The organism is Mitsuaria chitosanitabida ATCC BAA-476 = NBRC 102408 (assembly GCF_001598255.1).
In the GTDB taxonomy this organism is placed as follows: domain Bacteria; phylum Pseudomonadota; class Gammaproteobacteria; order Burkholderiales; family Burkholderiaceae_C; genus Roseateles; species Roseateles chitosanitabidus.
Genome location: NZ_BCYP01000011.1, coordinates 113148 through 214494, shown reverse-complemented (window position 1 = coordinate 214494; position 101347 = coordinate 113148). Strand labels below are relative to the sequence as shown.

Sequence of the window (101347 nt, the reverse complement as noted above, 5' to 3'; positions counted from 1 at the left end):
TTCATCTCGGAGAGCCGCAAGGACATTTGTTCTTGCGGCTCTTTTCGTTTGGGCATCGACCGACGACACGCCTCGGCCACCGCCCTCCCCGTCGGCCCATCCGCGTCACTTTCGCAGGGCCCTCTGACCCTTTTCCGCGAGCCGGGCGCGACCTCGATCTCTAGCATGCGGTTCACCTCTTGACCGAATGGAGTCTGATGTGAACGACAAGCAAGCACATGGCCACGAGCTGGCCGACATCAACCAGAAGATCCTCGCCGACGGCCAGTCACTCCCTCAGGTGACCCTGAAGGATGGCAGTCAGGTGCAGACCGGAACCGTGGCGACCCTGCTCCTCAACATCGCGCTCTACAACGAGGGCGCGCGTGGCCAGGTGGAGCAGGAGTTGGCCGTGGCGATCCCGACCGTCGCCAAGGTGGGACTCTTCGACCTGTTCCCGCCCGATCAATGGATCGCCGGCGCGAATCCGGGTCGGCGCCTCGTCGGCGAACTGGCCCGCAACTGGCTCGCGGCATCAGCCCCTAGCCCTGCAAGCGCGCGGGAGTGACGCCGAACGTCCGGCGAAACTGCTCGATGAAGGCGCTGACGGACGAGTACCCGACCGACAGCGCCACCGTGGTGACGCCGTCGCCCTTCGCGAGGAGATCGAGCGCGGCGAACAGACGTGCCTGGCGCTGCCAGTGGCCCACCTTCAGTCCCGTCTCCAGTTCGAAGCGACGCATCAGGGTACGGCGCGAGAACCCCAGTTCCGTCGCCCAGTCATCGAGCGTCCGGCGATCATCGGGAGCGGCCAGGACCGCGAGGGCCATCCGCTGCAGCCTCGGCTCGGCGGGCAGCGCGAGATGCGACGCCCCTTGCGGGTCTTCGACGAGCACGTCCATGAGCGCGGGGAGCAGGCGACGACGGCACTCGATGTCGTTGGCGGCATCGAGTGCCTCCAGCCGCTGGAGCATCAAGGCCGCCAGTGGGCTGCACCCGAACACCCGAGGTTCATCGGGCAACGGTTCGCACAAGGGCGCCTCCAGCAGGAGGGTCGTGGCCTCCAGTGGGCCGAACGACCGCGCTTCGTGAGCGCAGCGAGGCGGAATCCAACTCACCTTTCCCGGCAGCTGGGCCCATCTCCCGGAGGCGGCGCTGATCAGCAGGGCGCCTCGTCGTACCCAGACGAGCTGCCCCTCCCGGTGGGCGTGGGCCGCGGTCACGCGAAGGCCCTCCGCCGTCAGGTGAAGGAGCTCCGGCGCTTCAGTGGTGAGCGAGGACATCGATACCTGTTTGGCTGCGGGACCGCCATCGTGCCTCAGGTGTTGGCCTCATTTCGATCAGGAGAAGCTCAGGTCCAAACCGAGCGCGCGGCCCAGGCCGAAGGTCAGGAGCAGCAGGACGACGACCAGCAGCACGAAGACCACGGCCACGATGCCGGTGGTGCGCAACACCGCGCGTTGCGAGTCCGCGCCCTTCTCCCGCTTCGCCTTGTCGTAGTGCCACTTGACGGCGAAGAACATGCCGATGGCCAGCACGCTCACCTTGAACGCAATGAAGACGGTGGGGACCCATTCCATGATGTCGATGTTCCAGACTGCTACTTGACGCGATCCATCGTGAGGCGACGTCCGCCCACGCAGGTTGTCACTGTGCGCCCGGCGGCACGAAAAATACAGGTTCAGATTCCTGGAAAAACACCGGATCAGATGGGGATCCGAGTGGGAATTAACAGTGAGAGGGCTGCTGCCAATACAGTGCGGCATTCCCCTCCACGGACCATATCAGCCCCGCCCCATGAAGCGCTACGAAGTCCTTGCCGATGACCTGGCGGCCGCCATCGCCGCCGGCCAGTTGCGCCCCGGAGACCGCCTGCCCTCGGTCCGCGAAGCGAGCAAGGATCGCGGCGTCAGCCCCTCCACCGTCTTCGAAGCCTATTACCTGCTGGAGGCCCGCGGTCTGATCGAAGCCCGGCCACGGTCCGGCTACTTCGTCAGCCAGGCGGCGATCCCCCACCCCGAGCCCCATGCGTCGGACCCACGGGCCGAGGAGCGCAGCGTCGAGGTCTCGGAGCTGGTGTTCCAGGTGCTCGGGCTGTCCCGAAACCGCGCCGTGGTACCGCTGGGCTCGGCGTTCCCGAGCCCCACCCTCTTTCCGCTGGACAAGCTGGCCCTGTCGCTGGGCAAGGCCGCGCGCGGGCTGGACCCGTGGCGAACGGTGGAGGACCTGTCGCCGGGCAGCGCCGAGCTGCGGCGCCAGATCGGCCTGCGCTACCTGGGTGCCGGCTGCAAGGTCGACGCGGACGAGATCGTCGTGACCAACGGCGCGATGGAAGCCCTGAACCTGTGCCTGGAGGCGGTCACGAAACCCGGCGACCTCGTCGCCATCGAATCGCCGACCTTCTATGGCGCGCTGCAGGCACTGGAGCGCCGCGGGCTGAAGGCGGTCGAGGTGGCCACCCACGCGCGCACCGGTGTCGACGTCGCCGCGCTGGCGGCGATCCTCGATCGCCATCCGGTCAAGGCGTGCTGGCTGATGCCGAACTTCCAGAACCCGCTGGGCAGCCTGATGCCCGATGCCGCCAAGGCGGCGCTGGTGGCGCTGCTGGCCGAGCGCGGGATTCCGCTCATCGAGGACGACGTCTACGGCGAGCTGTACTTCGGCTCGCGCCCCAGGCCCGCCAAGGGCTGGGACAAGAGCGGTCTGGTGCTGCATTGCAGCTCGTTCTCGAAGTCGCTGGCCCCGGGATTCCGCGTCGGTTGGGCGGCCGCGGGCCGGTTTGCCCGGGACGTCAGCCGGCGCAAGCTCATGAGCTCGCTGGCCACCCCCGTGCCGATGCAGGAGGGACTGAGCGAGTACCTGCGGCGAGGCGGCTACGACCGCCACCTGCGGCAACTTCGGCACGCGCTCGTCACGAACCGCCAAGCCATGCTGAGGACCATCGCCAAATGCTTCCCGCAAGGGACCCGCGTCACGCAGCCGGAAGGCGGCTATTGCGTCTGGGTCGAGCTGCCCGCCCAGATCGACGCGCTGGAGCTGCACCGGGTCGCCCTGTCCCATGACATCAGCATCGCGCCGGGGCATCTGTTCTCGGCCGATCACCGGTTCACGCATCACCTGAGACTCAACTTCGGACACCCCGACAACGCGCAGGTCGAGGGCGCCTTGAGGACCTTGGGCCAGATCGCGAAGGCGCTGGTGCGCTAGGGAGGTCGCCCACGCCGTTCTCGGCGATCGACGACGGGCCGCTTCGCGCGAGCCAGGTGGGGTGCGGCTCAACGCCGCAGCAGGGTCAGGCCGATCAGGCGTGACACCACGGCGGCCAGATACATGACGCCGACGAACATCTCCATGCTCGCCAGGGCGCGCGCCATCGGACGCACGGGGATGATGTCGCCGATGCCCGTGCTCGACAGCAACGCGAAGCTCAGGAACATGAGTTCGGTCCAGGTGCGCGGCTGCTCCGGCTGGATGGCGGCCGAGAAGCTGCCCGGCTGCAGCGCCTGCAGCACGACGAAGCTGTAGGCGAAGCCCCAGGCCAGCAGCGTGAACGTGGCGCCGGCCGCGAACAGCTCGTCGGTCGTCGCATGCATGTCGCTCATCATGTACGCGACCAGGCTGCCGGCGGCGTAGAAGTAGAAGATCGCCTCCAGCGCGGCCGTCCACGGCCGCAGCCAGTGCATCTCCCATCCCACCTGAAGCAGCAGCATGACGATGGCTGGCAGGGCGAGGCCCACGCTGAGCCAGAACAAGCCGGGCGTGCGGCGCACCATGCGCGTCGTGAAGACCAGCACCGTGATGCCGAAGGCGCTCAGCGCCAGCGGCCCGGCGCGCGTCGACTCGAGCAACGGATAGAGCAGAAGGCCCACCAGCTGCACCAGCAGCAGGATGGCCGACGGATGCCGGCGCGTGAGGACGAGGAATCGGCGATGGCGGACATGCATGGCGGCATTCTCCGCTGCCACTCCAATGCCGCCGCGCCCTCGGGTCGAGCGCGGGCGTGCATGCTCGTCATCGAATGCCGGCGAGCGCGTCTATTTCTCTCGGACCTTGGCCCCTGGCAGGGCCAGGTAGTCGGTCGACTCGACGTTCCGGGTCCGGGCATTCAGGCGGGCGGCGTCCTCGCTCGACACGGCCACCTCGCATTTGCCGGAACGGAGCTCTCCCACCAGGGCGGTCGTCGTCAGATCGTCGCCAATGTCATTGACCGCGCAGAGCCTGTCGAGATCGGAGGAAAGCGTGATGTAGAGACTTGCCTCCAGCTCGTCGAATTCCCCCTGCGGCACCCAGATCTGCCGCGTGAACTCGTGTCGTTCCCCCGGCGCGAAGGTCCATCTGAAGAAGGCGGAACCGGAGAAGATCAGGGTGTTCCCATGATCGTTCCAATAGCGCGCCCTGGCCGCCTTGTCTTGGTTCATGGCTTTGGCGAGGCCGTCCTTGTTGAAGTGCGGCCCCTGCTTCTCGCCGAGTCGACGGCCAAAGACCGTGAGATCCCCCAACAGGATGCGAACACTTCTGGTCCCCGGATTCTCGAGGGTCACGTGCACCTTCACCGGGACGGCGTCGACGCGTGGCGGGGCGCCCTCGAGCGGCACCAGCGTCATCGTCACGAGAGGACGCATGTAGGGCGCAGCCAGGGCGGGCTTGATCGTCTGCTCATAGACAAAGGTCCACAACGCCCACGGACCGCCCAGCATGAGGGCGGCGATCGTTATCCAATCCTTCAGGGCGGTTCGGCTCTCGGTGTCCATGCGCAGCGGCCGGGAAAGGAAGGCGCGCTTCCGCAGCCATGCGGCCATGAAGGTTCTCTGCGGGGATTTGATCGGATGCGACATGAGAGAGGGTCCGCGGCACATCTGGCCCAAGCGAATCGAGCGAGCCGCCGCTGGCATGAATGCGGGCAGCATCGCTCTCGTTTGCCGATGCTATGAAGCGCGCCGAAGGATGTCGTCCTAAAGACTGGGGAGATGCGCGTTTCACATGAACGCCGCGTGCTCGATGAGCTTGGCTGAGCCATTAAGCTTGCGCCCCCGCGCAGCCCACCCCCCTCCCCCTTCATTCATGGACAAATTCTTGCTGCAGCAGCAGGTGCTGGAACGACTCGCCGAAGACCTGGAACGTGTCGAACAGGCGGCGCGAGCGGCGCATGAAACGGCGACGCACGAAGAGAACATCGCCGAGAACAAGTACGACACGCTGGGTCTCGAAGCCGCCTACCTGGCCACGGGCCAGGCGCGTCGCGCCGAGGCCATCCGGCAGGCGATGGCCCACTGGCGCCAGTTCCGCCCTCACCCCTACGACACCAGCAGAGGCATACAGCTCGGCGCGCTCGTCTGCCTGACCGATGCCGATGGCAAGCGGCAGCAGCTCTTCCTCGGCCCGGATGGCGGCAGCATGACGTTGGGAAGCGGCACGCAGCGCGTTCAGGTCATCAGCGGTGAAGCCCCCTTGGGCCGGGCCGTGCTGGGCAAATGCGAAGGCGATGAGGTGTCGATTCAGATCGGCGCCATCCGACAGCAGTTCGAGGTGTTGTGGGTTCAATGAGCCAGGTGCCGACGCTCTACACCTTCCGCCGCTGCCCCTACGCCATGCGGGCGCGGATGGCGCTGCTGCAGGCCGGGCAAGTCTTCGAGGCGGTGGAGGTCAGCCTGCGCGACAAGCCCGCCAGCCTGCTGGCCTTGTCGCCCAAGGCGACGGTGCCCGTCCTTCAGTTGCCCGATGGCCGCGTGATCGATGAGAGCTGGGAGATCATGCGCTGGGCGCTCGCCGCGCCCGACGCGCAGGGCTGGTGGGCACGGGCGCAATCGCCGGAGAACCTTGAGCGGGTGCGGCGCAACGACGGCGATTTCAAGCATCACCTGGACCGTTGGAAGTACCCCCAGCGCTACACGGGTGAGGCCCTCTCTCCGGACGCCCACCGCGACAGGGCGGTGGAGGTGCTGCTGCGGCCGCTGGAGGCACGGCTGCGGGAAGCGCCCCAGCTTGGTGGAGCTCACCCATGCGCCACCGACCTGGCCGTGATGCCCTTCGTCCGCCAGTTCGCCGCGGTGGACCCCGCGTGGTGGGAGGCGCTGCCAGACCTGGCGGCGGTGCGCTCATGGTTGAGCGGCTGGCTCGTCCACCCGCTGTTCGTTGCGTGCATGCACAAGTTGCCCGCGGAGGGGGCCCATCGCTTCCCGCCGAGACAAGACCTTGATGGGGAGTTGAGCGAGCGCAATCGGTGAGGTCCAGGCCTCCCCTACGCTGGGTTCATCTCGACGACCCGACCCGGAGGCTGCGATGGCGATGAACGTGGGAACAACGGAACGACTGCTGCGTGTCGGCGTCGGCACCGCGCTGACCTTGGCGGCAGGCTTCGGATGGATCGGCCTGTGGGGCTTCATCGGCCTGGTGCCTCTGTTGACCGGGCTCGCCGGCTACTGCCCGATCTACACGCTCTTCGGGCGCGGGACATGAGCGCCCCGCTGCCCACCACGCTGCGCTTCCTCGGCGCGGCGGGAACGGTGACCGGATCACGCTACCTCGTCGAGCACCAGGGGCGCCGGCTGCTGGTCGACTGCGGGCTCTTCCAGGGCCTCAAGCAGCTGCGTCTGCGCAACTGGGCGCCGTTCCCAGTGGCGCTCGCGTCGATCGATGCGGTGGTGCTCACGCATGCCCACCTGGATCACAGCGGCTGCCTCCCGCGCCTCATGGCGGACGGCTTCAAGGGCATGGTCCATGTCACGCCAGGCACCGCGGACCTGCTCCCGATCCTGCTGCGCGACTCCGGTCACCTGCAGGAGGAGGACGCCCGCTATGCCAACCGGCACCACTTCAGCAAGCACGATCCGGCGCTGCCGCTGTACACGGAGGCCCAGGCCGAAAAGGCGCTCACGCACCTGCGCACCCATGCCTTCGATCGCGCGTTCGAGCCGATCCCGGGCCTCGTCGCCAGCTTCAGTCACGCAGGCCACATCGTCGGCGCGGCCAGCCTGCACCTGACCTCCGAGGCCGGATCGCTGCTGTTCTCCGGAGACCTCGGACGTGTCGACGATCCGATCATGCGTCCTCCCGCCAGCGCCCCCGACGCCGACGTCGTGGTGGTGGAGTCGACCTACGGCAATCGACGCCACGTCCCGGCGTCGGGCGACGGCGAACTGGCCGCCGCCATCTCGCGCACGGCCGCCCGGGGCGGCAGCGTCCTGATCCCCGCGTTCGCCGTCGGACGCGCCCAGGCGGTGCTGAACGCGATCCTGCGGCTGAAGGCGGACGGACGCATTCCCGATCTGCCGCTGTATCTCAACAGCCCGATGGCGACGCGCGCAGGCCGCTTGCTCGGCCCGCATGCCGACGAGCAGCGCCTGAGCGACAAGGACCTGCGCGACCTGGCGGAGAAGGTCCGCTACGTGCGCGGCGAGGAGGAGTCGCGCGCGCTCAACCACCCGGTGTATCCATCGGTGATCGTCGCCGCCAGCGGGATGGCCACCGGCGGGCGCGTACTGCATCACCTCAAGGCGATGGCGCCCCATCCGGAGAACGCCATCGTCTTCGTCGGACATCAGGCGGCGGGCACGCGCGGCGCGGCGCTTGTCGCGGGGGCGGATCGGGTGCGCTTGCACGGCCAATGGGTGACGGTACGGGCGGAGGTCTGCTCGATCGACGGCATGTCGTCGCACGCCGACCAGGCGCAGTTGCTGGCTTGGCTGGGCACCTTGTCGCGCCCGCCCCGGCGGGTCTACGTCACGCACGGGGAACCCGAGGCCGCCCATACGCTGCGCCAGGCGATCCAGGAGCGCTTCGGCTGGTCGGTCTCCGTGGCCGAGCATCTGGAGACCGCCGAGCTGCGCCCGGCGCAATAGGATCGAGGCGGTCAGCCTGCCTCGTTCGCCTTGACGATCAGCACCGGAATCGGCGAAAGCCGGGCGACGAGTTCCGCGTCGCTGCCCAGCAGCGCGCGGCTCACGCCGTGCCGGCCGTGCGAGCCAACGATGACAAGCCCCGCGTGCAGGCGCCGTGCGTGCTCGACGAGCACCTCCGCCACGCGACGCCCCGCCGATTCCAGAACGACGGGCTGCGCGTCGACCTCGGCCAGCGTGGCTTGATCGCGCGCGTGGTGGAGCAGGCGCTCGGCCGCGGTGCGTTGCGCTTGCCGCGATGCGTCGAGCACCGAGCCCGCGGAGAGCTCCACGTCGAAGGGAAGATCCGACATCACATAGGCCAGCGACAGCATCGTCGGCTGCCCCTTGAGGAGCCGTAGCGCTTCGGTCAGCGCGGCGCGCGCGGGTGGACTCCCGTCATAGGCGAGCAGGACATGGCGGTACATGGTCTTTCTCCTCGAAGTCGACCGTGGACGCGCGGTCCGCCTCCATCGGTCGAGGACACCCTACAGATCCGGCGATGGACCGCATTTGAGCGAGCGCAATCCGCGCCGCTGCGCGGAGATCAAGATGGCCGTATCCCGTCGTGGCGCGGACACGCGTGCCGCACCGGATCGTTGCCTTCCAAGGAGTTTCCATGCGCACGATGAATGCCGCGGTGGCCCATGCCTTCCGCGAGCCGCTCGTCCTCGAGGACGTCCCGATCCCCGAGGTCCGGCCCGGGCAGATCCTGGTCAAGATGGCCGCCTGCGGCGTGTGCCACACCGACTTGCATGCCGCCGACGGGGATTGGCCCGTGAAGCCACGGCTGCCGTTCATCCCGGGCCATGAGGGCGTGGGTACCGTAGCCGCCGTCGGCGCGGGCGTGAAGCACATCCGGGAGGGCGACCGCGTCGGCGTGCCATGGCTGCATACCGCCTGCGGCCACTGCGAGCATTGCCTCACCGGCTGGGAGACCTTGTGCGACCACCAGCAGATGACCGGCTACACGGTCAACGGCGGGTTCGCGGAGTTCGTCCTGGCGGATCCGGGCTACGTCGGCCATCTCCCGGCCAAGGGGACGTTCGAAGCCATGGCCCCCATCCTCTGCGCGGGGCTGACCGTCTACAAGGGGCTGAAGGTGCTGGATGCGCGCCCGGGCCAGTGGGTCGCCGTCGTGGGGGCCGGCGGGCTGGGACACCTGGCGGTCCAGTATGCGCGGGCCATGGGCCTGCACGTCGTGGCGGTGGATGTCGACGGTGCCAAGCTCGCGCTCGCCGCGAAGCTGGGCGCGGAGTTGTGCGTCAACGCGTCGGACGAGGATCCCGCCGTCGCGGTTCAGCGGGAGCTCCAGGGGGTGCATGGCGCGCTCGTGACGGCTGTCTCGCGCCAGTCCTTCGCGCAGTCGCTGGGCATGCTGCGCAAGCGCGGGACGATGTCCATGGTGGGGCTGCCGCCGGGAGACTTCGCCTTGCCGATCTTCGACATGGTGCTCAATGCCAAGACCGTGCGGGGCTCCATCGTCGGCACGCGTCAGGACCTGTGCGAGGCCTTGCAGTTCGCGGCTGACGGCCAGGTGCGGGCGTCGACCACGACGCATCGTCTGGACGAGGTCAACGACGTGCTGGATGCGCTGCGCCGCGGCCGGGTCGAGGGTCGCGCCGTGCTCACCTTCGATTGAACCCTGTCGCGAGGAGTCACTCATGACCTACCGAACGTTGATGGTCGGCCTGGATGCCAGCCCGACCCGTTTCGCGCGCACCGACCTGGCGATCGCCCTGGCGCGCGACTTCGGCGCGCATCTCATCGGTGTCGCGCCGACGGGACTGGTGGACCTGCCCGCGGCGCCGGAGGCGGCCGCGATGCTCGGCGATGACGCGGCGACGGCCTGGGAACTGCTGATCGAACAGGCCCAATCCGCCGCGGCCGAGTTTCACGAGCGCTGCAAGGCTGCCCGCTTGCGGTCCTTCGAGGCCCTGGTGGACCGCGCACCGCACGCGCCCTCCTTCATCACCCATGCGCAGTGCACCGATCTGCTGGTGATGAGCCAGCCGGACCCGGCGCACAGCGGTCATCGACAGGACCGCGCCGTGCTGGAACAGGTCCTGATGCACAGCGCGCGTCCCACGCTGGTGGTGCCCTACGTGCAGCGCGGTCTGCTGGGCATGGACCGCATGCTGGTCGGCTGGAACGAGAGCCGCGAGGCGGTGCGCGCGATGACCGAGGCATTGCCGCTGCTGCGCCGCGCGGGCGAAGTGAGCCTTTCGCACTGGCACCACGGCGGGGAAGCTGTCCGCGTGCGACAGCACATGCACGGCTTGCGCCAGTGGCTCGCGTTCCAGGGTGTGGACGTCGAGGAGCAGATCTCCCCCACCACGGCGCCCTTCGGCGAGGCGATGTTGTCGGCCGCGTGCGACGGCACCATCGACCTGATCGTGGTGGGCGCCTATGGTCATCCGCGCTGGATGGAGGACCTCTTCGGCGGCACGTCCCGCACGCTGCTGGATGCGATGACGGTGCCGGTGCTGATGGCGCATTGAGTCCCGCTCCCGCGAGAAGGCGCGAACGCGGGACGACGGAACGGCCTGCCACGGATGACGCATGTCAACCTCGATGCCTTGGTTCCGTGATGACCATCCTCGCGATTGATCGAAGTCAATCCGGCGTCTTGTTCACAAGAATGAGGGGACCTACTGTTGGCGGCATGTCCAGGAGGGACGACATGACGACCACGTGCACCCCCGAGAAGCCCGAGGCACCCCAGGCCCGTTGCAGCGCCGCGGACCTGCTGCGCTGGAGCGGCATGCCCGCGCCCGAGGGCGACGAGACCGACGCGATGCTCGACCGACACACCTTCCCCGTGCGCTGGCTCGAGGCCGGCCAGCCGCTGGTGCTGGAGGGGACGCCGCTGGCGAGCCTCTACCTCGTGCGCTCGGGCACCTTCAAGGTGTTCCAGACGGAGCGCGACGGATACGAGCAGGTGCATGCCTTCGCCCTGCAGGGGGACATGCTCGGTCTGGACGGGCTGCACGACGAGCGGCACGAGACCGGTGCGGTCGCGCTGGAACCTTCCTCGGTGGTGGTGCTCGCGCTCAAGGACTGGCAGCGGGCGATGCGGGAAGCCCCGGCCCTGGCGCGCCTGCAGGCGCGCGCCGCCAGCCTGGAGCTCGCGCGCCGCGGCGCCACGCTGCACAACATGGCGGCCGTGGCCGCCGAGGTCCGCCTGGCGCGATTCCTTCTGCAGCTGTCGGCGCGCCTCGCCTCACCGGAACAGCCATGCAGCCGCATCCATCTGCGCATGAGCCGGCGCGAGATCGCCAGCCTGCTGGGCGTGTCGCATGAATCGGTGAGCCGCTCGCTCGGTCTGCTGTCGACGGAAGGCCTCATCCGCGTCAAGCATCGGGACGTCGATCTCGTCGACGAGCCGGGACTGATCGCCCGGCAGTCCACCACGCGCCCGGAACGGGATCTCGCGGCATCCTGAGTCCGCGTCCCCCGTCAGGAGCCGGCGTGTCCGCCCGGGAGCGAGGCCTTCTCGGGCGGCCCCACCAGCAGCACGGGGACGGTGCTGTCGCGCAGCACCACCAGCGCGTCGCTGCCCACCAGCATCCGCGACAGGCCGCGCCGGCCGTGCGTGCCCATGACGATCAGGTCGCACCCCAGCTCACGTGCCTGACGCACGATCTCCGCGCCGGCGTGCACGTCCAGCGATTCCTTCAGCACGGTCGACACCGGCACCTGCGCCTCCTGCGCGTCGAGCGCCGCCGAGGCGAGCAGTTCGTTCGCCACCTCGCGCCGCGGCGCGAGTTGCAGTTCCAGCTCGCCGCTCCAGCCGGCATGGCCGAAGAAGGGATAGACATCCAGCACGTGCAGCACGGTGATGCGGGCGCCCAGCGGCCGCGCCAGCGCGATGGCATCGCGCAGACCGCGTGCCGAGGTGGCGCTTCCATCCACGGGAACCAGGATAGATCGGTACATGAGTCGCCTCCTCAATGCGCGCCGGCGGTGTCGGCCGCTGGCAGGTCGAGCGCGCGACGCGCCGCGCTGTCGCGCACCATGAGCACGGGCACGGCGGACTCGCGCACCACCAGCTCGGCGTCGCTGCCCATGATCAGGCGCGACACGCCCCGGCGGCCGTGCGTGCCCATCACCACCAGGTCGCAGCCGCGCCGCCCCACCTCGCGCACGATGACGTCGGACACACGGCCCGCCGTCAACTCCTTGATCGCCGACTCGCTTGACACGCCGGCATCGAGCGCGCGGCGCGCGGCGTCTTCCAGCAAGCGGTCGCCGTCCGCCAGCATCTGCCGACGGATCTCGTCGAAGGAGGCGGCGGTCGCGGTCTCGAGCATAAGTGGCCGCTCGTTGACGACGTGCAGCAGCACCAGCGTGGCATCGAGCTTCAGGGCCAGGCGGATCGCCTCGTCCAGCCCTGCGTTCGCGGTCGGACTGCCGTCGATCGGCACCAGGATCCGTGCATACATGTGGAACTCCCCGCGGCCTGTTTCCCGGGCTCGCCACCGGCCGCCAGCGATGAGCGACTTCATTCTGGACAGGCGGCGGCGCGCGACGATTGAGCAAACGCATCCCGCGATGTCGAGCGCCCCCGGCCGTCGTGCCGCGCGGCGCGGCGCGCAGATCCGGACCCCACATTCCGGGGGGCGCCGCGGACCATCGGTGCGGTCGTCCACGGCGCGCGAGCGCGCGCTGCGGAATGTCAGGCTCCTGTCGGGTCGGGCTCGGTATATTGGCGCTCGTTCCAGAGCCGCCCGCCGGGCGCCCGGGGCGTCATCGCCAGGGATGCGAAGGGCGCGCAGACGCCGTTGTCCATTTCGCTCACGGAGCGCCTGAATCGGCTTCCCACCACCCCGCTGCGCCGCTTCGCCGGCTGGCTGATCATCGCGAACCTCCTGGTCGATGGCGCCATCCTGGGCGCAGTCTGGCAGAACGTCGCGCTGTCGCGTGCCGCCGGACAGCGACTGACCGAGAGCGCCGCGCAGAACCTCGCGCACAGCCTGAGCCACGACCTCGCCTCCGACCTGTCGGTGCTGGATCGCGCCCTGGCCGACGTGGCGACACAGGCGCGCGCTCCCGGCGCGGCCACCGACGCCGCGCGGCTCGACGCGTCCCGGACGACCGCCGCGCGACTGGGCGCGATCCTCGGGCCCGACCTCGGCGCGTTGCGCCTGGTGGCCCTGGACGGCGGCGCCGTCCGTGCCGCGGACGGCTCGCGCGTCCCGGACCTGCCCCGGCCGCTCCTGAACCGCATGCTGGCCGCCGAAGGGATGCAGTTCTCCGGCCCCTTGGAGCTGGCGGGGCCGGGCCGCTGGGCGCTCGTGCTGTCGAGACGGATCGACGACCGGCGCGGGCTGCCGGTCGGCGCCGTCTTCGCGCAGGTCCCCATCGAGTACTTTCTGTCGTCGCCCCGGATGCTGGACCTGGGCGTCGACGGCGCGGTCTCGGTGCGAGGACCGGACTTGCGCCTGATCGCGCGTTACGCCCCACGCGACGCGTCGACGTCGCTGGGCATCGGCTCGTCGACCGTCTCGGACGCGTTGCGCCGCCAGGTCGAGAAGGCGCCGGAGCAGGGCACTTTCCGCGCCACCACGGCGCTGGACCGGGTGGAGCGGATCAACGCCTATCGCCGCGTGGCCCCCTACCCGCTCCTCGTGGTCGCCGGGGTGGGCGCGCAAGAGGCGCTCGCGACGACGAAGGAAGAACTCTGGCGGGACCTGGGCATCGCGCTGGCGGTGATGGTGGCGATGGGCGCGCTGTCGCTGCACCTGTTTCGCGCGCATCGCGCGGAGCGCCAGGCCCGCGACATCGCCGCGCGGGTGGCCCGGGAGCAGGACCTGCTGCTGCGCAACGAACTGGTGGGCATGTCGCGGGTCCGGCACCGCCTCACGACCTGGAACAACTCGGCCTTGGAGCGCATGTTCGGCTACGCGCCCGGTGAACTGATGCATACCCCGACCCGGCTGCTCTATCTGGACGATGAATCGTGGCAGGAGATCGGCACGACCGGCTACGAGGCGTTGAGGGAGGGCCGGCGCTTCCGCACCCAGCTGCGCATGCGGCGCAAGGATGGCCGCCCCCTCTGGGTGGACCTGAGCGGGACCTCGGTGGGCGATGGCGAGAGCCTGTGGATGCTGGTGGACATCGACGCGCTCAAGCGCAGCGAGGAGGACGCGCAGCATCTGTCGCGCTGCGACGCGCTGACCGGGCTGCCGAATCGTCGCGGCCTGCGGGCCTGGTTCACCGAGGCCCGCGCGCGCCCGTCACGTCCCCCATCCTTGGCGGTGGCCTATCTGGATCTCGACGGCTTCAAGCCCGTGAACGACGCCTTGGGCCACGATGCCGGCGACGAGGTGCTTCGGGTTGTCGGCGCCCGCCTGTCCAGCGCGTTGCGCGACGGTGATCTGGCGGTGCGACTGGGCGGCGACGAGTTCGTGCTGACCTTGACCAGCGTGGCCGACGAGTCCGATGCCCGACAGGTACTGGAACGCTTGCGGCAATCGATCCGCGGGCCGATCCGGCTCGAGAGCGGCGGCACGGTGAGCGTCGACGCCAGCGTGGGACTCGCCATGGGCGGTCCGGGCGATGCCCTGGACGAGCTCATGCATCGGGCCGACGAGGCCTTGTACGCGGCCAAGCGGGCGGGCAAGGGGCAGGTGAGCGTCTGGCGGGTCGCGACGCGGCGCCCAGACGCCTAACGCTCAGAACACGGCGGGCTGCAAGTAGCACGCCAGCATCTTGTGCGGCTCCACCGTGACACGCGCGTCACCGCCTCGCAGACCGCGCACGATGGCGAAGCGCGAGTCGGCCGTATCCCGGCATTGGGGGTTGTGATAAAGACCACCGTCGCTTCGGCGGACCGACGCGACGATGGGCAGATGCGCCTTGCAACCCCGGCGAATGACGATGCCGATGTCCCCGTTGGCCAAGGACACCCAGGATCCCGGTGGATAGAGCCCGATGACGCGTAGCAAGCCCGCGCCGATTTCGTCCGGAGCCCCCGAGTCGGTGAGGAAGGTGTCGCGCGCGGCGATCGCCGACGAGGTGGCCTGCCTGTGGCGCCTGCGGCTGAGTTTCGCGGAATAGATGTCCACCCGACGCAGGACCTCGCTCAGGCGGCGAGCGGCGGGCGCATCACGAAGTCGGGAGACCGCCTGCCGCTCATGGTGACGCTCGACGACTTCCAACCAGAGCGGGTCCTCGACCCCCGCGTCCAGCAGCAGCCGCCTGCTGGTGTCGGCATGCGCGTCGATGGTCTGCCGTTCGTCGGCATTGAGGCCCTGGCTGCGGACGGCCAACTGATCCTGGAGCGCCGTCATGCCCAGGTTCATGGTGACGGCCGCCGCGGAGATCGCGGTGATCTCGTCGTGGGTCCATCGGCACCACTGACCCACGAGGTCGCCGATGGCGACACAGGTCATCGCGTGGGTGGCGCTGTACATGCTCGGGTCATGGGCGCTCACGTACGTCAGGTAGAACAGCGTCTCGTCCGGACGCATGAAGACCATCTGCCGAAACGCCGCCAACTCGTCATGAAGCTGTCGAAGCCATCCTTGCGGGGCCGTGTCCAGCAACAGGGCGCAGAGTCGGCGGCGGTGCCGATCGAGTCGCTCGATCAGGGCGACGGGCAGAAGCGACGCGAACACGTCGGCCGAGTCGTCGGGGCCGTCTCCAAACCCGACCTCCCGGTCGAGCGGAAACAGGGGGCCCATCTCGACTTCACTTCGCACGCTGACATGCTCCCAAGTTCGCCGAAGGACGTTTCATCGCCCCCCGCTGGCGGGTCGTTGGACCCCTTACCCCCTTGCGCCGGCATCGTACGAACGATGCGCTGCGCGATCCTTACGTCGGACGGGAAGATGGCTTGATCTTGATAAATGTCACGGCTGGGCGGACGACCCTCGGTAGATCCGTTCCGCCCGCCCTCAAGGTGCGATTCCCCACATTGGTCGGGACGCCATCCGCCCTCCGCCCGCGACAGGCGACCCCCAATCCCGCTCCGCGAAGGGGACTCCTACGATCCGAACGCCACAGAGCCTCGATCACGACAGGGAGTTCCCGATGGGTTCAAGCGCCGCGCCCGCTCCTGCGCCGCCGGATGCCGGCGGCTACCGCCCGTGGATCGACGGCCTGCGCGCGCTGGCGATGCTGCTCGTGCTGGCCGACCACAGCAACCTGTTCAAGGTCTTCCCGCTCGGCAAGGTGGGCGTCGGCGTGTTCTTCGCCATCTCCGGCTTCCTGATCACCGGCATCCTCATGGACGAGCGCGCCCGCCGCGGCGCCATCGACCTGCGGCGCTTCTACCTGCGACGCCTCGCGCGCTTGATGCCGGGGCTGGTGCTCGTCGTCATCGTCGGCTCGATCGGCTTCCTGCTGCTCGGGCAGAAGAAGCCCGTCCTCGCGGGGCTCTTCGCCGTGACCTACACGACCAACTACGCCGCCATCTTCTTCGGCCAGCACCTGCCGGGTTTCGGCCACGCCTGGTCGCTCGCGGTGGAGGAACACTTCTATCTCGTGTGGCCCGTCGCCCTGCTCGCGATGCTCAAGCTCGGGCTGACGCGCGCGATGCTGCTGACCCTGGCGATCGCCCTGCTGGACATCGTCTGGCGCGGCCTCCTCGTCGACCGCCCCGGCAGCGCGCTGATGCTCTACGTCGGCACGATCGAGCGTATCGACGCCATCCTCTACGGCTGCCTGGCCGCGATGGCGCTGCGGCGCGGCTGGCGCGCGCCGCGCTGGCTGGGCGCGGCCGGGCTGGCGATGCTGATCTGGCTGCTCTTCCTCGCCGACGGCTATCAACCGCAGTACTCGTCGGCGCTCTACGGCATCGCGGGCACCGCGCTGGTGGCGGGACTCGACACCAGCGGGATGCTCGGATGCCGGGCGCTGCTCTCGTGGCGGCCCGTCGTGTGGCTGGGATTGCTGAGCTACTCGCTCTACCTCTGGCACCTGCCCGTCTACCAGATCGTCGAGGCCCTGATGGGCACGGCGCTTCCGGTCAAGGCGCTCGCCGTCGGGCTGACCTTCGTGCTGGCCGCGATCGCCTACCGCGGCTTCGAAGTCCCGGTCCGGGACTGGGCAAGGCGCCGGATCGACGCCGGGCGCCCGCCCGCGCCGGCCGCGACGGACGTCGCGCCCGTGTCGCCCTGACCCCACCGCATTCGCACGGCCGAGCCTGAAACCGGGTGGAAACCCTGATGCCTCGTGCATGTCAGCACGATGTCAGACAGGGACAATGCGCGCTGTTTTTTTGTTTCAGAACAGCGTCCTTCCAGGTCACGAGCCCGGAGCCGGGGCGCCGCACCGGGCAGGCCCCGAAGGATCGAGCACAAGCATGGCGCTACAGCATTTGACCGACGAACAGGTCCGCACCTGGTCGCGCGCGCAGAAGGACGAGTGGTGGTTCAAGAACGTCTTCCGCGGTGACATGGCGCAGCTCTCGCTGCGCTCCGGCCTGACGGGCTTCCTCCTGGGCGGCGTGCTGGCCGCCACCTCGCTGTACATCGGCGCCAAGACCGGCATCAGCGTCGGCGTGGGCCTGACGTCCGTGATCCTGGCCTTCGCGATGTTCCGCATCCTGGCGCAGCTGGGCTGGGCCGACGACTACACCATCCTCGAGAACAACTGCACCCAGTCCATCGCGACCGCCGCCGGCTACGTCGTGATGCCGCTGATCTCCAGCCTGGGCGCCTACATGCTGGTCACCGACCGCATCATCCCCTGGTGGCAGATGATGATCTGGATGACCATCACCGCCACGCTGGGCGTGCTGGTGGCCTTCCCGATGAAGCGCCGCTTCATCAACGAGGACCAGCTCCCCTTCCCCGAGGGCCGCGCCTGCGGCGTGGTGCTGGACTCGCTCTACAACGGCGAGGGCGGCGAAGGCATGTACAAGGCCGCGCTGCTGGCCAAGGTCGCCGGCCTGGCCGCGTTCTATCAGGCCATCGTCAGCGACGGCTGGATGAAGCTGATCCAGTTCAAGCTGCTGCGCATGGACAAGTGGGCCGGCATGACCGAGCCCTGGGTCTTCCATGACCGCCTGGACGAGTACTACTACACCCTGGCCGTGAAGGCCGACCTGTGGATCCCCAAGATCCTGGGCACCGACTTCCGCGTGCTGGGCCTGCGCCTGACGCTGGACGCCGCGATGCTGGGCGTGGGCGGCCTGATGGGCATCGCCGTGGCCACCAGCTGCCTGATCGGCGCGGTGATGAACTTCGTCGTGCTGGCGCCGCTGATGATCCAGGCCGGCGACATCGTCCAGCGCATCTCGCCCACCGGCGCCGTGATCCCGATCTCGCGCGTCGAGATCGTCAACCAGTGGTCGATGTGGTGGGGCGTGACGATGATGGTCGCGGGCTCGCTGACCAGCCTGCTGGCCAAGCCCGACCTGTTCCTGGCGGTGTTCAAGGCCTTCGGCCGCAAGAAGAACGCGCCCGCCGGCAGCGACCTGCTCTCCCACATCGAAGTGCCGCTGTGGATCTCCTACATCGGCGTGCCGGTGATGGGCGTGCTGGCCGCGTACACCGCGCACCTGTTCTTCGGCGTGCCCATGGGCATGGCGCTGATCGCGCTGCCGCTGATCTTCGTGCTGACGGTGATCTGCACCAACTCGATGGCGCTGACCTCGTGGACGCCGACCGGCGCGCTGTCCAAGATCACGCAGTTCTCGATGGGCGCGATCGACCGCAGCAATCCGGCGGCCAACCTGATCCCGGCGGGCATGACCTCGGACATCGCCTCCAACGCCGCGAACCTGCTGTCGGACATCAAGCCCGGCTACATGCTGGGCGGCAAGCCGCGTCACCAGGCCATCGGCCACGTGATCGGGATCCTGGCCGGCGCGCTGTCCTGCGTCCCGCTGTACTACCTGCTGTTCCTGCCGAAGAACGCCGAGGGCGTGCGCTCGACCGCGAGCATCATCTCTGAACAGTTCGCGATGCCGGCCGCCGTGCAATGGCGCGGCGTGGCCGAGATCATCGCCAAGGGCCTGCACGGTCTGCCGACCTCGGCGCTGATCGCGATGGGCGTGGCCGCAGCCTGCGCCATCGTCATCGAGGTGCTGCGCATGGTGACCAAGGGCAAGTTCCCGCTGTCGTCCGTGTCGATCGGCCTGGGCGTGGTGCTGCCGCCGGAGTCGACCTTCGCGATGTGGGTCGGCGCGATGATCTTCTGGGTCATGGGCCGCATCTACGGGAAGCAGCCCGGCTCGACCGGCTGGAAGCGCTGGGTTGACGGCTGCGAGCCGGTCTGCGCGGGCCTGATCTCGGGCGCGGCGCTGATGGGCATCGGCAACGCCATCGTCAACGTGCTGATCTGAGGCCGCGGGTGACGGGCCCCCTTGAGGGGCGGCCCGGCTCACCCGGCGAGTCGCCGTCGATGGCGGCGACCGCATGGCACAATTCGGGCCCCTTGGAGGACATGGGAACGTGCTGCAAGGGGCCTGGTCCGTCAGGCCATCACTTTCTGCCTGCCCGTAGCTCAACTGGATAGAGCAGCTGCCTTCTAAGCAGCAGGTCGGGGGTTCGAGTCCCTCCGGGCAGGCCACTTCATGGGCGCCTCGACGGCGCCGGGCCTCAGGGCCGGAAGTCGATCGCGCGCTGCGCCGCCTCGAGGGCCGCGTCGGCCGCGTAGTTCCAGGAATCGAAGCTGCGCTCCAGCTCGTGCCAGTAGCCGTCGAGCACCGCCTGCCCGTCCGCCTGCGCATGCGCCGCGATCACCAGGTATCGCGCGCGGAACGGCGCGGCCTCCCCCACCACCTCACGGACGAACCAGCGTCCGTTGTGACTCTCGACGGCGCCGACCTTGTCGGTCTGCTCGGTATTGCTCTGCATGGAGGGGACTCCTTCGGGTTGTGCGGGTTGCCGCGGCGTCGGTCCGACCCTGGCGCCGGATGCCGCAGCCACGCAGGGCAAGTGTCGCTCCAAGCGTGTTTCGGCGCCACGCCCGCCGGGCTTGCCCACGCCCCCTTTACCCCCGCATTACAGGGACAGCCGACCCCGGGCGGCGCTGAGGCATACTGCCGCCCCGGCCGGCGCGCTCCCGCGCCCGACCCCCGCGTCGCCCCTTGCCGCCTCCTCGCCGACATGTCCTCCGCGCCCACGTTCAGCTTCCCCGTCCCGCCCGCCGATCTGGTCATCACGCCGGACGAGCGCGCGGCGCTCTACTTCATCCCCCAATCGCCCGGCGGCATGCCGGTCAGCGAGGAGATGCAGCAGCGCCTGCAGGACAAGGGCCTGGCCACGCCGATCCGCGAGGACGGCAGGCGCTGGCTCACGGAGCTCGGCGACCGCGCGCGGCTGGGCAAGATCTGACCCCGCGCGCGGCCCCGGCCACACGGACCGGGCGGCCTCACCTCGGCTCCTCAGTGGCGCTTGTACTGGGTCGCGCCGAACAGCTGCTCGCGCGCCTTGTCGTCGACCAGCGGCCGGCGCTTCTCCTCCAGCACCGCGACGCCGCGCTGCACCGCCGGGCGCGCCGCGATCTCGTCGAACCAGCCCCGCAGGTGCGGGTACTCGGCCAGGTCCACGCCCTGGTTCTTCCAGCCGCGCAGCCACGGGAAGATCGCGATGTCCGCGATGCCGTACGCCGGCCCGGCGATGTACTTGCTGTGCGCCAGGCGCTTGTCGACGACGCCGTACAGCCGCCTGGCCTCGTTGGTGTAGCGGTCGATGGCGTACTCGATCTTCTCGGGTGCGTAGAGCCGGAAGTGGTGCGTCTGACCCAGCATCGGCCCGATGCCGCCCATCTGGAACATCAGCCACTGCAGCGCCTCGTAGCGGCCGCGGGTGTCGGCCGGGAGGAAGCGGCCGGTCTTGCCGGCCAGGTACAGCAGGATCGCGCCGGACTCGAACAAGGCCATCGGCCGGCCGTCCGGACCGACCGGGTCGACGATGGCGGGAATCTTGTTGTTGGGGCTGAAGGACAGGAACTTCGCGTCGAATTGCTCGCCGGCCCCGATGTCCACGGGAATGACCCGGTAAGGCAGGCCACATTCCTCCAGCATGATGTGCACCTTGTGGCCATTGGGCGTGGGCCATGAATACACTTCGATCATTCTGCGTTCTCCGTTGGGGCGCGAGGCCCCGGTCGTCGGCCATCCGATGCCCGCGCACCGCGGCGCCCGCGCATCGTCCCACCTCATGGTAATCAAACAAGTCAAACAGTGGCTCACGGCCCGCGCCAATGCCGCGCGCTGGCGCCCCCTGCGGGAATGGGCCGAGGACCGCGGCGGCCAACTGCGCCACGCGCGCGACGGCCGCGGTCTCGTGATCGACCTGCCGCGCACCCTGCCCGGCCTCACCCGCATCGAGTGGGGCCCGTCCCAGCGCAGCTACATCGAGGGACACGAGCTGCGCATGCGCTGCGAGCTCAAGCTCAATGCCGACATGCAGATGATGATCATCGAGCGCAAGCTGATGGAGCATCTGGAACGCAGCGTCTTCGAGGCCTACACCGACACCCTGCGCACCCGGGTCGACACCGACACCCCGGAAGAGATGCGCTGGCTGGTGATGTTCCCCAAGCAGTCGCAGATCGACTCCAAGCTGGTGCGACAGCGCTTCGGCTGTCTGGGCATCAACCGCGAGCTGCTGATGGCCTGGCTGGACAAGGACCTGTCCGACCGGCTGGCGCAGGCCTCGCAGGACGTGCTGATCGAGGGCCGCCCCTTCGTGCTGCTGAGCCTGCGCGGCAACGTCTACCTGCGCACCTCGATGCCCGAGCCCACCTTGACCGAGATCCAGGCGCTGGTCCGGGTCCTGGAGGCCGCGGCGATCGCGGCCCAGGCGGTGCACCAGCGCATCGGCGACGGCGGCCCCTGGCCGACGACGACCTCCGTCGCCTGGCACAGCCGCCCATCCGAAGGCGACTACAACGCCGCGGGGTGACTCCCTCGCCCGCTTGCGGGAGAGGGTTGGGGTGAGGGTCTTCCGCCCTCACGCGAACAGATCCGCCGCCCCTGCCACCCGCTCGGTGCAATCCACCAGCTTCCCCTGCCCCGTGATGAACGCGCAACGCACCGGCTCGCCCGGTTGCAGCGCCATCACCGCCTCGCGGTAGCGCCACAGCTGGGCGATGTAGTCTGGATTGTTCTGCGGCGCCGGATGCAGCTTGTAGTCGAGCACCCACCAGGTCGGCACGCCCGCCGCGTCGCGACGGCAGACCAGCCGGTCCAGGCGCATGTCGTGCTGGCGCCAGCTCAGCGGCACTTCGTTGCCCTGCCAGTCCAGCACCTCGCCATCGAAGAACGGCGCGCAGTCGCGGCTGCCGAGGATGGCCGCGACGCTGCGGCGCAGACGCTCGTCGCGCCGCTTGTCCAGGCCGTACATCTGCGCGGCGGCATCCATCAGGCGCTCCAGCGAATGCGCCCTGCCCTGCGGACCGCTGCGCCATTCGAGCACCCGATGCAGCGCCTCGCCGAGCGCGGCGCTCTCCTCGACCTCGTCGGGGCTCTGGCCCACCGCGATCTCCGCCTCGGCGATCTCCTCGTCGGCCGGCAGCGGGGCGACCCGCGGCAGCAGCTTCAGGCGCGCGAGGCGCGCGTCATCCGCCATGACGCCCTCGGCGACCGCCGGCACCGCCAACGCCGCCGCCTGGGGCTGCACGCGCATCCACCAGCTCGCGCTGGCGCCCGCGCGGCGCGCCGGGGTGCGGCTGAGCAGCAACCGGTTCCTCGCCCGCGTCATCGCGACGTAGAGCGCATTGAGTTCCTCGCGCTGACGCTGATCCTTCTCGTCGTCGAGCAGTGCCTGCAACGACGGCGGCGGCTTGGCCTCCGAGACGATGAACGCGACCGTGCGCGGCACCGGCTCATGCACCGGCCAGGAGATCGCCAGCGCCATGCTCTCCGCGCGCGCTGGGCCGGCTTCCGCGTCCATCAGGATGACGACCTTGGCCTCCAGGCCCTTGGCGCCGTGCACGGTGAGCAGCTGCACCGCGTCGGGCTCCGCCGGCGCGCCGAGCTTGAGGGCGCGGCTCTTGAGCGCCCGCACGAAGCCGTACAGCCCCGCGTAGCGGCCGCCGTCGAGTTCCAGCGCCAAGGCGAGCAAGGCCTCCACCGCATGCAGGCGCGCGCGGCGCTCGCTGCCGGGAACGGCCGCCGCCAGGCGCGCCATCAGATCGCCCTCGTGAACGATCGCATCGAGCAGGTCATGCGGGCTGCGCAGCGTGGCCATCGACGCCCAGCGGGACAGCAGCGACTGCGCGCGGCGCAGCGGCTCGCTCAGGGTGTCGGCATCCGACTGGAGCAGCACGTCCCACCAACTGCGCGAGGTGGGCGCGGCAGGTCCCGCCGGCGCGCTCTCGGCGCCGCCATCGGGGGGCGGCTCGCCCCGATCGACGGAGACGCCAGCCCCGGCATCGGCATCGGCATCGGCATCGGCATCGGCATCGGCGTCGGCGTCGGCTTCGGTCTCATTGCAGAGGCCCACATCAGCCTGCGCATCCATCCGTGCTGCCGTCGACGACGCCACCGGCGCCCCCAACGGCGATTCCTCCGGCCATTCCACGCCCAGCCAACGCACCGACCGCGCCTCGGCGGCGAGCCACAACAGATCGGCCTCGCTCGCGCCGAACAGCGGACTGCGCAACGCGTGCGCGAGCGACAACTGATGACCGCTCGACGCCAGCGCATCCAGCAGCGCCAGCAGGTCCCGCACATCGGGCGCATCGAGCAGCGCCATGTCCTCCGGCGCCGCATGCGCGATGCCGCGCGCCTTCAGCACCTGCGCCAGCACCCGCAGGCCCTCGCGCTTGCGAGCGAGCACGAAGATCTCGCCGGGCCGGGCCTCGCCGCGCGCCAGCAGGTCGGAGACGCAGGCCGCGATGCGCTCGGCCTCCGCCTCGCGGCGATGCAGCTCGGGTTCGCGGCGGGGCTCGGTCAGGCTGGGCCGCCAGACATCCGCGTCGCGCGTCGCCTCCGCCTCGTCCTCGCCCGCTTCCTCATCGCCGTCGATGAAGAACACGCCGTCGAGCGCCTGCGGCTCCGAGGCCTCGGTCGTGTGCGCGCGGAAGCCCGCGTACTGCTGTGCCAGGCTGGCCTGCTCGAACACCGCGTTCACCGCCGCCAGCACCGGCGGCGCGTTGCGCCGCGTGTGATCGCAGGCCAGCAGCACCCCGTCGAGGCCCTCGCGCACGAAGTCGCGGGCCGCGGCGAAGACGCGGGGCTCGGCGCGGCGGAAGCGGTAGATGCTCTGCTTGGGGTCGCCGACGATGAAGACCGACGGCGGCCGCTGCCCGCTGACCCCCCCACCCGCGCCGACATAGCCCGACAGCCAGGCATAGAGCGCATGCCACTGCAGCGGACTCGTGTCCTGGAACTCGTCGATCAGCAGATGCCGGACCTGGCTGTCCAGCCGCTCCTGCACCCAGCCCGACAGCGCCGGGTCGCCCAGCAACGCCAGCGCGCCGCGCTCCAGATCGTTCATGTCGACGAAGCCGCGCTCGCGCTTGAGCCCCTCGAACTCGTCCAGCAGCGCCAGCGCCAGGCCGCACATCTGCTGATGCCAGGCCCGCGCGCAGTCCTGGTCCAGCGCCTGCTGCAAGCGGCCGAGCTGATCGCCCAGCTGCATCAGCAGGGGCGAATCGCCCAGCGCCTTCACCAGCGTGCCCTTCTGAGTGAAGAGCTCCGCCCGCACCGCGGCGAGCGCGTCGGCATCGGTGCCCGCGCCCGGAGGGCAGTTCGTCAGCGCCGTCTCGATCGCGACGGCGGCGGTCCTCTGCGTCTTGTTCTTGCCCTGTCCCAGCTCGAACGCGAGCGACTGGAGGTCCGCGCGCATCCCGGCGAAGGCCTCCAGCGGCGTGCCGAAGGCGGCGAACTCCGGGACCACCTCGGCGGCCGTGGGCATGCTGTCGAGCAGCCGCCCCGCCTGATGCGCCAGCCGGAGTTCGACCCGCTTCGAGAAGGCCGATTCCAGCCAGCCCAGCAGCTTGTTGCGCCCGTGGATCAGGCTCAGCGAGCGGTAGTCGGCCAGCAGCGTCTCGTCCGCCAGCACGGTGGTGTGGAAGCGCTGCCAGAGCTCCGGCATGAGGTCGCTCTCGTCCTCCAGCAGTTGCAGCTCCGGGGACAGGCCTTGCGCGCGCAGGAGCTCCAGCGGCGCGGCACGCAGCAGCTGCGAGAACCAGGCATGGAAGGTACGGATCTCCACCGGACGCGCCGACTGGAGCAGGCGCTGCTGCAGCGTCGCCAGCTGCGGCGCGAGCGCCTCGGCCTGCGCCGGCGGCAGGCCGCGCTGGCGCAGCGCGGCGATGCGGCCGTCGTGGTCGCAGTGGGCGAACTCGTGCAGCCACTCGCTGAGACGGGCGCGCATTTCGCCGGCGGCCTTGCGGGTGAAGGTGATGGCGACGATGTCCTGCGGCTGCGCGCCGTCCAGCAGCGCGCGCAGGATGCGCGACACCAGCATCCAGGTCTTGCCCGCGCCCGCGCAGGCCTCGACGACGACACTGCGCGCGGGGTCGCAGGCGAGTTCGTAGAAGCGCTCGCGGGCCACCGGCGCGCTGTTGAGGGTGTAGGCGGCCTGACCGGTCTCGGCGGCGGCATTCGTCGGCGCGGTCACGGCGCGGCTCCTTCCCAGTCATCCCGGCGGCAGAGGCCGCGCATCTCGCAGTACTCGCAGGCGAGGCCCTCGCCCAAGGCGGGCAGCGGATCGCCCGCGTGGATGGCCATCAGATCGGCGCGCAGGCCGTCGAGCATGATCGTTGCAGTCGTCGCGACGTCCTCGTGTTCGATCGCGGCGATGCCCTTGCTGTCGTCGAGGGCCAGGTATTGCGCGCGGAGCATCGGAGACCGAGACGTTCGGGAGCTCCCACCCTCTCCCCTGCCCTCTCCCGCCTCGCGGGAGAGGGAGTTCACGGCGGCATCGGACTCGCTTGGGAGCGTCATCGGGTGGGCGGACCTCGCATCGGGCGCGACGGCATCGCCGGCTCCCATGAGGACGGCGTAGACGGTGAGCTGTGTGTCCTCGAGCGGATCGGCGACCTTGTCCTTCAGGCCCTTGACGCTGCCTGTCTTGTAGTCGATGAGCACGCGACCGTCGGCCGCCGCGTCGACGCGATCCAGCCGACCGAGCAGCACGAGGTCCTCGAGCGCCGGCTCGATCCCGACCCAGGGCCGCACGCGGCGCTCGACCTCGCCTTGGGCGAAACGCTCGCCCTCGGCCTCGCGCTCGGCGAGCCAGGCCAGGTAGGCCGGCGCGAAGCGCGCGAAGCTCGCCGAGTACGGCAGGAACTCTGCCGGCGAGAGCCCCAGCTCCCGCATCTGGTCCTGGGATGCGCGCTCCAGACGCGCGTCGTCGCCAAGCTCGGGATCGACGCCACGAACCCGCTCATCGTGGAACTGGTGCAGCACGGCATGCAGCCAGGTGCCGTAGTCGCGCTTGTCGGCCTGGACCTCCAGCTCGCTGGACTCCCGCAGCCCCAGCAGCACGCGTGCGAAGAACTGGTACGGGCACTGGCGCAGCGACTCGACGGCGCTGGCGCTCATCGCGGACGGCAGCCGGCCTTCGGCGCACGCGCTGGCCCGGCCGGCATGCGCGGCCGGAACGGACTCGTCGACGCGGGGATCGGTCCAGTGCGGCAGCGATCCGTGACCGCCAGCCTGCAGCGCAAGGTCCAGCCGATCCAGCAGCGGGCTGGCGGCCAAGGGCTCGCTGCCCAGATGACCGCGGCGCAGCAGCGTCAGCGCCGGCGCGCGCATCAGCTGTGCGAACTGCCAGGCGAGCGCCTGGCGCTTGTCCTCGACGGTCGGCAGCCCCAGCTCGCGGGCGAGCCGATCGCCGATCAGCACCGGCCCGGGCGGCACCGGACCGAGCGTCGCGGCATCCGCGCCCGGCAGCACCACCGCGCCGAACGGTCGCAGCAGGGTCCGCGCCAACGGCGTGATCATCACTTGCAGGCCGCCCTCCAGCGGCGGCTGGTACTGCCCCGCCTCCAGCGTGTCGGAGACCCAGGCCACGAACTCCGAGGCGCTCAGTTGCGCGTCCTGGAGCACCGCCTCGTGCGCCGATCCCGGCCAGGGCGACTTGCTCAGCCACAAGGTGTCCAGCACCTGCGGCCCGCCCGCGGGCTGACGCTTGAGCTGCTCATCGGCGCCGAGCTGCTCCAGCACCTCCTTGAGCGTCCTGAGCCACCGTTCCAGCGGCTGCGCGCCCCGATGCTGCAGGGGCGCCAGCGCTTGCTGGGCCCGTTCCCAGACCCGTGCGCTCGCGGCCGGCAGGCGCTCCACCCGCACGGCCAGCGGCGAGGACCAGCCCCGCTGCCGGCACTTGGCCTCGAGCGCCGAGAGCGCCCCGCTGCCGCCGACCTCGCGCAGCGAGGCCGCCAGCGGCGTCTTCAACCAGGCCAGCCAGTCGTCGACACCGGCCTCGCGCCGCGCGGCGCGCAACATCGCCATCAGCTGCGCGGCCGGTGCCGTCGTGGCGAGCGTCCAACCGGTCTCGTCCTTGATGCCCAGGCCCTGGCGCTCCAGCAGCGCGCGCACGCGGCGCAGCAGCACCCGGTCCTGCGCGATCAGCGCCACCGGCACGCGGCCGGCCTGCAGGTGATCCAGCACCGCGGCGGCGCTGCATTGCGCGAGGTCCTCGAAGTCCTCGCAGACCGCCTGCTCCAGGCGGCCATGCGGCGCGCCGCCGGCGAAGACCTCGTCCAGCGGCAGGTCCGCGCTCAGCCGCAGGCAGGGGATGCCGGCCGCCTCGGCGCTGGCGAGCAGCGCGTCCGCGAGCAGATCCGGCCCGCCGCACTGCAGATGCAGCCAGGCGCTCGGACGCAGCGCGAAGAGGCCGTCGGTCGCCGGGGCGCGCGGGTCCGAGGCGGCCCATTCGAGCGCCACTGCGAGCAGCGCCCGCTCCAGGTGACCGACGCCGCTCTGGGCGGCCAGCAGCTGGCGCCCCTGGTCCCAGAACTCGGCCCGACGGTCCGGCGCCCGCAGCGCGGCCGACGCGGCCAACGCATGGGCGGCCTCGACCAGACGCTCGACGGCGGCCGCATGGGCGCGGGGATCCTCCTCGCGCAGGGCCTCCGCCCAGGTCTGTCCTCGCAGCAGTGTGCGAGCCGCGAGCGCGTCGATCGCGGCGTCGCCGGTCAGTTGCAGGGGCTGCGACAGCGCCGCGGGACCGAGCGCCGAGGCCAGGCTGCGGGTCGTCTCGATGCGCGGCTGCCAGCGCGACAGCTTCATCCAGGCCAGCCGCGCCGGCTGCAGGTGCTGCGCGAACGGCAGCAGCAGCACCGCGTCACGGGCCGGCAGGCACCGGGCCTCCAGCCAATCCGCGGCCCGGCGGGCCACGCCGTCCCAGATCGCGGCGCTGGTCGTGGCCGGCGAGAGCGGGAAATCGACCGGCCTCGGCACCTGCGGAGCGGCATCGGCGGGGACAGGGGACGGGGTGGTCGGCGGCATCGGCGAGGCGTCGGGCGTGGCTGGGCGACAGGTCTTGAGAGACGGCATGAATGACGACGATAGCGAATGGCCATCGGCCCCTCGCCTTGAGAATCGCTGCCCGCACCTTCATGTGGCGGGTGCGCCTACTCGGGCCGAGGTTTCCGGGCTTGTGTGAGAATCGTCGCTCCCTGCAGCCCTGGGGCCCTCGTGGCGACGCATTGTCACCTCGCCGGCCGCCCGACCGAGGCATCCGCCCCGGCAGGGACATCAAGCAAGGACCATCTCCATGAGCAGCGAACAGATCAAACACATCTCCGACGCCTCGTTCGACAGCGACGTCATCCAGTCCGACAAGCCCGTGCTGGTCGACTACTGGGCCGAATGGTGCGGCCCCTGCAAGATGATCGCCCCCATCCTGGACGAAGTGGCCAAGGACTACGGCGATCGCCTGCAGATCACCAAGCTCAACGTCGACGAGAACCGCGACATCCCCGCCAAGTTCGGCATCCGCGGCATCCCGACCCTGATGCTGTTCAAGGGTGGCCAGCTGGCCGCGACCAAGGTCGGCGCGCTCTCGAAGGCCCAGTTGACGTCCTTCCTCGACGCCAATCTATAATCAACCGATCCGCCGGGGCCCTCGCGACCTCGGCGGTCAACTGCCAACACGCCCTCCCGGGCACCGCGGCGTCCTCGGACGCCGCTGACCGTTCCGGGTGAGCGCGTGGACTCGGCGCCCAAGACTCCACGCATTTCTCAAGTCCGCAGCAACGCGGCACGCGCGTCCCTTGGGCTCGCCGTTGTTTGTGTCCCTGGCCTTGGCAGGCCCTGGACGACAGACCGGGTCAACCCCCCCATGCATCTTTCTGAACTGAAGGCGCTTCACGTCTCCGCCCTGATCAAGATGGGCGAGGAGCTGGAGATCGACAACGTCGCCCGCATGCGCAAGCAGGAGCTGATGTTCGCGATCATGAAAAAGCGCGCCAAGGCCGGCGAACAAGTGTTCGGCGACGGCGTGCTGGAAGTCCTGCCCGACGGGTTCGGCTTCCTGCGCTCCCCCGAGACCAGCTACATGGCGTCCACCGACGACATCTACCTGTCTCCGAGCCAGATCCGCCGCTTCAACCTCCACACCGGCGACATGATCGAAGGCGAAGTGCGCGTCCCCAAGGACGGCGAACGCTACTTCGCGCTGGTCAAGGTCGATCGCGTGAACGACCTGACCCCGGAGGAGTCCAAGCACAAGATCATGTTCGAGAACTTGACGCCGCTCTTCCCGAAGGAGCAGTTCAAGCTTGAGCGCGAGATCCGCAGCGAAGACAACATCACCAGCCGCATCATCGACCTGATCGCCCCCCTGGGCAAAGGCCAGCGCGCGCTGCTCGTCGCCCCTCCGAAGAGCGGCAAGACGATGATGATGCAGCACCTGGCGCACTCGATCGCGGCCAACTATCCGGAAGCCCATCTGATGGTGCTGCTCGTCGACGAGCGCCCGGAGGAAGTGACCGAGATGCAGCGCACGGTGCGCGGCGAGGTCATCAGCTCCACCTTCGATGAACCGGCCGCCCGCCACGTGCAGGTCGCCGAGATGGTCATCGAGCGCGCCAAGCGCCTGGTCGAGCTGAAGAAGGACGTGATCATCCTGCTGGACTCGATCACCCGTCTGGCCCGCGCCTACAACAACGTGCTGCCCAGCTCCGGCAAGGTGCTGACCGGCGGCGTGGACGCCAACGCGCTGCAGCGCCCGAAGCGTTTCTTCGGCGCGGCGCGCAACATCGAGGAAGGCGGCTCGCTGACCATCATCGGCACCGCCCTGGTGGACACCGGCTCCAAGATGGACGAGGTGATCTACGAAGAGTTCAAGGGCACCGGCAACTGCGAAATCCATCTGGATCGCCGCATGGCCGAGAAGCGCGTCTATCCGTCGATCCTGCTGAACAAGTCGGGCACCCGCCGCGAGGAACTGCTGCTCAAGCCGGAGATCCTCCAGAAGGCCTGGATCCTGCGCAAGCTGCTGTACCCGATGGACGAGATCGAGGCGATGGAGTTCATCCTCGACAAGATGAAGTCCTCGAAGAACAACCACGATTTCTTCGACATGATGCGCCGAGGTGGCTGAGATCGGACCGAGGACAGGCCCCGCGGCCGGTCCGACGCCGATCCAGGGACGGCGCGCGTCTCGCGCGCACGCCCCCGTCGCATGACTTCCTCGAAGCCGCCCCTGGGCGGCTTCGTTGTTTTCAGCTATACTCCGCGTTTTTCCGCTGTCGACAAGTGCACTGCAAGGGGCAGTGTGGCTGGCGGCACCGCAGCGAGGTATCCAAGATGGCCAAAGAAGGCATTCACCCCAACTACCGTGACGTGGTCTTCGTGGACCAATCCAACGGTGCGCAGTTCATCATCCGTTCGACCGTGTCGACCAAGGATTCGATCAAGCTGGACGACGGCCGCGAGCTGCCGCTGGTGAAGCTGGAAACCTCCAGCGAATCCCACCCGTTCTACACGGGCACGCAGAAGAGCGTGGACAGCCTGGGCGGTCGCGTCGAGAAGTTCCGCAACAAGTTTGCCGGCATCGTCCCGAAGAAGGCCTGATCCTTCCCTCCGCCGGGTCCTCCGGCCCGCGGACGACGAACGAAAGGCAGCCGATTCGGCTGCCTTTTTTCTTGTCCGCTTGTTTCGCGCGCGTCGCGGGACGAAAACCCGGGCGTTTCCTCCTGACAGGACCCCGGCTTTCTTCTCCGGAGGCCGCCCAAGCTGCGGCATGATGCGCCCCAGCATCGAACCATGAGAACGAGACAGAGCGCATGAACCTGCCCACCCCGGCCGTCGTGGCCGAGCGCAGCACGCATCCGATTCCGCGCTGGGCGCTGCTGCTGCTGTGCGCCGCCTATGTGCTGCCCGGCCTGTTCGGCCGCGACCCCTGGCGCAACGCCGACCTGACCGCCTTCGGCTTCATCGCCAGCATCGCGCAGGGTCACGCCTCCTGGCTGCAGCCGGCTATCGCCGGCATCCCCGCCGAGGGCGGCCTGCTCCCGTACTGGATCGGCGCGCTGGGCGTCAAACTGCTCCCCTTCCTGGACCCCTCGCTGGCCGCGCGCATCCCCTTCGGCCTGATGCTGGCCGCCGTCCTGGCGCTGGCCTGGTACAGCTGCCTGCACCTGGCCCGCACCGAGGCCGCCCAGCCGGTGGCCTTCGCCTTCGGCGGCGAGGCGCAGGCCGTGGACTACGCCCGCGCGATGGCCGACGGCTGCCTGCTGGCACTGATCGCCAGCCTGGGCCTGCTGCGCCTAGGCCACGAGACCACCCCCGAGATCCTCCAGCTGCTCGGCATCACGCTGTTCGTCTACAGCCTGGCGGCGGTGCCGTTCCGGCTCTGGAAGGCCCGCATCGCGATGCTGGCGGCGCTCCCCATCCTGGCCACGAGCGGCGCCCCCGCGGTCGCGCTGGCGCTGGCCGTGGGCGCCCTGTGGTTGAGCCACCGCTCCACCTACGAGGACGCGCGCAAGTTCCTGCCCTGGATCCTGGCCGCGATCGCCTTGGCCGCCCTGATCGCCTGGCCCATGCACGGCTGGGCCTGGCGCCTGCGCGGCAGTGGCCGCAGCGTCCTGGAATGGTTGCGCCTGATCGGCTGGTTCTGCTGGCCCGCCTGGCCGCTGGCGGCCTGGTCGGTGTGGCGCTGGCGCTCGCACCTGATGCGACGCCACATCGCGGTGCCGCTGCTGGCGTCGCTGGTGCCGCTGCTCTGCAGCCTGCTGATGGACGCCGACGACCGCGCCCTGCTGCTGGCCCTGCCGCCGCTCGCCGTGCTAGCCAGCTTCGCGCTGCCTACCTTCCAGCGCAGCGCGAGCGCCCTGCTCGACTGGTTCTCGGTCTTCTTCTTCAGTGCCGGCGCCATCTTCCTGTGGCTCTACTACAGCGCGCTGCAACTGGGCTGGCCGGCCAAGTTCCTGGCCAACGTGCGCCGGCTGGCGCAAGGCTACGAGCCGCAGTTCGGGCTGCTGAGCTTCGTGCTCGCCCTGCTGGGCTCGCTGGCCTGGATCTGGCTGGTGCGCTGGCGCACCGCGCGCCATCGCCACGCCATCTGGAAGAGCCTGGCCCTGCCGGCCGGCGGCGTCGCCCTGGCCTGGTTGCTGGCGATGACGCTGGGCCTGCATCCGCTGGACTACGCCCGCAGCAACAAGCCGCTGGTGGACCGCATCGCCGCCCACCTGCCGGCCCAGGTCGACTGCATCGCCGCGCCGGCCCTGCCCTTGCCGACCCTGGCCGCGCTGGAGTTCCAGGGCCACTGGAAGGTCGACGCCACCCGTGAACTGACCGCTTCGCAATGCTCCTTCGGCATGCTCGCGCAAGGCGAGACGACGCCGGCCGCGCCGTCGGGGTGGCACGTGCTGGGCGTCGTCCGGCGCCCCACGGACCGCTTCGGCACCTATCTGGTCCTGGCGCGCGATCGCTGATCGCGAAGCATCGGCAAACGGTGCCCCTGGCACAACACCAGGCACCAACGGAAAGGCCGCTCATCGAGCGGCCTTTCTTCATGGCACCGGGATCCCGCCCGGTCGTTTCCGCGAGGACCTCAGAGATCCTCTCCGCCCGCGAGCGCGGCGGGCGCCGACTCGTCGCCCATGGCCGACGCGTCCACCAGGCGGATGCGGGCCGCCGGGAAGACCAGCTTGAACTTCGACCCCTTGCCCGGTTCGCTCTCGATGCGCAGCTCGCCGCCGTGACGCTGCACGACGTGCTTCACGATGGAAAGCCCCAGACCCGTGCCGCCGGTGTCGCGCGACCGGCTGCCATCGACGCGATAGAAGCGCTCGGTCAGGCGCGGGAGATGCTCTCGCGCGATGCCCGGGCCGTTGTCGATCACCGAGATTTCGCCACCGTGATCCGGCAGCCAGCGCCACTGCAGCTCGATGCGACCACCTTCCGGCGTATAGCGCACCGCATTGCTCATCAGGTTGGCGATGGAACTCAGCACCTCGGTCTCGACGCCCGCCAGCTCGACGCCGGTCTGACGCTCGCAGATGAGCTCGTGACGGCCGTTCGACAGCGCCTGCGCGTCCGCGGCGATGCGCGCCAGCAGCGGATCCAGCGCGATCCAATGATCCGCCGGCGGACGCGGGCTGCCCTCCAGTTGCGCCAGCGTCAGCAGGTCGCCGACCAGCGTCTGCATGCGCGTGGTCTGCTGCTGCATGAGATGCAGCACGCGCTTGCGCTCGGCCTCGGTCAGCTGCAGGCTGGCCATGGTCTCGATGAAACCGGCCAGCACCGTCAGCGGGGTGCGGATCTCGTGCGAGACGTTGGCGACGAAGTCGCGCCGCATCGCCTCGTTGCGCTCGCGATCGGTGACGTCCAGCGACAGCACCAGCTTGCGTGATTCGCCGGCGACGCCGTAGTCGCGCACCAGCACCTGGAGCGTCGACCGCCCCCGGGTGTTGGTCAGCGTCAGCGGCTGCTGGAAGTTGCCGTTCTGCAGATACGACACGAAGGCCGGATAGCGGACCAGGTTGGTGATCCGCTGCAGCTTGTCGCGCTGCGGGTCGAGCGAGAAATGATCGCCCGCGACCACGTTGCACCATTGGATGTGGTCCTGCCCGTCGAGCAGGATCACGCCGTTGGGCGAGGCCTCGATCGCGAGCAGGAACTGCTCGAGCTGCTGACGCTCACGCTCGTAGCGGCGCTCGCGGTCGCGCAGACCGCGCTCGACGCGGTAGGCGATCTCGCCCCAGAGACCGCCCAGGCGCGGCGCGTCGTCCTCCTGGTCGCCGCGGAGCCAGTTCACCAACCGGTGCGCTCGCGCCGCGTCCCACAAGGCCATCAGCACGACCGCCAGGCCGGCGGCCAGCGCGGCCGCCAGATGCGGCATCTTGATCCAGTCGCCCAGCCACCACCCCAACCCGCCCGCGACGCCGGTGCACAGCACCAGCATCAGCACCCGCGACAACATCCAGGCCATGGCGGGATCAGGCCGACAGGGCGCTGCTTTGCTGGGTCAGGCGGTAACCGGCGCCACGCACCGTTTCGATCATGCGCTGGCAGTTGACCTTCTCCAGCGCCTCGCGCAGCCGCTTGACGTGGACGTCGACGGTGCGTTCCTCGATGAAGACGTGGTCGCCCCAGACGCGGTCCAGCAGCTGCGAGCGGCTGTGCACGCGTTCCGGATGGGTCATGAAGAAATGCAGCAGGCGGAACTCGGTGGGGCCGAGCTTGACCTCGACGCCCTCGCGGCTGACACGGCGCGTGCCCGGGTCCAGCACCAGACCACCGACGTCGACCGCCGAGTCCAGCGCCTCGGGCGCCTTGCGACGCAGCACCGCGCGGATGCGGGCCAGCAACTCGTTGGTCGAGAAGGGTTTGGTCAGGTAATCGTCGGCGCCGGCATCCAGCCCGGACACCTTGTCCACCTCTTCCGCGCGCGCCGTCAGCATGATGATGGGCAGCTCGCGGGTGCGGGTGGCACCGCGCCATTGGCGGGCCAGCGCCAGACCGGTCTGGCCCGGCAACATCCAGTCCAGCACGACCAGATCCGGCAGCACGCGGTCGACTTCGAGCTGGGCCTGCTCGGCGTTGCCGGCCAGGGTCACTTCGAAACCGGCGTGGCGCAGGTTGATGGAGATCAGCTCGGCAATGGCGGATTCGTCTTCGACGACCAGGATGCGACTCATGCGGGGTAACTCCTCTTGTTCGTTCCTCGCGGGCCGGCGCGCTCCTCATGGGAGCGGGGCCGACCCGCTCGGGTTCATCGCTGCGGTGCTCAGCGCACCATGTTCTCGACGGCGTCCGGCGTGTTGTGACGCACGTCGGTGCCCTTGACCACGTAGATGATCACTTCGGCCAGGTTCTTGGCGTGGTCGCCCACGCGCTCGATCGCCTTGGCGACGAAGACCAGGTCGATCGACGACGAGATCGTGCGCGGGTCTTCCATCATGTAGGTGATGAGCTTGCGCATCAGACCGTCGAACTCCTTGTCGATCTGGTCGTCGGCCTTGAGCACTTCCAGCGCGCGATCCACGTCCAGGCGGGCGAAGGCGTCCAGCGCCTTGCGCAGCTGCGCGGTCGCCAGCTCGGCCTCGTACGACAGGTCGGACATCGGCAGGCGCAGGCGGCTGGAGACGCCGGTGTTGATCAGGCGCTGCACCGTGCGGGCGATGCGGGCCGCCTCGTCGCCCACGCGCTCGAGGTTGGCGATGGTCTTGGACACGGCGATCAGCAGGCGCAGATCGCGGGCCGTCGGCTGACGGCGGGCGATGATCGTCGACAGATCGCGATCGATCTCGATCTCCATCGTGTTGACGATCTCTTCCTGCTTCAGCACGTGGCTGGCGATGTCGCCGCTGAAGGAGCCCAGCGCCTCGACGGCCTGCGCGACCTGCGATTCCACCAGCCCGCCCATCTCCAGCACGCGGGTGGAGATGCCGCTGAGCTCGGCGTCGAATTGAGTAGAGAGATGCTTGTCGGTCATGTTGTTGCTCCCCTTGTGATCAGCCGAAACGACCCGTGATGTAGTCTTCCGTGTCCTTGCGCTTGGGCTTCATGAACAGCTCCGCGGTCGGTCCGAATTCGATCAGGTCGCCCAGATACATGTAGGCGGTGTAGTCCGAGCAGCGCGCGGCCTGCTGCATGTTGTGGGTCACGATGGCGACCGTGTACTCGTGCTTCAGCTCGTGGATCAGTTCCTCGATCTTGCCGGTCGAGATCGGATCCAGCGCCGAGCACGGCTCGTCCAGCAGCAGGACTTCCGGCTTGATGGCGATGCCGCGCGCGATGCACAGACGCTGCTGCTGGCCGCCCGACAGGCCCGAGCCGCTCTGGTTCAGCTTGTCCTTGACTTCATTCCACAGCGCGGCCTTCTTCAGCGCCCACTCCACGCGCTCGTCCATCTCGACGCGGGACAGCGTCTCGAACAGACGCACGCCGAAGGCGATGTTGTCGTAGATCGACATCGGGAACGGCGTCGGCTTCTGGAACACCATGCCGACCTTGGCACGGATCAGCGACACGTCTTCCTTGCTGGTGAGGATGTCCTCGCCGTCCAGCAGGATCTGGCCCTCGGCGCGTTGCTCCGGGTAGAGCTCGAACATACGGTTCAGCGTGCGCAGCAGCGTGGACTTGCCGCAGCCCGAGGGACCGATGAAGGCGGTCACCTTGTTTTCCGGAATGTCCAGGTTGATGTTCTTCAGCGCGTGGAAGCTGCCGTAGTAGAAGTTGAGGTTCTTCACCGAGAGCTTGGCCTTCTCGGTCACCGGCATATCGACTTTGACGTCCATGTTGATTCTCTTGAATTCGTTGAATGCGGGGGTCTTGGACCGAGGGGCCGGTCAGTGCTTTTCCTTGAACATGGCGCGAGCCACGATGTTCAGGAGCAGCACGCCGATGGTGATGATGAACACGCCCGCCCAGGCCAGCTTCTGCCAGTTGGCGTACGGGCTCATGGCGAAGTCGAAGATCACCTTGGGCAGGTTGGCCATCGGGCCGGTCAGGTCGGTCGACCAGAAGCGGTTGTTCAGCGCGGTGAACAGCAGGGGCGCGGTCTCGCCCGAGACACGGGCCAGCGCCAGCAGCACGCCGGTGATCACGCCGGCGCGGGCCGCCTTCAGCGTGACGGTCATGATGACCTTCCACTTGGGCGTACCCAGCGCGTAGGCCGCTTCGCGCAGCGCGTTGGGGACCAGGCTCAGCATGTTCTCGGTCGTGCGGATGACCACCGGGATCACGATCAGGGCCAGCGCGATCACGCCGGCCATGCCCGAGAAGCTGCGCAGCTTCATCACGACCATGGTGTAGACGAACAGACCGACCACGATGGACGGCGCCGACAGCAGGATGTCGTTGATGAAGCGCACCGAGGCGCCGAGCCAGGTCTTCTGGCCGTACTCGGCCAGGTAGACGCCGGCCAGCACGCCGATCGGGGTGCCCACGAACGTGGCCAGGCAGACCATCAGCGCCGAGCCGAAGATCGCGTTGGCGATGCCGCCCTCGTCCGAGTTGGGCGGGGGCGTCATCTGCGTGAAGGTGGCCCAGGTCAGGCCGCCGATGCCCTGCGTGATGGTCTCGAACAGGATCCAGACCAGCCAGATCAGGCCGAAGGACATCGCGCCCAGCGAGAGCGTCAGCGCGATGACGTTGATGCGCCGGCGCTTCTGGTACATCGCCATGCGCTTGGCGGAGGTGGCGCTCATGTGCGGGCTCCTTCGTTCTTCTTGAGCTTGTTGAGCAGGACCTTGGAGAACGCCAGCACCACGAAGGTGATGAAGAACAGCACCAGGCCGAGGTACAGCAGCGAGGCCTGATGCAGGCTGCCGGGGCCGGATTCGGCGAATTCGTTGGCCAGCACCGAGGTGATGGTGTTGGCGGCCTCGAACATGGACAGCGACTTCAGCTGGTTCATGTTGCCGATCACGAAGGTGACGGCCATGGTCTCGCCCAGCGCGCGACCCAGGCCCAGCATCACGCCGCCGACCACGCCGGTCTTGGTGTACGGGAGCACGACCTTCCAGACCACTTCCCAGGTCGTGGAGCCCAGGCCGTAGGCCGATTCCTTCAGCATCGCCGGCGTGACCTCGAACACGTCACGCATCACCGAGGCGATGAACGGGATGATCATGATCGCCAGGATGATGCCGGCCGACAGGATGCCGATGCCGACGGGCGGGCCGGAGACCAGCGCGCCCAGATAGGGGATGCCGCTGAGCAGCGATTGCATCGGCTCCTGGACATAGGTCGCCAGGATGGGACCGAACACGAACAGGCCCCACATGCCGTAGACGATGGACGGGACCGCGGCCAGCAACTCGATGGCGATGCCCAGCGGGCGGCGCAGCCAGCCCGGAGCCAGTTCCGTCAGGAACAGCGCGATGCCGAAGCTCACCGGAACCGCGATCAGCAGCGCGATGAACGAGGTCATCAGCGTGCCGTAGATCATCACCAGGCCGCCGAACTTCTCCTGGACCGGATCCCAGTCCGTGGTCACCAGGAAGCCCAGGCCGAACTGCTTGATGGCCGGCGCCGCGCCCACCAGGAGCGAGCCGATGATGCCGGCCAGCAGGGCCAGCGTCAGCCAGGCCGCGCCGTGCGTCAGGAGGGAGAACACCGTGTCCGCCCAAGGGGCCACGCGGCGGCGCTGGGGAGGACGACCCTGGGGCTGGGCGCGCTCCTCGCCACGCTGTCGGTCAAGGGAATTGGCTGGAAGTATTGCGGCCACGGGGCCTCCGCTGGGGGTTTTGAATCTCAGACGACGTCTTGTCGCGTCCGGTGCGTCGCCGGACGCGTCTTGTGCGAAAGCCCGGTACCCCTTTCCAGGAGCACCGGGCTGCGGTCAGCAGATGCCGATCACTTGTAGGCGATGGCCTTGCCGGCGGCGTCCTTGACGTGCGCGGCCCACTGCTTGCGGACCAGGTCCTTCACGCTGGCGGGCAGCGGCACGTAGTCCAGCTCGTCGGCCATCTTGTCGCCCTGGGTGTAGGCCCAGTCGAAGAACTTCAGGGTGGCGGCGGCGTTGGCCGGCTTGTCCTGGGCGACGTGCATCAGGATGAAGGTCGCGCCCGTGATGGGCCAGCTGTCCTTGCCCGGCTGTTCGGTCAGGACCTGGTAGAACGACTGCTCCCACTTGGCACCGGCGGCGGCGGCCTTGAAGGCGTCGTCGCTGGGGCTGACGAAGGCGCCGTTGGCGTTCTTCATCAGGACGTAGGTCATCTTGTTCTGCTTGGCGTAGGCGTACTCGACGTAGCCGATCGAGTTGGGCAGACGGGTCACGTACGAGGACACGCCCTCGTTGCCCTTGCCACCCGCGCCGGTGGGCCAGTTCACGGCCGTGCCTTCACCGACCTTGTCCTTCCACTCGGCGTTGACCTTGGACAGGTAGTTCGTGAACAGGAAGCTGGTGCCCGAACCGTCGGCGCGACGGACCACGGCGATGGCGGCGTCCGGCAGCGACACGCCCGAGTTCAGGGCGGCGATGGCGGGGTCGTTCCACTTGGTGATCTTGCCCAGGTAGATGTCGCCCAGGACCTTGCCGTCCAGCTTCAGCTGACCGGGGTTGATGCCCTTGACGTTGATCACCGGCACGACGCCGCCGATCACGGTCGGGAACTGCACCAGGCCGTCCTTGGCCAGTTGGTCGTCCTTCAGGGGGGCGTCGGACGCGCCGAAGTCGACGGTCTTGGCCTGGATCTGCTTGATGCCGGCGCCGGAACCGACCGACTGATAGTTGATGCGGACACCGGTGGCCTTGTTATAGGAGTCGGCCCACTTCGTGTAGACGGGAGCCGGGAAGGAGGCACCCGCACCGGTCACCTCTTGAGCCTGAGCCGCGGAGAACATGGCGGCGCAAGCGGCGAACAGCAGGCCAGCACGCAGTTGATTCATGGTCGTTCAGTCCTATCGCTAGGGGGTTGGTTGGCGAACGGGACGGATGCTATGACCCCAATGTGACACATCCGTGACGTCACTCAGGAACCGGAAAAATCTCGTTACGCACAGCGCCCCAGAGGAGAAACGAAGCTGTCAGGCGCCCTGTCATATTCGATTCACCCGGTTGTCATTTTCGATCCCTAGCCTGCGCGGCGTGCGGGGAAACCCCTTTCGGCACCTGACTTGCACCACAAGCGGGCATCGAAGGGGCCGGCCGATTGTCTCCCGGCCTCCCCAATCAGCCCCCGAAGAGTCGCGCTCCAGCGACCGCAACCAATGCAGTTCAGCCGCCGGCGCTCACGCGTCGGTGGCTGTTTTTTCTGGCGCGGGCATGAAAAAGCCGGGCGATGGCCCGGCTTCATGGGCTGGCGACGGCAAGCGTCGACCAGCGGATGGGGTGTGGGGATCAGCCCCGGATCGCCTCCGCCAGACGCTCGGCGCAGCGCTGCGCCAGCGCGGCGTCGCTGGCCTCGACCATGACGCGCAGCAGCGGCTCGGTCCCCGACTTGCGGATCAGCACACGGCCCCGATCGCCCAACTCGGCCGTCACTTCGGCCTCGGTGCGCGCCAGTGCGGGATTGCTCTTCCAGTCCTGCTGGTCAGCCTGCAGTCGCACGTTGATCAGGGTCTGCGGGAACAGCGAGACACCGTCCAGCAGGTCCGACAGCTGCCGGCCGCTGCGGCAGACCGCCTCCAGCACCAGCAGGCTGCTGACGATGCCGTCGCCGGTCGTGTGACGGTCCAGGGCCAGCAGGTGGCCGGAGCCCTCCCCGCCCAACTGCCAGCCACGGGCAGCCAGTTCCTCGAGCACGTAGCGGTCACCCACCTTGGCGCGGACGAACTCGACGTCACGCTGGCGCAGCGCGACCTCGACCGCCATGTTGGTCATCAGCGTGCCGACAGCGCCCGGAACACGCTCGCCGCGCGCCAAGCGGTCCGCGACCATGACGTAGAGCAACTCGTCGCCGTTGTACAGGCGCCCCTGGCCATCGACCATCTGCAGCCGGTCGGCGTCGCCATCCAGCGCGATGCCGTAGTCCGCACCGTGTTCCTTGACCGCCGCGACCACCGCCGCCGGCGCGGTGGCGCCGACCTTGTCATTGATGTTGTAGCCGTCCGGCTTGGTGCCGATGGGGATCACCTCCGCGCCGAGTTCATGGAACACGGAGGGAGCCACCTGATAGGCCGCGCCATGCGCCGCATCCACCACCAGCTTCATGCCGCGCAGGCTGAGGTCGCTGCTGAAGCTGGCCTTGCAGAACTCGATGTAGCGGCCCTGCGCATCGTCGAGGCGACGGGCACGACCCAGACCGGCCGAATCCACCCAGACTGGCGGCTCGTCGAGCACCGCCTCGACATCCAGCTCCCAGGCGTCCGGCAGCTTCTCGCCCTTGGACGAGAAGAACTTGATGCCGTTGTCCGCGAACGGGTTGTGGGAGGCGGAGATCACCACGCCCAGATGCTGGCGCAGCGCTCGGGTCAGGTAGGCGACGCCCGGCGTCGGCAGCGGACCGGTCAGCAGCACGTTCACACCCGCGGAGGCGAAGCCCGCCTCGAGCGCCGACTCGAGCATGTAGCCGGAGATGCGGGTGTCCTTGCCGATCAGGACGCTGGGCTTGCTGTAGCTGCGCTTGAGGACGCGCCCCACCGCATGACCCAGTCGAAGCATGAAATCAGGGGTGATGGGCGTCTGACCCACGGTCCCGCGGATTCCGTCGGTACCGAAATACTTCCGGCTCATTGATTCGACCTCCTGCGACTTCGGATTTCCAGAATCCGCGGATTGTCGCCCAAGCGGACCGGGCGCCAGACGCCCTGTCCGCCCGAACCCGCAATCACGGGATCAGGCAACGGTGACAAGCGGTAATGCGGCGCTCAGACCTGCGGCGCGCCAAACGCCTGCCAGACCTTCAGCGCATCGACCGTGGGCGCGACGTCATGCACGCGCAGCACGCGCGCGCCCAAGGTGGCGGAGGCCAGCGCCGCGCCGACGCTGGCGGCGACGCGGTCGTCCACGGCCTTGCCCGTGACGGCACCCAGCGTGGACTTTCGGGACCAGCCGACCAGCAGCGGCCGCCCCAGCGCGAGCAACTCCCGCTGCCGACGTTGCAGAGCCAGGTTCTGCTCAACCGTCTTCGCGAAGCCATAGCCGGGGTCCAGCGTCACGCGATCCGCCGCGATGCCCTGCGCGACGACCTGCGCCAGCCGATCCCGCAGGAAGTCGGCCACCTCCGCGACGACATCGCCATAGTCCGTCAACTGCTGCATGCCGGCGGGCTCGCCGCGCATGTGCATCAGACAGAGGCCCGCACTGCCATGCTCGGCCAGCAGCGGGACCGCGCCCTCGTCCCGCAGCGCCTGCACGTCGTTGATGATGTCCACGCCAAGATCGAGCGCTCGGCGCATCACCTCGGTCTTGCAGGTATCGACCGACACCGGCACGCCGAAATTGAGCGCGGCGCGCAGGACGGGCTCGAGGCGGGACCACTCCTCATCGGGCGCCAGACGCGGCGCACCGGGCCGGGTGGACTCGCCACCGATGTCGAGGATGTCCACGCCCTCGCCGAGCAAGCTCTCGCAGTAGTCGATGGCGCGAAACGCGTCATCATGGCGACCGCCGTCCGAGAAGGAATCCGGCGTGACGTTGACGATGCCCATCACGAGCGGCCGCTCCGCCAGGTCAAGGTCGAAGCGGGTGGTTTTCCAGATCTGCGGGGAAGTCATGGGCGAAAGTGTGTCGCGCTCGCGGAGGCGCGCTCGGCGCGCCGCGGCCAAGCCGGCAGTATGACGTAAGCCGAAAGGACCCTGGGCGCATGGGCACCGGACAGGATCGGTCGCAGGGCTCCCCGCCCGATGATTCCCGTCCGCCCATGCAAAAGGCCGGTCCTGGGACCGGCCTTCGGGGCGGCGCGCCACACGCGCCGCGGGGACATGTCGTCGATCAGGCCGCGGCCGGCGCGCTGCCCGTGCTGACGGCCGGCGTGCCGCCGTTGTCAGCCTTGTTGCTCGGCGGCGTCCAGTCCTTCGGAGGCCGAGGAGGCTTGCCATCCATGATGTCCTGCACTTGCTCGGCATCGATGGTCTCCCACTCGAGCAGTGCCGTGGCCATGGCGTGCATCTTGTCCTTGTTGTCCTCGATCAGCTTGCGCGCGATCGCGTACTGCTCGTCGAGGATGCGACGGACTTCGACGTCGACCTTCTGCATGGTCTCTTCGCTGATGTTGGTCGTGCGCGTGACCGAACGGCCCAGGAAGACCTCGCCCTCGTTCTCGCTGTAGACCATCGGGCCCAGCGCGTCGGACATGCCGTAGCGCATCACCATGTCGCGGGCCAGTTGGGTGGCCTTGTTGAAGTCGTCGGACGCGCCGGTGGTGCGCTGGTCCATGAAGACCTCTTCCGCGATACGGCCGCCGAACAGCATCGAGATCTTGGACAGCGCCCAGATCTTGTCGTAGCCGTAGCGATCCTTCTCAGGCAGCGTGAACGTGACACCCAGCGCGCGGCCGCGCGGCACGATCGTCACCTTGTGCAGCGGATCGGACTTCGGCAGCAGCCAGCCGATCAGCGCGTGGCCGGCCTCGTGGTACGCGGTGTTCTTCAGCTCTTCCGGATCCATCACGGCCGAGCGACGCTCGGGTCCCATGAAGATCTTGTCCTTGGCCATCTCGAAGTCGCGCATCTCGACGATGCGGGCGCTGCGGCGGGCGGCCATCAGCGCAGCCTCGTTCACCAGGTTGGCGAGGTCCGCGCCGGACATGCCCGGCGTGCCACGGGCCAGCACGTTCGCGCTGACATCCTGGCTCACCGGCACCTTGCGCATGTGCACGTTCAGGATCTGCTCGCGACCCCGCACGTCCGGCAGCGTCACGTAGACCTGGCGGTCGAAGCGGCCCGGACGCAGCAGCGCCGGGTCAAGGATGTCCGGACGGTTGGTCGCGGCCATCACGATGACGCCCAGGTTGGTCTCGAAGCCGTCCATCTCGACCAGCATCTGGTTGAGGGTCTGCTCGCGCTCGTCGTTGCCGCCGCCGAGGCCGGCGCCGCGATGGCGGCCGACCGCGTCGATCTCATCGACGAAGATGATGCAGGGGGCGCTCTTCTTGGCCTGCTCGAACATGTCGCGCACACGGGCCGCGCCCACGCCGACGAACATCTCGACGAAGTCGGAACCCGAGATCGTGAAGAACGGGACCTTGGCCTCACCCGCGATGGCCTTGGCCAGCAGCGTCTTGCCGGTACCCGGAGGGCCGACCAGCAGCACGCCGCGCGGGATGCGACCGCCCAGCTTCTGGAACTTCTGCGGATCCTTCAGGAAGTCCACCAGTTCCTTGACCTCTTCCTTGGCCTCGTCGCAACCGGCGACGTCGGCGAAGGTGGTGCTGTTGTTGGCCTCGTCCAGCATGCGCGCCTTGGACTTGCCGAAACTGAAGGCGCCGCCCTTGCCGCCGCCCTGCATCTGCCGCATGAAGTAGACCCACACGGCGATCAGCAGCAGCATCGGGCCCCAGCTGAGCAGGATGCTCATCAGGACCGAGGGCTCCTCACGGGGCTTGGCGTCGAACTTGACGCCGTAGTTGATCAGGTCGCCGACCAGACCGCGATCCATGAACGGCGCGGTGGTGCGGAGCTTGTTGCCGTCGCTCGTCTGGGCGACGATCTCCGTGCCGGCCGGGGTCTCCTGCAGGGTGACCTGCTTGACGCGCTTCGCGCGGACTTCCTCGAGGAAGTCAGAGTAGGCGATCGGATTCCCCTGGGTTGCGCTGCGATCGAACTGCTTGAAGACAGTGAACAGCACGAGGGCGATCACCATCCACACAGCCACTTTCGAGAACCACTGATTGTTCACCGCGACTCCTTTGTCATTCCATCACTGCCCAAGCCCGCCGATCAGCGGCGGAGGCAGTCTTTCACGGCATATAGGGTTGATTCTAGGACAGTCAAGTCCCTCGCCTTGATTGGCAATTCCACACGCCTCGATAGATATTGCCACGCCCCCACCCTTTCGACAGGAAGAAGCGGGGCCGACTTCCCCGGCTGATCGCCCTGCCGCGGGCGAAACGTGACGATTTCCGCCCTTCCCGGCGCCGCGCCGGCCGCGACTCAGGACGACTTGAGCCCGATGCCGACGAGGAAGTTCTCCGACGAGCGCTCCCGCGAGGCCTTGGGCTTGCTGGTCTTGACCTTCTTGAACTGCGCCCGGAAGGCGTGGACCAGTTGGTCGTACCCGCTGCCATGGAACACCTTGGCAACCAGCGCGCCTTCCGGCTTCAGATGCTGCTTCGAGAAGTCGAGCGCCAGTTCGATCAAGTGCTCCATGCGGGCCGCGTCGGTGCTTTCGATGCCGGACAGATTGGGCGCCATGTCCGACACCACAAGATCCACCTTCGCGCCACCGAGCGCGGCCTCGAGCTGCGTCAGCACCTCTTCCTCGCGGAAATCGCCCTGGATGAACTCCACGCCCTCGATCGGCTCGAAATCGAGCAGGTCCAGCGCGATGATGCGACCGTTGAGCTGACCGACGGCCGCCCCGCCCGCTCCCGCCTCCTTGGGCGCGAAACGGCGGCGCAGGTACTGGCTCCACGCGCCGGGCGAGGCGCCGAGGTCCACCACCACCTGACCCGGACGGATCAACTGGAACTCCTCGTCGATCTCCTTGAGCTTGTAGGCGGCGCGGGAGCGATAGCCCTCTTTCTGCGCCAATTTCACGTAAGGATCGTTGACGTGGTTGTTGAGCCACGCCTTGTTCACCTTCTTGCTTTTGGTATCGACTTTCATTGCACGGATAATAGGCGGATGCCTGCTATTCAATTGACCCCTGCCCAGCGCAAGGAAAAGCGCGCCGACGCACACCACCTCGACCCGGTGGTGATGATCGGCGCCGATGGTCTGACCGCCGCCGTGACCAAGGAGGTCGACGCCGCGCTCAAGGCCCATGGCCTGATCAAGGTCCGCGTGATGTCGGACGATCGCCAGAACCGCGAAGAGATCCTCGCCCAACTCTCGGACACGCTCGACGCCGCCCCCATCCAGCACATCGGCAAGCTGCTGGTGCTGTGGCGCCCGATGCCGGAGAAGGAAAAGGCCGTCAAGGAAGACGCCCGCCCCGCTCCGAAGACGGTGAAGATCGTGAAGTTCTCCAAGAGCGGCAACAACCGTCCTCAGATCAAGAAGGTCACCGTGCTGGGCAACCAGCGCGTCACGCAAGGCGGCGAGGTCAAACGCGCCAAGAAGCCGCGCCAGACCAGCGTCAAGAAGGCCAGCCAAGGCTGAACTTCGACGACGGCCGCGCGCGCCCGACGGCTCGCGAGGGCCTCAACGACAAGACGGTCCACGGGCCGTCTTTGCATTGGGGCGCCGAGATCCGGCGAGCACCCCTGTCAGCGAGCGGGTGCCGGCGCGATGCGCGGCATCACCCGCCACGCCAGCACGAGCACCGTGATCATCCGGAGCCCGAAGAACACCATCGAGACGGCGTGCAACTGCAGGAAGGTCCAACTGCCCTGCCCCTGCCGCGCGACCTCCATCATCGGCTCGAGCGCGTAATAGCTGGCGGCGGTGAAGCCGATGGCCAACAACGGCAGCAGGAACCCAAGGTTCATGGCCGAGCCGCCCACGTCGCCATCGCGATGCAACCGCCGCTCCATCAGGATCAGCAGGATGCCCGCGGCGAGCGCGAAGCGCGCATCCAGCTCGAACAGACGACCGACGTAGCGACCCGCCATCGCGCGCTCCAGCGTCGCGAACGCGTTCGGCGCGGCCAGCAGGGCCACCGTCAGCAGCTCGCCGGCCCAGAGGGCCGCCAGCAGGGCACGGATGCGCAGCAGCATCGCCGTCGAACCCTCAGATGTAGCGGACTTCGACGATCTCGTAGCGCTTGATGCCACCAGGGGCTTGCACCTCGGCGACGTCGCCGGCTTCCTTGCCGATCAGCGCACGCGCGATCGGGGAGCTGATCGAGATCAGACCCTGCTTGAGGTCGGCCTCGTCGTCGCCGACGATCTGGTACGTGACCTCGTTGCCGGACTCTTCCTCTTCCAGGTCGACGGTGGTACCGAACACCACCTTGCCACCCGCATCCACGGACGACGGGTCGATCACCTGCGCCGCGGCCAGCTTGCCCTCGATCTCGAGGATGCGGCCTTCGATGAAGCCCTGCTTGTCCTTGGCGGCCTCGTACTCGGCGTTCTCGGACAGGTCGCCCTGGGCGCGCGCCTCGGAGATGGCGTTGATCACGGCATGACGTTCGACCGTCTTCAGTCGATGCAGTTCTTCCTTGAGCTTCTCAGCACCGCGCTTGGTCAATGGGATCGTGGCCATGTCTCTAGAACCTTGAAAAACAAAACAAACCGCCGCAGCCGCTCAGGGGGCCTGAGCAGGCGGCGGCGGAATGGATGGGGCAGTTTAATGCAGTTCGGCGTGCAGCTCTTGCAGCGATTGCACCAGTAGACCGTCCTTGTGCTTCATGCCCTCGACGGCCGCTTCGCAGCCCGCCATGGTCGTGTAGTACGTGACCCGGTTGGCCAGCGCGGCCTGACGGATGTGACGGCTGTCGGCGATCGCGGCGCGGGTCTCGTCCACCGTCGTGAAGACCAGCTGGATGTCACCACCCTTGATCATGTCGACGATGTGCGGACGGCCGTCCTTGACCTTGTTGACGACGCGCACCGGCACGCCGGCCGCTTCGATCGCGGCCGCGGTGCCCTTGGTCGCGACGACGCCGAAGCCCAGCGCCACCAGGTCGCGGGCCAGCACCACCGCGCGGTCCTTGTCGTTGTTCTTGACCGTGATCAGCACGTTGCCCTGACGCGGCAGGCGCGAGCCCGCACCCAGCTGGCTCTTGAGCATCGCTTCGCCGAAGGTCCGGCCGGCGCCCATGACTTCACCGGTCGAACGCATTTCCGGGCTGAGGATCGGGTCCACGCCAGGGAACTTGTTGAACGGGAAGACGGCTTCCTTGACGCTGTAGTACGGGGGCTGGATCTCGACCGGGGGCTTGCCGCCCGCGGCCTTCTGGTCCTTGAGCTTGACGCCCGCCATGCAGCGCGCGGCGATCTTGGCCAGCGGCTGGCTGGTCGCCTTCGACACGAAGGGCACGGTGCGCGAGGCACGCGGGTTGACTTCGAGCACGTAGACCGTGTTCTCGGCCAGGCCCTTGGTCACGTCGCCCTGGATCGCGAACTGCACGTTCATCAGGCCCACGACCTTCAGCGCCTTGGCCATGGCCGCGGTCTGACGGCGCAGTTCGTCCTGCAGCTCCTTGGACAGCGTGTACGGGGGCAGCGAGCAGGCCGAGTCGCCCGAGTGGATACCCGCCGCCTCGATGTGCTCCATGATGCCGCCCATCATGGTGTCCTCGCCGTCGCAGATGCAGTCGACGTCGACCTCGACCGCGTCCTCCAGGAAGCGGTCCAGCAACACCGGCGACTTCTCGCTGACGCGCACGGCCTCGCGCATGTAGCGCTCCAGGTCCTTGTCGCCGTGGACGATCTCCATCGCGCGACCGCCCAGCACGTAGCTGGGGCGCACGACCAGCGGGTAGCCGATCTCGTTGGCCAGCGCGACGGCCTGGTCTTCGTTGCGCGCGGTGCGGTTGGGCGGCTGACGCAGACCCAGCTCATGCAGCAGTTTCTGGAAGCGCTCGCGGTCCTCGGCGATGTCGATGGAATCCGGGGTCGTGCCGATGATGGGCACGCCGTTGGCTTCCAGGTCCAGCGCCAGCTTCAACGGGGTCTGGCCGCCGTACTGCACGATCACGCCGACCGGCTTTTCCTTGGCCACGATCTCCAGTACGTCCTCGAGCGTCACCGGCTCGAAGTAAAGGCGGTCCGAGGTGTCGTAGTCGGTCGAGACCGTCTCGGGATTGCAGTTGACCATGATGGTCTCGTAGCCGTCCTCGCGCATCGCGAGGGCCGCATGGACGCAGCAGTAGTCGAACTCGATGCCCTGACCGATCCGGTTCGGGCCGCCGCCCAGCACCATGATCTTCTTCTTGTCGGTCGGATTGGCCTCGCACTCCTCGTCGTACGTGGAGTACATGTAGGCCGTCTGCGTCGCGAACTCCGCGGCGCAGGTGTCGACGCGCTTGTAGACCGGGCGCACGTTCAGTGCATGACGGGTCTTGCGGACCTCGTGCTGGTTCGTGCCCAGCAGCTTGGCCAGGCGCTTGTCCGAGAAGCCCTTCTTCTTCAGCAGGCGCAGCTCGTCGACCGACAGGCCCGCCAGCTCGCGACCCTTCAGGCTCTGCTCGATCTTGATCAGCTGCTCGATCTGGGCCAGGAACCACGGATCGATCTTGGTTTCCTCGAAGACCTCGTCCAGCGTCATGCCGATGCGGAAGGCGTCGCCCAGGAACAGGATGCGCGACGGGCCGGGCTCGCCGATTTCCTGCACGATCTCCTCGCGGTCGGTGCTGACCTCGGACAGACCGTCGATGCCGGTCTCCAGGCCGCGCAGCGCCTTCTGGAAGGACTCCTGGAAGTTGCGGCCCATGGCCATCACTTCGCCGACGGACTTCATCTGCGTCGTCAGACGCGAGTCGGCCATCGGGAACTTCTCGAAGGCGAAGCGGGGGATCTTCGTCACGACGTAGTCGATGCTGGGCTCGAACGAGGCCGGGGTGATGCCGCCGGTGATGTCGTTCTTGAGCTCGTCCAGCGTGTAGCCGACAGCCAGCTTCGCGGCGATCTTGGCGATCGGGAAGCCGGTGGCCTTGGAAGCCAGCGCCGACGAACGCGACACGCGCGGGTTCATCTCGATGACGACCATGCGGCCATCGACCGGATTGATCGAGAACTGCACGTTGGAGCCGCCGGTGTCCACGCCGATTTCGCGCAGGATCGCGATCGAGGCGTTGCGCAGCAGCTGGTACTCCTTGTCGGTCAGCGTCTGCGCCGGAGCCACGGTGATCGAGTCGCCGGTGTGGATGCCCATCGGGTCCAGGTTCTCGATCGAGCACACGATGATGCAGTTGTCCGCCTTGTCGCGGACCACTTCCATCTCGTATTCCTTCCAGCCGATCAGCGACTCCTCGATGAGCAGCTCATTGGTCGGGGACAGGTCGAGGCCGCGCTTGCAGATCTCCTCGAACTCTTCCGGGTTGTAGGCGATGCCGCCGCCGGTACCGCCCAGCGTGAAGCTGGGGCGGATCACCATCGGGAAGCCGCTGCCGCCGATGTCCGCGTGGATGCGCTTCTGCACACCCCAGGCCTCTTCCAGCGAATGCGCGATGCCGGACCGGGCCGAGCCCAGTCCGATCTTGGTCATCGCGTCCTTGAACTTCAGACGGTCCTCGGCCTTCTCGATCGCGTGCTCGTTGGCGCCGATCATCTCGACCTTGTACTTGTCCAGCACGCCGTGCTTGTGCAGGTCCAGCGCGCAGTTCAGCGCGGTCTGGCCACCCATGGTCGGCAGGATCGCGTCGGGACGTTCCTTGGCGATGATCTTCTCGACCACCTGCCAGGTGATGGGCTCGATGTAGGTGACGTCCGCGGTGTCCGGGTCCGTCATGATGGTCGCCGGGTTGCTGTTCACCAGGATGACCTTGTAGCCCTCCTCGCGCAGCGCCTTGCAGGCCTGGGCGCCCGAATAGTCGAACTCGCAGGCCTGGCCGATGATGATCGGGCCGGCGCCGATGATGAGGATGCTTTTGATATCAGAACGCTTGGGCATAACTCGTCTCCCCCTTCATCAGGCCTTGGACATCAGACCGATGAAGCGGTCGAACAGATACGAAATGTCGTGCGGGCCGGGGCTCGCTTCCGGGTGACCCTGGAAGCAGAAGGCCGGCTTGTCGGTGCGGGCCAGGCCCTGCAGCGTGCCGTCGAACAGGCTGACGTGCGTCGGGCGCAGGTTGGCGGGCAGCGTGTCGGGATCGACCGCGAAGCCGTGGTTCTGGCTGGTGATGCTGACGCGGCCGTTGTCCAGATCCTTCACCGGGTGGTTCGCGCCGTGATGGCCGAACTTCATCTTGAAGGTCTTGGCGCCGGAGGCCAGCGCCATGATCTGGTGACCCAGGCAGATGCCGAAGGTGGGGATGCCCGCCTCGATCAGCTGCGCGGTCGCCTTGATGGCGTAGTCGCAGGGCTCCGGATCGCCGGGGCCGTTGGACAGGAAGACGCCGTCCGGCTCGAGGTCGAAGACCTCCGACGCGGGCGTCTGCGCCGGCACGACCGTGATCTTGCAGCCGCGCGAGGCCAGCATGCGCAGGATGTTGCTCTTCACGCCGAAGTCGTAGGCGACGACGTGGAATTTCGGGGCGGTCTGGTCGCCGTAGCCTTGGCCGAGCGTCCACTCGGTCTCGGTCCAGGTCTCGCGCTCGGCGCGGCTGACGACCTTGGCCAAATCCAGGCCGGCCATGCTGGGCGCGCCCTTGGCCAGGGCGATCGCCTCGTCGATGTGGGCCTGCGTGATCTGCTCACCGGCGTCCAGCGCCAGGATGCAGCCGTTCTGGGCACCCTTCTCGCGCAGCACGCGCGTCAGGCGGCGCGTGTCGATGTCCGCGATCGCGACCGTGCCTTCGTCGCGCAGGTACTGGCGCAGCGTGCGGTTCTTGCGGAAGTTCGAGTCGAGGACCGGCGCCTCCTTGATGATCAGGCCAGCGGCATGGATCTTCGACGCCTCGACGTCCTCATCGTTGACGCCGTAGTTGCCGATGTGCGGATACGTCAGGGTGACGATCTGGCGGCAGTAGCTCGGGTCGGTGAGGATTTCTTGGTAGCCGGTGAGCGAGGTGTTGAACACCACTTCACCGACGGTTCGGCCGCTCGCGGCGAGCGACGAACCCTTGAAGACCGTGCCGTCTGCCAGGGCAAGAATCGCGGGAGGAGCGGAAAGCAGATCGGGCAGCACGGGAAACTCCGTTGTTGTGCGCGCGCCCAGCTCTGCTTCGGGGTCTCCGACGCGCATCGCGCGCACGCCTTGGACGACTCGGCGTGCGGGTGCGCTCAGGACTCCTGTGAAGGAGTGGATCCCGTGGGGATCCGATGCGTTCGGGGATGAAGTGTGCGGGGCGCGGTAGGTTGCGGGTAAACCTGCAAAGTATAACCCGCCAGGGTATCTACCGAGAAGATTTGCGCAAACAGGTCATCACGTCGACACGTGAAAGCCGGCCGCCAGCCGCGAGGTCGCGCCGCGCGCGATCCTCGTGAACCCCGATGGCGACGGGGGAATCGGCCGAGATCAGCCGACGCGGCGAACCGATCTCGGCGCGAAGAAGCCAGGGATCAGCCCAGCGCGGCGATGCCTGCCTTGGCGATCTGCGCGTCCTCGTTGGACTTCACGCCGCTGACGCCCACCGCACCGATGCAGAAGCCGTCGACCATCACCGGCACGCCACCCTCGAGCATCCCTTCCAGCGGCACGCTCAGGAAGGCGTTGCGGCCGTTGTTGACGATGTCCTCGTAGACCTTGGAATCGCGACGACCCATCGCGGCCGTCTTGGCCTTGGCGGGGGCGATCACGGCGGACGTCGCCGCGGCATTGTCCAGACGCTGCAACCACAGCAGATGGCCGCCGTCATCGACGATGGCGATGGTCACCGGCCAGTTGTTCTTGAGCGCCTCGGCTTCCGCGGCGGCGGCGATGCGCTTGACCTCGTCCAGGCTCAGGTAAGGCTTCTGCTTCATGGGGGCTCCTCGTGTTCCGGGTGAAGAAAGTGATGGGCTTCTTGGCCGCCGACTTTAACGAAGCCTTAAGGTCGCCGCCTACAATGGTCGCAACACTTTTTTCATGGGGCGCACGCACATGAGCAACCAGAGCTACCAACCTCAAACCGGCGACTTCGGCTACGGCTCGTCGCTGGCCGCGGACCGCCAGCGCGTCCTGCGCAACACGTACGCGCTGCTGGCGCTGTCGCTGATCCCCACGGTGCTGGGCGCCTGGATCGGCGTCGCCACCGGCATCTTCGCCACGATGGGCCCGGGCCTGTCGATGATCGTGTTCTTCGCCGGCGCCTTCGGCCTGATGTTCCTGATCGAGAAGACCAAGAACTCGTCGGCCGGCGTGTTCGCGCTGCTGGGCTTCACGTTCTTCATGGGCCTGATGCTGTCGCGCCTGCTGGCCTGGACGCTGGGCTTCAAGAACGGCGGCTCGCTGATCATGATGGCCGGCGGGGGCACCGCGGCGATCTTCTTCGCGATGGCCACGCTGGCCACCGTCGTCAAGCGCGACCTGTCGGGCCTGCAGAAGTTCCTGTTCGTGGGCGCCGTGATCGCGATGATCGCCGGCATCGCCAACGTGTTCCTGCAGTCCACCGGCGTGCATCTGGCGCTGCTGGTGGCCGTGCTGGGCATCTTCTCGGCCTTCCTGCTGGTGGACGTCAAGCGCATCGTCGATGGCGGCGAGACCAACTACATCAGCGCCACGCTGAACATCTACCTGGACCTGTACAACGTGTTCACCGCGCTGCTGCAGCTGCTGGGCATCTTCGGCGGCGACCGCGAGTAATCCGGCGACAGCCACCTTCGCGCCACCTCGGCCACGAGGTCGGCGCCAACGAGAAAGGGGTCCGTCGGACCCCTTTCTGCTTTGCTGGCCGAGCGCCGTCGCGCCCTCGAGCCTCTGCCTCAGCGCTCGAACACCGCGATGCTCTCGACGTGGGCCGTGTGCGGGAACATGTTGACCGCGCCCGCGTTCGTGCAGCGGTAGCCCGCCACGTTGACCAGCAGGCCCGCGTCGCGCGCCAGCGTGGCCGGGTTGCAGGACACGTAGACGATGCGCTTGGGTGGCGTCCAGCCCGGCGCCAACGACGGATCTTGCACCAGGTCCGCCAGCGCCTTGGCCAGCGCGAACGCGCCCTCGCGCGGCGGGTCGACCAGCCAGCGATCCGACTCGCCGTCGGCGGCCAGCAGCTGCGGCGTCATCTCGAACAGGTTGCGCGCGACGAAGGACGCCTTGTGATCGAGCTGGTTGCGCGCCGCGTTCTCTCGCGACCGCTGCACCAGCGCCTCGCTGCCCTCGATGCCCAGCACCTCGCGGGCCTGCGTCGCCAGCGGCAGCGTGAAGTTGCCCAGACCGCAGAACCAGTCGATGACGCGCTCGCCCGGCTGCACAGCCAGCAGACGCAGCGCGCGGCCGACAAGAACCGTGTTGATGTGGTGATTGACCTGCGTGAAGTCGGTCGGCTTGAAGGGCATCACGACGCCGAATTCCGGCAGCGTGTAGGCCAGCTCCGGACCGTCGGCATCGAGCAGATGCACCGTCTCCGGCCCCTTGGGTTGCAGCCACCATTGCACACCGCGCTCGGCGGCGAAGGCGCGCAGCTTGTCGACGTCACCGGCGCTCAGCGGCTCCAGATGCCGCAGCACCAGCGCGATCACTTCCTGGCCGTCGTTGTTGCCGATGGCGAGCTCGATCTGCGGCAGCCGATCGCGCGCGTCCATCGCGCCGATCAGCTCGCGCAGCGGCATCAGCATCGCGCTCACCTGCTCGGGCAGCACCTTGCAGACCTGCATGTCGGCGATGTAGCGACTCTTGCGCTCGTGGAAGCCCACCAGCACATGCCCCTTCTTCGGCACGTAGCGCACCGACAGGCGCGCGCGATAGCGATAACCGGTCGCGGGACCCTCGATCGGACGAAGCAACTGCTCGGGCTTGACCTTGCCGAGGTGCCACAGGTTGTCTTCCAGCACACGCTGCTTGACCGCCACCTGGGCCGCCGGGTGGAGATGCTGCATCTTGCAGCCCCCGCAGGCGCCGGCATGGAGGCCGAAATGCGGACACACCGGCCGCACGCGTTGCGAGCTCTCGCGGCGCATGGCCACCAACGCGGCCTGCTCCCAGTTGTTCTTCTTGCGGCCGACGGCGACCTGCACTTCCTCGCCGGGCAAGGCGCCCTCGATGAAGACGACCTTGCCTTCGCTGTTATGGGCGACGCCCTGCGCTTCCAGGTCCAGCGATTCGACCTTCAGCCATTCCGATACATCAGTCATGGGCGCGCATTATCCCAGCGCGCGATGGGGCACTCCCTCAGAAGATCGAATCGCGCGAGATGCCTTGCCGCATCATGTTGCGCTTGAGCTTGGCCAGCGCCTCGATCTGGATCTGCCGAATGCGCTCCCGCGTCAACCCGAGCCTCACGGCCAGGATGTCCAGCGTCTCCGGCTCGCGGTCCGCGAGCCCGTAGCGCCCCGCGAGCACCTCGCGCTCGCGATCGCTGAGCGAGGCCAGCCCTGTCTTCAGCAAGTCTTCCAGCTCGTGGCTGAGCCGCAATCCCGCCGGGTCGATGGCCGTCTCGTCGGCGACCAGGTCCAGCATCGATTCGCCGCCCTCGCCGTTGCGGTCGACGGGCGAATCCAGCGAACTGGGCAACTCCGCATAGGCCAGCAGCTCGGCGATCTCGTCGACCGGCCGCCCCAGCGCCTGGGCGACGTCCTCGGCCCGCACGACGCCCTCGCCACCCCGCTCCGCGGCAACAGCCTCCAGCGCGCGGCGCGCCTTCAGCACCTGATTCAGTTCGCGCACGATGTGCACCGGCAAGCGGACCAGCCGTGCCTGGTGCATCAGCGCGCGCTCGACGGCCTGACGGATCCACCAGCTCGCGTAGGTGGAAAAACGGAAGCCGCGTTCGGGCTCGAACTTGCCGATCGCGTGCATCAGGCCGAGATTGCCCTCCTCGATGAGATCGCTCATCGGCAGACCGCGGCCCAGATAGTTCTTGGCGATGCTCACGACCAGGCGCAGGTTGTGCTCGATCATGGCCTGGCGAGCGTCGAAGTCGCCCGCCCTCGCCTTCACGGCGGTGTCGAACTCTTCCTGCGGCGTCAGCAGCGGCGTGCGCCGAATGTCGCGCAGATACGCTTGCAGCGCATTGGTCGCGTCGCCATCGGCGGGACCGAGATCCCCCTTGCTGGCGCGGCCGTTGCGCGCGCCGGCGGCGCCTTCGCCGCGCAGGGCGCGGGCCTCGTCATCCTCGTCGGGGTCGCTCGCGGGCTCGCCGTCGCCGGCCGATCCGTCGGCGCGCGTCTCGTCCCCTTCAAGCGGTTCATGACCATCGCGGCCCTCATGGCCATCGAACCCGTCATGTCCGGCGGAAGCCTCGTGTCCATCGGCCAACTCGTGGCCATCATGCGAGCGCCGGGGCTCATGCGCATCACGCGCCGCATGCGCGTCGTGCCCGCCGGCCGCCGGATCCGTGCCGGCGATCGAGGGCTGCAACGCGAAACGGCCTGGATGGTCCAGGCCGTCGGTCGGAAGGTGACCGTCTGTCGAAGAGGCGCGTTGCATGTTCATGTCGCGGCGCCTCCTTGAGCGCCTCAGCGCGCGGGCAGCAGCTTCGAAGGATCGATCGGCTTGCCCTGCTTGCGCACCTCGAAGTGCAGCTTGACCTGGTCCGCGTCGCTCGAACCCATCTCGGCAATCTTCTGGCCCTTGCGCACCACTTGGTCTTCCTTCACCAGCAGCGTCTGGTTATGCGCGTAGGCCGTCAGGTAGTTCGTGCTGTGCTTGATGATGATCATGTTGCCGTATCCGCGCAACCCCGCGCCCGCATACATCACGCGGCCATCGGCGGCGGCGAACACCGGATCCCCGGCCTTGCCGGAGAAGGACATGCCCTTGTTGCGGACCTCGTCGAAACCCGCCACGACCTGACCGGACGCCGGCCAGCCCCAGCTGATGTCGTCGTCGTCCTTGGTCGCGGGGCTGGACGAGGCGGTGGTCGTCGGGGTCGACGTGGCGGCGGAGGCCGCCGGGCTCGTCGCGGGCGTCTTGCTGTCCAGCGGGCGGGTCTCGACCTTGGAGGCGGCCAGCGGGCGCGTGGTCACGGCGCTCGGATCGACCCCCGGGGGCGCCACGCGCAAGACCTGACCCACCTCGATCAGGTTGGGGTTGTCCATGCCGTTCCACTTGGCGACGTCGCGCCAGCCCTGGCCGTTGTCCATCGCGATGCGGATCAGCGTGTCGCCCGGCTTGACGGTGTAGTAGCCGGGCTTGCCGGCGTTCTCGGCGCCGGGCAGCGGCTTGGATTCGGGAGCCGGCGTGACGGCGGTGCCGGTGATCGACGAGGACGCGCCCGCGCTCTTGCCGACGCTGCGATCCTCGACCGGCGCGCGATGCGGGGTCGACGTGCAACCCGCGAGCGCCAGCAACACCACGGAGGTCCAAAGCAGCGGAAGACGGAGAAGTTGTTGCATGCGCTCGTGAGGTCTCGTTTGGGGAATCGTGCAGCGGGGCGAATTCGTGGGCCGCGGTGGCGGCCCGGCCGTGCGCTACATGACGCCGGATTTTAGGGGCACGAAGAGCACCGCCTCATGCAGGCTGCGCACAAAGCGCGATCCCGAGGCGTCGCGGACGTGATCGATCAGCACCAGGACCTGGCCGCGACCGCCCGGGGCCGTCATCGGCGCGACCAGACGACCACCGGGGGCGAGCTGGTCCAGCCAGGCCTGCGGGATGTCGTCGCCGCCCGCGGCCGCGATGATGCTGTCGTACGGGGCCGAGGGCACATGGCCCAGCATGCCGTCGCCGTAGACCAGCCGGATCTGGTGATAGCCGGTGAGGTTGAGCCGGGCCTTGTCGTGCAGCGGCTTGAGCCGCTCGATGGACACGACCTGTTTCGAGAGTTGCATCAGCAGCGCGGCCTGGTAGCCGCAGCCGGTGCCGATCTCCAGCACCTTGCCCAGATGGCCGCGCTGGCGCGCGCCGGGCGCGTCCATCATCAGCGCCATCATCCGGCCGACCACCGAGGGCTTGGAGATCGTCTGCCCATGGCCGATGGGCAGGCTGGTGTCCTCGTAGGCCTGCGTCGCGAGCGCCGAGTCGACGAACTCGTGACGGGGGACGGTCGCCAGCGACTGCAGCACGCGCTCGTCGCTCAGCCCCTCGCGCCGCAGGCGCTGGACCATGCGCTGACGCACGCCCACCGAGTCCAGGCCGATGCCGATCGGCGTGGACTGGCGCGCCTTGATCGCGGCGGCCTGCTGCCAGTGGCCTTGCGGCTTGATGGGCTCGCGCGCCTCGGCGGCCGCGGCGGCGCTCGGACGCGGCGTCGTGCCGAGCTGGTTCAGCGACAGCGGGAAGCGCTTGGGCCGCGGCGGCGTCTGGGTCATGCGCGTCCGTCGGTCCGCAGACGACGGCTCCAGTCGCCCAGCGTCGCGTGCTCGGTCAGGTCGACCTGCAGCGGCGTGACCGACACGGCCCCGTTGGCGGTGGCGTGGAAGTCCGTGCCCTCGCCCGCCTCGCGCGCGTTCCCGGCCGGTCCGATCCAGTAGATCATCTCGCCGCGCGGGCTGCGCTGCTGGATGGTGGCCTCGCTCGCATGGCGGCGGCCCAGGCGCGTGATCTGCCGCGGCAGCGCGGCCGCGTCGGCCCGATTCGGAATGTTCACGCTGAGCAGGAAGGGGTGGCCCAGCCCGCCGGCGATGACGTCCTGGACCAGTTGACGCGCGGTCGCGGCCGCGGCGTCGATGTGGCCCCAGCCCTTGTCGACCTGCGAGAACGCGATCGACGGGATGCCGAAGAGGTAGCCCTCGGTGGCGGCGGCGACCGTGCCCGAGTAGAGCGTGTCGTCGCCCATGTTGGCGCCGTTGTTGATGCCCGAGAGCACCAGGTCCGGGCGATAGTCCAGCAGCCCCGTCAGCGCCAGGTGGACGCAGTCGGACGGCGTCCCGTTGACGTAGCGGAAGCCGTTGGCCGCGGTGTAGACCGACAACGGGCGGCTCAGGGTGAGCGAGTTGGAAGTGCCGCTGGCGTTCTGCTCGGGCGCGATCACGTCGATCTGGCCGAGCCCTTCGCACGCGCGGACCAGGGCATGCAGGCCGGGGGCCAGGTAGCCGTCGTCGTTGGCGATGAGGATGCGCATGGGCGGCATTGTAGGCACCGTCACCTCAGCGACGCGAGGAGCGATGCCCGCCCCCTACCATCCGGCCGACCCCGGGTGGACGCGGGCCGGACGGATGCCGGCGGCCACCCGATCCCTACACCACGAACCGGCCCGCGAGACGGACCCGGAACCAGGAGATCCCCATGAAGGCATGGCTGTGCGAGAACCCGATCGGCGTCGAGGCGCTGCAATGGAAGGAACTGCCCTCCCCGCAGCCCGGCCCGGGCCAGCTGAAGGTCGCGATCAAGGCCGCGAGCCTGAACTTCCCCGACCTGCTGATCGTGCAGAACAAGTACCAGATGAAGCCGTCGCTGCCCTTCGTCCCCGGCACCGAGTTCGCCGGCGTGGTCGAGGCGGTGGGCGACGGCGTGACCGGGTTCAAGCCCGGCGACGCGGTGGCGGCCTTCACCGGCACGGGCGGCTTCGGCACCGAGGCGCTGGTCCCGGCCGCGCTGGCCCTGCCGCTGCCCCCGGGCTTCCCGTTCCAGGACGCGGCCGCCTTCATCTGCACCTACGCCACCAGCCACCACGCGCTGATGGACCGCGCGGCGCTGCAGCCCGGCGAGACCGTGCTGATCCTGGGCGCCGCCGGCGGCGTGGGCACGGCGGCCATCCAGATCGCCAAGGCGGCGGGCGCGCGCGTGATTGCGGCGGCCTCGTCGGACGAGAAGCTGGCCCGCTGCCGCGAGATCGGCGCGGACGCCACCATCAACTACGCCACCGGCTCGCTGCGCGACGAGATCAAGGCCTTGACCGAGGGCAAGGGTCCGGACGTCATCTACGACCCGGTCGGCGGCGACCTCGCCGAGGCGGCCTTCCGCTCGATCGGCTGGCGCGGCCGCTATCTGGTGGTGGGCTTCGCGCAGGGCGCGATCCCGGCGCTGCCGCTGAACCTGGCGCTGCTCAAGGGCGCGTCGCTGGTGGGCGTGTTCTGGGGCGAATTCGCCAAGCGCGAACCCAAGCGCAACGCCGCGATGATGATGGAACTGGCCCAGTGGTACGCCGCCGGCAAGATCCGCCCGGTCATCGACCAGGTGCTGCCCATGACGCAGCTCCCACAGGCCTTCGCGCGCATGAGCACTCGCCAGGTCGTGGGCAAGCTGGTGGTCGTCAACGACTGAACGGACGCGCGGCCGTCCCGCCCTCCCGCCGTCCGGCGGATCGGGGCGACCGCCCATCCAAGCCCCTCGATCACCGGAGCGGCGCCTCGCCATCCTCCATCGGGGGGACGCCAGAGGGAAAGGCGGCCTGTCGCAGGCGCGGCGACACCCTTCTTCACGGGGCATGCAAGCGAGGGGGCCCCTGCTAGGATGCGGCCAGCTTTCGCTCTCCACACCATGGCCGTCAAAGTTCTCATCGTCGAAGACAACCCCGTCGCCCGCAGCTTCCTGTGCCGCGTGGTGCGAGAGAGTTTCAGCGACGGCATGGAGATCACCGAGGCCGGCGATCTGGAAGGCGCGCGCCGCCAGCTGTCCAAGGTCGAGGCCGAAACCGGCGCGGCGGGCTTCAAGCTCATCCTGGTCGACCTGGAGCTGCCCGACGGCAACGGCATGGAGTTCCTGGGCGAGCTCGCCGGCAAGCCGGCGGTCAAGATCGTCACCACGCTGTACTCCGACGACGACCACCTCTTCCCCGCCCTGCAGCGCGGCGCCGACGGCTACCTGCTGAAGGAAGACCGCTTCGAGGTGCTGGTCGAGGAACTGCAACGCATCGTCCGCGGCCAGCCGCCGCTGTCGCCGGCGATCGCGCGGCGCCTGCTGCAGCATTTCCGCCCGGGCTCGAGCGGCGATTCGGGCCCGATGGGGCTGAACTCCGGCTTCGGCAGCCTGACCTCCAGCGCCACGACCCTCGGCCGCGGCGTCACGCTGGACCCGCAGCCGGAATGGGAGCGCCTGACGCCCCGCGAGAACGAGGTGCTGACTTACCTGAGCAAGGGCTTCACGATCAAGGAGATCGCGAACCTGATGGGCATCAAGTGGTTCACCGTCAACGACCACATCAAGTCCATCTACAAGAAGCTCAATGTCTCCAGCCGCGCGGAAGCGGCCGTGCTGGCGAGCAAGCAAGGGCTGGTGTGATCGGCTGAGCCCACCACCTCGACGACGAAGCGCCCGACACCGGGCGCTTTTTCTTTGGGGCCTTCGTGAACCGACGGGCCTCGGGCCGTCAGCCCGAGTCCGAGTCCGAGTCCGAGTCCGAGCCTGAGCCTGAGCAGGGGCTGGCCTGCGAGCCCGGGGGCGGCTTGAGCCTCAGGCCCCGGCGAAGTCCTCGTCCTTGAGCGCCCGCAGCGCCGCATCCAGGCCGGTGGCGTCACCGCCGAGTTGCCGGCTCGCCTCGCGGGCGGCTTCCAGCACCTGCCGGCAGGCCTCGCGCATGGCGTCGGGCGGCCCCAGCCGCGTGCGCGGCCCCGAGATCGCCAGCGCCCCCATCACCTCGCCGCCCACGCCGAACACCGGCGCCGAGACCGAGGCCGTGTCCGGATCCCGCTCCCCGCGCGACAACGACCACAGCTGGCGCCGGATCACCTCATGGCCGCCCGCCTTGTCCGCGGAGAAGGCGCACAGCACCTTGCCCGAGGCGCCCTGGTCCAGCGTGTACTGCTGGCCGATGACGACCGCCGCGCGCACCGACCGCGAGGGTTCCGCGCGAAACAGCGCCACCCGCGCGTCGCCGTGCCGGACGTAGAACGACGCGGTCTCCCCGGTCGCCACGCTGAGCTGCTTGAGCAGCGGCTCGATCACATGCCCGACGTGGTACGAGCGCTGGTAGACCGCCGCCAGCCGCAGCGGCGCCGGACCGACCGCGTAGCTGCCGTCGGCGAGCTTGCGGATGAAGCCGCCGTGCTCCAGCGCGCCGAGCAGCCGCAGCGCGGTGCTCTTGTAGAGATCGGTCCGTCGAGCGAGCTCGGTCAGCGACAAGCGGTCGTCGTCCGGCCCGAACGCCGCCAGCAGCGCGAACGCGCGATCCAGCACCGCGACGCCGCTGCCGGCGCCGTTCGCCTCCGCGGCCTCATGACCGCGCTCGGAACTCTCGATGTTTTTCTTGGGCATGCATGGTCCTCGGGACGCGGATTGTCCGGGCTCGCCGCGCAGACACGCGCGGTCCCAGCAGCGCCCATCCTTCGGGTTAACCCCGAAGACAGCCCTCCGCATCGATCTCTAAAGTTCTGTTTAGCAGATCATAGTTCTATCCAATAGAACATCACAACCCGGAGACAACCCTCATGCCCAGCTTCCGTGCCTCCCTGGCCGTCGCGGCGATCGTGACGATCAGCGCCGCTTCGATGCTCCCCCTGACCGCCGCGCGGGCCGAGTCGCCCTACCCGGCCGAGCCGATCAAGATGCTGGTGCCCTTCCCGCCCGGCGGCGGCACGGACATCGTGACCCGCCTGGTCGTGGACCGCATGCGCGAGGACACCCAGTGGACCTTCATCGTCGACAACAAGGCCGGCGCGGGCGGCAACATCGGGCTGGACGCCGTCGCCAAGAGCAAGGCCGACGGCTACACCCTGGGCATGGGCCAGACCGCCAACCTGGCGATCAACCCGGCCCTGTATCCCAAGATGCCCTACGACCCGACCAAGGCCTTCGTGCCGGTGGCGCTGGTCGCGGGTCAGCCGGTGGTGCTGGTGGTCGGGCCCAGCTCGAAATTCAAGACCGTCGCCGAGCTGGTGGCCGCCGCCAAGGCAAAGCCTGGCACCTTGACCATGGCGTCCGCCGGCAACGGCACCGTCGGCCACCTGACCGGAGAGCTCTTCTCCCGCCAGGCCGGCATCAACGCGACGCATGTGCCCTACAAGGGCGCGGGACCGGCCGCGACGGACCTGCTGGGCGGCCAGGTCGACTACTACTTCGCCACGCCGCAGACGGTGATCGGCTTCATCAAGTCGGGCCGGCTGCGCGCGCTGGCGGTGAGCTCGCCCAAGAGGCTGCCGGTGCTGCCGGACGTCCCGACCGTGGCCGAAAGCGGCTTCCCGGGCTTCGACACCAGCGACTGGAAGATGATCGTCGCGCCCGCCGGCACGCCGCCGGCCGTCGTGCAGCGCCTGAACGCGCAGGTCGAGAAGGCCATGTCCAAGGCCGCCACCATCGGCCGCCTGCAGGCCGAGGGCAGCGTGCCGATGTGGGCCTCGCCGCAGCAGACCGCGCAGTTCCTCAAGACCGAGCAGAAGCGCTGGGGCGACCTGGTCCGCAGCGCCCACGTGAAGCTGGATTGAGCCCGCCATGACCGACGACTCCTCCACAAGCAAGACCGCTGCCCCCGTCGGCACGGGGACCGGCACGGGCGCGGGCACGGGCACGGGCACTGCTGCTGTTGGTGCTGGTGCTGCCGGTGCCGGTGCCGGTGCTGGTGCTGGTGCCGGTGCTGGTGCTGGTGCTGGTGCTGGTGCTGCAACGGCATCGAGCTCGCCCCGGACACCACCGCGGCCGCTGCGCGGCATCCGCGTGCTGGACCTCACCAACGTGCTGGCCGGCCCCTTCGCGTGCCACCAGCTGGCGCATCTGGGCGCCGACGTCATCAAGGTCGAGGCGCGCCTGGGCGGCGACCTGGCGCGCCAGCTCGGCGCCGATGTCGAGCTCAACCGGCGCCACATGGGCGCGTCCTTCCTGGCGCAGAACGCCGGCAAGCGCTCGATCACGATCGACCTCAAGCACCCGCGCGGCCTGGAGGTCTTCCGCCGCCTGGTCGCCGGCGCCGACGTGGTCGTCGAGAACTTCCGCCCCGGCGTGATGGCGCGCCTGGGCGCGGGCTTCGAGGTCCTGAAGCGGCACAACCCCAGGCTCGTGTACTGCGCGATCTCCGGCTTCGGCCAGGACGGCCCGCTGCGCGACCTGCCGGCCTATGACCAGATCATCCAGGGCATGTCCGGGATGATGAGCATCACCGGCGACGCCACCAGCGCGCCCTGCCGCGTCGGCTATCCGGTGGCCGACACGCTGGGCGGCATGACTGCGGCCTTCGCGATCGCGGCGGCGCTGGCCGACCGGCATCGCACCGAGGCCACCTTCCTGGACATCTCCATGCTGGAGGCCGCGATGGCGACCATGGGCTGGGCCGTGTCCAACCTGCTGGTCGCCGGTCGCGAGCCGCAGCCCATGGGCAACGACAACGTCACCGCCAGCCCCTCGGGCACCTTCCGCACCGGTCGCGGCCTGCTCAACATCGCCGCCAACAAGCAGGAGCAGTTCGAGGCCGTCTGCGACGTCGTCGGCCATCCCGCGTGGAAGACGGATGCGCGCTTCGCCGATCGCCATGCGCGGCTGCGCCACCGGGCCGAGCTCAAGCAGTTGCTGGAGCAGGCGCTCGCGACGCGGCGCGCGGACGAGTGGTGGGAGCGCTTCAACGCCGCGGGCGTGCCGGCCGGCCCGGTGCTGACGGTGAAGGAAGCGCTCGCGCAGCCCCAGATCGCGGACCGTGGCCTGGTGGGCGAGTTCCGCGACATGCCGGGCATCGAGCGCGATGTGCGCGTCGTCCGCACCGGCATCAAGATCGACGGCCGCGCGCCGACGGTCGACACCCCACCGCCCCAACTGGGCGAGCACGCCGACGAGATCCTGGCCTCGCTCGGCTACGACGCGGCGGCGCGCGCCGTGCTGCGCGAGGAGAAGGCGATATGAGCGGGCAAGACATGACCCCGGATGACACCCCCACGTCCCGAGGATCCGCCGAGGTCCTCGACACTGGCTCTGGCTCTGGCACTCGTGCTGCTGGCGCTGGCGCTGCTGGTGCTGGTGCTGGTGCTAGCGCTGGTGCTAGTGGCGCTGGTGCTGGTGGCGCAAGCGCGGTCGCGGGCGCGGGCGCGGTGAAGGCCGCCAGGGACCCCAGCGTCTCGGACTGGTGGACGACCTCGATCATCGAGATGTCGCCCGGCGTGATCCGCTATCGCGGGCATGCGGTCGAGGACCTGATCGGCCGGACCAGCTTCGCCCAGATGATCTGGCTGATGACGCGCGGCGCGCTGCCGAGCGAGGACGAGGCCCGCTTGCTCGACGCGGCCCTGATGTCGGCGGTCGACCACGGTCCGCAGGCGCCCAGCATTGCCATCGCCCGCATGGCCGCGACCTGCGGTGTCGGCCTGAACAATGCGATGGCCTCGGCGCTCAACGTGCTGGGCGACGTGCACGGCGGCGCGGGGGAGCAGGCGGTGGAGATGTACCGCGCGATCGCCGATCGCGTCGACGCGGGCCTGCCGCTGGAGGACGCCGTCGCCCAGGGCCTCGACGAGGCCATCGACCGCCACGGCAAGTTCGTGTCCGGCTTCGGTCACCGCTTCCACCCGGTCGATCCGCGGGCGGCGCCGCTGCTGGCGCTGGTCGACGCGGCGGCGGCGCGGGGTGTCGTGTCGGGGCGATTCGCCCGCATCGGGCGCGCGGTCGAGCAGGCGCTCGAGCGCCGCAAGAACGGCCGCCGCATCCCGATGAACATCGACGGCGCGACGGCGGTGATCTACGCGGAGCTGGGCTTCCCCGCTCCGCTGGCGCGCGGCCTGTTCTGCCTGTCGCGTTCGGTGGGCATCCTGGCTCACGCCTGGGAACAGACGCAGCAAGGCGGCCGCAACAAGGGGCCGATGCCGAGGAACTACCTCTGGACCTATGACGGCCCCGCTCGCCCCGACGCACAGGACGGTCCCAGCGGCCCAGCCGGTTCGAACGGCCCGCACGGCTTTGGCGGTCCGTGCAGGACCGGGAGCACGGACGTCCAGAGCGCTCAGCCCGGCGGCTGAAGCGGCGCGCTCAGACGCGGCTCACTTCGACTCGAGCTTCGCCACCGGCACCATCGTGATGGCGGCGATCTCGCCGCCGAGGTGGCGCACCTTGACGACCAGCGCCTGGCCGACGTCCTTCTCGGCCAGCGCCTGGATCTCGCGAGCCTTGGCGCCCGCCACGGCGCGGCCCTCGACCTCGAGCACCTCGTCGCCGACCTTCAGCCCGCCGTGCTCGGCCGGCGAGCCCGGCGTGACCTTGGAGATCTTCACGGACTTCAGCGTCGGGTTGAGGAAGAAGCCCTCGCTCTCGATGTTCAGGCCGAAGCCGAAGACCCCGCGTTCGCCCGCCACGGCCAGCGTGGACGCCACCATCAGTCCCGCCGCCACCAGCATCCGCACCCGGCTCCGCACCTGGTGCCGCGTCGTCACGATCGTCGTCATGGAACTCTCCCCCTGAGGAAATGGTCGCCGGAGTATGCAGGAGCCGACGCCCGTTCCGCGCCCGCCGTACGCCCCGTGCCAGGACTTGCACCGCCGACCGTGCCAGGTCTTGCACCGCCGGCCATGTCAGGTCTTGCGCCGCCCGCCGCGCCAGGTCTTGCGTCGCGCGTCGTGCGTCGTGCGTCGCGCGTCGGGGACCACGGTGCGAGGCCTGCGGCCTGCGGGCCGGCACCGCCGCCGCTGCGACCGCCACCGCCACCGCTGCCGCTGCCGCGGCGGTCGCCGTCGATGTCGGCCGGTGGCCGTGTCGGTGGCCGTGGCGGTGCCGATGTCGATGTCGCCGTCGATGTCGATGTCGATGTCGATGTCGATGTCGATCTCATGACACCCGAGGGAAACCCCTCGATCCTGATCGCGCGTTCAGGATTCCTTCAGACGCCCGCTCGTACTCTTCCGCCCGTCCCGTCGAGCCGGCTTCCCGCGCACGACGCCCATCCCTCAAGCCACGGAGCGTTCATGGATCCCGACCCTAGTAGTCGCCGACCGGCGGCACGCGCCGCCTCCTCCCGTTTCTCGCCGTCATCGCGGGACACGCGCGTCCGGATCCCTCTCGCTTGAACCCGAGGGGCCGCGGCGCCGCCCGCAGGAGCCCCTCATGCTGTTCTTTCTCGCCGCTTCCGTCTTCTCCACCCTCTCGGCCCTGCGCGCCTTCGGCCCCCTGCGCGCCGTGGCCGCCCTCGGCGCCTTCCGCCGCTTCCTGGCTGCCCGTGTCCGGCGCCGCGACGTGCTGCGCGACCTGCTCGCCGGCGCCGTCGCCCGCCGCCGGGTCGAGCGCATCGACACGCTGCTCTCGCTGCACGGCCCGCAGGCCTTCGCTCTGGCGGTGAGCGCCCTGCCCCCGCGCGTCGCCGCCGATGCCCTGTCCGTCCTGCCCGAGCCGCGCCGCCAGGCCGTGCTGACCCGTCTGCCCGGCCGGGTGCGCGCCCAGTTGCCCTTCGGCAAGTCGCGCGAGCACCTCGCCCCCCCGGCGCGCGGCTCGCTGCAAGGGCTGCTGCTGCCGCTGGCGTCCTGACCGACGGCGGACCACGCCCCTCGGCACGGCCCGCCCGGTCGATCGGCTGATGCCGGCCGGGCCCGTCCTTCGCGGCCGCCCCCGTGCCGCCCCTGTCCCTCGTGCGAGACCGCGCGACGCCCGCCGAAGCCCTCGGCGGGCGCCGCATGCGGTCCGGTCTCGCCCGTCCCTGTCTCAGACCACCCCTCTCTGGAGAACCTCGCCATGAGGACACCCGCCCGCCCCCTGCCGACTCGACCCCGCCCGACCGCGCGCGCGTCGCGGCTCGCGCTGACGCCCCTGTGCCTGCTGCTGCTTCCGTCCCTGCTGCTGAGCGGCTGCGGTGACGGCCAGGCCGCCGCCGGCTCGACCGGCGCGAGCACCGCCTCCGCCGCCATCGGCGCGGAAGCCGGCTCCGCGGCCGCGCCCGCCGCGCTGCGCCATGACGGCGCCGACGTCGTCGTGCCCGAACGCTCGCCGCTGCGCGGCCGCATCGTCGTCGCCGCGGTCGAGCAGCGCGCCGTCGAGCAGCCCATCACCGCGCCCGGCACCATCGAGGCCCTCCCCGATCACCTGGCCCGCATCACCCCGCCGGTCAGCGGCCGCATCGAGCGGCTGCAGCGCGCGCTGGGCGACTCGGTCAAGGCGGGCGACGTGCTGTTCGCGCTGGACTCGGCCGACGTCAGCGCCGCGCAGGGCGACGCCGCCAAGGCCCGCAACGCGGCGGCGCAGGCGCATCGCGACCTCGACCGGCAGCAGTTGCTCTTCGACGCCGACATCGCGCCCCGCAAGGACCTGGAGGCGGCGCAGCTCGCCCGCACGCAGGCCGACAGCGACCTCGCCACCGCGCAGGCCAAGCTCGCGCAGCTGGGCGCCGGCAACGCCACGGGACGCCGCCTGCTGGTGCGCGCGCCGCTGGCCGGCCGCGTCATCGAGATGAGCGCCGCGCCCGGCGGCTACTGGAACGACATCAACGCCCCGCTGATGACCATCGCGGATCTAAGCCAGGTCTCGGTCACCGCCGCCGTCCCGGAGAAGGACCTCGCGCAGGTCTTCGTCGGCCAGAAGGCCCGCGTGCGCCTGAACGCCTGGCCAGACGCGCCGCGCGACGGGACCGTCCGCTACATCGGCGAGGTGCTCGATGCCGACACCCGTACCGTCAAGGTCCGCCTGATCCTGGACAACGCGGACGGCCGGTTGCGTCCCGGCATGTTCGCCAAGGTCCAGTTCTCCGGCCCCTCGCACGACGCACCGGTGGTGCCGTCCTCCGCGCTGCTGCAAAGCGGCCTGTTCACCCGCGTCTTCGTCGAGCAGTCGCCCGGCCGCTACCGCGCGCGGGACGTCAACGTCGGCGCGTCGCTGGGCGATGCGGTCGAGATCGTGTCCGGCCTGAAGCCGGGCGAGCGCGTCGTCGTGCGCGAAGGAGTGCTCCTCAATGATTGAGCGCCTGGTTTCCCTCTGCTTCGAGCGCCGCGGCATCGTCTGGCTGGTCTTCGCCTTCGCCGCGCTGTACGGCGTGCACAGCTTCCGGCAGCTGCCCATCGAGGCCTATCCCGACATCGCCGACGTCACCTCCCAGATCGTCACCCAGGTCAACGGCCTGGCCGCCGAGGAGGTCGAGCAGCAGATCACCATCCCCATCGAGCGCGCCCTGCTGGGCACACCCGGCATGCAGGTGCTGCGCACGCGCAGCCTGTTCGGGCTGTCGCTGGTCACCGTCGTCTTCCAGGACGGCGTCGAGGGCTACTGGTCCCGCGAGCGGCTCCAGGAGCGGCTGGCCGAGCTCTCGCTGCCCTACAACGCCAAGCCCGGCCTGGATCCCTACACCTCGCCCACCGGCGAGATCTACCGCTACACGCTGGAGAGCCCCACCCGCAGCCTGCGCGAGCTCTCGGAGCTGCAGTTCTGGACCGTCATCCCGCGCCTGAAGAAGGTCGCGGGCGTGGTCGACGTGACCAACTTCGGCGGGCTGACCACGCAGTTCATGCTGGAGCTGGACCCGGCGCGGCTCACGCAGTACGGCCTGACGCTGAGCCAGGTGGTGGACGCGGTCAACGCCAACAACAACAGCGGCGGCGGCAGCGTCGTGGACCGCGGCGAGCAGTCCTACGTGGTGCGCGGCGTGGGCCTGCTGCACTCGCTGGAGGACATGGGCAACGTGGTGGTGAAGACCGCCGGCGGCGTGCCCGTGCTGGTCAAGGACCTGGGCCGGCTGCGCTACGGCAACGTCGAGCGGCGCGGCATCCTGGGCAAGGACCGCAACGGCGACACCCTCGAGGGCATCGTGCTCCTGCTCAAGGAGACCAATCCCTCGCAGACCCTGGACGGCCTGCATGCGGCGGTCGCGGAGCTCAACGGCAAGCTGCTGCCGGGCGACGTCAAGATCGTCCCCTACCTCGACCGCGCCACGCTGATCGAGAAGACCGCCCACACCGTCAGCCACACCATGATCGAAGGCATGGTCGTCGTCACCCTGGTGCTGCTGCTGTTCCTGGGCAGCCCGCGCGCGGCGATCGTGGTCGCGGCGACGATTCCGCTGGCGCTGCTGTTCGCCTTCATCTTCATGCACCACGCCAAGGTGCCGGCCAACCTGCTGTCGCTGGGCGCGATCGACTTCGGCATCCTGGTCGACGGCGCGGTGGTGGTGGTCGAGAACATCCTGCGGCGCCGCGAGCACGAGGCCGAGCGCCTGCTCACGCCGCGCGACGCGATCACCGCGACGCTGCAGGTGGCGCGGCCGATCTTCTTCGGCATGGCCGTGATCGCCGCGGCCTACCTGCCGCTCTTCGCCTTCGAGCGCATCGAGTACAAGCTCTTCAGCCCGATGGCCTACGCCGTCGGCGCGGCGCTGGTCGGCGCGCTGCTGGTGGCGCTGATGCTCACGCCCGCGCTGGCCTGGCTCGCCTTCCGCCGGCCGCGCCGGATCTTCCGCAACCAGCCGCTGGAGGCGCTGCAGGCGCGCTACGCCCGCTTCCTCGACGGGGCCGTCGGCGCGCACCGCCGGCTGGCGCTGGCGGTGGCCGTCGCGGCGCTGCTGCTGGTCGGCCTGGCCGGGACCATCGGGCGGGACTTCCTGCCCTACCTGGACGAGGGCTCGATCTGGCTGCAGGTGCAGATGCCGCCGGGCATCACGCTGGACAAGGCCGCCGGCATGGCCGACGAGCTGCGCAAGGCGGCGCTGGAATTCCCCGAGGTCGCCACCATCGTCACCCAGACCGGCCGCAACGACGACGGCACCGACTACTGGACGCCGTCCCACATCGAGGCCAGCGTCGGCCTCAAGCCCTACGACACCTGGACCACGCCCGGTGGCAAGCAGGGCCTGATCCGGCGCATGGGCGAGCGCTTCGCGCGCATGCCGGGCTACTCGGTGTCCTTCATGCAGCCCATGATCGACGGCGTGCAGGACAAGCTGTCGGGCGCGCACAGCGACCTGGTGGTCAAGGTCTTCGGCGACGACCTGGACGAGGGCCGGCGCATCGCGGCCCGCGTGGCCGAGGTGCTGCGCGGCATCCCCGGCGCGGCGGACGTGGCGGTGGACGTGGAGCCGCCGCTGCCCAACCTGCGCATCGACCTGGACCGCGCCGCGGCCGCCCGGCTGGGCATCAACGCGGCCGACGTGGCCAACCTGATCTCGACGGGCATCGGCGGCACGTCGATCGGTCAGCTCTACGTGGGCGAGAAGAACTACGACATGACGGTGCGCTTCACGCCGGAGTCGCGCGCGAGCCCCCAGGTCATCGGCGATCTGCGCTTGACGGGGACCAACGGCGCGCAGGTGCCGCTGTCCGACGTGGCCCGCATCCGCACCACGGTCGGCGAGAGCGTCATCGTCCGCGAGATGGGCGAGCGCCACATCATCGTGCGCCTGAACACCCGCGGCCGGGACCTGTCGACCTTCCTGGCGGAGGCCGAGCCCGCGCTGGAGCGCGAGGTCCGCTTCGACCACCAGCGCTTCCACCTCGAGTGGGGCGGCCAGTTCGAGAACCTGCAGCGCGCGCAGCGCCGGCTGGCGGTGATCCTCCCGGCCACGCTGGGCGTGATGCTGCTGCTCCTGTTCGCCGAGTTCCGCAACCTGCGCCAGCCGCTGCTGGTGCTGGGCGTGGTGCCGCTGGCCATGATCGGCGGCTTCGCGGCCCTGCATCTGCGCGGGATGACGCTCAACGTGTCGAGCGCGGTCGGCTTCATCGCGCTGTTCGGCGTCGCCGTGCTGGGCGGGGTGCTGATGGTGGCGCAGATCAACCGGCTGCGGAACGAGGACCGACGCCCGCTGCGGGAGGCGGTGCTCGAAGGCGCCGCGTCGCGCATGCGGCCGGTGCTGATGACGGCGACCGTCGCCGCGCTGGGTCTGACGCCGGCCATGCTGGCCACCGGCCTGGGCAGCGACGTGCAGCGCCCGCTGGCGACGGTGGTCGTCGGCGGCCTGGCGACCGCCACGCTGCTGACGCTGCTGCTGATGCCCGCCCTCTACTACTGGATCGAGCAACGCGCCGAGCGCGCCGCCGCGAAGCGCGCGGCCAAGGCCGCGCTCGACGATCACGCCACGGAGTCCCTCGCATGATCCGCCTGCCTCTGCATCGCTCTCTCGTCGGTCTGCTCGCGGGGCTCTGCGTCGCCTCGGCGCAGGCCCAGTCCGCCGATCGCGACGGCCTCGTCGACTTCGCCACCTACCTGGACGCCATCGTCCGCACGAGCAACGACCTGGCGTCGCAGCGCGAGGCCGTGAGCTCGGCCCGCGCCGGCATCGGCATCGCCGGCCTGCGGCCGGATCCCTCGCTGTCGCTGGGCGCCGGACCGGTCGAGTTCAGCCGCGAGGTGAATCCCAAGCCACGCCTGGCGCAGAGCATCGGCCTGTCCTACACGATCGAGACCGGCGGCAAGCGCGAGCGCCGCATCGCGGTGGCCAACAGCCAGCTGCGGGTCAGCGAGGTCGCCCTGGAAGGCGCGAAGCGCCAGGCCTTCGCCGACGCGGCCGATGCCTTCATCGAGTCCTGCCGGACCCGCGAGGCGCTGCAGCGCCAGGAGGCCTCGCTGAAATCGCTGTCGGACATCGTGCGGATGAACGAGCTGCGCCACAGTGCGGGCGACCTCGGCGGCCTCGAGCTGCTGCAATCGCGCAACGAGCGCGACCAGTTCCTGGCCACCGTCGTGAAGGCGCGCGCCGATGCGCGGGCCGCGATGGAGGGGCTCTCCGCGCCCATGGGGCGGCGCTGGTCCGAGGTTTTCGGAACGCGGCTGCCGGGTTGCGCCTTCCAGCCAGGGCCGGCCTCCGAGGACGTCGACGCGCTGGTGAGCCGCGCCCTGGACGAGCGTGACGACGTGCGCGGCGCCCGGGCCGCGCTGGACGCTGCCCGGGCCGCCGCCGACCTGACCCGCGCCAACCGCAAGGTCGATCCCAATGTCAGCCTGAGCTACGGCTACACGCCGCAGGGCCGCCGCGGCATCGGCGACGACGGCGCGCCCACCGATCCGACGCCGCGGTCCAACACGCTGTCGGTGTCGCTGTCGGTGCCGATTCCGCTGTCACGGCTGGACAAGGGCGATCTGGTGCAGGCCGAGTCCGCGGTGACGCAGGCGATGCTGGCGCTGCGGCAGACCGAGCTCAAGGCCCAGGCGGATGTGCGTGTCACATTCGCGCAGTACAACGCCGCGCTGGAGAACCTCACCCGCTACCGCGACAGCACCCTGGGCGACTCGGACAAGGTGCTCGACGGCATGCGGACCTCGTACCGGCATGGCTCGGCCTCGCTGCTGGAGCTGCTGTCGGCGCAGCGCGCGGCCGACGACACGCACCTGGCCTACCTCCAGGCGCGCAGCGACCTGGCCACCGCCACGGTCAAGCTGCAGCTGAGCCTGGGCCGCCAGCCGGCGCTCTGAGCGCCCAGCGCGGGGCGTGCGGCCGGCCCGACGTCAGGGTCGGCGGTCGGCGGTCGGCGGTCCGCGGTCAGCGGTCGGCGGTCGGAGATCCGCAATCCGTGATCCGCAATCCGCAATCCGCAATCCGCAATCCGTGATCGGTGATCGGTGATCGGTGATCGGTGATCGGTGATCGGTGATCGGTGATCGGTGATCGGTGATCGGTGATCGGTGATCGATGGTCACGATCAACAACAACGATGAGATGAACAGGGAGAAGCGATGCATCTGATGCACTTTGACCTCGAGGCCTTCTTCGCCAGCCTGCAGGCGGTGACCCTGGCCTTCGTGCTGGGCGGCGTGATCGGCTTCGAGCGCCAGATGCGCCAGCGCACCGCGGGCTTGCGGACCAATGCGCTGGTGGCCGTCGGCGCCGCCGTCTTCGTCGACCTGGCGGTGCAGGTCAGCGCGCAGCACGGCGGGCCGGGACCGATGCAGGTGATCGCCTATGTGATCTCGGGCATCGGTTTCCTGGGCGCGGGCGCGATCATGAAGGAAGGCGCCAACATCAGCGGGCTCAACACGGCGGCGACGCTGTGGGGCTCGGCGGCGGTGGGCGCCTGCGCGGGCGCGGGACTGATGGCCCAGGCGCTGCTCGCCGCGGGCTATGTGCTGGCGGCCAACACGCTGCTGCGCCCGGTGGTGAACCGCATCAACCGCCGCCCGCTGCGCGAGGAGACCTCCGAGGCGACCTATACCGTCTACGTCATCTGCGAGCGCGCCCGCCGCGCCGAGGTGCTGGAGGCGCTGGCCGAGCGGCTGGAAGCCGCGCACTATCCGGCGCGCGATCTCCAGCAGCATCCCTTCGGTCAGACCGACTCGGAGATCGAGGCGGTGTTGTTCGCCACGGCCGTCGTGCCGGAGGAGCTCGACGCGGTGATGCTCGCGCTGGAGGCGCTGCCCGGCGTGTCGCAGGCCTTCTGGAACGCGTCGAGCGAGGATTGAGTGGCCGATGAATCTCCCCTCGCCCACGGCGTGGGAGAGGGGTTGGGGGAGAGGGCCGTCGCACGGCCAGAGCGCTCTTCGGGGTCCGTCGACGGGCGCTCGCTGCCTGCATCGGCCCTCACCCCCGCCCTCTCCCACGCCGTGGGAGAGGGGGTCATGCGGCGCCGGGCTATCGACGGGCGCGGCGCCGTGCGAGACTGCGCCGGCTGGAGAGACGGATGCCGAGGAGGAAGGCGCGATGAGGATTCTGCTGGTCGAGGACGACCGCAAGGCGGCGGCGCTGCTGACGCGCGGGCTGCGCGAGGAGGGCTTCGTGGTCGACCACGCGGCCACGATCGCCGAAGCGGACGAGGCGTCCTTCGTCACCACCCACGACCTGATCGTGCTTGACGGCATGCTGCCGGACGGCGACGGCGTGGCGCTGTGCCGCACGCTGCGCGCGCGCGGCCAGTCCGTGCCCGTGCTGATGCTCACCGCGCGCGATGCGCTCTCCGACCGCGTCGCCGGCCTGAACGCCGGTGCCGACGACTACCTCACCAAGCCCTTCGAGTTCGAGGAACTGCTGGCCCGCGTCCGCGCGCTCCTGCGGCGCTCCGAGATGACCCGCCCGCCGGTGCTCCAGGCCGAGGACCTCTCGCTGGACCCGGCCTCGCAGCAGGTCACCCGGGGCGGTGTCGCGATCGACCTGACGCCCAAGGAATTCGCGCTGCTGCAGGCGCTGATGCGCCAGCCCGGCGCGGTCGTGTCGCGCCAGCGCCTGGCCGAGCAGATCTGGCAGGGCGACCCGCTGGCCATCGACAACCTCATCGACGCCCATGTCAGCAAGCTGCGCCGCAAGATCGACGGCGAGGGCAAGCGCCCGCTGATCGAGACCGTGCGCGGCCGCGGCTTCCGCATTCGCGGGAGCGAGGATGCTTAGCTTCCGACGCCGGCTGGCGCTGGCGCACGTCGTCGTGGTGACGGCGGTGCTCGCCATCGCCGCCACGCTGACCTACCTGAGCCTCGTGGCCTCGCTGCGGCAGCAGCTGGACGGCGCGCTGCTGGTGCTGGCCGAGCAGGAGGCCAGCATGCTGGCCGCCAACCCGGACCTGCCGGTGACGGTGCACGAGGCCCCGTCCGCGGTGTCGGCTTCGGCTTCGGCCTCGGGGACGGGAACGGGAACGGCGCCGCCGCCCTCCTACGCGCGACTGGACCGGCTGGTGCAGATCATCGACCGCGACGGCCAGGTGCTGGCGCGCAGTGCCAACCTGGGCGCGTCGACGCTGCCCAGCGACGCCGCCTTGCTGGCCCGGCTGGCCGACGGCGAGGCGGTCTTCGAGAACCTCGCCTATGGCGACGAGCCGACGCGGCGCGTCTCGGTGCCGGTCCGGGGCGGACGCGCGCTGGCGGTGCAGGTGGCGGGCTCGCTGGACGACGTGGACCACAACATTGACGCCGCGGGCTGGATCTTCGGGGCGATGGGCGTGGTGCTGGTGGTCGTGCTCACGGTGACCGGCACGCTGATGACGGGGCGCGTGTTCGGCGCCATCGACGACGTGACGCGCCAGGCCCAGCGCATCGGGGACCGGACGCTGTCGGACCGGTTGCCGCATCCGGGGCCGCACGACGAGATGGGCCGCCTGATCGACACGCTCAACGACATGCTGGCCCGGCTGGAACAGGCCTTCGAGGCGCAGCGCCGTTTCACCGCGGATGCGTCGCATGAGCTGCGATCACCGTTGTCGCGGCTGCGCACGGAGCTCGAGATCACGCTGCGCCGCCCGCGCGAGCCGGCCGAGTATGTCGATGCGCTGCGCTCCAGCCTCGATGAGGTGGTGCGGCTGACCACGCTGGCGGAAGAGCTGCTGACGCTGGCGCGGCTGGACTCCGGCCAGGAATCGGCGACGGCGGCGTCGGTGGCGATCGCGCCGCTGCTCGAGGAAGTCGTCCGCCGGGCGCGGCCCGCCGCCACGCGGCGCGACGTCGACCTGCAGCTGGACACCCTCGCCACGGCGGACCCGGCCGCCTCGGAGGACGCCGACGGCGAGCCCGTCCCCGCGGCCTCGGCCGGACGCCCCATCGCGGCGCACCTGCCGAGGCAATTGCTGGTGCTGGTCGCGACCAACCTGGTGGACAACGCGGTCAAGTTCGCGCCGGCCGGTGGCACGGTGCGCGTGTCGCTGGGCACCCGCGAGGGCTGGTCCGCGATCGTCGTCGAGGACGACGGCCCCGGCATCCCCGAGGAGGAGCGCCCTCGCCTGTTCGAGCGCTTCTATCGTGGCGCCGGCGCGCGCGCCTCGGAGGTGCCCGGCACCGGCCTGGGTCTGGCCCTGTGCGACGCCATCGTGCGCGCGGCCGGCGGCCGGATCGACATCGACGACTCGCCGCTCGGCGGCGGACGCTTCTCGGTGCTGCTGCCGGCGCCGCGCTGACCCAGCGACCCGTCACCACGAGGGGGCATCCGGATGTCGCGGACAATCCGCGCCGGATTGGAAGGACCCCATGAAGATCGATGCCTATCTGGAACTGAGCGGGCTCGCCGCGCTGACCGGCGCGCTGGACGCCGCTGACGCCACCCGCTTCGCGGAATCGGCGCGCGCCCATCAGGCGGCGCTCGACGCCCTGATCACGCCCGAGTCGCTCGCCGCGACGCCGGTGACCTGGCAGTACCGCGTGCCCGAGCTGGGCGAAGGCGGCGCGTGCTCGCTCTTCGGTCAGCTGGCCGACAAGCCCTATGACCTGACGGCCATCCTCGGCGGCCGGACCGCCGAGGCCCAGCGCCTGGTGGCCGAGGCCACGCGCGTCGTCGACTACTACCAGCGCCACAGCCGCAGCCACTGGTTCGGCGTCTACCAGGCGCGTCCGAATGTCGCGGGCGAGCCGGTGCTGGTGAAGCTGGCCTACTTCGGCGCCGAGAGCCGCGCCGAGTTCCCGCTGACCGAGGACTTCGCCCAGGGCAGCAACAACAGCTGGGTCGGCCTGCGCGGCCAGGGCCGGCTGATCAACGACGTCGCGGCTTTCGTGGCCGAGGGCGGCGGCTACTACACCTGCGATCCCAAGGTGAACGCCGAGGCCTGCCTGCCGCTGTTCGGCGCGGGCGGCCGCGTCGCCGGCATCCTGGACTCGGAAGCCTTCGACAAGCAGTTCTTCGCGGGCGAGGAACTGGCCCTGGTCGTCGCCGTGGCGGCGACGCTGTCCGGCGGCGTGCTGGCCGGCAGGCACTGAGGCGCAGTTCCGGGTCCAGCCCTGGCCCTGCCGCCTCTGGCCTCGGCTTCAGGGCGAATCCCGGATTGTGATTCTGGGACTCGCCCTGCCTCGACCGAGGTCGATCAGGGCTGCTGCTGTTGCGCGGCCTGGGCCGCGCGGGCCCGGTCGGTGTAGCCCTTGTAGGCCGGCAGCGCGATCGCCGCCACGATGCCCAGGACGACGAAGGCCGGCAGGATCACCGCCAGGATGCGCACACCCCAGGTGTTGGGCGGAGGCATCGGACCAAAGCTGTTGCCGCCCTGATCGCCGCCCTTGATGGCCCAGATCAGCGTCACCAACGGGATGACCGACGCGATGGACCACCAGCCGCTGATGCCCATGTCGTGGCAGCGCTTGATGTTGGTGAGGAAGCCGAACCACAGCAGCCCGATGAAGGCCGCCACGTTGCACACGGCCGCCGCGTCGCCCGTTCCCAGCACGGCCGCCACGGCGAAGACGACCACCGTGTAGACGAGCCAGGCCCCGGTGGAGTACGCCAGATAGCGCAGGCGCCCGATCCGGCCCTTCGCCGAGAAGAGATTCACTTCGCCGACGCGGTCGTCGTCAGGGCGGATGTCGGCGACGCCGGCGATCGGCGGCGCGTACTGGTTGAAGGTCTGTTCGGTCATGGCTTTCTCCCTCGTCATGGCCACGGTCGGCCGTTGTCCTTGCCCTCATCGGGTCGATCGCTCAAAGCAGACCGGCCCGCTTCACCTCGTGATACCGGTTCACCAGCGCGGATGCGAGCGCCTGCGGCTCGACGTCGATGGACAGCCGGTCGTGATCGACCACGCGGGCGAAGGCGTCGTGCCGCGCCTGCGCCAGCAGGTGCGCGCTGGCCACCGCCACCGTGTCCTCGTCGGTGCCGATCGGCTGCGCGGCCATGCGGCCCAGCGCCGTCTCGCGCAGGCTGGCCAGCAGCACCAAGTGACGGCGGCGCAGCAGGCGCAGCGCCGGCTGCAGCTCGGGCGAATCCTCGTCGCGGAAGTTGGTCAGCACGATGACCAGCGAGCGCCGCCGCAGCCGGTGCGACAGCGCCTCCGCCGCGGCCAGGTAGTCGGAGTGGTGTCCACCCGGCTGCAGGTCGTGCATCTTGTTCATCAGCGCGTTCAGCGTGCCCATGCCCTTGCGCGGCGCGCAGTCGCGGCGCGTGCCTTCCTCGCAGCCGAAGGTCATCGCCCCCACCTCGTCGCCTTCGGACAGCGCGACGTAGGCCAGCAGCATCAGGGCATCCAGGGCGTCGTCGAAGTGGCTGGACCGCCCTTCCCCGGCCGACTGCTCGTCGGCCCGCATGCGCCGCCCGCAGTCGAGCAGGAACATCACGCACTGGTCGCGCTCGTCCTGGAACTCGCGCACCACCGGCTTGCGATGCCGCAGCGAGGCCTTCACGTCCAGGTGCCGCAGCGGATCGCCGCGACGGTACTCGGCCAGTTGCCGGAAATCGGTGCCCTGCCCCCGCTGGATGTAGTTCTTGATGCCGATCTGCGCCAGGCGCCGGTCGCCCGACAGCCAGGCATAGCGGGCCAGCGCCGCGAAGTTGGGATAGACCCGCAGGCCCTGGGCCTCGCCGACGCGATCGCGCACCTCGAAGAATCCGGCGCGCGTGCGCCACAGCAACTGCGTGACGCCGACCTGCGCCACGCCGCGCTGGCGTGCCGTGACCCGGAAGCGCAGCGGGCTGCGCGCGTGCGGCGCGGCCACCAGCGTCAACGGCAGGCCCTCGAAATCGAAGAGCGGATCCAGCTCGTCGAACACGGTCACGCGCCAGGCCAGCGGCCCGGCGTTGATCAGGTTCAGCTTCAGCTCGGTCGCCGCGCCGATGGCGAAGGCGGCCGGCAGTCCGCGCTCGACGCGCAGCCCCGCGGTCGACCACAGACGCAGGCTGCGCCACAGGTCGACGCCGGCCGCGGCCAGCAGCCCCGCGAGCGCCACCACGCCGAGCGGCGCCATGACGCGCAAGGGCGCGCCCAGCGACAGCGCCAGGGCGACGAGCAGCCCCAGCCCGGCCAGCACCCGGATGCTGGCCCGCGAGGGCACGACGACGCGACGGGCTGCGGGCTTCAAAGGCGCGGCGCCTCCACGCTGTCGAGCGCCGCCTGGAGGATCTCGTCCAGGTCGCGGCCCTCGATCTGGGCATCGGGCGCCATCGTCACGCGGTGACGCAGCACGGCCAGCGCCTGGCGCGCGATGTCATCCGGCGTGATGAAGTCGCGGCCGTTGATCAGCGCCACCGCCCGCGCCGCGCGCACCAGCGCCACGCTGGCGCGCGGGCCGGCGCCGAACTCGATGCCGGGCCAGTGGCGCGTCGTCCGCACCACGCGGACGGCGTAGTCGATGACGCGCTCGTCGGCATGCACCAGACCGGCCAGGCGCTGCAGCTCCAGCACCTGCACGTCGTCCAGCACCGCCTGCACCGCGTCCAGCGGCAGCTGGTGGCCGGCGCGGCCCGCCGTCACCAGCTGCACGACCGCGGCCTCCTCCTCATGCGTCGGATAGCCGATGCGGATCTGCAGCAGGAAGCGGTCCAGCTGGGCCTCGGGCAGCGGATAGGTGCCCTCGGTGTCGACCGGGTTCTGCGTGGCCATCACGATGAAGGGCCGCGGCAGCGCGAGGGTCTCGCCTTCCAGCGTGGCCTGGTACTCCTGCATCACCTCGAGCAGCGCGCTCTGCGTCTTGGCCGGCGCGCGGTTGATCTCGTCGGCCAGCAGCAGGTTGGTGAAGACGGGCCCCTGGCGCACGCGCAGCCGGCCCAGGCCGGGGCCGGTGTCGTCCAGCACGCTGTGGCCGACCACGTCCGCCGGCATCAGGTCCGGCGTGAACTGCACCCGCGCGTACTTGAGCTGCAGCGCTTGCGACAGCGCGCGCGCCAGCAGCGTCTTGCCCAGGCCGGGCACGCCCTCGACCAGCACGTGGCCCGAGGCCACCAGGGCGACGAGCATCTGCTCCACCGCCTGGGTCTGGCCGATCATGGCCTTGCCCACCTCGGTGCGCAGGGCATGCAGCCATTGGGTGGCGAGCTTGAGCTCCTCGGGCTTGATCATGGCGAGTGTCTTTCGTCTTGAGAGGTCAACAGCCGGCGGCGCGCCGACTCCAGCAATTGCAGGTGATGCGGCAGGGCCTTGCGGCCGCAGGCCTTCATGGCCATCGAGACCGACAGCGCCTCGGCCGGCAGCCCGGTCACCCGGGCGATGGCCTGCGCGCGATCGGCGGTCTTCAGGCGGGCGTAGCCCGGCAGGCGGCGCGCGGCGGCCTCGTCCAGCGCCCGTTGCTGCGCCAGCAGCAGCGCGTCGCGGCCATGGCGATGCAGGTAGGCGCCCAGGCCGCGGACCTGCTCGGCGATCGAGCGCCGTCCGCGCGAGGGCACCGCCCGCAGCGGGCCGAAGCGCACCGCGCCGCGCCACAGCACGGCGGCCAGCGCGGTCAGCAGGATCATCACGGCGACCCAGCCCTGGTGCCACAGCCACGGGAGCAGCGCCTCGCGCCTCTCGTTCAAGTAGATCCACGCGACGGCGCCCGGTTCCGCCCGCATCGCGGCGGCGGCCAGCAGCGGGTCCTCGCAGCGCAGCGGCGAGGCGTCGGTGAAGAAGCCGGCGTTGACGTTCAGCACGGTGACGGTGCCCTGTCCGACCGGCAGACGCATGACCTGGGCTCCCGAGCGTCCGAGCACCACCCAGTCCAGCGGCCGGTCACCCGCCTTGGGCGCCAGCCGTGAATACCAGCGGACGGGGCCGCAGAGCTTGAGCCATTCGTCAGCGCCGAAGACGCGTGGCGTCGACATCAGCGTCGAGCCGCCGCTCACCGGCAACGGCACCTCACGAACGCCGGAGGCCGCCGTCGCGGCCGGCACGGGGGCGGCGCGATCGGCCTTCTGCTCGTCGTCGTTCTCGTCGTCCTCGTCCTCGTCGTCCATGGCGCTCGAGGCGGCCTGCGAGGCCGCGGCTGGCGCTGACCGGACGGCCGTCGCCGGCGACGACTTCTGCGCACGCGACGCCGCGATCTCGACGATCGGCACCCAGTCCTTCAACGAGGTCTCGTCCCAGTTGGCGCCCTGCACCAGCACGAGGTGCCCGCCACGCTCGACCCAGGCGCGCAGCTGATCGCCCCGGCCGGGCACCATGTTCCATTCGTTGGACAGCAGCAGCAGCCGCGCGCCCTCCGGCGGCATACCGTCCAGCTGCTCGAAGTGCCGGGCCTGCATGCCCAGCTTGCGCAGCAGTTGCTCGAAGGCATAGACGGGGTTGTCGCGCGCCTCGCCCCGCGCCGGACGGGTGCCGGGTTCGTCGACCCATTCGGTGTTCACCGCGATCCACCAGCCCCCCAGGGCCAGCAGGATCACGAGGATCACGGCCATCACGCGATCGCGGGTCATGGGCGCCGCTCCGGCGCCATGCGCGCGTTGAAGCCCGCGCACAGCCATTCGAAGTCCTCGGGTGCCAGCTCGCGCCGCGCGTAGGCGACCGACTGCCAGCCGCTCACCAGCCGCGCCAGGAAGTCCTGCGCGTCGGGGCGCAGCCGCGACGAGGCCAGGGCCAGGCAATCGCTCTCGGTGCTGGCCGCGCGGATCGGCACGCCGTGGCCATGGACCAGGCGCGACAGCGCGCCGCGGTACAGCAGCGACAGCGCCGGGCGCGTCTCGCCGCGTTGCCACAAGGCGCGGGCGGCGGCGCCGATGTCGTCGGGCAGGCTCTCGGGCCGGATGTCCAGCGAGCCCACGTGCGTGGGCGCCTTCACCTGGGGTCGGGAATCACGGTCGCGCGTCTGGAACCAGTCGCGCAGCCGCAGCAGCACGAACACGAACAGGCCCGCGACGACCAGCCACATCGCGATCCGCAGGCCCGCGGACAGGCTCTGGAAGAAGTCCCGCCACCAGCCGGCATCGACCTTGTCGGCGGGATCCTTCTTCTCCTCGTCGTGCTTCTTGAAGCGCAGCGCACGTGTCTTGTCGGTGCCGGGCAACAGGGGATCCGCGCCGACGTCGCTCGCCGCCGCCATCACCGCGGACGCGGGGATCGCGGAGGTCCAGGCGCGCGACGGAGACACCGAGAACCTCACGCCGAGGTCGGACGCGGCGGGCGCCGCGGATTCGGCGGATTCGGCGGACGCCGCCGGGGCGGTCTGCGCCGAGACACTCGCGATCCCGGCGAGCATCGCCACGGTCATGACACGCCGCGCGATCCGCCCGATCAGGGACATGGCCTCACCCGAACGCACGGCGGAACTCCTGCTCGACATCCCAGGCCTCGAGGACCACGCGGCGGTTGAGGTACATCGCGAAGCCCGCGGCCACATAGAACGGCTCCAGGAACAACACCGTCACCAGGTAGACCGAGGCCAGCAGCAGGTCCAGCAGCAGCTGGCCGGCCGCATGCGATTCCGGGCGGAAGAACCAGTCCAGCACGTCGCCGCTGCGGTTCTCCGGCGCGAACCACCACAGCAGCGCGATCAGGCCGTAGGTGATCACGCCCTCGGCATGCGCGAACGCGACTTGCAGCGCCGTGGCGGCGCCCCGGTTGTCGTGCAGCATCAGCTTGACGCGCTTGCGGCGCGCGCTGCCGCGCTGGCCCTCGAGCTGCTCGACCGGCTGCGTGTAGGACCGCCACGGGGAAATGCGCCGCCAGAACAGCGTGCGCAGCAACTGGCCGCCGAAGACCTGGCGCCGCGCGCGCCAGACATCGGCCCAGCGCGTCTCCTGCCCGAAGACGGCACGCGCCATCACGAACAGCAGCGTGCGGTCCAGCCAGGGCTTGAGGCAGAACACGATCAGGAACGGCAGCCAGCCGCGGGTGTCCACGGTGCACAGGGCCAGCGCCGCGACGACCAGGAGGACCGGCGTGAAGCAGCGCCACACCGATCGCCAGTGCGCGCGCACCAGCGCCAGTCCGAGGTCGCAAGCCTCGCTCTGGCTGCGCGGACGCAGGACGACGGCCAGGCCTTCAACGCGCATGCGCGCCTCCCCGGCCCATGCGGCACAGCCAGCTCAGCACCAGCAGCCAGCACACGGCGGCGACGCCGTACTTCACCGGCGGCGAGACCCAGGCCGCGGAGGACCAGAAGGCCTCGAAGGCCGCGGCGACCAGCAGCAGGAAGAAGGCCGCGTAGACCAGCGGCACGGCCTCGCGCGCGCCGCTGCGCAGCGCCTCCAGCCGCCGCTGCCGTCCGGGCATCATCCAGCCCAGCCCCAGGCGCAGCCCGGCCGCGCCGGACAGCACGATGCCGGTGAGCTCGAAGGCGGAATGGGTCACGACGAAGGGCCAGAAGTTGTGGCCCAGTCCGACGCGGGTGAGGTGGCCGGCCACGGCGCCGATCAGCAGGCCGTTGTAGAGCAGGACGAAGGCGCTGCCCACGCCGGCCAGGATGCCGGCGCCGAAGGTGCGGAAGCCGATGCCGATGTTGTTGAAGATGTAGAAGCCGAACATCTGCCAGTCGGTCGCGGCCTCGCGCATCCGGCCGACCGCGTGGCGGCCGTCGCCGTACATGGTCTCGTAATCGCGCAGCTGCGCCGCCTTGGCCAGACGCAGCGCGAAGTCGGGGCCCTGCCAGGACAGCAGGAAGGCCAGGGCCAGCGGCACCGTGAACAGCAGGAAGGCCAGCAGCACGTAGCGCCGCTGCGCCCGCACCGCCACGGGCAGGTCCACCCGCAGCAGCCGGCCCAGCGCCCGCAGGCCGTAGTCCTGGCGGCGGTAGATCAGCTGGTGCGCGTCCTGCGCCATGGATTCCAGGCGCGCGATCAGGTGGATCGGATAGGCGCGCGACTGCGCCAGCGCCAGGTGCTCGCAGACCCGGCGGTAGCGCTCGGCCAGCAGCGCGCCGTCCACGCCGGCGCCGCGCTTCGCGTCGACGAGCTGCAGCGCGAAGGCGTCCCACAGCGGACCGTGCGTCGCGGCGAAATGCAAGGGGCTCATGGCATCGGCCTCATCGAGGGCGGCCTCAGCCGCGGCTTCCCATCAGCCACTGCGCCACGCCGAGCAGCCGCTCGGAGGCCGTGCGGCGGGGCTCGCCCGCGGGCACCGGCGGCAGCACCGGCTCGGCGATCCGGGCCAGCTCCTCGAAGCGCTCGGGCGTGAGGCGCCGGGCCCGTCCGGCCCAGGCGCGGATGGCGGCGCGCTCGCGCAGACTCAAGGCCCGCGCGGGGGCGAGGCTGGGCGCGGTCGGCGGCTCGTCGTGCAGGACCACCGGCCGCACGTGCACGACCAGCGTGCCGGCGGCCAGGTCGCCCAGGCGCTTGCATTGGCGGTTCAGCAGCATCGTGACGATGCCGAAGGCATAGGCCATCGGCAGGAAATCGGCGGTGCGCAGCAGGTTGCGGGTGATGGACGCGGCCGGCGTGACGGGGAGCCCGGTGTCCATGACCACGCGCAGCCCCATCACCTGCTTGCCGGGCGTCGCGCCGGAGCGGGCGAGCTCGAACACGATGGGATAGAGCCACTCGATGCAGAACAGCGTGATCAGGATCAGCCCGTAGCCGAGCTTGCCCATCGGCCCCATGACGATGACGACGCCGATGTCCACCACCAGGCGGATCAGCAGGTCGATCAGGAAGGCGACGGTCCGGCCGACCAGCCCCGCGGGCTGCAGGGACAGGACGATGCCCTCGGGCGTCTCGGCCAGGGCCAGCGTGTCGATGCGCGCGGCCGGGGCCAGGTCTTGCCCGCTCAGAGCTTGATCACCTTGGTGTCGGCGATCGTGTCATGCAGGCACTTGCGCGACTCGCGGAAGATCAGCAGCGAATCCAGCAGGCCGTAGACCATGGACAGGCCCGGATTGATGGCGGCCAGGCTGCCGATGCCGTAGCGCAGGCCCAGCAGACGGCCCGCGTCGACCTTGGAGCCGTCCGAGCGCACGATGCGCAGACCGAAGATGATCTTGCCCAGGGTCTGGCCGCGGGCGACCAGGGTCCAGCCCTGCACCAGGGCGAAGAGCAGGAAGCCGATCAGGGCGGGCAGCAGACGGAACGAACCGAAACCGCCGTCGGCCGCGGGCTGCAGCATCGCGGTCAGCGCGGGGACCACCTTGCCCGCCACCCAGATGATGGCGAAGACGATCAGCGCGTCGACGATGGCCGATACCAGGCGGATGCCGCGACCGGCCAGGTTGCCTTCCGGCGCGTTGGGATCGACGAGATCTTCGACGGGCGCCTGCGGCGGCGCGAAACGATCATCCGTGGAAACCGACATGGAAACCTCCCTCAAGGTCATTTTTGGGGCGGATTGTGTCAGGGCTTCGGGCCCGGGTCGACTAGGAGCACTACCAGCGATGACCTTGGTCAGGCTCGAGGCTTGGCGGTTCTCGCCCGCGCCGCGGTCCTGGCCGGCGCGGCGGTCCCGGTCGAGGCGGCGGCCCTCGTGGTCGAGGTCTTGGGGGCGGCGAGCTTGACCGCGGTGGTCTTCGCCGCGACCCGCTTGGGCGCCGCCTTCTTCGCGGCGCCGCAATCGGCGCAGCGTCCATAGAGGGTCAGCTCATGGCTCGCGACCGTGAAGCCCTTGGGGGCGAGCTGGGCCATGTCGCCCGGACAGGCATGGATGTCGAAGACCCGGCCGCAGTCCTGGCACTGGAAGTGGTGATGGTGGTCGTGATGGGCCGACTCGTAGCGCGGGCTGTCCCCGGGCAGGGACACGGTCTGGATCTCGCCCGCCTCCAGCAACTGCTTGAGGTTGCGATAGACGGTGGCCAGCGACAGCCCCGGCACCTCGCCCTGCGCGGCGTCCAGCACTTCCTGCGGCGAGAGCGGTCGCCCCGCGACATCGATGACGGTGCGGATGGCGCTGCGCTGGCGGGTCGAACGTTCCATGAAGGGCGGAGGCGAAGGGCGATCCTGCGATCGCGGTGGGACGGAAGAGACGTTCGCGCATTCTGTCATGCTGCTATATTGCGAACGCTTTCGCATTAGCAACAAAGACCCGCATCGCCCGCGAAACCCCTCGCCCCCACTCCGGAGCCACCCATGTCCACGCCCACCGATTCCACCGACGCGTCACCCGCGCCGGTCCGCCTGCCCACCACCGTCCTGTCCGGCTTCCTGGGCGCCGGCAAGACCACGCTGCTCAACCAGTTGCTGCGCCAGCGCCAGGACCTGCGCGTGGCGGTCATCGTCAACGACATGAGCGAGCTCAACATTGACGCCAGCCTGGTGCGCGACGGCGCCGAGCGCGCCGGCGTGGGCCTGTCGCGCACCGAGGAAGCCATGGTCGAGATGAGCAACGGCTGCATCTGCTGCACGCTGCGCGAGGACCTGCTGAAGGAGGTCGGCCGCCTGGCGCGCGAAGGCCGTTTCGACTACCTGCTCATCGAATCCACCGGGATCTCCGAGCCCATGCCGGTGGCCGCCACCTTCGATTTCGTCGATGAAACCGGTCAGGGCCTGCGGGACCTGGCGCGCATCGACACGATGGTGACCGTGGTCGATGCGCTCAATCTGCTGAACGACTACGACAGCGCGGACTTCCTGGCGCAGCGCGACCCGGGCGTGGACCCCGAGGACCGGCGCCGTCTGGTCGAGCTGCTGGTGGAGCAGATCGAGTTCGCGAACGTCATCGTGGTCAGCAAGACCGACCTGGTCGACGCACCGCATCTGGCGCGCGTCCACACGCTCATCCGGGCGCTCAACCCGGGCGCGCGCATCGTCGACGCCCGGCAGGGACAGGTACCGATCGAGCAGTTGCTCGGCACCGGCCTCTTCGACCAGGCGCAGGCCGAAGCCCAGCCGCGCTGGATCCAGGCGCTGGAAGGCCACGACCACGCCGAGGCCGATGCCTACGGGCTGTCCAGCGTCGTCTATCGCGCCAGCCGTCCTTTCGACGCGGCCCGCCTGCACGCGCTGCTGTCGCGGCCCCGGCCCGGGCTGCTGCGCTTCAAGGGCTACGTCTGGCTGGCGAGCCGGCCATCCTGGCTGGCCTGCATCTCCGGCGCCGGGCGCGGACTGCAGCTCGATCCGGTGGGCCGCTGGAACCTGCCCGTCACCGAGCGCGGCCAGGAACTGGTGCTCATCGGCCAGGACCTGGATGTCGGCGCGCTGCGCGTGGCGCTCGACGCCTGCCTGACGCCCACCGCCCTCACCCGCCCCACCGTCCCCCGGCCCGATCCCTGGCCGGCCTGGGACCTCGACCTGATCGAAGAAGGACACCTTTCGTGATGAAGATCCACCACTTCGCCCCCGACCGGGGCGCCGCTCGTCCCACTCGCGTCGCGCGAACCTCGTCCGCCGCCCGCGCCGCTATTCACGTCGCGACGATCGTCGCCGGCCTCGCGCTGCTCGGGTCGGCGCAGGCCCACGGCGACAAGCACGAGCACGGCGTCGTCCACCTGGATGTCGCCGTCGAGGGCGACCTCCTGACGCTGCAGCTGGAGTCGCCGCTGGACAGCGTGCTGGGCTTCGAGCACCAGCCCCGAACACCTGCGCAGCGCGCCGCGGTCGAGCAGATGCTGCAGCGCCTGCGCGACGGCGCGGCGCTGTTCACGGCCAATGCCCCGGCGGGTTGCCGCTTCGAGGACGTGCAGATCGAATCGGGACTGATCGTCGACACGAAGCCCGCGCCGGCTGCAACGGCGGCAATGACCACGTCGACCACAACGGCCGCGACGACAGCGACGACAGCGACGACAGCACCGAAAGGGGAACACGAGCACCTCGACGTCGACGCCAGCTATCGCTTCCGCTGCGCGTCGAGCCCGGCGTTGACGCAGCTGACGCACCAGCTCTTTGCCGTGTTCCCGCGCATCCAGCGCGTCGAGGCGCGGATCGCGACGCCCCGGGGCCAGAGCCGTCAGGTGCTGAAGCGCCCCGCCGCCACGCTCTCGATCGGCGGCGACCGATGAGCCCGCCCGCCCGCGCGCTGGTCCCGGTCGTCGACGTGGAGGCGCTGACCTTCCGCTGGCCGCGCGCCACGCACGATTGCCTCGACATCGGCGGCCTGCGCCTGGAGGCCGGCGAGGCCGTCTTCCTGCGCGGCCCCAGCGGGTCGGGCAAGAGCACGCTGCTGTCGCTGATCGCCGGCGTGCTCGCGCCGAGCAGCGGGCACGTGCGGCTGCTCGGCCGCGACCTGGGCGCCTGCTCCGGCCGCGAGCGCGATCGGCTGCGGGCCGACCATGTCGGCTACATCTTCCAGCAGTTCAACCTGCTGCCTTACCGCTCGGCGCTGGACAACGTGCTCCTGGCCTGCGAGTTCTCCCGCCGCCGCGCGACCTTGGCCGGTCAGCCGCGCGAGCGCGCACGAACGCTGCTGCGCCGCATGGGGCTGGGCGACGAACTCATCGCCCGCCGGGCGAGCGCGCTGTCCGTCGGCCAACAGCAGCGCGTGGCCGCGGCGCGCGCGCTGATCGGCCATCCCGATCTGGTGATCGCCGACGAGCCGACCTCCGCGTTGGACGACGCGCATCGCGACGGCTTCATGGCGACCCTGCGAGAGGCCTGCCTCGAGTCCGGCAGCGCCCTGCTCTTCGTCAGCCATGACGCGCGGCTCGCCGCCCGCTTCCCGCGCGTACTGGACCTGCCGATGCTGCAGCGCCCGCCGTCACGCGGCGGTCCCGGCCAGGCCGCGGACGACGGTCTGTCCCGTGCGGCCAAAGGGGGAGCACGGCCATGAGCGCGCTGATCCGGCTCGCGGCGCAGAGCGCCTGGAACCGCCGCTTCGTGCTGTCGCTGGTGGGGCTGTCGATCGCCTTGTCCACGATGCTGCTGCTGGGCATGCAACGCCTGCGCGACGACGTCCGCAAGAACTTCGCCCAGTCGGTCTCCGGCACCGACCTGATCGTGGGCGCGCGTACGGGCTCGGTCCAGCTGCTGCTGTACTCGGTGTTCCGCATCGGCGGCGCGACCAACAACATCCAGTGGTCCAGCGTCGAGGCGCTGAGCCGGCTGCCGGCGGTCGACTGGGTGGTGCCGATCTCGCTGGGCGACTCGCACCGCGGCTTCCCCGTCGTGGCGACCAGCAGCGCCTACTTCACCCACTTCCGCCATGGGGAGGATCTGCCCCTCGCGCTGGCGCAAGGGCGGGCCTTCGACGACACGATGCCCGCGCGGGGCCTGCCGCCGGACCTGTTCGGCGTGGTGCTCGGGGCGGACGTGGCCGCGTCGCTGGGCTACCGGCTCGGCGACAAGCTGGTGCTCAGCCATGGCGATGGCGCCCTTGCGGCCAATGACCATGCCGACAAGCCCTTCCAGGTGATCGGTGTGCTGGCCCGTACGGGGACGCCGGTGGACCGGTCGCTCCACATCGGCCTGGCGGCGATGGAGGCCATCCACCTGGACTGGGTCGCCGGCGCGCCCATCCCTGGCGCCGCGGTCGCGGTCGACGCGTTGCGTGGACAAGACCTGACACCGCATCAGGTGACCGCCGCGCTGGTCGGTCTGAAGCGTCGCACGGCAGTGTTCTCGACGCAGCGGCGGATCAACGACTTCCCGGGCGAGCCGCTGATGGCGGTACTGCCCGGCGTCGCGCTGGACGAGCTCTGGGACGTCGTCGCCCTCGGCGAGCGCAGCCTCGCGCTGATGAGCGCGCTGGTCGCCGCGGTCAGCCTGTGCGGGCTGGTGGCGGTGATCCTGGCCGGCCTCAACGAGCGCCGGCGCGAGCTGGCCATCCTGCGCGCCGTCGGCGCCAGCCCGATGCGGATCTTCAGCCTGCTGGCGGCCGAAGGCATGGGGGTCACGCTCTGCGGGGTCGCCTTGGGCGCGGTGCTGTGCCTGCTGCTGATCGCGGGCCTGGGGCCATGGGTGCGACTGCGTTTCGGCATCGGGCTGACGGCCGGCCTGCCGACGATGGCCGAGTGGCGACTGCTGGGCGAGATCACCGCGCTCGGCTGGGCCGCGAGCCTCCTGCCCGGCCTGCGGGCCTACGCCCTGTCGCTGAGCGACGGGCTCTCTCCGAAAGTCTGACCATGCCCTGTTCCGATCCCATCATCGTCGACAGCACCACGGCGGCGCGCCGTCGTCGCCCTCGGGGACGGATCGCCGCCCGCGCCACGACCGTCATCGCCGCGATCGCCACGTTCAACGTGGCCGCCGCGCTCACTGCGATCACGGCGCTCGTCATGACGCCCACCCTCGCGGCGGCGGCCGCGCCCGGCACGACGGCGCCGAGCGCCCCCGCGGCCAGCACGCCGGCCACCGGCTATCGCGAGCTCACCTGGCTCCAGCTGGTGCCACCCGGCTGGGATCCGATGAAGCGATTCCGCGACCTCAACCTCGGCCGGCTGAGCGACAGCAGCCCGCGCACGGCCTCGCTGATGGCGGACCTGCGCGACGAGCTGGACAACGCGCCGCTCGTCGAGTCGCTGCAGGACGCCCCGGTGCGCCTGCCCGGCTACGTCGTGCCGCTGCAGGCGGACCGCGACGGCGTGCGCGAGTTCCTGCTGGTTCCCTACTTCGGCGCCTGCATCCACATGCCTCCGCCGCCCGCCAACCAGATCGTGCTGGTGCGGCTCGCGCAGCCGGCTAGGCAGTTGCGGGCGATGGACACGGTCTGGGCGAGCGGCGTGCTCAAGCTCGATCGCCAGCCGAGCGAGATGGGGGTCAGCGGCTACCGCCTGGAGGCGGGCCGCGTCGAGGCCTACCGGAGTCCGCCGCGTTGATCGGCCGCGCCGGAGCGACGGGCCGCTGGCCCTGGTGGGCCCGCGTGGGCCTGGTCGCCGCCATCGCGACCGCGGTGCCCACCGTGCTGGCGATCCGCGACCTGAGCTCGACCCGCATCGACCAACAGTCCCGACGCTCCCCGGAGGAACCCTTGCCGGCCGGCGTGCGCGAGCTCGCCTGGACGGACCTGATGCCGCCGGGCTGGGATCCCCGGCACCCCGCGGGACGCGACAGCGGCGCGACCGGGACGCTGGACACGGAGGCGCTCGCCGCGATGGCCGACGACGATCCCCAGGCACGCCGGCTGATGGCGGAGATGCGGGACGCCTTCGAGCGCGCGCCGGTGAGGCCCGATCTCGACGGGCAACGCGTGCGTCTGCGCGGCTACGTCGTGCCGCTGGCCGTGGGCTGGGGCGGCACCGACGAGTTCCTGCTCGTGCCCTACTACGGTGCCTGCATCCACAGCCCGCCACCGCCGCCGAACCAGATCGTCCACGTGAAGGCGCCGCGGCGAATCCCCGGCGTGCGGTCGATGGCGATCGTCACGGTGACCGGCCGCCTCGATGTGCACGCGAGCGCATCGGCGCTGGCCACGAGCGGCTACCGGCTGACGCCGGAGACGGTGCGACTGACGCGCTGACCGCTGGGCGGCATCCGAGATCCCTCGAGGCGACGAGCGCCACGCCGATGAGGTCTCACGCAAGCCCGGTGCTGGCGCATGACCTTTGGGGGCACGCTCGGCGGTGCTGCTACGCTCCGCGACCCCAGGAGGATCCGCCCCATGCGCTCGTTCTCGTGTTTCGCCGCCATCCTGTTGCTGTCGCCGCTCGCCGCGCTGGCCACCACGACCCAGCACTGGCTGGTGGCCACCGACCTGTGGGGCACGCGCGCCTACGCCACGCTGAGTCTCGTGCGGGACGGCCCCCGGCTGAGCGGCACGCTCGACGGCGACGCCCTGCAAGGTACCGAGGACGCGGGAACGCTGCGCTTCACCGCCCGCGACCGCAAGGGCGAGACCTACACCTACGAGGGCCGCATCGACGGTCAGCGCTTCATCGGCGAAGCCGACTGGCCGGACTCCAACCATCCCGGCGTGCGTCTGCGGCATGCCTTCCACGCGCGGCTGCTGCCCGAGCGCCCCGCTGGTGGCGCCCGCGAGCACCGCTTCGAGCCCAGCGACTTCTCCAACCTCTTCACCGCGGACCGCGAGCCGGTACTGACGATCTGGCCCGGCGACACGGTGCGCACACGCACCATCGACTCGGGCGGCGTCGACGAGCGCGGCGTGACGCGCGCGCTGTTCGGCAACCCGCAGACGGGCCCCTTCTTCATCAGCGGCGCCGAGCCCGGCGACACGCTGGTCGTGCACCTGGTGTCGCTGACGCCCAACCGCGACTGGGCCGACAGCCTGGACAGCATCGTCGGACGCGCGCTGGGCGGCAGCCTGGTGGCCCGCGCCGGTGAGCTCGGCAAGCCGGTGCGCTGGATCCTGGACCGCAAGGCCGGCGTCGCGCGGCCGGAGGGCGCGACCGGTGCGCTGAAGGACTTCGCGGCGCCGCTGCGGCCGATGCTGGGCGGCCTGGGCCTGGCGCCCGGCTTCGGCTCGGCGCCGATGTCCACGGGCGATACCGGTCGCTCGGGCGGCAACATGGACTTCCCCGAAGTGGTCGCGGGCGCGACGGTCTACCTGCCCGTCCAGCAGCCGGGCGCCCTGCTCTACCTCGGCGACGCGCATGCGCTGCAGGGTGACGGCGAGACCTCGCAGTACGCGCTGGAGACCTCGATGGACGTGAGCTTTCGCGTCGAGCTGATCAAGGGCCGGTCGCTGCCCTTGCCGCGCGTGGAGTCGGACACCGAGCTCATGGCGCTCGGCCAGGCGGGCTCGCTGGACGAGGCGCTGAAGGCCGCGAGCACGGGGCTGATCCGTTGGCTGGAGCAGGACTACGGCCTGACGCTGTCCGAGGCCGCGCAGGTCCTCGGCAGCGCCGTCCGCTACAGCGTGCCCAACCTCGCCGGCCGCAGCGTCGGCGTCGCGGCGCGGGTGCCCAAGGCCCTGCTCCCGCCGCGGAAGCGGACATAGCCCGAACGAGCCATTCCCCGTCGCCATCGGCCCTCTCGTCGATTGCCCCCACGCGGCGATGGGCGGATGAACCGGCGGTCAGGGGCTTGCCGCGACCCTCGGCGCGGGGTTAGGCTGGCGCGCCATGTCATCTTTTCGTCATCATTTGTCGATAGGCAGCGTCGGCGCGGATCCCGCGACGCTGTCCTGGTGGCGGGCGCTGCGCGCGCTCGCGGCGCTCAACGTCGGCCTGTGGCTCGCCGTGCTGATCGCCGGCCCCTCGCGCGGCGTCCATGCGCAGTTGCAACTGGCGCTCTCCGGCGTCTACGTCCTGGTCTGCGCCTACCGCTCGCTGTTCCCGCGCGTGGACCTGGAACGGCTGGTCGTCGTCGACACCCATCTGTCCAGCATCTTCCTGGGCCGCAGCGCGGCCACCATCGCCGAGATCTGCTTCGCCCTCCAGCTGGGACTGATGGTCCACCAGCTCGGCGCGCACGCGGGCCTGGCCTGGGTGCAGAACGCCGCCTGGGGCGTGCCCGTGTTCATGATCGTCGCGCAGGCCTTCTGCTGGCACAGCGTGCTCACGCTCAACCACATCACGCAGGCCGTCGAGTCCACGCTGTGGGCGGCCGGCTTCTCGTGGATCGCCGCGCTGCTCGGCGCGGTCGCGCTGCACGGCAGCGGCTGGGTGCAGTCGCTCGCGCTGCTGGGCGTGCTGGGCGCGATGGCCTTCGTCGCCTACGTGCTGACGGTGGACGTGCCGATGTACTGCCGGCGCTATCGGCAGGGCCGCGCGCGGGGGATGGTCTACATGCGCCTGGATGAAGGCGCGCGGGATGCGTGGCAGCGTCGCGTGCCCAGTGGCAGCTGGGTGGCCTGGAAGGCCGATGCGCTGTGGCTGACGCCCTACTTCAGCTTCGGCGTGTGGGCGAGCATCGCGATGGTGTGCATTCCCGGGACCTGAGCCGCGGAGGCTCGAGGCCAGCCACCCACCAGCTGGCCGCCCGGGTTCTCCACGGGTCAGGGAGCCGTCGCGGTGATCGTGTTCGCGCCGCCCGCTCGCCTCACTGCGGCGCGATGAGGATGACGCCCGTCGCCGCCTCGATCGAGACGGCGTACTTGCCGTTCCGGAAGACGGTCGCCTCGTCCGCGGACTCCCGCCACTGCGGCGCGGGCAGCACGCCTCGCAGCTGCTCTCGCGAGGCGATCGGCCGCCCGACCTGACCCGCGATCGCGGCCCCGCCCTTGCCGTCGGAGACCCACGAGATCGGACAGGTGTCGACCGCCGCCGCCTTGCAGATGCGGTGGGCGACGGCGGAGAGATTGACCTTGTCCTCGATCGACAACGTCGCCCCCGGTTTCGCGCGCAGGAAGACGATCGCCGCGACCACCCCGAGCGCCAGGACGATCAGCGCGACAAGCGCCCGGGGCTTCGCATCGGCGCCGGTGGAGGCGCTCATGGGCCGGAAGTCCGGTCAGCCGTAGGCATAGAACAGCGCCGCGAAGAAGTGGCAGACACTGCCGCCCAGCACGAACAGGTGCCACACGAAGTGGGCGTAGCGCACCTTGTTGTCGAGCAGGAACACGACGGCGCCGAGCGTGTAGCTCAAGCCTCCGGCGACCAGGAGCGCAAGACCTGGCTCCGGCGTGCGGTCGATCAGCGGGCCGATGGCGAAGACCACGACCCAGCCCATCGCGAGGTAGAGCGCCGTCGACACCAACGGATGGCGCAGGCGGTTCAGCAGCTTGATCGTCACGCCGAAGGCGGCCGCGGCCCAGACGGCAATGAGCAGCGTCACGCCGGGGCCCTGATGCAGGACGCCCAGGGTGAACGGGGTGTAGCTGCCGGCGATGAAGACGTAGATGGCCGCGTGGTCCAGGCGCATCAGCCAGGACTTGACGCGTCCGTTGGCGAGCGACGCGGGCAGCGCGTGATAGAGCGTCGAGATGCCGTAGAGCAGGATGCCGGTGGACGCGAAGATCGCCGCGGCGACCACGTCGGCCACGCTGCCGTGGCCGATGGCGCGCATCACGAGGATGGGCAAGGCGGCGATGGCGAGCGCCACGCCCAGCCCGTGGCTGATGGCGTTGGCGATCTCCTCGCCCAGGGTCTGGGGGCGGTCGACGGGGACGGTGGCGCTGTGGGACATCGGACGGATCGTGTGAACTGGCGGACAGGGTACTACGCGAGCAGCAACCCCAGCACGTGCTCGTCGACGTAGTGCGGCTGGTCGGCGCGCTTGTAGAAGTCCCGCAGTGTCCCCTCGATGACGAATCCGAGCCGCTGATAGAAGGCCAGCGCTTGATCGTTGTCGCTTTCGGCGTAGAGCTCGACGCGTCGGATGCCCGCGGCGCGGAAGTGGCCGAGCGCGTCATCGATCATGGCGCGGCCCACGCCTCGTCCATGCCGCGCCGGATCGACCGCCAGCGTGCCGAGCAGCAGCACGTGGCTGACGCGGCCCGGGTAGCGCGTCGCGCGGTAGAAGCCGGCGATCGCGCCGTCGAGCTCCCAGATCCAGAAGCAGCCGCTGCGCACGAGCTCGTCGAAGATCGGGACGAAGGACGCGAGGTCCATCGGCTCGTAGGTCAGGTAAGGGACGACCTGGGGATGCGAGTAGATCGCGAAGACGGGCTCGAGGTCGTGAGGCTGGGCGAGGCGGCGCATAGGGGCGGCAGGTGAGCGAAGTCGGACTGGGCTCGCGCGACTTGGAGTCGCCGGGAGCCGCACGCATGATGTCGCGATTTGCCGCGCGTGCGTGTCGTCATGGCGGACGAGACGGCGCAAAGCAAAACGCCCGCGAGACTTGCGTCTTGCGGGCGTTTCTTCTATTCGGTGGGGTGGCTGATGGGACTCGAACCCACGACGACCAGAATCACAATCTGGGACTCTACCAACTGAGCTACAGCCACCGGCGAAGAAAGAGATTATGGCGCAGTTTTCTCTCTGGAGGAAGCACTTTCTGAGATTCTTTTGAAAATAGTTTGAATCTCTTCAGCGCCGCCCCGCTGCGCGGGCGTCACGCCCTCAGTTCGAGGGCGCGGACGCCGCCGCGGTCGCCTTCAGCGCCGACGGCTTGATCGTGGCCTTGTACTCGGCCTTCAGCACGTTGTAGTAGCTCGCCATCTCGGCCATCGCCCACGCGCGGGCGTACTGGTCCTTGGCACGCGCCGCGTCGATCAGCGCCGGATCGCGCGGCACCAGCTTGTCGATGCGCACCACCAGGTAGGTGTCGCCCACGTCCACGCCGACATAGGCCGGCAGCTTGGTCGCGTCGGCGCGCAGGACCTGGTCCAGCGCCTTGGGCGACAGCGGGCCCGGCTTGGCGCGCGACACGGTCAGCGCGTCGCCCAAGCCCTTGGCGTCGCCGCCCTTCTGCAGCTCGGCCAGGCGCGCCTGACCGGCCTTGGCGGCGGCCTTGGCGGCGTTGTCCTGCACCCAGGCGGCGGTCACCGCGGGCTTGACGTCGGCCAGCGCCGGCGAGCGCGACGGCAGGTGCTTGAGCACGCGCGCCGAGACCAGCTGGTTGTTGCCCGCGTCGGTGGCTTCGGTGTTGCGCTTGTTGTTCAGCGCGTCGTTCGTGAACACCGCGTCCAGCACCTTCTGCGAGGCCAGCACGCCGGTGGCGTCCGCGCCCGGCTTGCGCAGCACGGTCGCCTTCTGGATCGTCAGCTTGAACTTGTCGGCCACCGGCTTGAGGCTGTCGCTCTGCTCATAGACGGTGTTGTTGAACTCCTCCGACATTTCCGAGAAGCGCTTCTGGCCCAGCTGCTTGCGCAACTGCGCCTCGATGTCGGCCTTGACCGTCTCGAACGGACGGGCCTGGCCGCCGCGCACGTCGGTCAGCTCGATGATGTGGAAGCCGAACGGGGACTCGACCAGGTTGCTGATCTCGCCCTTCTTCATGCTGAAGGCGGCATCGGCGAAGGGCTTGACCATCGCCTCGCGGCCGAAGAAGTCCAGGTCGCCACCGTTCTGCGCGGAGCCCGGGTCGTCCGAGTTCTTCTTCGCGACTTCGGCGAAGCTCGCGGGGTTCTTGCGCACCTCGGCCAGCAGTTGCTCGGCCTTGGCCTTCGCCTTGGCCTTGTCGGCCGCCGACATGTCCTCGCCCGCCTTCACCAGGATGTGGCTGGCGCGACGCTCCTCGGCCGCCGTGTACATCTTGATGTTGGTGTCGTAGAAGGCCTTCAGGTCCGCCTCGGTGACGGTCGCGGCCTTGCCGAGGGCGGCGGCGTCCAGCACCACGTACTCGATGTCGGCGCTTTCCGGCAGCTGGAACTTCGCGGCGACCTTCGGGTCCTTGTAGTAGGCCTCGAGCTCGGCGTCGGTGGGCTTCAGCGTGGCCGAGAAGTCCTTGGCCGAGAAGACCTGGAACTGCAGTTCACGCTGCTGCAGCAGCGCATCGAAGGCCAGCGTCGCGTTCGTCTCGGTGGCGACGGCGCTCTGCGCGACCGGGGCCAGCACGCCCTGCGTCTGCAGGTCCTGGCGCAGGCGCTGCAGCAGGCCATCGACCGACAGCCCCTGCTGGGCCGCGATCTGCTTGGCGACTTCCGGGTTGCGCAGCGGCGCCAGTTGCGGGTCCGTGGCGATCAGGTTGAGCAACTGGTCATCGGAGATGGCGCGGTGCTCGTTGGCGACGACCGCGGCGAGCACGCGCTCGCGCAGCAGGCTCTCCAGCACTTCCTTGCGCACCTCGGGCGAGTCGAGCAGCTTCGCGTCCGCCTGCGGCATCTGCTGGCGCATGCGGTCGACCTGCACGCGCTGGGCCTGGTCCCATTCGGCCTGCGTGATCTTGTGGCCGTCGACTGACGCCACCGTGGCGTTGCTGCCGTCCATGAAGCGGCTGTAGCCCTCCACGCCCAACAGCACGAAGGACGGCAGGATCAGGATCAGCAGCAGGAACTGGAACAGCCGCGTGTGCTTGCGTACGAAATCGAACATCAACAACCTCGGGTCATCACGGGAAGCGACACCGGCCCGCCGTCATCGCGACGGACCTCCCCGGTGTCACCAGCGTCTTGAACGTCTCAACGCGACAAAGGCGAACCTGGGTTCGCCTTTGCGCCGCGGCATTCTAGCCTCGGGAATGGTGGGCGCTGACGGTCTCGAACCGCCGACCTACTCCGTGTAAAGGAGCCGCTCTACCAACTGAGCTAAGCGCCCGAATTTTTTGCCGCCGCCCGATCGCGCGGGCGGCCGCGGTGTCTCAGTTCACCGCGTCCTTCAGGGCCTTGCCCGGACGGAACTTGGGCACCTTCGCCGACTTGATCTTGATCGCCTCGTTGGTGCGCGGGTTGCGGCCCGTGCGCGCGGCCCGCTTGGTCACGCTGAAGGTCCCGAAACCCACCAGCGACACCGACCCGTTCTTCTTGAGCGTGGTCTTCACACCGCCGATCAACGCCTCCAGCGCGCGCCCCGCGGCGGCCTTGGAGATGTCCGCCTGCTTGGCGATGTGCTCGATCAATTCGGACTTGTTCACGAAGGTACCCCCTCTTTGGTTTCACCGCGGCGACGCGTCCAGGTCCTCGGACCCTTTCAGCGAACGGACATCGCCGGACACCGATCCGGTCGCGTCGTCCGGGGCCGGGACGCTCGTGTTCGCGAGCCTCCCGATGACCGCCCGGAGCGGCGCGGGAAGCGGATTCTATGCGCATTGCCGGCGTCGACCGATCAGGGAAAAGTCCCGATACCGGCGACGCACGCGCCAGTCGCCCAGGGGACAGCGCGACGCGGAATCAGCGCACCTTGGCGCGGATCTCGGGCAAGGCCTTCTGCAGGTAATAGACCATCGACCAGATGGTCAGCACTGCGGCCAGATAGATCAGCCAGGTGCCCCACAGCGCGGTGTCGATGACCCCGAACAGGCGGCCGTCGAAGAGCAGGAAGGGGATGGCCACCATCTGGACCGTCGTCTTGAGCTTGCCCAGCATGTGCACCGCGACGGAGCGCGAGGCGCCGATCTGGGCCATCCACTCGCGCAGCGCGGAGATGGCGATCTCGCGCCCCACGATGACCAGCGCCACCAGCGCGTCGACACGGTGCTGCTCCAGCAGCACCAGCAGCGCGGCGCAGACCAGGAACTTGTCCGCCACCGGGTCCAGGAAGGCCCCGAAGGACGAGGTCTGGTTCAGCTTGCGGGCCAGATAGCCGTCCGCCCAGTCGGTCAACGCCACGGTGATGAACAGGACCGTGGCCAGCAGGTTCTGATGGGCGGGCGCCATCTGCAGGTGGAACACCCCGACGATCAGCGGGATGGCCACGATGCGGGCCCAGGTCAACAAGGTTGGCAGCGTCCAGAACATGGGCGGCATTGTGCCCACGTTTCGGACGGTCCGGCCCTCGGTATTCGCTTAATCGTCCAGGGTGCGCGGCTTGAAGCGGCGATCGTCGTCGAAGAGGAAGACCTCGTTGAACTTCCAGGGCTTGGGCAGGCGGCTCACGTCGCCGAAGGGCGCGGCCTTGCGCACGGCGGCGATGGCCAGGTCGATGGTGTCCTCGGCCTGGCTCGGGCGGCGCAGCACGCGGATGGCCTTGACGCTGCCGTCACGGTTGAGCTCGACCTCCAGCACCGGGATCGCCAGCAGCACCGCAGGCACCTCGCCCAGGTAGGTCCCGTTCGGATCGGCGGCGACCATGCGCTCGGCGGCTTGGCGGCGCAGCTCGTCGTGCGTGCTGACGGCGCGCGGCGGCGCCAGCGGCAGACCGCGCGCGGGCGGATGCGCGGCGGCGTCCGGCGCCGGCGCGGGCTGCTCGACCCGCGGCGCCTCGCCCATCGGCGAGCGATCCAGCGGCCGCTGCGTCGGCGTGCCGCAGCCCGCCAGCGCGAGCACCAGGACCGCTCGTGCCGTCCAGGCCAGCGCCCGCGCACTCCGATTGGTCGACTTCATGTCTTGTGTCCCGATCCCAACGTCCACCGCGTTCATTCCGTCCGTCCTGCTCACCCGTGAGCCTCGTCGCTCACGTCTCGATCACGCGCCGCGTTCCTCGCGGCGCTCCTTCATCGCCTCGCCCGCCGCTCAATGCAGCGCGCGATAGATCTCCTCGGCCAGCTCGCGCGAGATGCCCTTCACGCTGCACAGCTCGTCGACGCTCGCGCCCGCCACGCCCCGCACGCCACCGAAACGCTGCAGCAACTGCGCGCGCTTCTTCGGACCGACGCCGGGCACGTCCTCCAGACGCGAGCCGCCGGTGCGGATGGACGCGCGCTTGGCGCGCATGCCGGTGATGGCGAAGCGGTGCGCCTCGTCCCGGATCTGCGCGACCAGCATCAGCGCCGCGGAGTCCTTGCCGAGGTAGACCTTCTCGCGCCCGTCGGCGAAGACCAGCTCCTCAAGGCCGACCTTGCGCCCCTCGCCCTTCTCCACGCCGACGATCAGCGACAGGTCCAGACCGAGTTCCTCGAAGACCTCGCGCGCCATCGACACCTGCCCCTTGCCGCCGTCCACCAGGACCAGGTCCGGCATGCGGGCGCCGCCATTCTGAGCGCCCTCGGCCAACTTGCTGTAACGGCGTGTCAGCACCTGGCGCATCGCGGCGTAGTCGTCACCGCCGGTGATGCCCTCGATGTTGAAGCGGCGGTACTGGCTGCTCTGCATCTGGTGCCCCTCGAAGACCACGCAGGAGGCTTGCGTCGCCTCGCCGGCCGTGTGGCTGATGTCGAAGCACTCGATGCGGAACTTGTCGAGCTCCGCGCCGCTGAGATCCAGCGCGTCGACCAGCGCGCGCGTGCGCGCCTGCTGCGAGCCCTCCTCCGACAGCAAGCGCGCCAGCGCCAGCTCGGCGCCCTTGACGCACATCTCCTGCCAGATGCGGCGTTGCCCGCGTGGCTGCGCCTGGGTGGTCACGCGGAAGCCGGCCTGCGCGCTGAGCGCTTCGCCCAGCGCCGGATCGACGGCGTCCGACAACACCAGCAGCGAAGGCACGGCCGACTCCAGGTAGTGCTGCGCGATGAAGGCCTCCAGCACCTGGCGCTCGGCGCTGGGCGGCTCGGTGCCCTCGCCCGCCTGCAGATCGTCGTCGTCCAGCAGGCGGACCGCGGTCGCGTCGTCGACGTGCTTCGGGAAGTAGGCGCGGTCGCCCAGATGCCGGCCGCCGCGCACCATCGCCAGGTTCACGCAGGCGCGCCCGCCCTGCAGCTTGACCGCCAGGATGTCGACGTCGCGATCGCGTCCGGTGGCGCTGTTCTCGTCCACGGCCTGCTGCTGCAGCACCTTGGACAGCGCGGTGATCTGGTTGCGCACGCCGGCCGCCTGCTCGTACTCGAAGCGCTCGGCGTGGGCCATCATCGACGCCTGCAGCGCGTCCATGACCTCCTGCGTCTCGCCCAGCAGGAAGCGCTCGGCGTTGCTGACGTTGCGGCGGTAGTCCTCGGTCTGGCCCTCGGGCACGCAGGGCCCGGTGCAGCGGTGGATCTGGTGCAGCAGGCAGGGCCGGCTGCGGTTGTTGAAGACGGTGTCCTCGCAGGTCCGCAGCTGGAAGACCTTCTGGATCAGCTGGATCGACTCCTTCACCGCCCAGGCGCTGGGGAACGGACCGAAGTAGCGATGGCGCTTGTCGACCGCGCCGCGGTAGTAGCTGATGCGCGGCCAGGCGTGGCCGCTCAGGCGCAGGTAGGGGTAGCTCTTGTCGTCGCGGAACAGGATGTTGAACCGCGGATTGAGCGCCTTGATCAGGTTGTTCTCGAGCAGCAGCGCCTCGGCCTCGGTGCGCACCACCGTGGTCTCGAGCCGCGCGATGCGCGCGACCATCATGCCGATGCGCGTGCCGCCGTGGTCCTTCTGGAAGTAGCTGGCGACGCGACGCTTCAGGTTCTTCGCCTTGCCGACGTAGAGCACGTGATCCTGCGCGTCGAAGTAGCGATAGACGCCGGGCAGCGCCGGCAGCGCGAGGACCTCGGCCAGCACCCGTTCGCGGACCTCGCGGGCGGCGCGCTCCATGTCGGCGACGCGGCGCGATTCGGCGGCCTCGATGGCGTCGCCCTGGGCGTTCCATTCGGCGGCGTGGCCGGCGGCGGGGTCAGCGG

At 69.6% G+C, this 101347-nt stretch carries 94 protein-coding genes, 3 tRNA genes and 1 pseudogene; 43 read left to right on the top strand and 55 right to left on the bottom strand.

Annotated elements, in window-relative coordinates:
• Positions 1–199: 199 nt before the first annotated feature.
• Positions 200–547, top strand: coding sequence for a DUF7709 family protein (locus MCHT01_RS07845; RefSeq protein ID WP_218017880.1), 348 nt, complete (start codon positions 200–202; stop codon positions 545–547).
• Here MCHT01_RS07845 and MCHT01_RS07840 read toward each other — a convergent pair.
• Complete coding sequence (locus MCHT01_RS07840) at positions 522–1262, bottom strand: helix-turn-helix domain-containing protein (protein ID WP_067064334.1); 741 nt, start codon at positions 1260–1262, stop codon at positions 522–524. The genes MCHT01_RS07845 and MCHT01_RS07840 overlap by 26 nt on opposite strands.
• A gap of 57 nt (positions 1263–1319) precedes the next feature.
• A complete protein-coding gene (locus MCHT01_RS07835; protein ID WP_369688607.1) occupies positions 1320–1559 on the bottom strand; it encodes a hypothetical protein in 240 nt (79 codons plus the stop codon).
• A 217-nt stretch (positions 1560–1776) separates the two neighbouring features.
• Here MCHT01_RS07835 and MCHT01_RS07830 point away from each other — a divergent pair, with 217 nt between their 5' ends.
• The gene (locus tag MCHT01_RS07830) at positions 1777–3186 is read left to right on the top strand and encodes an aminotransferase-like domain-containing protein (protein WP_067064332.1); all 1410 of its coding nucleotides are present in this window, start codon (positions 1777–1779) and stop codon (positions 3184–3186) included.
• A 68-nt stretch (positions 3187–3254) separates the two neighbouring features.
• On the opposite strand, the gene MCHT01_RS07825 is transcribed toward MCHT01_RS07830, so the two are convergent.
• Both MCHT01_RS07825 and MCHT01_RS07820 read right to left on the bottom strand, forming a co-directional pair.
• A complete protein-coding gene (locus tag MCHT01_RS07825; RefSeq protein WP_067064330.1) occupies positions 3255–3923 on the bottom strand; it encodes an ion channel in 669 nt (222 codons plus the stop codon).
• A gap of 90 nt (positions 3924–4013) precedes the next feature.
• A complete protein-coding gene (locus MCHT01_RS07820) occupies positions 4014–4778 on the bottom strand; it encodes a hypothetical protein (protein ID WP_148661442.1) in 765 nt (254 codons plus the stop codon).
• Positions 4779–5040: 262 nt separating this feature from the next.
• Between MCHT01_RS07820 and MCHT01_RS07815 the strand changes: the two genes are divergently transcribed.
• The 4 genes from MCHT01_RS07815 to MCHT01_RS07805 are packed head-to-tail and all read left to right on the top strand — an operon-like array spanning position 5041 to position 7817.
• Positions 5041–5523, top strand: a complete 483-nt coding sequence (locus MCHT01_RS07815) for a GreA/GreB family elongation factor (RefSeq protein ID WP_067064326.1) — start codon at positions 5041–5043, stop codon at positions 5521–5523.
• Positions 5520–6203 (top strand): glutathione S-transferase N-terminal domain-containing protein, encoded by a 684-nt coding sequence (locus MCHT01_RS07810; protein ID WP_067064324.1) that lies wholly within the window; start codon positions 5520–5522, stop codon positions 6201–6203. The genes MCHT01_RS07815 and MCHT01_RS07810 overlap by 4 nt, the downstream gene beginning before the upstream one ends.
• Positions 6204–6258: 55 nt before the next feature.
• Positions 6259–6435, top strand: coding sequence for a YgaP family membrane protein (locus MCHT01_RS25530; RefSeq protein WP_084452139.1), 177 nt, complete (start codon positions 6259–6261; stop codon positions 6433–6435).
• Positions 6432–7817 carry an MBL fold metallo-hydrolase RNA specificity domain-containing protein gene (locus MCHT01_RS07805; protein WP_067064322.1) on the top strand — a complete coding sequence of 462 codons (1386 nt, stop codon included), beginning with the start codon at positions 6432–6434 and terminating at the stop codon, positions 7815–7817. Before MCHT01_RS25530 ends, MCHT01_RS07805 begins: the two co-directional genes overlap by 4 nt.
• 11 nt (positions 7818–7828) lie before the next feature.
• On the opposite strand, the gene MCHT01_RS07800 is transcribed toward MCHT01_RS07805, so the two are convergent.
• Positions 7829–8281: a universal stress protein gene (locus tag MCHT01_RS07800; RefSeq protein ID WP_067064320.1), complete on the bottom strand. Its 453-nt coding sequence runs from the start codon at positions 8279–8281 to the stop codon at positions 7829–7831.
• Between the two features lie 191 nt (positions 8282–8472).
• On the opposite strand from MCHT01_RS07800, the gene MCHT01_RS07795 reads away from it, so the two are divergent.
• The 3 genes from MCHT01_RS07795 to MCHT01_RS07785 all read left to right on the top strand — a co-directional run bounded on the left by MCHT01_RS07795 (position 8473) and on the right by MCHT01_RS07785 (position 11298).
• Positions 8473–9495 carry a zinc-dependent alcohol dehydrogenase gene (locus tag MCHT01_RS07795; RefSeq protein WP_067064318.1) on the top strand — a complete coding sequence of 341 codons (1023 nt, stop codon included), beginning with the start codon at positions 8473–8475 and terminating at the stop codon, positions 9493–9495.
• A gap of 22 nt (positions 9496–9517) precedes the next feature.
• Positions 9518–10354 (top strand): universal stress protein, encoded by an 837-nt coding sequence (locus tag MCHT01_RS07790; protein ID WP_067064316.1) that lies wholly within the window; start codon positions 9518–9520, stop codon positions 10352–10354.
• 182 nt (positions 10355–10536) lie between these two features.
• Complete coding sequence (locus tag MCHT01_RS07785) at positions 10537–11298, top strand: Crp/Fnr family transcriptional regulator (protein ID WP_067064314.1); 762 nt, start codon at positions 10537–10539, stop codon at positions 11296–11298.
• A gap of 14 nt (positions 11299–11312) precedes the next feature.
• Here the strand turns inward: MCHT01_RS07785 and MCHT01_RS07780 are convergent, their stop codons facing one another.
• Together MCHT01_RS07780 and MCHT01_RS07775 are read right to left on the bottom strand one after the other, a co-directional pair.
• Positions 11313–11792, bottom strand: coding sequence for a universal stress protein (locus MCHT01_RS07780; RefSeq protein ID WP_084452135.1), 480 nt, complete (start codon positions 11790–11792; stop codon positions 11313–11315).
• 11 nt (positions 11793–11803) lie between these two features.
• The gene (locus MCHT01_RS07775; protein ID WP_067064311.1) at positions 11804–12298 is read right to left on the bottom strand and encodes a universal stress protein; all 495 of its coding nucleotides are present in this window, start codon (positions 12296–12298) and stop codon (positions 11804–11806) included.
• Positions 12299–12637: 339 nt separating this feature from the next.
• Between MCHT01_RS07775 and MCHT01_RS07770 the strand changes: the two genes are divergently transcribed.
• Positions 12638–14527, top strand: a complete 1890-nt coding sequence (locus MCHT01_RS07770) for a diguanylate cyclase domain-containing protein (RefSeq protein ID WP_067064309.1) — start codon at positions 12638–12640, stop codon at positions 14525–14527.
• A gap of 3 nt (positions 14528–14530) precedes the next feature.
• Here the strand turns inward: MCHT01_RS07770 and MCHT01_RS07765 are convergent, their stop codons facing one another.
• On the bottom strand, positions 14531–15541 hold the full coding sequence (locus MCHT01_RS07765) for an HD-GYP domain-containing protein (protein ID WP_067064307.1): 1011 nt from the start codon (positions 15539–15541) through the stop codon (positions 14531–14533).
• Between the two features lie 349 nt (positions 15542–15890).
• On the opposite strand from MCHT01_RS07765, the gene MCHT01_RS07760 reads away from it, so the two are divergent.
• The 3 genes from MCHT01_RS07760 to MCHT01_RS07750 all read left to right on the top strand — a co-directional run bounded on the left by MCHT01_RS07760 (position 15891) and on the right by MCHT01_RS07750 (position 19376).
• Positions 15891–16979, top strand: coding sequence for an acyltransferase family protein (locus tag MCHT01_RS07760; RefSeq protein WP_067064305.1), 1089 nt, complete (start codon positions 15891–15893; stop codon positions 16977–16979).
• A 184-nt stretch (positions 16980–17163) separates the two neighbouring features.
• Positions 17164–19149, top strand: a complete 1986-nt coding sequence (locus tag MCHT01_RS07755) for an OPT family oligopeptide transporter (RefSeq protein WP_169806105.1) — start codon at positions 17164–17166, stop codon at positions 19147–19149.
• 150 nt (positions 19150–19299) lie between these two features.
• Positions 19300–19376: transfer RNA gene (locus MCHT01_RS07750), tRNA-Arg, on the top strand.
• Between the two features lie 29 nt (positions 19377–19405).
• Here the strand turns inward: MCHT01_RS07750 and MCHT01_RS07745 are convergent.
• The gene (locus MCHT01_RS07745; RefSeq protein WP_067064301.1) at positions 19406–19663 is read right to left on the bottom strand and encodes a hypothetical protein; all 258 of its coding nucleotides are present in this window, start codon (positions 19661–19663) and stop codon (positions 19406–19408) included.
• A gap of 252 nt (positions 19664–19915) precedes the next feature.
• Between MCHT01_RS07745 and MCHT01_RS07740 the strand changes: the two genes are divergently transcribed.
• Positions 19916–20143, top strand: coding sequence for a hypothetical protein (locus MCHT01_RS07740; protein WP_067064299.1), 228 nt, complete (start codon positions 19916–19918; stop codon positions 20141–20143).
• A 50-nt stretch (positions 20144–20193) separates the two neighbouring features.
• On the opposite strand, the gene MCHT01_RS07735 is transcribed toward MCHT01_RS07740, so the two are convergent.
• The gene (locus MCHT01_RS07735; RefSeq protein ID WP_067064297.1) at positions 20194–20886 is read right to left on the bottom strand and encodes a glutathione binding-like protein; all 693 of its coding nucleotides are present in this window, start codon (positions 20884–20886) and stop codon (positions 20194–20196) included.
• An 85-nt stretch (positions 20887–20971) separates the two neighbouring features.
• On the opposite strand from MCHT01_RS07735, the gene MCHT01_RS07730 reads away from it, so the two are divergent.
• Positions 20972–21718, top strand: a complete 747-nt coding sequence (locus tag MCHT01_RS07730) for a hypothetical protein (RefSeq protein WP_148661439.1) — start codon at positions 20972–20974, stop codon at positions 21716–21718.
• A 48-nt stretch (positions 21719–21766) separates the two neighbouring features.
• Here the strand turns inward: MCHT01_RS07730 and MCHT01_RS07725 are convergent, their stop codons facing one another.
• Complete coding sequence (locus MCHT01_RS07725) at positions 21767–25384, bottom strand: UvrD-helicase domain-containing protein (RefSeq protein ID WP_067064293.1); 3618 nt, start codon at positions 25382–25384, stop codon at positions 21767–21769.
• On the bottom strand, positions 25381–28218 hold the full coding sequence (locus MCHT01_RS07720; protein WP_067064291.1) for a PD-(D/E)XK nuclease family protein: 2838 nt from the start codon (positions 28216–28218) through the stop codon (positions 25381–25383). Before MCHT01_RS07720 ends, MCHT01_RS07725 begins: the two co-directional genes overlap by 4 nt.
• Positions 28219–28486: 268 nt before the next feature.
• On the opposite strand from MCHT01_RS07720, the gene trxA reads away from it, so the two are divergent.
• The 4 genes from trxA to MCHT01_RS26700 all read left to right on the top strand — a co-directional run bounded on the left by trxA (position 28487) and on the right by MCHT01_RS26700 (position 32651).
• Entirely contained in the window at positions 28487–28816 is a 330-nt protein-coding gene (gene trxA / locus MCHT01_RS07715; RefSeq protein ID WP_067064289.1) for a thioredoxin TrxA, read from the top strand.
• 237 nt (positions 28817–29053) lie between these two features.
• Positions 29054–30316: a transcription termination factor Rho gene (gene rho, locus MCHT01_RS07710; RefSeq protein ID WP_067064287.1), complete on the top strand. Its 1263-nt coding sequence runs from the start codon at positions 29054–29056 to the stop codon at positions 30314–30316.
• A 206-nt stretch (positions 30317–30522) separates the two neighbouring features.
• Positions 30523–30789 (top strand): type B 50S ribosomal protein L31, encoded by a 267-nt coding sequence (locus MCHT01_RS07705; RefSeq protein ID WP_067064285.1) that lies wholly within the window; start codon positions 30523–30525, stop codon positions 30787–30789.
• A gap of 212 nt (positions 30790–31001) precedes the next feature.
• Positions 31002–32651: a hypothetical protein gene (locus MCHT01_RS26700; RefSeq protein WP_067064283.1), complete on the top strand. Its 1650-nt coding sequence runs from the start codon at positions 31002–31004 to the stop codon at positions 32649–32651.
• 119 nt (positions 32652–32770) lie between these two features.
• Here MCHT01_RS26700 and phoR read toward each other — a convergent pair whose 3' ends face one another.
• The 11 genes from phoR to MCHT01_RS07645 all read right to left on the bottom strand — a co-directional run bounded on the left by phoR (position 32771) and on the right by MCHT01_RS07645 (position 45378).
• On the bottom strand, positions 32771–34150 hold the full coding sequence (gene phoR, locus MCHT01_RS07695; protein WP_067064281.1) for a phosphate regulon sensor histidine kinase PhoR: 1380 nt from the start codon (positions 34148–34150) through the stop codon (positions 32771–32773).
• Positions 34151–34157: 7 nt separating this feature from the next.
• Entirely contained in the window at positions 34158–34859 is a 702-nt protein-coding gene (phoB, locus tag MCHT01_RS07690) for a phosphate regulon transcriptional regulator PhoB (protein ID WP_067064279.1), read from the bottom strand.
• 89 nt (positions 34860–34948) lie between these two features.
• On the bottom strand, positions 34949–35656 hold the full coding sequence (gene phoU, locus MCHT01_RS07685; protein ID WP_067064277.1) for a phosphate signaling complex protein PhoU: 708 nt from the start codon (positions 35654–35656) through the stop codon (positions 34949–34951).
• Between the two features lie 19 nt (positions 35657–35675).
• The gene (gene pstB, locus MCHT01_RS07680) at positions 35676–36461 is read right to left on the bottom strand and encodes a phosphate ABC transporter ATP-binding protein PstB (RefSeq protein ID WP_067064275.1); all 786 of its coding nucleotides are present in this window, start codon (positions 36459–36461) and stop codon (positions 35676–35678) included.
• A gap of 51 nt (positions 36462–36512) precedes the next feature.
• Positions 36513–37373, bottom strand: coding sequence for a phosphate ABC transporter permease PstA (gene pstA, locus MCHT01_RS07675; protein ID WP_067064273.1), 861 nt, complete (start codon positions 37371–37373; stop codon positions 36513–36515).
• Entirely contained in the window at positions 37370–38386 is a 1017-nt protein-coding gene (pstC, locus tag MCHT01_RS07670) for a phosphate ABC transporter permease subunit PstC (RefSeq protein ID WP_084452151.1), read from the bottom strand. Before pstC ends, pstA begins: the two co-directional genes overlap by 4 nt.
• Before the next feature lie 137 nt (positions 38387–38523).
• The gene (gene pstS / locus MCHT01_RS07665; RefSeq protein ID WP_067064269.1) at positions 38524–39558 is read right to left on the bottom strand and encodes a phosphate ABC transporter substrate-binding protein PstS; all 1035 of its coding nucleotides are present in this window, start codon (positions 39556–39558) and stop codon (positions 38524–38526) included.
• A gap of 451 nt (positions 39559–40009) precedes the next feature.
• Positions 40010–41344, bottom strand: coding sequence for a phosphoglucosamine mutase (glmM, locus tag MCHT01_RS07660; RefSeq protein WP_067064267.1), 1335 nt, complete (start codon positions 41342–41344; stop codon positions 40010–40012).
• A gap of 134 nt (positions 41345–41478) precedes the next feature.
• On the bottom strand, positions 41479–42327 hold the full coding sequence (folP, locus tag MCHT01_RS07655; RefSeq protein WP_067064265.1) for a dihydropteroate synthase: 849 nt from the start codon (positions 42325–42327) through the stop codon (positions 41479–41481).
• Between the two features lie 217 nt (positions 42328–42544).
• Positions 42545–44449, bottom strand: a complete 1905-nt coding sequence (gene ftsH / locus MCHT01_RS07650; RefSeq protein ID WP_067064263.1) for an ATP-dependent zinc metalloprotease FtsH — start codon at positions 44447–44449, stop codon at positions 42545–42547.
• Between the two features lie 254 nt (positions 44450–44703).
• On the bottom strand, positions 44704–45378 hold the full coding sequence (locus MCHT01_RS07645) for an RlmE family RNA methyltransferase (protein WP_067064261.1): 675 nt from the start codon (positions 45376–45378) through the stop codon (positions 44704–44706).
• 18 nt (positions 45379–45396) lie between these two features.
• Between MCHT01_RS07645 and yhbY the strand changes: the two genes are divergently transcribed.
• Positions 45397–45873: a ribosome assembly RNA-binding protein YhbY gene (yhbY, locus tag MCHT01_RS07640; protein ID WP_067064259.1), complete on the top strand. Its 477-nt coding sequence runs from the start codon at positions 45397–45399 to the stop codon at positions 45871–45873.
• Between the two features lie 107 nt (positions 45874–45980).
• On the opposite strand, the gene MCHT01_RS07635 is transcribed toward yhbY, so the two are convergent.
• The 5 genes from MCHT01_RS07635 to MCHT01_RS07615 all read right to left on the bottom strand — a co-directional run bounded on the left by MCHT01_RS07635 (position 45981) and on the right by MCHT01_RS07615 (position 52226).
• Entirely contained in the window at positions 45981–46430 is a 450-nt protein-coding gene (locus tag MCHT01_RS07635) for a DUF4149 domain-containing protein (protein ID WP_067064257.1), read from the bottom strand.
• 13 nt (positions 46431–46443) lie between these two features.
• Positions 46444–46920: a transcription elongation factor GreA gene (gene greA / locus MCHT01_RS07630; protein WP_067064255.1), complete on the bottom strand. Its 477-nt coding sequence runs from the start codon at positions 46918–46920 to the stop codon at positions 46444–46446.
• Between the two features lie 84 nt (positions 46921–47004).
• A complete protein-coding gene (gene carB, locus MCHT01_RS07625; RefSeq protein ID WP_067064254.1) occupies positions 47005–50271 on the bottom strand; it encodes a carbamoyl-phosphate synthase large subunit in 3267 nt (1088 codons plus the stop codon).
• Positions 50272–50289: 18 nt separating this feature from the next.
• The gene (gene carA, locus MCHT01_RS07620) at positions 50290–51450 is read right to left on the bottom strand and encodes a glutamine-hydrolyzing carbamoyl-phosphate synthase small subunit (protein ID WP_067064252.1); all 1161 of its coding nucleotides are present in this window, start codon (positions 51448–51450) and stop codon (positions 50290–50292) included.
• A 374-nt stretch (positions 51451–51824) separates the two neighbouring features.
• Positions 51825–52226, bottom strand: a complete 402-nt coding sequence (locus tag MCHT01_RS07615; protein ID WP_067064250.1) for a GlcG/HbpS family heme-binding protein — start codon at positions 52224–52226, stop codon at positions 51825–51827.
• 118 nt (positions 52227–52344) lie between these two features.
• Here MCHT01_RS07615 and MCHT01_RS07610 point away from each other — a divergent pair, with 118 nt between their 5' ends.
• Positions 52345–53046 (top strand): Bax inhibitor-1/YccA family protein, encoded by a 702-nt coding sequence (locus MCHT01_RS07610; RefSeq protein ID WP_067064379.1) that lies wholly within the window; start codon positions 52345–52347, stop codon positions 53044–53046.
• Positions 53047–53165: 119 nt separating this feature from the next.
• Here the strand turns inward: MCHT01_RS07610 and rlmD are convergent, their stop codons facing one another.
• The 5 genes from rlmD to surE form a co-directional block, all read right to left on the bottom strand.
• Positions 53166–54530 (bottom strand): 23S rRNA (uracil(1939)-C(5))-methyltransferase RlmD, encoded by a 1365-nt coding sequence (gene rlmD / locus MCHT01_RS07605; protein WP_067064247.1) that lies wholly within the window; start codon positions 54528–54530, stop codon positions 53166–53168.
• Positions 54531–54567: 37 nt separating this feature from the next.
• Complete coding sequence (gene rpoS, locus MCHT01_RS07600; protein WP_439956157.1) at positions 54568–55830, bottom strand: RNA polymerase sigma factor RpoS; 1263 nt, start codon at positions 55828–55830, stop codon at positions 54568–54570.
• A 23-nt stretch (positions 55831–55853) separates the two neighbouring features.
• Entirely contained in the window at positions 55854–56732 is an 879-nt protein-coding gene (locus MCHT01_RS07595; RefSeq protein WP_067064245.1) for a peptidoglycan DD-metalloendopeptidase family protein, read from the bottom strand.
• A gap of 75 nt (positions 56733–56807) precedes the next feature.
• Positions 56808–57647: a protein-L-isoaspartate(D-aspartate) O-methyltransferase gene (locus tag MCHT01_RS07590; RefSeq protein WP_067064243.1), complete on the bottom strand. Its 840-nt coding sequence runs from the start codon at positions 57645–57647 to the stop codon at positions 56808–56810.
• Entirely contained in the window at positions 57644–58399 is a 756-nt protein-coding gene (gene surE, locus MCHT01_RS07585; protein ID WP_067064241.1) for a 5'/3'-nucleotidase SurE, read from the bottom strand. Before surE ends, MCHT01_RS07590 begins: the two co-directional genes overlap by 4 nt.
• A gap of 164 nt (positions 58400–58563) precedes the next feature.
• Between surE and MCHT01_RS07580 the strand changes: the two genes are divergently transcribed.
• Together MCHT01_RS07580 and MCHT01_RS07575 are read left to right on the top strand one after the other, a co-directional pair.
• Complete coding sequence (locus tag MCHT01_RS07580; protein WP_067064239.1) at positions 58564–59541, top strand: NADPH:quinone oxidoreductase family protein; 978 nt, start codon at positions 58564–58566, stop codon at positions 59539–59541.
• 216 nt (positions 59542–59757) lie between these two features.
• Complete coding sequence (locus tag MCHT01_RS07575) at positions 59758–60498, top strand: LuxR C-terminal-related transcriptional regulator (RefSeq protein WP_067064237.1); 741 nt, start codon at positions 59758–59760, stop codon at positions 60496–60498.
• Between the two features lie 171 nt (positions 60499–60669).
• Here MCHT01_RS07575 and MCHT01_RS07570 read toward each other — a convergent pair whose 3' ends face one another.
• Complete coding sequence (locus tag MCHT01_RS07570; protein WP_067064235.1) at positions 60670–61470, bottom strand: IclR family transcriptional regulator; 801 nt, start codon at positions 61468–61470, stop codon at positions 60670–60672.
• 173 nt (positions 61471–61643) lie between these two features.
• Here MCHT01_RS07570 and MCHT01_RS07565 point away from each other — a divergent pair, with 173 nt between their 5' ends.
• From MCHT01_RS07565 to MCHT01_RS07555, 4 genes are read left to right on the top strand one after another with little or no spacing between them, the layout of a single operon-like run.
• On the top strand, positions 61644–62636 hold the full coding sequence (locus tag MCHT01_RS07565; RefSeq protein WP_169806104.1) for a Bug family tripartite tricarboxylate transporter substrate binding protein: 993 nt from the start codon (positions 61644–61646) through the stop codon (positions 62634–62636).
• A 7-nt stretch (positions 62637–62643) separates the two neighbouring features.
• The gene (locus MCHT01_RS07560; RefSeq protein WP_084452129.1) at positions 62644–64038 is read left to right on the top strand and encodes a CaiB/BaiF CoA transferase family protein; all 1395 of its coding nucleotides are present in this window, start codon (positions 62644–62646) and stop codon (positions 64036–64038) included.
• Between the two features lie 21 nt (positions 64039–64059).
• Positions 64060–64227 (top strand): hypothetical protein, encoded by a 168-nt coding sequence (locus MCHT01_RS26695; RefSeq protein ID WP_169806103.1) that lies wholly within the window; start codon positions 64060–64062, stop codon positions 64225–64227.
• Entirely contained in the window at positions 64224–65144 is a 921-nt protein-coding gene (locus MCHT01_RS07555) for a citryl-CoA lyase (RefSeq protein WP_259375136.1), read from the top strand. Before MCHT01_RS26695 ends, MCHT01_RS07555 begins: the two co-directional genes overlap by 4 nt.
• A 21-nt stretch (positions 65145–65165) precedes the next feature.
• Here MCHT01_RS07555 and MCHT01_RS07550 read toward each other — a convergent pair whose 3' ends face one another.
• The gene (locus tag MCHT01_RS07550) at positions 65166–65567 is read right to left on the bottom strand and encodes a PDZ domain-containing protein (protein ID WP_067064234.1); all 402 of its coding nucleotides are present in this window, start codon (positions 65565–65567) and stop codon (positions 65166–65168) included.
• 655 nt (positions 65568–66222) lie between these two features.
• Between MCHT01_RS07550 and MCHT01_RS07545 the strand changes: the two genes are divergently transcribed.
• The 8 genes from MCHT01_RS07545 (at position 66223) to MCHT01_RS07510 (ending at position 76683) form a co-directional block, all read left to right on the top strand.
• The gene (locus MCHT01_RS07545; RefSeq protein ID WP_067064232.1) at positions 66223–66639 is read left to right on the top strand and encodes a hypothetical protein; all 417 of its coding nucleotides are present in this window, start codon (positions 66223–66225) and stop codon (positions 66637–66639) included.
• A 204-nt stretch (positions 66640–66843) separates the two neighbouring features.
• Complete coding sequence (locus tag MCHT01_RS07540; protein ID WP_084452127.1) at positions 66844–68061, top strand: efflux RND transporter periplasmic adaptor subunit; 1218 nt, start codon at positions 66844–66846, stop codon at positions 68059–68061.
• The gene (locus MCHT01_RS07535) at positions 68054–71179 is read left to right on the top strand and encodes an efflux RND transporter permease subunit (RefSeq protein ID WP_067064230.1); all 3126 of its coding nucleotides are present in this window, start codon (positions 68054–68056) and stop codon (positions 71177–71179) included. The genes MCHT01_RS07540 and MCHT01_RS07535 overlap by 8 nt, the downstream gene beginning before the upstream one ends.
• Complete coding sequence (locus MCHT01_RS07530) at positions 71176–72495, top strand: TolC family protein (protein ID WP_067064228.1); 1320 nt, start codon at positions 71176–71178, stop codon at positions 72493–72495. Before MCHT01_RS07535 ends, MCHT01_RS07530 begins: the two co-directional genes overlap by 4 nt.
• A 261-nt stretch (positions 72496–72756) precedes the next feature.
• A complete protein-coding gene (locus tag MCHT01_RS07525) occupies positions 72757–73479 on the top strand; it encodes an MgtC/SapB family protein (RefSeq protein ID WP_067064226.1) in 723 nt (240 codons plus the stop codon).
• Positions 73480–73717: 238 nt separating this feature from the next.
• Positions 73718–74398 carry a response regulator transcription factor gene (locus MCHT01_RS07520; RefSeq protein ID WP_067064224.1) on the top strand — a complete coding sequence of 227 codons (681 nt, stop codon included), beginning with the start codon at positions 73718–73720 and terminating at the stop codon, positions 74396–74398.
• A complete protein-coding gene (locus MCHT01_RS07515) occupies positions 74391–75890 on the top strand; it encodes a sensor histidine kinase (protein WP_067064222.1) in 1500 nt (499 codons plus the stop codon). The genes MCHT01_RS07520 and MCHT01_RS07515 overlap by 8 nt, the downstream gene beginning before the upstream one ends.
• A 70-nt stretch (positions 75891–75960) precedes the next feature.
• The gene (locus MCHT01_RS07510) at positions 75961–76683 is read left to right on the top strand and encodes a GAF domain-containing protein (protein ID WP_067064220.1); all 723 of its coding nucleotides are present in this window, start codon (positions 75961–75963) and stop codon (positions 76681–76683) included.
• Between the two features lie 104 nt (positions 76684–76787).
• On the opposite strand, the gene MCHT01_RS07505 is transcribed toward MCHT01_RS07510, so the two are convergent.
• The 10 genes and pseudogenes from MCHT01_RS07505 to MCHT01_RS07460 form a co-directional block, all read right to left on the bottom strand.
• Positions 76788–77333 carry a DUF805 domain-containing protein gene (locus MCHT01_RS07505; protein WP_067064218.1) on the bottom strand — a complete coding sequence of 182 codons (546 nt, stop codon included), beginning with the start codon at positions 77331–77333 and terminating at the stop codon, positions 76788–76790.
• A gap of 61 nt (positions 77334–77394) precedes the next feature.
• A complete protein-coding gene (locus MCHT01_RS07500; protein ID WP_067064216.1) occupies positions 77395–78768 on the bottom strand; it encodes a DUF58 domain-containing protein in 1374 nt (457 codons plus the stop codon).
• Complete coding sequence (locus tag MCHT01_RS07495; RefSeq protein WP_067064214.1) at positions 78765–79745, bottom strand: AAA family ATPase; 981 nt, start codon at positions 79743–79745, stop codon at positions 78765–78767. Before MCHT01_RS07495 ends, MCHT01_RS07500 begins: the two co-directional genes overlap by 4 nt.
• On the bottom strand, positions 79742–81073 hold the full coding sequence (locus MCHT01_RS07490; RefSeq protein WP_067064212.1) for a DUF4350 domain-containing protein: 1332 nt from the start codon (positions 81071–81073) through the stop codon (positions 79742–79744). The genes MCHT01_RS07495 and MCHT01_RS07490 overlap by 4 nt, the downstream gene beginning before the upstream one ends.
• Positions 81070–81915 carry a DUF4129 domain-containing protein gene (locus tag MCHT01_RS07485; protein ID WP_245643191.1) on the bottom strand — a complete coding sequence of 282 codons (846 nt, stop codon included), beginning with the start codon at positions 81913–81915 and terminating at the stop codon, positions 81070–81072. The genes MCHT01_RS07490 and MCHT01_RS07485 overlap by 4 nt, the downstream gene beginning before the upstream one ends.
• Positions 81902–82648 (bottom strand): hypothetical protein, encoded by a 747-nt coding sequence (locus MCHT01_RS07480; protein WP_067064210.1) that lies wholly within the window; start codon positions 82646–82648, stop codon positions 81902–81904. Before MCHT01_RS07480 ends, MCHT01_RS07485 begins: the two co-directional genes overlap by 14 nt.
• Positions 82638–83606 carry a stage II sporulation protein M gene (locus tag MCHT01_RS07475; protein ID WP_067064209.1) on the bottom strand — a complete coding sequence of 323 codons (969 nt, stop codon included), beginning with the start codon at positions 83604–83606 and terminating at the stop codon, positions 82638–82640. The genes MCHT01_RS07480 and MCHT01_RS07475 overlap by 11 nt, the downstream gene beginning before the upstream one ends.
• 25 nt (positions 83607–83631) lie before the next feature.
• Positions 83632–84279 (bottom strand): RDD family protein, encoded by a 648-nt coding sequence (locus tag MCHT01_RS07470; RefSeq protein ID WP_259375138.1) that lies wholly within the window; start codon positions 84277–84279, stop codon positions 83632–83634.
• Positions 84280–84356: 77 nt separating this feature from the next.
• Positions 84357–84878 carry an RDD family protein gene (locus MCHT01_RS07465; RefSeq protein WP_067064205.1) on the bottom strand — a complete coding sequence of 174 codons (522 nt, stop codon included), beginning with the start codon at positions 84876–84878 and terminating at the stop codon, positions 84357–84359.
• 245 nt (positions 84879–85123) lie between these two features.
• Positions 85124–85492: pseudogene (locus MCHT01_RS07460) on the bottom strand (Fur family transcriptional regulator); the annotation flags it as partial.
• Between the two features lie 153 nt (positions 85493–85645).
• Between MCHT01_RS07460 and MCHT01_RS07455 the strand changes: the two are divergent.
• The 8 genes from MCHT01_RS07455 (at position 85646) to MCHT01_RS07420 (ending at position 93291) form a co-directional block, all read left to right on the top strand.
• Entirely contained in the window at positions 85646–86833 is a 1188-nt protein-coding gene (locus tag MCHT01_RS07455; protein WP_067064204.1) for a GTP-binding protein, read from the top strand.
• On the top strand, positions 86833–87516 hold the full coding sequence (locus MCHT01_RS07450; protein WP_067064202.1) for a DUF2796 domain-containing protein: 684 nt from the start codon (positions 86833–86835) through the stop codon (positions 87514–87516). Before MCHT01_RS07455 ends, MCHT01_RS07450 begins: the two co-directional genes overlap by 1 nt.
• Positions 87513–88283 (top strand): ABC transporter ATP-binding protein, encoded by a 771-nt coding sequence (locus MCHT01_RS07445; protein WP_084452120.1) that lies wholly within the window; start codon positions 87513–87515, stop codon positions 88281–88283. Before MCHT01_RS07450 ends, MCHT01_RS07445 begins: the two co-directional genes overlap by 4 nt.
• Positions 88280–89572, top strand: coding sequence for an ABC transporter permease (locus tag MCHT01_RS07440; RefSeq protein ID WP_067064200.1), 1293 nt, complete (start codon positions 88280–88282; stop codon positions 89570–89572). Before MCHT01_RS07445 ends, MCHT01_RS07440 begins: the two co-directional genes overlap by 4 nt.
• A 2-nt stretch (positions 89573–89574) precedes the next feature.
• The gene (locus MCHT01_RS07435) at positions 89575–90267 is read left to right on the top strand and encodes a DUF3299 domain-containing protein (protein ID WP_148661436.1); all 693 of its coding nucleotides are present in this window, start codon (positions 89575–89577) and stop codon (positions 90265–90267) included.
• Positions 90264–90908 (top strand): DUF3299 domain-containing protein, encoded by a 645-nt coding sequence (locus tag MCHT01_RS07430; protein WP_067064198.1) that lies wholly within the window; start codon positions 90264–90266, stop codon positions 90906–90908. The genes MCHT01_RS07435 and MCHT01_RS07430 overlap by 4 nt, the downstream gene beginning before the upstream one ends.
• A 141-nt stretch (positions 90909–91049) precedes the next feature.
• A complete protein-coding gene (locus tag MCHT01_RS07425) occupies positions 91050–92348 on the top strand; it encodes an acetamidase/formamidase family protein (protein ID WP_067064196.1) in 1299 nt (432 codons plus the stop codon).
• Positions 92349–92472: 124 nt separating this feature from the next.
• The gene (locus MCHT01_RS07420) at positions 92473–93291 is read left to right on the top strand and encodes a hypothetical protein (protein ID WP_148661435.1); all 819 of its coding nucleotides are present in this window, start codon (positions 92473–92475) and stop codon (positions 93289–93291) included.
• Positions 93292–93391: 100 nt separating this feature from the next.
• On the opposite strand, the gene MCHT01_RS07415 is transcribed toward MCHT01_RS07420, so the two are convergent.
• The 10 genes from MCHT01_RS07415 to uvrC all read right to left on the bottom strand — a co-directional run bounded on the left by MCHT01_RS07415 (position 93392) and on the right by uvrC (position 101261).
• The gene (locus tag MCHT01_RS07415) at positions 93392–93787 is read right to left on the bottom strand and encodes a hypothetical protein (RefSeq protein ID WP_067064192.1); all 396 of its coding nucleotides are present in this window, start codon (positions 93785–93787) and stop codon (positions 93392–93394) included.
• 15 nt (positions 93788–93802) lie between these two features.
• A complete protein-coding gene (trhA, locus tag MCHT01_RS07410; protein ID WP_067064191.1) occupies positions 93803–94477 on the bottom strand; it encodes a PAQR family membrane homeostasis protein TrhA in 675 nt (224 codons plus the stop codon).
• Between the two features lie 32 nt (positions 94478–94509).
• Positions 94510–94992 carry a GNAT family N-acetyltransferase gene (locus MCHT01_RS07405; RefSeq protein ID WP_067064189.1) on the bottom strand — a complete coding sequence of 161 codons (483 nt, stop codon included), beginning with the start codon at positions 94990–94992 and terminating at the stop codon, positions 94510–94512.
• A gap of 169 nt (positions 94993–95161) precedes the next feature.
• Positions 95162–95237 (bottom strand) — tRNA-His (locus MCHT01_RS07400).
• 115 nt (positions 95238–95352) lie between these two features.
• On the bottom strand, positions 95353–97266 hold the full coding sequence (locus MCHT01_RS07395) for a peptidylprolyl isomerase (RefSeq protein WP_067064187.1): 1914 nt from the start codon (positions 97264–97266) through the stop codon (positions 95353–95355).
• A 146-nt stretch (positions 97267–97412) separates the two neighbouring features.
• Positions 97413–97488 (bottom strand) — tRNA-Val (locus MCHT01_RS07390).
• Positions 97489–97531: 43 nt separating this feature from the next.
• On the bottom strand, positions 97532–97804 hold the full coding sequence (locus MCHT01_RS07385; protein WP_067064185.1) for an HU family DNA-binding protein: 273 nt from the start codon (positions 97802–97804) through the stop codon (positions 97532–97534).
• A 256-nt stretch (positions 97805–98060) separates the two neighbouring features.
• A complete protein-coding gene (pgsA, locus tag MCHT01_RS07380) occupies positions 98061–98627 on the bottom strand; it encodes a CDP-diacylglycerol--glycerol-3-phosphate 3-phosphatidyltransferase (RefSeq protein WP_067064184.1) in 567 nt (188 codons plus the stop codon).
• Between the two features lie 48 nt (positions 98628–98675).
• Entirely contained in the window at positions 98676–99212 is a 537-nt protein-coding gene (locus MCHT01_RS27310) for a hypothetical protein (protein WP_067064182.1), read from the bottom strand.
• Positions 99213–99341: 129 nt separating this feature from the next.
• Positions 99342–101261, bottom strand: coding sequence for an excinuclease ABC subunit UvrC (gene uvrC, locus MCHT01_RS07370; protein WP_067064365.1), 1920 nt, complete (start codon positions 101259–101261; stop codon positions 99342–99344).
• Positions 101262–101347: the final 86 nt, after the last annotated feature.

Excerpts from the sequence above, each read along its gene's own strand:
- MCHT01_RS07785 (WP_067064314.1), top strand. The coding sequence starts at position 10,537 with ATGACGACCACGTGCACCCCCGAGAAGCCCGAGGCACCCCAGGCCCGT.
- MCHT01_RS07780 (WP_084452135.1), bottom strand. The coding sequence starts at position 11,792 with ATGTACCGATCTATCCTGGTTCCCGTGGATGGAAGCGCCACCTCGGCA.
- MCHT01_RS07575 (WP_067064237.1), top strand. The coding sequence starts at position 59,758 with ATGGCCGTCAAAGTTCTCATCGTCGAAGACAACCCCGTCGCCCGCAGC.
- trhA (WP_067064191.1), bottom strand. The coding sequence starts at position 94,477 with ATGTCCCACAGCGCCACCGTCCCCGTCGACCGCCCCCAGACCCTGGGC.
- pstA (WP_067064273.1), bottom strand. The coding sequence starts at position 37,373 with ATGAGCGCCACCTCCGCCAAGCGCATGGCGATGTACCAGAAGCGCCGG.
- MCHT01_RS26700 (WP_067064283.1), top strand. The coding sequence starts at position 31,002 with ATGAACCTGCCCACCCCGGCCGTCGTGGCCGAGCGCAGCACGCATCCG.
- MCHT01_RS07730 (WP_148661439.1), top strand. The coding sequence starts at position 20,972 with ATGGTAATCAAACAAGTCAAACAGTGGCTCACGGCCCGCGCCAATGCC.
- MCHT01_RS07615 (WP_067064250.1), bottom strand. The coding sequence starts at position 52,226 with ATGAAGCAGAAGCCTTACCTGAGCCTGGACGAGGTCAAGCGCATCGCC.
- yhbY (WP_067064259.1), top strand. The coding sequence starts at position 45,397 with ATGCCTGCTATTCAATTGACCCCTGCCCAGCGCAAGGAAAAGCGCGCC.
- rpoS (WP_439956157.1), bottom strand. The coding sequence starts at position 55,830 with ATGAACATGCAACGCGCCTCTTCGACAGACGGTCACCTTCCGACCGAC.
- MCHT01_RS07570 (WP_067064235.1), bottom strand. The coding sequence starts at position 61,470 with ATGCCCAAGAAAAACATCGAGAGTTCCGAGCGCGGTCATGAGGCCGCG.
- MCHT01_RS07450 (WP_067064202.1), top strand. The coding sequence starts at position 86,833 with ATGAAGATCCACCACTTCGCCCCCGACCGGGGCGCCGCTCGTCCCACT.
- MCHT01_RS25530 (WP_084452139.1), top strand. The coding sequence starts at position 6,259 with ATGGCGATGAACGTGGGAACAACGGAACGACTGCTGCGTGTCGGCGTC.
- MCHT01_RS07825 (WP_067064330.1), bottom strand. The coding sequence starts at position 3,923 with ATGCATGTCCGCCATCGCCGATTCCTCGTCCTCACGCGCCGGCATCCG.
- MCHT01_RS07490 (WP_067064212.1), bottom strand. The coding sequence starts at position 81,073 with ATGACCCGCGATCGCGTGATGGCCGTGATCCTCGTGATCCTGCTGGCC.
- glmM (WP_067064267.1), bottom strand. The coding sequence starts at position 41,344 with ATGAGCCGGAAGTATTTCGGTACCGACGGAATCCGCGGGACCGTGGGT.
- MCHT01_RS07475 (WP_067064209.1), bottom strand. The coding sequence starts at position 83,606 with ATGAGCCCCTTGCATTTCGCCGCGACGCACGGTCCGCTGTGGGACGCC.
- MCHT01_RS07815 (WP_067064326.1), top strand. The coding sequence starts at position 5,041 with ATGGACAAATTCTTGCTGCAGCAGCAGGTGCTGGAACGACTCGCCGAA.
- MCHT01_RS07645 (WP_067064261.1), bottom strand. The coding sequence starts at position 45,378 with ATGAAAGTCGATACCAAAAGCAAGAAGGTGAACAAGGCGTGGCTCAAC.
- MCHT01_RS07480 (WP_067064210.1), bottom strand. The coding sequence starts at position 82,648 with ATGCGCGTTGAAGGCCTGGCCGTCGTCCTGCGTCCGCGCAGCCAGAGC.
- phoB (WP_067064279.1), bottom strand. The coding sequence starts at position 34,859 with ATGAGTCGCATCCTGGTCGTCGAAGACGAATCCGCCATTGCCGAGCTG.
- MCHT01_RS07830 (WP_067064332.1), top strand. The coding sequence starts at position 1,777 with ATGAAGCGCTACGAAGTCCTTGCCGATGACCTGGCGGCCGCCATCGCC.
- MCHT01_RS07755 (WP_169806105.1), top strand. The coding sequence starts at position 17,164 with ATGGCGCTACAGCATTTGACCGACGAACAGGTCCGCACCTGGTCGCGC.
- surE (WP_067064241.1), bottom strand. The coding sequence starts at position 58,399 with ATGCGCATCCTCATCGCCAACGACGACGGCTACCTGGCCCCCGGCCTG.
- uvrC (WP_067064365.1), bottom strand. The coding sequence starts at position 101,261 with ATGGAGCGCGCCGCCCGCGAGGTCCGCGAACGGGTGCTGGCCGAGGTC.
- MCHT01_RS07415 (WP_067064192.1), bottom strand. The coding sequence starts at position 93,787 with ATGAGCGCCTCCACCGGCGCCGATGCGAAGCCCCGGGCGCTTGTCGCG.
- MCHT01_RS07795 (WP_067064318.1), top strand. The coding sequence starts at position 8,473 with ATGCGCACGATGAATGCCGCGGTGGCCCATGCCTTCCGCGAGCCGCTC.
- MCHT01_RS07520 (WP_067064224.1), top strand. The coding sequence starts at position 73,718 with ATGAGGATTCTGCTGGTCGAGGACGACCGCAAGGCGGCGGCGCTGCTG.
- MCHT01_RS26695 (WP_169806103.1), top strand. The coding sequence starts at position 64,060 with ATGACACCCCCACGTCCCGAGGATCCGCCGAGGTCCTCGACACTGGCT.
- carB (WP_067064254.1), bottom strand. The coding sequence starts at position 50,271 with ATGCCCAAGCGTTCTGATATCAAAAGCATCCTCATCATCGGCGCCGGC.
- MCHT01_RS07840 (WP_067064334.1), bottom strand. The coding sequence starts at position 1,262 with ATGTCCTCGCTCACCACTGAAGCGCCGGAGCTCCTTCACCTGACGGCG.
- MCHT01_RS07550 (WP_067064234.1), bottom strand. The coding sequence starts at position 65,567 with ATGACGACGATCGTGACGACGCGGCACCAGGTGCGGAGCCGGGTGCGG.
- MCHT01_RS07420 (WP_148661435.1), top strand. The coding sequence starts at position 92,473 with ATGTCATCTTTTCGTCATCATTTGTCGATAGGCAGCGTCGGCGCGGAT.
- MCHT01_RS07545 (WP_067064232.1), top strand. The coding sequence starts at position 66,223 with ATGCTGTTCTTTCTCGCCGCTTCCGTCTTCTCCACCCTCTCGGCCCTG.
- MCHT01_RS07455 (WP_067064204.1), top strand. The coding sequence starts at position 85,646 with ATGTCCACGCCCACCGATTCCACCGACGCGTCACCCGCGCCGGTCCGC.
- MCHT01_RS07440 (WP_067064200.1), top strand. The coding sequence starts at position 88,280 with ATGAGCGCGCTGATCCGGCTCGCGGCGCAGAGCGCCTGGAACCGCCGC.
- MCHT01_RS07760 (WP_067064305.1), top strand. The coding sequence starts at position 15,891 with ATGGGTTCAAGCGCCGCGCCCGCTCCTGCGCCGCCGGATGCCGGCGGC.
- MCHT01_RS07765 (WP_067064307.1), bottom strand. The coding sequence starts at position 15,541 with ATGGGCCCCCTGTTTCCGCTCGACCGGGAGGTCGGGTTTGGAGACGGC.
- MCHT01_RS07705 (WP_067064285.1), top strand. The coding sequence starts at position 30,523 with ATGGCCAAAGAAGGCATTCACCCCAACTACCGTGACGTGGTCTTCGTG.
- phoR (WP_067064281.1), bottom strand. The coding sequence starts at position 34,150 with ATGGCCTGGATGTTGTCGCGGGTGCTGATGCTGGTGCTGTGCACCGGC.
- MCHT01_RS07425 (WP_067064196.1), top strand. The coding sequence starts at position 91,050 with ATGCGCTCGTTCTCGTGTTTCGCCGCCATCCTGTTGCTGTCGCCGCTC.
- greA (WP_067064255.1), bottom strand. The coding sequence starts at position 46,920 with ATGGCCACGATCCCATTGACCAAGCGCGGTGCTGAGAAGCTCAAGGAA.
- MCHT01_RS07820 (WP_148661442.1), bottom strand. The coding sequence starts at position 4,778 with ATGGCCGCATGGCTGCGGAAGCGCGCCTTCCTTTCCCGGCCGCTGCGC.
- MCHT01_RS07595 (WP_067064245.1), bottom strand. The coding sequence starts at position 56,732 with ATGCAACAACTTCTCCGTCTTCCGCTGCTTTGGACCTCCGTGGTGTTG.
- MCHT01_RS07610 (WP_067064379.1), top strand. The coding sequence starts at position 52,345 with ATGAGCAACCAGAGCTACCAACCTCAAACCGGCGACTTCGGCTACGGC.
- MCHT01_RS07745 (WP_067064301.1), bottom strand. The coding sequence starts at position 19,663 with ATGCAGAGCAATACCGAGCAGACCGACAAGGTCGGCGCCGTCGAGAGT.
- MCHT01_RS07560 (WP_084452129.1), top strand. The coding sequence starts at position 62,644 with ATGACCGACGACTCCTCCACAAGCAAGACCGCTGCCCCCGTCGGCACG.
- MCHT01_RS07735 (WP_067064297.1), bottom strand. The coding sequence starts at position 20,886 with ATGATCGAAGTGTATTCATGGCCCACGCCCAATGGCCACAAGGTGCAC.
- pstS (WP_067064269.1), bottom strand. The coding sequence starts at position 39,558 with ATGAATCAACTGCGTGCTGGCCTGCTGTTCGCCGCTTGCGCCGCCATG.
- MCHT01_RS07580 (WP_067064239.1), top strand. The coding sequence starts at position 58,564 with ATGAAGGCATGGCTGTGCGAGAACCCGATCGGCGTCGAGGCGCTGCAA.
- MCHT01_RS07565 (WP_169806104.1), top strand. The coding sequence starts at position 61,644 with ATGCCCAGCTTCCGTGCCTCCCTGGCCGTCGCGGCGATCGTGACGATC.
- rho (WP_067064287.1), top strand. The coding sequence starts at position 29,054 with ATGCATCTTTCTGAACTGAAGGCGCTTCACGTCTCCGCCCTGATCAAG.
- pstB (WP_067064275.1), bottom strand. The coding sequence starts at position 36,461 with ATGGACGTCAAAGTCGATATGCCGGTGACCGAGAAGGCCAAGCTCTCG.
- MCHT01_RS07540 (WP_084452127.1), top strand. The coding sequence starts at position 66,844 with ATGAGGACACCCGCCCGCCCCCTGCCGACTCGACCCCGCCCGACCGCG.
- MCHT01_RS07790 (WP_067064316.1), top strand. The coding sequence starts at position 9,518 with ATGACCTACCGAACGTTGATGGTCGGCCTGGATGCCAGCCCGACCCGT.
- MCHT01_RS07535 (WP_067064230.1), top strand. The coding sequence starts at position 68,054 with ATGATTGAGCGCCTGGTTTCCCTCTGCTTCGAGCGCCGCGGCATCGTC.
- rlmD (WP_067064247.1), bottom strand. The coding sequence starts at position 54,530 with ATGACTGATGTATCGGAATGGCTGAAGGTCGAATCGCTGGACCTGGAA.
- MCHT01_RS07445 (WP_084452120.1), top strand. The coding sequence starts at position 87,513 with ATGAGCCCGCCCGCCCGCGCGCTGGTCCCGGTCGTCGACGTGGAGGCG.
- MCHT01_RS07435 (WP_148661436.1), top strand. The coding sequence starts at position 89,575 with ATGCCCTGTTCCGATCCCATCATCGTCGACAGCACCACGGCGGCGCGC.
- MCHT01_RS07800 (WP_067064320.1), bottom strand. The coding sequence starts at position 8,281 with ATGTACCGCCATGTCCTGCTCGCCTATGACGGGAGTCCACCCGCGCGC.
- MCHT01_RS07775 (WP_067064311.1), bottom strand. The coding sequence starts at position 12,298 with ATGTATGCACGGATCCTGGTGCCGATCGACGGCAGTCCGACCGCGAAC.
- MCHT01_RS07720 (WP_067064291.1), bottom strand. The coding sequence starts at position 28,218 with ATGCCGCCGACCACCCCGTCCCCTGTCCCCGCCGATGCCGCTCCGCAG.
- MCHT01_RS07515 (WP_067064222.1), top strand. The coding sequence starts at position 74,391 with ATGCTTAGCTTCCGACGCCGGCTGGCGCTGGCGCACGTCGTCGTGGTG.
- trxA (WP_067064289.1), top strand. The coding sequence starts at position 28,487 with ATGAGCAGCGAACAGATCAAACACATCTCCGACGCCTCGTTCGACAGC.
- MCHT01_RS07530 (WP_067064228.1), top strand. The coding sequence starts at position 71,176 with ATGATCCGCCTGCCTCTGCATCGCTCTCTCGTCGGTCTGCTCGCGGGG.
- MCHT01_RS07495 (WP_067064214.1), bottom strand. The coding sequence starts at position 79,745 with ATGATCAAGCCCGAGGAGCTCAAGCTCGCCACCCAATGGCTGCATGCC.
- folP (WP_067064265.1), bottom strand. The coding sequence starts at position 42,327 with ATGACTTCCCCGCAGATCTGGAAAACCACCCGCTTCGACCTTGACCTG.
- MCHT01_RS07395 (WP_067064187.1), bottom strand. The coding sequence starts at position 97,266 with ATGTTCGATTTCGTACGCAAGCACACGCGGCTGTTCCAGTTCCTGCTG.
- MCHT01_RS07810 (WP_067064324.1), top strand. The coding sequence starts at position 5,520 with ATGAGCCAGGTGCCGACGCTCTACACCTTCCGCCGCTGCCCCTACGCC.
- MCHT01_RS07635 (WP_067064257.1), bottom strand. The coding sequence starts at position 46,430 with ATGCTGCTGCGCATCCGTGCCCTGCTGGCGGCCCTCTGGGCCGGCGAG.
- MCHT01_RS07805 (WP_067064322.1), top strand. The coding sequence starts at position 6,432 with ATGAGCGCCCCGCTGCCCACCACGCTGCGCTTCCTCGGCGCGGCGGGA.
- MCHT01_RS07740 (WP_067064299.1), top strand. The coding sequence starts at position 19,916 with ATGTCCTCCGCGCCCACGTTCAGCTTCCCCGTCCCGCCCGCCGATCTG.
- MCHT01_RS07510 (WP_067064220.1), top strand. The coding sequence starts at position 75,961 with ATGAAGATCGATGCCTATCTGGAACTGAGCGGGCTCGCCGCGCTGACC.
- MCHT01_RS27310 (WP_067064182.1), bottom strand. The coding sequence starts at position 99,212 with ATGAAGTCGACCAATCGGAGTGCGCGGGCGCTGGCCTGGACGGCACGA.
- MCHT01_RS07465 (WP_067064205.1), bottom strand. The coding sequence starts at position 84,878 with ATGTCGGTTTCCACGGATGATCGTTTCGCGCCGCCGCAGGCGCCCGTC.
- MCHT01_RS07590 (WP_067064243.1), bottom strand. The coding sequence starts at position 57,647 with ATGACCCAGACGCCGCCGCGGCCCAAGCGCTTCCCGCTGTCGCTGAAC.
- pgsA (WP_067064184.1), bottom strand. The coding sequence starts at position 98,627 with ATGTTCTGGACGCTGCCAACCTTGTTGACCTGGGCCCGCATCGTGGCC.
- MCHT01_RS07525 (WP_067064226.1), top strand. The coding sequence starts at position 72,757 with ATGCATCTGATGCACTTTGACCTCGAGGCCTTCTTCGCCAGCCTGCAG.
- MCHT01_RS07505 (WP_067064218.1), bottom strand. The coding sequence starts at position 77,333 with ATGACCGAACAGACCTTCAACCAGTACGCGCCGCCGATCGCCGGCGTC.
- phoU (WP_067064277.1), bottom strand. The coding sequence starts at position 35,656 with ATGACCGACAAGCATCTCTCTACTCAATTCGACGCCGAGCTCAGCGGC.
- MCHT01_RS07405 (WP_067064189.1), bottom strand. The coding sequence starts at position 94,992 with ATGCGCCGCCTCGCCCAGCCTCACGACCTCGAGCCCGTCTTCGCGATC.
- MCHT01_RS07835 (WP_369688607.1), bottom strand. The coding sequence starts at position 1,559 with ATGGAATGGGTCCCCACCGTCTTCATTGCGTTCAAGGTGAGCGTGCTG.